General features: G+C 73.5%; 86 protein-coding genes, 2 tRNA genes and 2 pseudogenes (2 of these 90 cut by a window edge). 37 read left to right on the top strand and 53 right to left on the bottom strand.

Annotation, left to right across the window (positions count from 1 at the left end):
- From ACVWNX_RS13500 to ACVWNX_RS13475, 6 genes are all read right to left on the bottom strand, one after another.
- On the bottom strand, positions 1-197 hold the beginning of the coding sequence (locus tag ACVWNX_RS13500) for a hypothetical protein (protein ID WP_454414158.1). Its footprint begins 397 nt before the window's first position; 197 of the gene's 594 nt are visible here — the first part of the coding sequence; it begins with the start codon at positions 195-197; the stop codon falls past the left edge of the window.
- Positions 198-350: 153 nt separating this feature from the next.
- A complete protein-coding gene (locus tag ACVWNX_RS13495) occupies positions 351-590 on the bottom strand; it encodes a hypothetical protein (RefSeq protein WP_454414157.1) in 240 nt (79 codons plus the stop codon).
- A gap of 164 nt (positions 591-754) precedes the next feature.
- Positions 755-928 carry a hypothetical protein gene (locus ACVWNX_RS13490; RefSeq protein ID WP_454414156.1) on the bottom strand — a complete coding sequence of 58 codons (174 nt, stop codon included), beginning with the start codon at positions 926-928 and terminating at the stop codon, positions 755-757.
- A 292-nt stretch (positions 929-1,220) separates the two neighbouring features.
- On the bottom strand, positions 1,221-4,130 hold the full coding sequence (locus ACVWNX_RS13485; protein ID WP_454414757.1) for an AfsR/SARP family transcriptional regulator: 2,910 nt from the start codon (positions 4,128-4,130) through the stop codon (positions 1,221-1,223).
- Positions 4,131-5,243: 1,113 nt separating this feature from the next.
- The gene (locus ACVWNX_RS13480; RefSeq protein ID WP_454414756.1) at positions 5,244-7,823 is read right to left on the bottom strand and encodes a dienelactone hydrolase family protein; all 2,580 of its coding nucleotides are present in this window, start codon (positions 7,821-7,823) and stop codon (positions 5,244-5,246) included.
- A gap of 924 nt (positions 7,824-8,747) precedes the next feature.
- Positions 8,748-8,936 carry a hypothetical protein gene (locus tag ACVWNX_RS13475; RefSeq protein ID WP_454414155.1) on the bottom strand — a complete coding sequence of 63 codons (189 nt, stop codon included), beginning with the start codon at positions 8,934-8,936 and terminating at the stop codon, positions 8,748-8,750.
- A 282-nt stretch (positions 8,937-9,218) separates the two neighbouring features.
- Here ACVWNX_RS13475 and ACVWNX_RS13470 point away from each other — a divergent pair, with 282 nt between their 5' ends.
- Positions 9,219-10,790 carry an APC family permease gene (locus ACVWNX_RS13470; protein ID WP_454414154.1) on the top strand — a complete coding sequence of 524 codons (1,572 nt, stop codon included), beginning with the start codon at positions 9,219-9,221 and terminating at the stop codon, positions 10,788-10,790.
- Between the two features lie 279 nt (positions 10,791-11,069).
- Here the strand turns inward: ACVWNX_RS13470 and ACVWNX_RS13465 are convergent, their stop codons facing one another.
- From ACVWNX_RS13465 to ACVWNX_RS13450, 4 genes are all read right to left on the bottom strand, one after another.
- Complete coding sequence (locus tag ACVWNX_RS13465) at positions 11,070-11,438, bottom strand: SH3 domain-containing protein (protein WP_454414153.1); 369 nt, start codon at positions 11,436-11,438, stop codon at positions 11,070-11,072.
- 295 nt (positions 11,439-11,733) lie between these two features.
- Positions 11,734-12,024, bottom strand: a complete 291-nt coding sequence (locus ACVWNX_RS13460; RefSeq protein WP_454414152.1) for a hypothetical protein — start codon at positions 12,022-12,024, stop codon at positions 11,734-11,736.
- Positions 12,025-12,382: 358 nt separating this feature from the next.
- Positions 12,383-13,081 (bottom strand): hypothetical protein, encoded by a 699-nt coding sequence (locus tag ACVWNX_RS13455; RefSeq protein WP_454414151.1) that lies wholly within the window; start codon positions 13,079-13,081, stop codon positions 12,383-12,385.
- A gap of 422 nt (positions 13,082-13,503) precedes the next feature.
- On the bottom strand, positions 13,504-16,164 hold the full coding sequence (locus ACVWNX_RS13450) for a bifunctional FO biosynthesis protein CofGH (protein WP_454414150.1): 2,661 nt from the start codon (positions 16,162-16,164) through the stop codon (positions 13,504-13,506).
- Positions 16,165-16,671: 507 nt separating this feature from the next.
- On the opposite strand from ACVWNX_RS13450, the gene ACVWNX_RS13445 reads away from it, so the two are divergent.
- From ACVWNX_RS13445 to ACVWNX_RS13425, 5 genes and pseudogenes are all read left to right on the top strand, one after another.
- Complete coding sequence (locus tag ACVWNX_RS13445; protein WP_454414149.1) at positions 16,672-17,670, top strand: hypothetical protein; 999 nt, start codon at positions 16,672-16,674, stop codon at positions 17,668-17,670.
- A pseudogene (locus ACVWNX_RS13440) lies at positions 17,667-18,389 on the top strand (serine/threonine-protein kinase); the annotation flags it as partial. The gene ACVWNX_RS13445 and the pseudogene ACVWNX_RS13440, both read left to right, overlap by 4 nt.
- 888 nt (positions 18,390-19,277) lie before the next feature.
- On the top strand, positions 19,278-20,588 hold the full coding sequence (locus ACVWNX_RS13435) for an ABC transporter substrate-binding protein (RefSeq protein WP_454414755.1): 1,311 nt from the start codon (positions 19,278-19,280) through the stop codon (positions 20,586-20,588).
- 119 nt (positions 20,589-20,707) lie between these two features.
- Positions 20,708-22,909 (top strand): ABC transporter substrate-binding protein, encoded by a 2,202-nt coding sequence (locus ACVWNX_RS13430; RefSeq protein ID WP_454414148.1) that lies wholly within the window; start codon positions 20,708-20,710, stop codon positions 22,907-22,909.
- A gap of 160 nt (positions 22,910-23,069) precedes the next feature.
- The gene (locus ACVWNX_RS13425) at positions 23,070-24,188 is read left to right on the top strand and encodes an ADP-ribosylglycohydrolase family protein (RefSeq protein ID WP_454414147.1); all 1,119 of its coding nucleotides are present in this window, start codon (positions 23,070-23,072) and stop codon (positions 24,186-24,188) included.
- 521 nt (positions 24,189-24,709) lie between these two features.
- Here the strand turns inward: ACVWNX_RS13425 and ACVWNX_RS13420 are convergent.
- The 3 genes from ACVWNX_RS13420 to ACVWNX_RS13410 all read right to left on the bottom strand — a co-directional run bounded on the left by ACVWNX_RS13420 (position 24,710) and on the right by ACVWNX_RS13410 (position 27,359).
- The gene (locus ACVWNX_RS13420) at positions 24,710-24,919 is read right to left on the bottom strand and encodes a DUF397 domain-containing protein (RefSeq protein WP_454414145.1); all 210 of its coding nucleotides are present in this window, start codon (positions 24,917-24,919) and stop codon (positions 24,710-24,712) included.
- Positions 24,920-25,360: 441 nt separating this feature from the next.
- Entirely contained in the window at positions 25,361-26,218 is an 858-nt protein-coding gene (locus tag ACVWNX_RS13415; protein ID WP_454414144.1) for a helix-turn-helix domain-containing protein, read from the bottom strand.
- A gap of 394 nt (positions 26,219-26,612) precedes the next feature.
- Positions 26,613-27,359 (bottom strand): GOLPH3/VPS74 family protein, encoded by a 747-nt coding sequence (locus ACVWNX_RS13410; protein ID WP_454414143.1) that lies wholly within the window; start codon positions 27,357-27,359, stop codon positions 26,613-26,615.
- Between the two features lie 438 nt (positions 27,360-27,797).
- Here ACVWNX_RS13410 and ACVWNX_RS13405 point away from each other — a divergent pair, with 438 nt between their 5' ends.
- Positions 27,798-30,470 carry a D-alanyl-D-alanine carboxypeptidase gene (locus ACVWNX_RS13405; RefSeq protein ID WP_454414142.1) on the top strand — a complete coding sequence of 891 codons (2,673 nt, stop codon included), beginning with the start codon at positions 27,798-27,800 and terminating at the stop codon, positions 30,468-30,470.
- Positions 30,471-30,706: 236 nt separating this feature from the next.
- Here the strand turns inward: ACVWNX_RS13405 and ACVWNX_RS13400 are convergent, their stop codons facing one another.
- The gene (locus ACVWNX_RS13400; RefSeq protein WP_454414141.1) at positions 30,707-31,366 is read right to left on the bottom strand and encodes a TetR/AcrR family transcriptional regulator; all 660 of its coding nucleotides are present in this window, start codon (positions 31,364-31,366) and stop codon (positions 30,707-30,709) included.
- A 582-nt stretch (positions 31,367-31,948) separates the two neighbouring features.
- Between ACVWNX_RS13400 and ACVWNX_RS13395 the strand changes: the two genes are divergently transcribed.
- Positions 31,949-33,508, top strand: a complete 1,560-nt coding sequence (locus ACVWNX_RS13395) for an MFS transporter (protein WP_454414140.1) — start codon at positions 31,949-31,951, stop codon at positions 33,506-33,508.
- A gap of 182 nt (positions 33,509-33,690) precedes the next feature.
- Positions 33,691-36,213: a S9 family peptidase gene (locus ACVWNX_RS13390; protein WP_454414139.1), complete on the top strand. Its 2,523-nt coding sequence runs from the start codon at positions 33,691-33,693 to the stop codon at positions 36,211-36,213.
- Between the two features lie 124 nt (positions 36,214-36,337).
- On the opposite strand, the gene rpmF is transcribed toward ACVWNX_RS13390, so the two are convergent.
- From rpmF to ACVWNX_RS13365, 5 genes are all read right to left on the bottom strand, one after another.
- Positions 36,338-36,508 (bottom strand): 50S ribosomal protein L32, encoded by a 171-nt coding sequence (gene rpmF, locus ACVWNX_RS13385; protein ID WP_454414138.1) that lies wholly within the window; start codon positions 36,506-36,508, stop codon positions 36,338-36,340.
- A 707-nt stretch (positions 36,509-37,215) separates the two neighbouring features.
- Positions 37,216-37,291, bottom strand: a tRNA-Arg gene (locus ACVWNX_RS13380).
- 368 nt (positions 37,292-37,659) lie between these two features.
- The gene (locus ACVWNX_RS13375) at positions 37,660-38,202 is read right to left on the bottom strand and encodes a GNAT family N-acetyltransferase (RefSeq protein ID WP_454414137.1); all 543 of its coding nucleotides are present in this window, start codon (positions 38,200-38,202) and stop codon (positions 37,660-37,662) included.
- A 32-nt stretch (positions 38,203-38,234) separates the two neighbouring features.
- Positions 38,235-39,098, bottom strand: a complete 864-nt coding sequence (locus ACVWNX_RS13370; protein ID WP_454414136.1) for a hypothetical protein — start codon at positions 39,096-39,098, stop codon at positions 38,235-38,237.
- Positions 39,099-39,665: 567 nt separating this feature from the next.
- Entirely contained in the window at positions 39,666-40,949 is a 1,284-nt protein-coding gene (locus ACVWNX_RS13365; protein ID WP_454414135.1) for a M6 family metalloprotease domain-containing protein, read from the bottom strand.
- A 619-nt stretch (positions 40,950-41,568) separates the two neighbouring features.
- On the opposite strand from ACVWNX_RS13365, the gene ACVWNX_RS13360 reads away from it, so the two are divergent.
- Positions 41,569-42,270: a TetR/AcrR family transcriptional regulator gene (locus ACVWNX_RS13360; protein WP_454414134.1), complete on the top strand. Its 702-nt coding sequence runs from the start codon at positions 41,569-41,571 to the stop codon at positions 42,268-42,270.
- Between the two features lie 317 nt (positions 42,271-42,587).
- Complete coding sequence (locus ACVWNX_RS13355; RefSeq protein WP_454414133.1) at positions 42,588-44,141, top strand: MFS transporter; 1,554 nt, start codon at positions 42,588-42,590, stop codon at positions 44,139-44,141.
- Positions 44,142-44,425: 284 nt separating this feature from the next.
- Here ACVWNX_RS13355 and ACVWNX_RS13350 read toward each other — a convergent pair whose 3' ends face one another.
- The gene (locus ACVWNX_RS13350) at positions 44,426-44,896 is read right to left on the bottom strand and encodes a MarR family winged helix-turn-helix transcriptional regulator (protein WP_454414754.1); all 471 of its coding nucleotides are present in this window, start codon (positions 44,894-44,896) and stop codon (positions 44,426-44,428) included.
- A gap of 427 nt (positions 44,897-45,323) precedes the next feature.
- On the opposite strand from ACVWNX_RS13350, the gene ACVWNX_RS13345 reads away from it, so the two are divergent.
- Positions 45,324-46,148, top strand: a complete 825-nt coding sequence (locus ACVWNX_RS13345; protein ID WP_454414132.1) for a dioxygenase family protein — start codon at positions 45,324-45,326, stop codon at positions 46,146-46,148.
- An 862-nt stretch (positions 46,149-47,010) separates the two neighbouring features.
- Positions 47,011-48,021, top strand: a complete 1,011-nt coding sequence (locus ACVWNX_RS13340; protein WP_454414131.1) for a sigma-70 family RNA polymerase sigma factor — start codon at positions 47,011-47,013, stop codon at positions 48,019-48,021.
- Positions 48,022-48,492: 471 nt separating this feature from the next.
- Here the strand turns inward: ACVWNX_RS13340 and ACVWNX_RS13335 are convergent, their stop codons facing one another.
- Complete coding sequence (locus tag ACVWNX_RS13335) at positions 48,493-49,479, bottom strand: helix-turn-helix transcriptional regulator (RefSeq protein ID WP_454414130.1); 987 nt, start codon at positions 49,477-49,479, stop codon at positions 48,493-48,495.
- 285 nt (positions 49,480-49,764) lie between these two features.
- On the opposite strand from ACVWNX_RS13335, the gene ACVWNX_RS13330 reads away from it, so the two are divergent.
- Both ACVWNX_RS13330 and ACVWNX_RS13325 read left to right on the top strand, forming a co-directional pair.
- Positions 49,765-51,267 carry an MFS transporter gene (locus ACVWNX_RS13330; protein ID WP_454414753.1) on the top strand — a complete coding sequence of 501 codons (1,503 nt, stop codon included), beginning with the start codon at positions 49,765-49,767 and terminating at the stop codon, positions 51,265-51,267.
- Between the two features lie 592 nt (positions 51,268-51,859).
- A complete protein-coding gene (locus ACVWNX_RS13325; RefSeq protein WP_454414129.1) occupies positions 51,860-52,297 on the top strand; it encodes a hypothetical protein in 438 nt (145 codons plus the stop codon).
- Between the two features lie 133 nt (positions 52,298-52,430).
- Here the strand turns inward: ACVWNX_RS13325 and ACVWNX_RS13320 are convergent, their stop codons facing one another.
- The 3 genes and pseudogenes from ACVWNX_RS13320 to ACVWNX_RS13310 all read right to left on the bottom strand — a co-directional run bounded on the left by ACVWNX_RS13320 (position 52,431) and on the right by ACVWNX_RS13310 (position 56,396).
- Positions 52,431-53,180, bottom strand: a complete 750-nt coding sequence (locus tag ACVWNX_RS13320; RefSeq protein ID WP_454414128.1) for a DUF6227 family protein — start codon at positions 53,178-53,180, stop codon at positions 52,431-52,433.
- Positions 53,181-53,721: 541 nt separating this feature from the next.
- A pseudogene (locus tag ACVWNX_RS13315) lies at positions 53,722-54,832 on the bottom strand (P1 family peptidase).
- A gap of 361 nt (positions 54,833-55,193) precedes the next feature.
- The gene (locus tag ACVWNX_RS13310; RefSeq protein ID WP_454414127.1) at positions 55,194-56,396 is read right to left on the bottom strand and encodes a low temperature requirement protein A; all 1,203 of its coding nucleotides are present in this window, start codon (positions 56,394-56,396) and stop codon (positions 55,194-55,196) included.
- 257 nt (positions 56,397-56,653) lie between these two features.
- Here ACVWNX_RS13310 and ACVWNX_RS13305 point away from each other — a divergent pair, with 257 nt between their 5' ends.
- On the top strand, positions 56,654-56,836 hold the full coding sequence (locus ACVWNX_RS13305) for a hypothetical protein (RefSeq protein ID WP_454414126.1): 183 nt from the start codon (positions 56,654-56,656) through the stop codon (positions 56,834-56,836).
- A 166-nt stretch (positions 56,837-57,002) separates the two neighbouring features.
- On the opposite strand, the gene ACVWNX_RS13300 is transcribed toward ACVWNX_RS13305, so the two are convergent.
- The 6 genes from ACVWNX_RS13300 to ACVWNX_RS13275 form a co-directional block, all read right to left on the bottom strand.
- Entirely contained in the window at positions 57,003-57,512 is a 510-nt protein-coding gene (locus ACVWNX_RS13300; protein ID WP_454414125.1) for a large conductance mechanosensitive channel protein MscL, read from the bottom strand.
- A gap of 162 nt (positions 57,513-57,674) precedes the next feature.
- The gene (locus tag ACVWNX_RS13295) at positions 57,675-58,115 is read right to left on the bottom strand and encodes a hypothetical protein (protein WP_454414124.1); all 441 of its coding nucleotides are present in this window, start codon (positions 58,113-58,115) and stop codon (positions 57,675-57,677) included.
- 624 nt (positions 58,116-58,739) lie between these two features.
- The gene (locus ACVWNX_RS13290) at positions 58,740-59,639 is read right to left on the bottom strand and encodes an S-methyl-5'-thioadenosine phosphorylase (RefSeq protein ID WP_454414752.1); all 900 of its coding nucleotides are present in this window, start codon (positions 59,637-59,639) and stop codon (positions 58,740-58,742) included.
- A gap of 100 nt (positions 59,640-59,739) precedes the next feature.
- Positions 59,740-60,051, bottom strand: a complete 312-nt coding sequence (locus ACVWNX_RS13285; RefSeq protein WP_454414123.1) for an FmdB family zinc ribbon protein — start codon at positions 60,049-60,051, stop codon at positions 59,740-59,742.
- A 67-nt stretch (positions 60,052-60,118) separates the two neighbouring features.
- Entirely contained in the window at positions 60,119-61,420 is a 1,302-nt protein-coding gene (locus ACVWNX_RS13280; protein WP_454414122.1) for an MFS transporter, read from the bottom strand.
- Between the two features lie 379 nt (positions 61,421-61,799).
- Entirely contained in the window at positions 61,800-63,296 is a 1,497-nt protein-coding gene (locus ACVWNX_RS13275) for a potassium/proton antiporter (RefSeq protein ID WP_454414751.1), read from the bottom strand.
- Between the two features lie 226 nt (positions 63,297-63,522).
- Between ACVWNX_RS13275 and ACVWNX_RS13270 the strand changes: the two genes are divergently transcribed.
- Positions 63,523-66,291 (top strand): penicillin acylase family protein, encoded by a 2,769-nt coding sequence (locus ACVWNX_RS13270; protein WP_454414121.1) that lies wholly within the window; start codon positions 63,523-63,525, stop codon positions 66,289-66,291.
- A gap of 170 nt (positions 66,292-66,461) precedes the next feature.
- On the opposite strand, the gene ACVWNX_RS13265 is transcribed toward ACVWNX_RS13270, so the two are convergent.
- Both ACVWNX_RS13265 and ACVWNX_RS13260 read right to left on the bottom strand, forming a co-directional pair.
- Positions 66,462-66,698, bottom strand: coding sequence for a hypothetical protein (locus ACVWNX_RS13265; protein WP_454414120.1), 237 nt, complete (start codon positions 66,696-66,698; stop codon positions 66,462-66,464).
- 40 nt (positions 66,699-66,738) lie between these two features.
- Positions 66,739-67,431: a 5-formyltetrahydrofolate cyclo-ligase gene (locus ACVWNX_RS13260; RefSeq protein ID WP_454414119.1), complete on the bottom strand. Its 693-nt coding sequence runs from the start codon at positions 67,429-67,431 to the stop codon at positions 66,739-66,741.
- A gap of 93 nt (positions 67,432-67,524) precedes the next feature.
- Between ACVWNX_RS13260 and galU the strand changes: the two genes are divergently transcribed.
- From galU to ACVWNX_RS13225, 7 genes are all read left to right on the top strand, one after another.
- Positions 67,525-68,427, top strand: coding sequence for a UTP--glucose-1-phosphate uridylyltransferase GalU (gene galU / locus ACVWNX_RS13255; RefSeq protein ID WP_454414118.1), 903 nt, complete (start codon positions 67,525-67,527; stop codon positions 68,425-68,427).
- Between the two features lie 4 nt (positions 68,428-68,431).
- A complete protein-coding gene (glp, locus tag ACVWNX_RS13250; protein WP_454414117.1) occupies positions 68,432-69,760 on the top strand; it encodes a molybdotransferase-like divisome protein Glp in 1,329 nt (442 codons plus the stop codon).
- A 287-nt stretch (positions 69,761-70,047) separates the two neighbouring features.
- Positions 70,048-70,560, top strand: coding sequence for a cyclic pyranopterin monophosphate synthase MoaC (moaC, locus tag ACVWNX_RS13245; protein WP_454414116.1), 513 nt, complete (start codon positions 70,048-70,050; stop codon positions 70,558-70,560).
- A 110-nt stretch (positions 70,561-70,670) separates the two neighbouring features.
- Positions 70,671-71,177 carry a MogA/MoaB family molybdenum cofactor biosynthesis protein gene (locus ACVWNX_RS13240; protein ID WP_454414750.1) on the top strand — a complete coding sequence of 169 codons (507 nt, stop codon included), beginning with the start codon at positions 70,671-70,673 and terminating at the stop codon, positions 71,175-71,177.
- Positions 71,174-71,869: a GNAT family N-acetyltransferase gene (locus ACVWNX_RS13235; RefSeq protein WP_454414749.1), complete on the top strand. Its 696-nt coding sequence runs from the start codon at positions 71,174-71,176 to the stop codon at positions 71,867-71,869. Before ACVWNX_RS13240 ends, ACVWNX_RS13235 begins: the two co-directional genes overlap by 4 nt.
- A 177-nt stretch (positions 71,870-72,046) precedes the next feature.
- Positions 72,047-73,375, top strand: coding sequence for a divisome protein SepX/GlpR (sepX, locus tag ACVWNX_RS13230; protein ID WP_454414115.1), 1,329 nt, complete (start codon positions 72,047-72,049; stop codon positions 73,373-73,375).
- Between the two features lie 61 nt (positions 73,376-73,436).
- A tRNA-Ala gene (locus ACVWNX_RS13225) sits at positions 73,437-73,510 on the top strand.
- Between the two features lie 294 nt (positions 73,511-73,804).
- Here the strand turns inward: ACVWNX_RS13225 and ACVWNX_RS13220 are convergent.
- Positions 73,805-74,287, bottom strand: a complete 483-nt coding sequence (locus tag ACVWNX_RS13220) for a GNAT family N-acetyltransferase (protein WP_454414114.1) — start codon at positions 74,285-74,287, stop codon at positions 73,805-73,807.
- A gap of 94 nt (positions 74,288-74,381) precedes the next feature.
- On the opposite strand from ACVWNX_RS13220, the gene ACVWNX_RS13215 reads away from it, so the two are divergent.
- A complete protein-coding gene (locus ACVWNX_RS13215; protein WP_454414113.1) occupies positions 74,382-75,185 on the top strand; it encodes an exodeoxyribonuclease III in 804 nt (267 codons plus the stop codon).
- A gap of 52 nt (positions 75,186-75,237) precedes the next feature.
- Here the strand turns inward: ACVWNX_RS13215 and ACVWNX_RS13210 are convergent, their stop codons facing one another.
- The 3 genes from ACVWNX_RS13210 to ACVWNX_RS13200 form a co-directional block, all read right to left on the bottom strand.
- Complete coding sequence (locus ACVWNX_RS13210) at positions 75,238-76,158, bottom strand: alpha/beta fold hydrolase (protein ID WP_454414112.1); 921 nt, start codon at positions 76,156-76,158, stop codon at positions 75,238-75,240.
- On the bottom strand, positions 76,155-77,822 hold the full coding sequence (locus ACVWNX_RS13205; protein ID WP_454414111.1) for a flavin-containing monooxygenase: 1,668 nt from the start codon (positions 77,820-77,822) through the stop codon (positions 76,155-76,157). The genes ACVWNX_RS13210 and ACVWNX_RS13205 overlap by 4 nt, the downstream gene beginning before the upstream one ends.
- Before the next feature lie 366 nt (positions 77,823-78,188).
- Positions 78,189-81,725, bottom strand: coding sequence for a S41 family peptidase (locus tag ACVWNX_RS13200; RefSeq protein WP_454414748.1), 3,537 nt, complete (start codon positions 81,723-81,725; stop codon positions 78,189-78,191).
- 797 nt (positions 81,726-82,522) lie between these two features.
- On the opposite strand from ACVWNX_RS13200, the gene ACVWNX_RS13195 reads away from it, so the two are divergent.
- The 3 genes from ACVWNX_RS13195 (at position 82,523) to ACVWNX_RS13185 (ending at position 86,799) form a co-directional block, all read left to right on the top strand.
- On the top strand, positions 82,523-83,125 hold the full coding sequence (locus ACVWNX_RS13195; protein WP_454414747.1) for a TetR/AcrR family transcriptional regulator: 603 nt from the start codon (positions 82,523-82,525) through the stop codon (positions 83,123-83,125).
- Between the two features lie 219 nt (positions 83,126-83,344).
- Positions 83,345-85,606 (top strand): MMPL family transporter, encoded by a 2,262-nt coding sequence (locus ACVWNX_RS13190; protein ID WP_454414110.1) that lies wholly within the window; start codon positions 83,345-83,347, stop codon positions 85,604-85,606.
- Between the two features lie 629 nt (positions 85,607-86,235).
- Positions 86,236-86,799 (top strand): hypothetical protein, encoded by a 564-nt coding sequence (locus ACVWNX_RS13185; protein ID WP_454414109.1) that lies wholly within the window; start codon positions 86,236-86,238, stop codon positions 86,797-86,799.
- A gap of 3 nt (positions 86,800-86,802) precedes the next feature.
- Here the strand turns inward: ACVWNX_RS13185 and ACVWNX_RS13180 are convergent, their stop codons facing one another.
- A complete protein-coding gene (locus ACVWNX_RS13180; RefSeq protein ID WP_454414108.1) occupies positions 86,803-87,180 on the bottom strand; it encodes an SsgA family sporulation/cell division regulator in 378 nt (125 codons plus the stop codon).
- Positions 87,181-87,268: 88 nt separating this feature from the next.
- Positions 87,269-88,086 (bottom strand): IS5 family transposase gene (locus ACVWNX_RS13175; protein WP_454411772.1). Its coding sequence is split into 2 segments (ribosomal slippage): positions 87,269-87,729 and positions 87,729-88,086, totalling 819 coding nucleotides; the frame shifts between segments, so codons are not numbered across the junction.
- Between the two features lie 302 nt (positions 88,087-88,388).
- Here ACVWNX_RS13175 and ACVWNX_RS13170 point away from each other — a divergent pair.
- The 5 genes from ACVWNX_RS13170 to ACVWNX_RS13150 all read left to right on the top strand — a co-directional run bounded on the left by ACVWNX_RS13170 (position 88,389) and on the right by ACVWNX_RS13150 (position 94,218).
- Positions 88,389-89,612, top strand: a complete 1,224-nt coding sequence (locus tag ACVWNX_RS13170; protein WP_454414107.1) for an energy-coupling factor ABC transporter permease — start codon at positions 88,389-88,391, stop codon at positions 89,610-89,612.
- A 404-nt stretch (positions 89,613-90,016) separates the two neighbouring features.
- Positions 90,017-90,769 carry a cobalt ECF transporter T component CbiQ gene (cbiQ, locus tag ACVWNX_RS13165; RefSeq protein ID WP_454414746.1) on the top strand — a complete coding sequence of 251 codons (753 nt, stop codon included), beginning with the start codon at positions 90,017-90,019 and terminating at the stop codon, positions 90,767-90,769.
- Between the two features lie 83 nt (positions 90,770-90,852).
- Positions 90,853-91,605 (top strand): energy-coupling factor ABC transporter ATP-binding protein, encoded by a 753-nt coding sequence (locus ACVWNX_RS13160; RefSeq protein ID WP_454414744.1) that lies wholly within the window; start codon positions 90,853-90,855, stop codon positions 91,603-91,605.
- A 65-nt stretch (positions 91,606-91,670) separates the two neighbouring features.
- Positions 91,671-93,122, top strand: a complete 1,452-nt coding sequence (locus tag ACVWNX_RS13155) for a serine hydrolase domain-containing protein (protein WP_454414106.1) — start codon at positions 91,671-91,673, stop codon at positions 93,120-93,122.
- A gap of 313 nt (positions 93,123-93,435) precedes the next feature.
- Positions 93,436-94,218 (top strand): SDR family NAD(P)-dependent oxidoreductase, encoded by a 783-nt coding sequence (locus ACVWNX_RS13150; RefSeq protein ID WP_454414105.1) that lies wholly within the window; start codon positions 93,436-93,438, stop codon positions 94,216-94,218.
- 225 nt (positions 94,219-94,443) lie between these two features.
- Here ACVWNX_RS13150 and ACVWNX_RS13145 read toward each other — a convergent pair whose 3' ends face one another.
- From ACVWNX_RS13145 to rsmI, 13 genes are all read right to left on the bottom strand, one after another.
- A complete protein-coding gene (locus tag ACVWNX_RS13145) occupies positions 94,444-95,709 on the bottom strand; it encodes an RNA polymerase sigma factor (RefSeq protein ID WP_454414104.1) in 1,266 nt (421 codons plus the stop codon).
- A 3-nt stretch (positions 95,710-95,712) separates the two neighbouring features.
- Positions 95,713-96,063 carry a YciI family protein gene (locus ACVWNX_RS13140; protein ID WP_454414103.1) on the bottom strand — a complete coding sequence of 117 codons (351 nt, stop codon included), beginning with the start codon at positions 96,061-96,063 and terminating at the stop codon, positions 95,713-95,715.
- A 170-nt stretch (positions 96,064-96,233) separates the two neighbouring features.
- Entirely contained in the window at positions 96,234-96,674 is a 441-nt protein-coding gene (locus ACVWNX_RS13135) for an SRPBCC family protein (RefSeq protein WP_454414102.1), read from the bottom strand.
- Between the two features lie 413 nt (positions 96,675-97,087).
- Positions 97,088-97,927, bottom strand: a complete 840-nt coding sequence (locus tag ACVWNX_RS13130) for an EamA family transporter (protein ID WP_454414101.1) — start codon at positions 97,925-97,927, stop codon at positions 97,088-97,090.
- Positions 97,928-98,153: 226 nt separating this feature from the next.
- Positions 98,154-99,860, bottom strand: coding sequence for a penicillin-binding transpeptidase domain-containing protein (locus ACVWNX_RS13125; RefSeq protein WP_454414100.1), 1,707 nt, complete (start codon positions 99,858-99,860; stop codon positions 98,154-98,156).
- Positions 99,861-100,291: 431 nt separating this feature from the next.
- Entirely contained in the window at positions 100,292-101,911 is a 1,620-nt protein-coding gene (locus tag ACVWNX_RS13120; protein WP_454414099.1) for a penicillin-binding transpeptidase domain-containing protein, read from the bottom strand.
- A 207-nt stretch (positions 101,912-102,118) separates the two neighbouring features.
- Positions 102,119-103,477, bottom strand: a complete 1,359-nt coding sequence (locus ACVWNX_RS13115) for an acyltransferase family protein (protein ID WP_454414098.1) — start codon at positions 103,475-103,477, stop codon at positions 102,119-102,121.
- A 53-nt stretch (positions 103,478-103,530) separates the two neighbouring features.
- Entirely contained in the window at positions 103,531-104,088 is a 558-nt protein-coding gene (locus ACVWNX_RS13110; protein ID WP_454414097.1) for a GNAT family N-acetyltransferase, read from the bottom strand.
- Between the two features lie 297 nt (positions 104,089-104,385).
- Positions 104,386-105,372 (bottom strand): 4-(cytidine 5'-diphospho)-2-C-methyl-D-erythritol kinase, encoded by a 987-nt coding sequence (locus tag ACVWNX_RS13105; protein WP_454414096.1) that lies wholly within the window; start codon positions 105,370-105,372, stop codon positions 104,386-104,388.
- The gene (gene rsmA / locus ACVWNX_RS13100; RefSeq protein ID WP_454414743.1) at positions 105,369-106,358 is read right to left on the bottom strand and encodes a 16S rRNA (adenine(1518)-N(6)/adenine(1519)-N(6))-dimethyltransferase RsmA; all 990 of its coding nucleotides are present in this window, start codon (positions 106,356-106,358) and stop codon (positions 105,369-105,371) included. The genes ACVWNX_RS13105 and rsmA overlap by 4 nt, the downstream gene beginning before the upstream one ends.
- Before the next feature lie 181 nt (positions 106,359-106,539).
- On the bottom strand, positions 106,540-107,565 hold the full coding sequence (locus tag ACVWNX_RS13095; protein WP_454414095.1) for a TatD family hydrolase: 1,026 nt from the start codon (positions 107,563-107,565) through the stop codon (positions 106,540-106,542).
- Positions 107,566-107,694: 129 nt separating this feature from the next.
- Complete coding sequence (locus ACVWNX_RS13090; RefSeq protein ID WP_454414094.1) at positions 107,695-108,234, bottom strand: relaxase family protein; 540 nt, start codon at positions 108,232-108,234, stop codon at positions 107,695-107,697.
- 226 nt (positions 108,235-108,460) lie between these two features.
- Positions 108,461-109,309, bottom strand: a complete 849-nt coding sequence (gene rsmI / locus ACVWNX_RS13085) for a 16S rRNA (cytidine(1402)-2'-O)-methyltransferase (RefSeq protein WP_454414742.1) — start codon at positions 109,307-109,309, stop codon at positions 108,461-108,463.
- Between the two features lie 480 nt (positions 109,310-109,789).
- On the opposite strand from rsmI, the gene ACVWNX_RS13080 reads away from it, so the two are divergent.
- On the top strand, positions 109,790-111,532 hold the full coding sequence (locus ACVWNX_RS13080; RefSeq protein ID WP_454414093.1) for a dolichyl-phosphate-mannose--protein mannosyltransferase: 1,743 nt from the start codon (positions 109,790-109,792) through the stop codon (positions 111,530-111,532).
- A gap of 1,213 nt (positions 111,533-112,745) precedes the next feature.
- Here ACVWNX_RS13080 and ACVWNX_RS13075 read toward each other — a convergent pair.
- On the bottom strand, positions 112,746-113,330 hold the full coding sequence (locus ACVWNX_RS13075; RefSeq protein ID WP_454414092.1) for a GNAT family N-acetyltransferase: 585 nt from the start codon (positions 113,328-113,330) through the stop codon (positions 112,746-112,748).
- Positions 113,331-113,355: 25 nt separating this feature from the next.
- Positions 113,356-114,132 carry a GntR family transcriptional regulator gene (locus ACVWNX_RS13070; RefSeq protein ID WP_454414091.1) on the bottom strand — a complete coding sequence of 259 codons (777 nt, stop codon included), beginning with the start codon at positions 114,130-114,132 and terminating at the stop codon, positions 113,356-113,358.
- 270 nt (positions 114,133-114,402) lie between these two features.
- Between ACVWNX_RS13070 and ACVWNX_RS13065 the strand changes: the two genes are divergently transcribed.
- The 3 genes in view from ACVWNX_RS13065 to ACVWNX_RS13055 are tightly spaced (at most 2 nt apart) and all read left to right on the top strand, a layout consistent with a single transcriptional unit that may run on beyond the window.
- Positions 114,403-114,660, top strand: a complete 258-nt coding sequence (locus tag ACVWNX_RS13065; RefSeq protein WP_454414090.1) for a hypothetical protein — start codon at positions 114,403-114,405, stop codon at positions 114,658-114,660.
- Positions 114,657-115,160 (top strand): hypothetical protein, encoded by a 504-nt coding sequence (locus ACVWNX_RS13060; protein WP_454414089.1) that lies wholly within the window; start codon positions 114,657-114,659, stop codon positions 115,158-115,160. Before ACVWNX_RS13065 ends, ACVWNX_RS13060 begins: the two co-directional genes overlap by 4 nt.
- A gap of 2 nt (positions 115,161-115,162) precedes the next feature.
- Positions 115,163-115,343: the 5' portion of an HNH endonuclease gene (locus ACVWNX_RS13055; protein WP_454414088.1), read on the top strand. It continues 719 nt past the right edge of the window; only the first 181 of its 900 coding nucleotides appear in the window; the start codon lies at positions 115,163-115,165; its stop codon lies off the right edge, out of view.

Genomic DNA, 115,343 nt, shown 5'->3' with positions numbered 1-115,343 from the left:
AGCGCCGCCGCCAGGAACGGCAGGAACAACGAGAGGAACAGCTCCGCGCGGGCGTCACCCACCCCACGGCCCGTGAACAGCTCACCGACGGCGTAGTACCGCCCGGGACGGCCGTCGTACCAGGCACGGAAGGGGCTCCAGACGGCGGCCGCCGCTCCGATGAGCGCGAGGACCGACCCGAGGACGTTGCGCACCATCGCGTCGCCTCCTTCGCGCCCCGTCACCGACGCTACGCCCGGTGCCCCGGGCCCGCCAGACGAGTGGCCGCCGCGCCGTCACCGGTCGTGACGGCGCGGCGACCCGTCCGCTCCGGAGGCTCGTGACCCGGGACGGGACGGGGAGCGCGTCGATCAGCCGCGCGTGCCCGTGGCGTGCCCGTCGGCGGCCTTCAGCAGACCGCCGGTCGCGTGGGCGTCGAGCGGGGAGGTCGCGTGGGCGTCGGCGGGCTTGAGGACGCCCGTGGCATGGCCGTCGGCGGGCGTTAGCGGACCCCCGGTCGCGTGGCCGTCCCTGGCTATCGCGTTCCCCGCGAGGGCGAGTGCGGCTCCCGTGGCGAGGGCGACGACGAGGAGCTTCCGTGCGCGGTTCATGATCCGTGTTCTCCCATGGGTGTCGGTGTCGTGGCCGGACGTCCGTCGCCCGGCCGTCGTGGTGGAACGGGCGAGGGGACGGGAAAACGACACGACGAACCGCGGCGGCTCCCCCTCATGCCGCCGCGGTTCGTCGTTCCCCCGCCCCCCTGTGTGCCGTGGACTTACGGCTTGCCACCCGTGGCGTGGCTGTCCGCGGGCTTCGCGGTGCCACCCGTGGCGTGGCTGTCCGCCGGCTTCGTCTTGCCGCCGGTGGCGTGGCTGTCCTTGGCCGCGACGACCGGCTCGTCGCCGATGTCGATGAGCTGCGGCTTGCCGGTCTTGTCGGCGTTGCTCATGGTGCTGAACTCCTGTTTCTGGGAGCCGTTGAGACTGGCTCGTCCGGCAGCTCCCCCGTGGGCTGCCGGACGAGCACTTCAGGCCGATCACCATAGTCAGTGAGGGCCCATCAGCTCGTCTGCCCCCCGCTGGGACGAGCCGATGGGAAAAGAGTGGCCGAGCGGGATAAACGAATGATGAACGGGCCGGTGGCGGGGGGATCGCCCGTCCCGGACCCGCCGTCCGGCTGGACGGATCACAGCCGGACGGCGGGCGCCGTGGTGGTCGGGCGACGACCGGGAAGTATCGGATTCAGGCCACCGCTGACGGCGTCAGCAGGGCCCGCACCTCGTCGGCCTCCGGGGAGCCCAGCTCCTCGTAGAGGACGAGCGCCTCCGTCCAGCAGGCCCGGGCCCGGTCGGACTGGCCGAGCCCGGCCAGCGCCCGGCCCAGCAGGGTCAGCACGTTGCCCCGGCGCCACTCGCCGCCGATCTCCCGCAGCGCGACCAGCGCCTGCTCCGCGAGAGCGGCGGCGCGAGCCGGACGCCGGGCCGCGAGGTGTGCCTCCGCCAGCCGGAACAGGGCCATGCCCTCCCACAGCCGCTGCCGTGACTCCCGGAAGACGGTCAGCGCCTCCGTGAGCTGGTCCAGCGCCTCGGACAGCCGGTCCGCCTGGGTCAGTGCCATGCCCAGCGCGTAACGGCCGTTGGCCAGCCGCAGGGTGAGACCGATGCGGTCGTAGATCGCCACGCCCTCCTCCGCGAGCCGGACCGCCTTCTCGGTGCGCCCGGTGGCCAGGTGGATGCGGGAGAGGTTGCACAGGGCGCTGGCCTCCCCGGGTCGGTTGCCGTCCGCGCGGAACGCCTCGATCGACTCCTGGAGGAAGCGTTCGCCGTCGTCGTGGCGTCCCTCGTAGAGAGCGATGATTCCCCGCTCGTTGGGGGCGTTGCAGCTCACCCACGGGTCGTCGGCGGCTTCGACGGCGAGGAGGGCCCGCCGGGCCTCGTCGTCGGCCGCGGCGAACCGTCCGGCGGTGCTGTGGATCTGGACCAGGGTCAGCCGGGCACGGGCCTCCACCCGTGCGTCCCCGGCGGCCATCGCCGCGTCCCGCAGCGTGGTCGCCGCGATCTCGTAGCGCCGGGTGCTCACCCCCACCTCCGCGAGGGCCTTCGCCGCCATCAGCAGGTCCACCGCGGCGCGCGGCGCCCCGATCCGTCCGCCCTGCAGCACGGCGGCCAGCAGGCAGTCCGCCTCGGAGTGCAGCCAGTCCAGCGCGGCTCTGGCGTCGGTGAACACCAGCCCCGGCCGGGCGGTCGGTTCGAGGTGGTCGACGGTGCGGTCGCCGGGGCGTTCCAGGGCGTACACGCCCGCCGCCGTGGCCAGGTAGAAGTCGAGCAGACGGCGCAGCGCGGCGTCCCGTCCGGCGGGTTCGTCGCGCTCGGCGCAGACCCGCGCGTACAGCCGCAGCAGATCGTGGAAGCGGTAGCGGCCGGGTGCCGCCGACTCCAGCAACGAGGTGTCGACGAGCCCTTCGAGGAGTTCCTCGGTGTCGTCCTCCGACAGGTCGAGGGCGGCCGCCGCCGCGGTCAGCGAGATGTCCGGGCCGTCGGCGGTGCCGAGCAGCCGGAACGCCCGGGCCTGGGCGGGCTCCAGCTGTCCGTAGCCGAGTTCGAAGGTGGCCTTCACCGCCAGGTCACCGGCCTGGAGCTCGTCCAGGCGGCGGCGTTCGTCGGCCAGCTTCGCGGCGAGGACGGACACCGTCCAGGTGCGCCGGGCGGCCAGCCGGGACGCGGCGATCCGGATGGCCAGCGGCAGGAACCCGCAGGCCGCGACGGTGTCCAGGGCCGCCTCCCGCTCGGAGCCCACCCGCTCCTCGCCGACGATCCGGGTGAACAGTTGCAGGGCCTCCTCGGGGGACATCACGTCGAGGTCCACCAGATGGGCGCCCGCCAGGTCCACCATCCGGGTCCGGGAGGTGACGAGCGTCGCGCAGCCCTCGGTGCCGGGCAGCAGCGGACGCACCTGCGCCGCGTCCCGGGCGTTGTCGAGCAGGACCAGCACCCGTCGGCCGTCGAGCAGCGTGCGGTACAGCGCGGCGCGCTCCTCCAGCGTCTCGGGGATCGCCGGGTCGGGGGTGCCGAGGGCGCGCAGGAACGCTCCCAGCACCGCCTCGGGTTCGGCGGCGCGCGGCCCGGCGCCCTGGAGGTCGATGTACAGCTGGCCGTCCGGGAACCGGGCCCGGGAGGCGTGCGCGACGTGCACCGCGAGGGTCGTCTTGCCGACCCCGCCGATGCCCGCGACCGCCGACACCGCCATCACCCGGCCCTCGGCGGTGGCGAGGACGTCGCTCAGCTCGGAGACGAACGCCGTCCGGCCGGTGAAGTCCGGCACCGTCGCCGGGAGTTGCGCGGGACGCACCGGGGCGGCCACCGGTTCGGGCGCCGCCGCCTCCGGCTCCGCCAGCCCGGGGTCGGCGCGCAGGATGCGCTGGTGCAGTTCGCTGAGGCCGGGGCTCGGGTCCACGCCCAGCTCGTCCGCGAGCAGCCGCCGGGTGTCGGCGTAGACGGCGAGCGCCTCGGCCTGCCGTCCGCTGCGGTACAGCGCCAGCATCAGCAGCTCGGGCAGCCGTTCGCGCAGCGGGTGGGCGGCGGTCAGCGCGGTCAGCTCGGAGACGGCCTCGGCGTGGTGGCCCTGGTCCAGGTCCAGGTCCAGCCGGGTCTCCTGGAGCTGGAGCCGCCATTCCTCCAGCCGGGTGCGCTGGTTGGCGGCGAACGGGCCGGGCACGTTCGCGAGGGGCTCGCCGTCCCACTGGGCGAGGGCCTGGTTCAGCAGGGTGCGCGCCCGGGGCGGATCGCCCTCGGCGCGCGCCTTCTCGGCCCCGGCGGCCAGCGTCTCGGCACGGCTCAGGTCCAGCGCGTCCGCCGCCGTCCGGATCGCGTACCCGCCCGCCTCGCTGTCCAGCACGCCCTGGCCGAGTGCCTTGCGCAGCCGGGAGGCGTAGGTGCGGACGGCGGCCAGCGCCTGCGGCGGGGGCTCCTCGCCCCACAGCGCGTCGATCAGCTGACCGGCCGTCGCCATCCGGCCGTCGCGCAGCAACAGCGCGGCGAGCAGCGCGCGTTGCTGGGGGGAGCCGGTCGGCAGGGGAGTGGTCCCGCGCCAGGCCCGTACCGGGCCGAGGACCCCGAACCGCAGGTCGTGGGCGTCGTCGCCGGTGCCGCCCACGTCCCTCGTTCCGCCGCTGGTCGCGGCCCCGGGCGCGGTCCGGTCGGTGGGGGTGAGGACCGTCGTCGGGGTGGTCTCCCGCGCGGCCGACCGCTCGTCCGTCCGGTGCGGCGCGCCCGCCCGGCCGCTGGGGCCGCCGGGCACCGGGACCCGACCGCCCGGCGCGGGCGGCGTGCTGGCGTCGGCCCCGGGGGTGTCGCTGGTCGCCTGGTGGGCGCTGGCGGCGGCGGCCGGGGTGGGATGGGGCCCCGAGGCGATCCGTCCGGGGACTCCGGGGCTTCCGGGGCCTCCCCGGGCTCCGGGGGCTCCTGGGGTTCCCGGGAGCTCCGGAGTCCCCGGGGCTCCGGAGGATCGGGCGCCGTCCGTGACGTCCGTGTGCGTCCGGTCGGCGTTCCCCGGTGCGGTGGCCGGATCGTGCGCGGAGCCGGTCACCGCGCCGCCGCCGTCCGGTCCGGACGCTCCGGGTCCGTCGGTGTGCGGGACGGCCGACCGGCCGGAAGCCGGTGTGACCGGACGGCGCTGATCCGGGACTCGCGGTGCTCCGTCCATGCGTCTCCCTGCCCTGACTGACGAGATTCCTGGCCTCCGTCAGTGTGCCTGCTCGGTACCGGAAGCGTCAGTATTGATATGGACCTGTCACTGTTGTCGTTCCCGGTCCGGACCCCTCGGTGCGCGGGGCCGTACGGGTGGCCGTGCCTGGGGAAGACACCCGTACGCCCGTCGGAGGTTCCCGGTGGACGCCCTTGGAGTGAGGGGGCGTTCGGGCTTCCGGGCGGTCCGTCCGGCGCGCGGTGCGACGGGGTGCCGTCGGGTGGGGGCGTGAACGCGGCGCGCGGGCCGTACTGACGATCCGTCATGACCGGTCCGTGGCGTGTGCGCAAGGTGGGGCCTCCCGTGCGTCGATGCCGTACGTCGTCCCGTACGCCGTCGGGCGGGCCGTCAGGCGTACGGTTCCGGGTGTTGCCGTCGGTGCCGTGCTGTTCCGTGCTTCTGCGCGGGTGGTGCGTGTGGTGTGCGTGGTGCGGGTGGTTCGGGAAGGCGGGGGCGGGGTGGGGCGCGGTCCGTCCGGGCGGTGGGGCGGGGACGGAGGTCGGGGACGGACCGCGCCGCGGGTCAGGGGGTGTCGGTGACCGTACCGGTCACCCAGGGGCCCTCGACCGGGTTCCACTGGTCGTCGTAGGTGATCGTCCGCATCCGCAGGGTCTCCGTTCCCTCGGTGACCGTGTCGCGGACCGTGGGGACCGCGACGTCGACGCTCGTCTCTCCCGCCGGGACCACCACCGAGACATACGGGTCGTCCAGTCGGGACAGGGGCCGCTCCGGATCGGGCGACACCCCGAAGTTCCGGTCCAGCCAACCACGTTCGACGTCCTTGGTGGACAGTTCCGCCCCACCGGACACCGGACCGACACGGAAGGCGACGCCGAGCGTGTCCACGTCGGCGGGGTCCGACAGGCTCACCCGCCACACCAGCGGCGCCCCCTCGGCCACCCGGGTCGCGACGCGGCGCACGGTGACCCCGGGCCGGGGGTCGTCGTCCTTGACGGTCACCCCGCCCCGGTCCGAGCCGATGACGGCGCCCCGCACCGCCTTGGCGAACACCCCGTGGACCAGCTCGTACCCGTGACGGGTGTTGCCCACCACCTCGACGGGGACGTCCAGCAGCCGGGTGCCCGGCCGGACGGTCACCGTGCGGTGGGACTCCGGCAGCGGATAGGGCGGGCTGTCGAACAGCCGTATCGTGCCAGTGCCCTGGCCGGAGACCGTCACCGGCACCTTGAACGTCCGGGTGCCCGCGTCGCCCTCCTTCACGGTCAGCCGTCCGATGTCCACCCGGGGGAGGGGGGTGGGGCGGACGGTGGGGGTGCCGGGGCGCCAGCCCCAGGCGTCCATCAGCCAGAGGCGTCCTTTGGTGGTGCGGGGGATGAGTTCGAGGTTCTTGAGGCGGGTGAGGTCGAGTCCGGCGCGCAGTGCGGGCTTCAGGGTGACCCGGGTCTCGCGGGCCCAGGCGGAGGTGGTGCGGGGGGTGCCGGGGACTCCGTCGAGGGTGGTGCGGCCGAGGTGGGCGCGGCGTCCGTCGGCGTCGGTGACGCGGACGTCCAGCGCGGTGCCGGTGGAGTTGGGCGGGACGATGACGCGGAGGGTGAGGGCGTCGGAGCCCTTGACGGAGAAGGGGCGGTCGGGGGTGACCTTGACGGGGGTTCCGGCACGGCTCCAGCGGGCGGCGACCGCGTACCGGCCCGGCTCCCAGGACGTCTGCCAGAAGGCGAAGTGCGGTGAGCGGACGTGCCCGTCCAACGGCAGACAGCCCTCGTCGTGGTTGACCTGACGGCACAGTCCGCCGCCGGTGACGCGGGTGGTGTCGGTGGGGAGGATCGCGGGCCGGCGGTGGGCGCCGGTGGCGTGGGTGAGGGCGTGGGCGGGTCCGGCGGAGGGGGCGCGGCGGTGGGTGCCGTCAAGGAGGGGGCGGACCTTGTCGTCGCCGGCGACGAAGAGGCGTGCGGCGGTGGCGATGTAGGTGGAGCCCGCCTTCTGCTGCTGCCGCGCCGTCAACCGGGCCGCCCTGCCCCGGTCGCACAGCGGATCGGGCGAGGTGCCCGGCCAGAAGTCGTCGTCGGCCGGTGCCTGGGCCTGGCCGGGCGTCCACTCGGTGTTGAAGTAGTTGTGGTTGGCGCCGATCAGATAGACCACGCTGTGCAGCGCCCGCCCCCGGGTGACGCCCCGGGTCGCGTCGGCGTACATCTGGCCCTGGAGGTCGGAGACGTCTCCGTCGCAGCCGGGCAGGATCGTCATCGAGGGCACGTCGGGGACCGGGTTCTGGGCGAAGATCGTGGGAGCGACGAGGACGGTGCCCTTGATCTTCCAGCGGACGGGTCCCCGGTAGCCGTCGACGGCGGCGGGCGCGGGGTGGAGGGTGTCCATGGCGGCGCGGTTGACGCCCTCGCCGCCCCGGGAGTGCCCCACCAGCAGCACCTTGTCCAGGTTCCGCTTCGGCAGCCCCTTCACGGCGGCGGGGGCCGTGGACGGACGCGCCGCCCAGCCCGCCCACCGCGCCAGGTGCTGCCGCACCAACGACGACCGCGCCTGGGCGCCCCCGTCGTCCTCGGCCCCGTCCTGGCCGTTGACGCCGTTGGCGGAGACGGAGACGGTGACGTACCCCTGGGAGGCCAGCAGCCTCTGGTCGTGCAGATACCCCCGGTGGCTCGGGACCTGCCGGTAGCCGGGTTCACAGGGCCAGGAGCCCGACTCCTCGCCCCGGGCGTCGTAGCAGGTGCTGTGGCGGCCGTGGAGGAAGAGGACGAGGGGGCGCGCGCCGGTGGCTCCGACGGGGCCGACCACGGTCGCCTTCATCTCGACCTTCTCGGGCAGCCCCGGCAGCTTCACCGACGGCAGGGAGTACTCCCCGCTGGTGGTGCGGTACCGGCCCTTCACCCCCGGGTCGACGGGGTTCGCGGGCGGCCGGGCGGGCAGCACGGGGGTCACCGGGGCTGGCTCCCCCGTGAACGGCTGACGGCGGGCCCCGTCCGCCCCCGCCCGGTCGAGGCGGCGTCCGGCGGCCACCGCCCGGAGCCCGCCGCCGGGGAGGGGCCGTTCGCCGCCCAGCGCCAGCCGGAAGGTCCGTCCGTCCCGGTCCGGCACCGGAACGCCCAGCGGGCGGTCCCCGAGGTGGAACTCCACCCGGGCGCCCCCCATCGGCAGCCGGTCGGGCGCGGTCCACACCAGCTGTCGTCCCGGCCCCGCCCCGGATATGCGCCAGCCAGGGGGGAGCCGCTCGTCCCCGCTCGGCGCGGCGGCCCCGGTGGCCCCGGCGGCGGCCCAAGTCGCCGGGGCGGGTGAGGTCGGTGGGGCGGGTGAGGTCGGTGGGGCTGACGGGTGGCCCGGGGGCGTGGGGCTTCTGGCGGCTCCGGTGGCCCTGGTGGCCTCGGCGGTTCCGGCGGACCGGGTGGCTCCGGTGGCTTCGGCGGCTCGGGTGGCTCCGGTGGCTTCGGCCGTTCCGGCGGCCCGGGACGGCGGTGCCGATCCCGGTGCCGCCAGGGCCAGTTCGGGTACGCCCGCCGCCAGCGTGAGTGCCGCCACGGTGACGGCCCCCGCGCGCGTGACACGGTTCAAGGTGGTCATCCTCCCTGCGCTCGGTCGCACGGGGGAGCCGCCGGGGGTTCCGGTGGCTCCTCCCTTTCGGATCGGAGGATGCCGGGGGCCGGTCCGTCGGTTGCGGTCCGGCCGTCGCGCTGTCCGGTCGTCGCGGGTGCGGGGCGGCGCGGAGGCGGCGCCCGCTCGGGAATTGACGGTGCGTCATACGAGGTCGTGCGGCAGGCCGGGCCAGGCGGACCCGGACCCGTCACGACAGGGGGTGATCCCGTGCGGGCGGCGCATTCCGTGTTCCTGGTGGCGGTGTCCGTGGCCCCGGTCGTCCCCTGGGCCCTGTTCCCCTTCGGCCGTCGTCGGGGGAGTGCCGCCGCCGTCCTGTGTCCCGGGGCGCGGTGGTGTGGTTCCCGGGCCGGGCTCCCCTCGCCGCGTTCCCGGCCCTCACCGCCTTCTCCGCGTTCGTGCGGCTGGTCGTGGAAGCGTCCGGAACGTTCGCGGAGGGCCGGGCGGCGGGGCGCCGGGCCGGGAACGTCAGCGCGACGGGTCCCTGCGTTCGTAGTCGGTGGCCGCGCCGCCGTGCTGGTCCACCCACCAGGCGATGCGGCAGTCGAGGCAGGTGTAGCGCCACCGGGGGAGCCGGGTCTCGGGGTCGGCGGCCTGGGCCAGGATCACGCACGTCCGGCCGCACTGGACGCACCGGACCGGCTTCTGAGCGTTCACACCGGTCAGTCTGGCAGGGGGTCCCCGGGAGCGGTCCGGGTCGACGGGGACGTACCGGAAAAAATGAGACTGTGACAAATCGGACAGGCGACGATTCCCGCACGGAAGGCCCCGCAGGAGTCGACCTTGGGAATCCTGGCCGCCCGTCGGGCGGTCCATGGAAACCTCGATCCATCGCGCTAAGCGCTCGCTCAACCCAAGGAATTTCCGCCCGCCGGGGAGTGACGAAAAACGGAACTCTCCCTTCCGGTAACGGAAACCGCAGCACTTAACCTCCTGTTCATGACTCAGGTGGAAGCGCGGCCTCCGGCCGGAGACCAGGTACGGGGAGCCCAGGGCCCCGGCGGGGGTGCGGACGTACGGGGCAAGGGGCTGAACGGGAACTCCGTGGGCCTGGTGGGCAGTGCCGTCATCGGCATCTCCACCGTCGCCCCGGTCTACTGTCTGACCTCCACCCTGGGGTCCACCGCCGGGGAGGTCGGCCTCCAGATGCCCGCCGTCTTCCTCGCGGGCTTCCTGCCGATGCTGCTGGTGGCCTTCGCCTACCGGGAACTGAACCGGGCCGTCCCCGACTGCGGCACCTCCTTCACCTGGACGGTGAAGGCGTTCGGCCCGCGCGTCGGCTGGATGTGCGGCTGGGGCCTCGTCATCGCGACGATCATCGTCCTGTCCAACCTCGCCGGAGTGGCGACCTCCTACTTCTGGCTCCTCGCCGGGGAGCTGACCGGCAGCGACCGGATCGCCGCCCTCGACGACAACAAGGCCGTGCACATCGTCACGGTCCTGGCGCTGGTCGCCGTCGCCACCGCGATCAGCTACCGGGGCATGACCGCCACCAAGGGCGTCCAGTACGCGCTCGTCGCCCTCCAGCTCGTCGTCCTCGTGGTGTTCGTCGCGTTCGCCCTCCAGAAGGCGCGTTCCGGCGACTTCGCGACGGGGATCGACTTCTCCTGGTCCTGGCTGAACCCGTTCTCGGTGCAGTCCTTCGCCGCGTTCACCGCCGGACTCTCGCTGTCGATCTTCATGTACTGGGGCTGGGACGCCTGTCTCACCGCGAACGAGGAGACCGTCGGCAGCGACCGCACCCCCGGCCGGGCCGCCCTCGTCGCCATGGTCGTCCTCGTCGGCTCCTACCTCGCCACCGGCATCGCCGCGCAGATGGCCGTCGGCTCCGGCACCACCGGCCTCGGCCTCGCCAACCCCGACACCTCGGACAACGTCTTCGCCGCGCTCGCGGGACCCGTCATGGGCGGCGCGCTCGGCGTGCTGCTCTTCGTCGCGGTGCTGGCCTCCGCCGCCGCGAGCCTCCAGACGACGTTCATCCCGGTCGCCCGCACGGTGCTCGCGATGTCCACCTACGAGGCGCTGCCCGCGTCCTACGCGCGCGTGCACCCCCGGTTCCGCACCCCCGGCCGGGCCACCGTCACCGCCGGGATCGCCACCGGCGTCTTCTACACCGTGATGACCCTGGTCAGCGAGAACGTCCTGGTGGACACCATCTACGCGCTCGGGCTGATGATCTGCTTCTACTACGCGCTGACCGCGTTCGCCTGTGCCTGGTTCTTCCGGGCCGAGCTGCGCCGCTCGCCGCGCGACCTGATGTTCAAGGGCGTCTTCCCGGTGCTCGGCGGGGCGCTGCTCGCGGCCGTCTTCGCCAAGACCCTCTTCGACATGTGGGACCCCGCCTACGGCTCCGGGTCCGCCGTCCTCGGGGTCGGCTCGGTCTTCGTCATCGGCGTCGGTCTGCTGCTGCTGGGCTTCGGGATCATGCTCGTCATGCGCCGTCGCAGCCCCGCGTTCTTCCGGGGCGAGGTCCTCACCCGGGAGACCCCGGCGCTGGTCGTCACCGACTGATCCGGCGCGGTCGGCCGGAGCGGTGGCGGCGCGGGTCCGGTCGGCCGTCCGGTCGGCCGGGGTGGTCCGGACCGCCACGGGCCGCGTCTCCGTGGCCCGCGTCGCCCCGTTCCGGGCTCCCGTGGCCCCGCGTCGCCCCGTTCCGGTCCGCCGTGGTCCGGGCCTCAGCGGCCCGGGTCGGCCTCGGCGGCTCCGACGGCCCGGGGCCGGACCGCACGCGCGGCCCGGCCCCGTTCCGTTCCCCCGTCCCCCGTTCGCGTCATCGAGGACGCGGTACGGCTACGCGGGGATGCAGGTGGCGGGCACCCAGCCCTTGATGCTGCCGACGCGGCCGTAGTACCACTGGTTGCTGCTCTTGCCGCAGAGCCGGTACGACTCGCCCGCCTGCGACCTGCCGTCGTTGCAGACGTCCCCGCCCCGGCCCTTCCCCCAGATGCCCAGCGCGGTGGCGTTCAGCCGCTTCGCGGTGCGGATCTTCACCGTCTCCTTGGCCTTCACCGGCGACAAGTAACTGCTGCAGTCGACCGCGGCCGCCGCGACCGGCGTGGAACGGACGGTCTCCGCGCTCCCGGCGAAGGCGGTGCCACCCGTGAGGGTGGCGGCCACCAGGGCCGTGGTCACGAGCGCGGTTCCGAACGACTTCCTCATGCGTGCTTTCTCCCTGTGATGGAACGGGTCCCCCCGGAGCGCGGACGCCGTCCCGGTGCCCCGTGTCCCCCGTGGACCGGACGGCCGCCCCGATGGCTTGATCTGATCACGGCCCCGGCCGTGCCGGACAGCGATTTCCGTGCCGGGTGACACGGCTGTGACGGGTCCGGGACGTGTGCGTGGATCCGGTGACACGTCCTGGTCGTCCGCCCGTTCCGGCCCGGCCCCGGCCCCGGCCCCGGGTGCGGGGCGCGCGGGCCCCGTGCCCCACGCGCCCCCACCGTCCGGCCCGGGATCAGCCGGACGCCTCCGTCCCCGTCCCCGCCTCCTCCTGCGGCCGGGCCGCCTCGCCCCGGCCGACCGTCATCGACCAGCGGACCCCGGCGGGAGCCTCGACGGACGCCGTTCCGGAGCGGTGCGCGCCCGACACCCCCACCTGGTTGTACGTGGTGCTCGCGGCCCCGGCCTCGCACTCCAGCGGGAAACCGACCCGGGTCGGGCGGAGGTTCACCTCGATCCGGCCCTTCCCCTGGCACCGCACGGCGACGACCAGCGCGTCCCCCTTCCGGCCCGCGCCGAATTCCATCCGGCCGTCGCCCTTCCGGTCCGCGACCCGTCCGGCCAGGGACTCGTCGGAATCCAGTGCGGGCGCGTCCTCGACGGATTCCGCCGTCGAATCCGACGCCGGTTCCGCCCCCGGTCCGCTTTCCGGCCCGCCCGTCGGCTCGCCGGTGGATTCCGTACGGGATTCCCCACCGGATTCCCTTCCGGGCCCCGTACCGTCTTCCGTAGCGGATTCCTTTCCGGATTCCTTTCCGGATTCCGTGCGGGATTCCGCGCCGGACGACTTCGTGGCGGTCGGACCGTCGGCGGAACAGGCCGCCGTCCCGGGAACCAGGACCAGCGCCACGAGCAGGGCGCACCGCGCCACCGTGCGGTTCACGTCACTTCTCCCAGATGGCCCAGCCGACCCGGCGGGGGGTGTAGGTGGTCGAGGGGTACTTCACGCCCTTGGTGCAGTTGGCGTACGTGTACTGGCTGTAGCCCGCACTCTTCATGCGGTACACCCCGTACCGGGCGAACGTCGTCTTGCGCGGCGGGGTCTTGACCCGGATGGTGTTGCCGATCTTCGTGCTGAGCTTCGTCGACAGCTCGACGCCGAAGGCGCCCTCCACCTCCAGCACCAGGACGGAGCCGCTGACCTTCAGCTCGCCCTTCACCGCGATCCCGACCTCCCCGGCGGTCTCCGAGGTGAACGCCGAGTTCGCCGTGTGCGAGGTGCCGTTGTAGTTGGCCTGCTCGGCCCCGACGCCCCTGTGGTAGTCCTTGCCCTTGCTCGTGGCCGTGTACGAGTAGCCCGGCTCGCACGGACGGCCGTGCGGCTCGTCCGGCGCCGGCTGGCCCGGCTTCGGGACGCCCGTGACCGGCGGCGTGTACTCGCCGCCCGGCTCGGCCGGGGCGTTGACGTCCGGGGCGCCCTCGGTCAGGTCCGGCTCCTCGGGCACGGCGGGCGCCTCGGTGGCGACGGGCTCCGGCTGGGTCGCGCCGGGGTCGGTGTTCGCCATGGCCGGGCTGCCCACGCCGAGGACGGCGAGCGCCAGGCACGGAGCGACGAGAGTGGACGCGATCTTTGCAGCACGCATGAATTGATCCCCGTGATCGTGTTCTCTGGAAAATGAGGACGGTATTCGATGCGGCCTCACGGATTCCGGTCCCCCGACTCCGTGAATTCCGACTCCCCCCGAATCCCGACGTGGGAGATCATGGCAGCGGGCCGAGATCTCCGGCAAGGTCGGTCCGGCTTCTCTGAGGGAAACTTGATGTAGCCCAATTCCTTGAGCGGTTATGGGTGATTCGCCTCCCTCCGGACGGTGGGGGAACGCTCAAGTCTCCTTATCCCGGGGGAGGCACGCGAAGACCCGGAGGGCCGCCCCGTCCGGTCGGTCGGCGGGAGGGGCGGCGGTCGCTCCGGGTCTTCGTGGTCTGCGCGTGGCGCTCAGGGCGTGCGTGGTGCGCGTGGCGCTCAGGGCGTGCGTGACGTACAGGGCGTGCGTGGCGTGCGGGACTACCCCTCCGCCGGGAGCACCGGCAGCACCAGCAGCAACTTCGGCAGATGCCCGTCCGACGCCGCCGCGGCCCGCCGCCGCTCCTCGGGGACCTCCCCGTACAGCGTGGTCCGGGGCCGGGCGGGCCGTCCCGCCGCCTCCGCGATGGCGACCAGGTCCTTGACCGACCGGTACGAGCCGTAACCCGATCCGGCCATCCGGGAGATCGTCTCCTCCATCAGGGTGCCGCCCAGGTCGTTCGCCCCCGAGCGCAGCATCTCCGCCGCGCCCTCCGCGCCCAGCTTCACCCAGCTGGTCTGGATGTTGCGGACGTGCGGGTGCAGCAGCAGCCGGGCCATCGCGGTGACCGCGCGGTTGTCCCGGGCGGTCGGACCGGGACGGGCGATCCCCGCCAGGTACACCGGGGCGTTGGTGTGGACGAACGGCAGCGTCACGAACTCCGTGAACCCCTCGACGCCCTTCTCCAGCGCCCGTTCCTGCACCTCCACCAGGGTCCGCAGATGCCCCAGCCAGTGCCGGGGCTGGTCCACGTGGCCGTACATCATCGTGGACGAGGAACGGATGCCCAGTTCGTGCGCGGTCTCGATGACCTCGCGCCAGGTCGCCGTGGGCAGCTTGCCCTTGGTGAGCACCCAGCGGACCTCGTCGTCCAGGATCTCGGCGGCCGTCCCGGGCATCGAGTCCAGCCCGGCCTCCTTCGCGGCGGTCAGCCACTCGCGGATCGACAGCCCCGTCCGGGACGCCCCGTTGACGACCTCCATCGGGGAGAACGCGTGCACGTGCATGCCGGGCACCCGCTCCTTCACCGCGCGCGCGATGTCGAAGTACGCCGTCCCCGGCAGATCGGGGTGGATGCCGCCCTGCATGCACACCTCGACCGCGCCCACCTCCCACGCCTGCGCCGCCCGGTCCGCGACCTGGTCCAGGGAGAGCGTGTACGCGTCGGCGTCGGTGCGCCGCTGGGCGAACGCGCAGAAACGGCAGCCGGTGTAGCAGACGTTGGTGAAGTTGACGTTCCGGGTGACGATGTACGTGACGTCGTCGCCGACCACGGAGGCGCGCAGCTCGTCGGCGATCCGGCAGAGCGCGTCCAGGGCGGGCCCGTCGGCGTGCAGCAGCGCCAGCGCCTCCGCGTCGGTGAGCCGCGTCGGGTCGTCCGCCGCGGTGCGCAGCGCCCCGCGCGCGTCCCCGTCGATCCGGGACGGCACCATGCCCGGCGCCGCCGCCTCCCGCAGCGCCTCCCAGTCGCCGTACACGGCGTCGAAGTCGTCGCGCCGGTCCGTGGTGCGGCCCTCGGTGTCGATGGTGCGGTGCAGGTCGGTGCGGCCCGACGGGACCACGAACGCCTCGTCGGGCTCCTGCCACGGCAGCCCGGCGGGGCGGGCGTCCGGATCGGCCAGCCCCGTCGCCGGGTCGGCCAGCGCGCGCACGTGCGGCAGCACCCGGGGGTCGAGCCACGGTTCGCCGCGCCGGACGAACTCCGGGTACACGCACAGCCGTTCCCGCAAGGTGAAACCGGCTGCCTCGGAGTGCCGCGCCAACTCCTCGATCCGGGGCCAGGGGCGCTCGGGGTTGACGTGGTCGATGGTCAGCGGCGACACCCCGCCCCAGTCGTCGACGCCCGCGCCGATCAGCCGCGCGTACTCGGCGTCCACCAGGTTCGGCGGCGCCTGGAGGCAGCCCGAGGGGCCCATGACCAGCCGGGCCACCGCGACCGTGGCCACCAGGTCGTCCAGTTCCGCGTCGGGCATCCCGCGCATCGCGGTGTCCGGCTTGGCCCGGAAGTTCTGGATGATCAGCTCCTGGACGCCCTGGTACGCGCGCGCCACCCGCCGCAGCGCGAACAGCGACTCCGCGCGCTCCTCGTACGTCTCCCCGATGCCGATCAGCAGCCCGCTGGTGAACGGGACCGAGCTGCGTCCCGCGTCCTCCAGGACCCGCAGCCGGACGGCGGGCTCCTTGTCGGGGGAGCCGTAGTGGGGGCCGCCCGGTTCGCTCCAGAGCCGGGTCGCCGTCGTCTCCAGCATCATGCCCATGGAGGGCGCGACGGGCTTGAGGCGCTGGAAGTCCGTCCAGCTCAGCACGCCCGGGTTGAGGTGCGGCAGCAGACCCGTCTCCTCCAGGATCCGGATCGACATCGCGCGCACGTACGCGATGGTGTCGTCGTACCCCTCGGCGGCCAGCCACTCCCGGGCCTCCGGCCACCGGTCCTCGGGCTTGTCCCCGAGCGTGATCAGCGCTTCCTTGCAGCCCAGTTCGGCGCCGCGCCGCGCGACGTCCAGCACCTCGTCCGGCGACATGAACATCCCGTGCCCGGCCCGGCGCAGCTTGCCGGGAACGGTCGCGAAGGTGCAGTAGTGGCACTTGTCCCGGCAGAGCCGGGTCAACGGGATGAACACGCTCTTGGAGTACGTGATGACACCGGGCCGCCCGGCCGCCGCCAGACCGGCGTCCCGCACCCGGGCCGCCGACGCCGACAGGTCCTCCAGATCGGCGCCGCGCGCCCGCAGCAGGACGGCCGCCTCGCCGGTGTCCAGGGTGACGCCGTCCCGGGCCCGCCGCAGCGCCCGCCGCATGGCGCTGGCGGTGGGCGGAGCCTCGTCCCGTCGGCCGGGACCTGCGGGAACGGCGGGACCCGACGGGGTCTGCGGATCTGTCATACCGCGAGCATACGAGTGGCGGGGGACGCCGTCAGCGGTGCCTCGGGAGGCTTCCCCGTACGGCGAAGTCGCCCGTCAACTCCGGTGACCGTCCGCAGAACCACGAGTTACCACGAGCCCCGGCGGCCCCTGCCGCGCCCTCGGCCCCGATGACGTCCGTCGGTGGCGGAAGTGACGGACGTGGCGTCAGTGACGGACGTGGCGTCAGTGACGGCGGCGGCGCCGTGGGCGGGGGCGACCGGCCGGGCCCGGCGCCGGGGTTGTCCACAGGCCCCTGTCCGGAGTTGTCCACAGGCCCGCACGCGATCGGCGTCCGGTCCGTACCGTGGAGCGCGGAGCGGTCCGGGCCGGGTCGGCATCGGTCCGGTACGCGGCGACACGCCGTGGGACGGAACCAAGGAGCCGGTCGGCTCGTCGCATGTGGCGTCGGCGACCGGGCGTCGCCGGGCCGCGGGGACGGTCCGGGCGCCCACCCGAGCGAAGTCGGTGGGGGACGGTGGGGGACGGATGAGTGCCATGAGACGGACGGGTACGGATACCGGGACGACGGAGGCCGGTTCCGGTGCGCGGGCGCCGGGGGCGGCGACCGGTACGGACGCGGCGGCCGGTGCGGGGACGCCGGCCCGCCCCCGCCGGGCCGCGCTCGTCGCCGCGCTCGCGGCCGTGGTCGCCGTCGCGGTCGCGGTCGGGCTGTGCTGGACGTTCCTCGTGGGCCGCGGCGCCGGAGGGGAACCCGACCGGGGCGAGGACCCCGTCCCCGGTACGAGCACCGGGTCCACCCCCGGCGCCAAGGCCGGGGGAGACGACGGGGAACCGGCCGTCCGGGGCGGTACCGATCCCACCCCGACGGCCTCCGGCTTCGACTTCGACCCCGATCCCGACCGGGTGCCGCGCGACCGGGCCGGGGCCCTCGCCCTGGCCCGCGAGGTCGCCGCCCGCCCCGAGGAGCACGGCCGCGACTACCGGAAGGCCACCCCCTACGAGAGCGGCCCCCGCGACTGGAACGTTCTCGACGACTCCTGCGCGTGGCGGCGCGGGGAGGCGCCCGAGAGCGTCCTCGCCAGCTTCACCCGGCGCGCCGTGCTGCCCGCCGCCGACGGCAGGGGGGCGGTGCGGGTGTCCGCGACGGTGACCGTGCACCGCGCCGAGTCCCCCGCCGAGTGGGAGATGGCGGAGACCCTGGAGGAGGCCCTGCGCTGCCCCGACCAGCGGCTCGGCGCCACCGAACGGATCACCGGACTGATGTCCCTCGGCTCCGGCTACGGCGAGGGCGCCAACCTCACCGCCGACGACACCCTCATGGAGGCCGGGAAGTTCCTCGACGAACGGACCGGCGGCGACCCCGCCTACTACGCCTGGCACCAGGACCGCCTCGGCCCCGTCACCGTCGCGCTCGTCGTCAAGGGGGCGAAGGGCCACTCCGACAAGGAACTGCGCCGCACCGCCGCCGAGACCATGACCTTCATGAAGACCCGGCTCCGCAAGGCCCTGGAGGGCGACGCATGACCGAGCCCCTGCTCCCCCGGGACCCGTCCACCGTCGGGGGGTACCGGCTGCTCGCCCGGCTCGGCGCGGGCGGCATGGGCGTCGTCTACCTCGCCCGCGCCGCGTCCGGGGCGCTCGCCGCGGTCAAGGTCATCCAGGCCGAGCACGCCGACAGCGAGGACTTCCGCGTCCGGTTCCGCCGGGAGGCCGACGCGGCCCGGCGCGTCCACAGCCCCTGGGCGGTCCCCGTCACCGGCGCCGACCTCGACGCCGAACGGCCCTGGCTGGCCACCGCGTTCGTGCCGGGGCCCGCCCTCCACGAGGCGGTCGCGGCCACCGGACCGCTGCCCGTCCGCAGCGTGCGCGTCCTCGCCAAGATGCTCGCGGGCGCCCTCGGCGCCGTGCACACCGCCGGACTCGTCCACCGCGACGTCAAACCCGGCAACGTCCTGCTCGCCGTGGACGGTCCCCGGCTGATCGACTTCGGCATCGCCCGCTCCCTGGACGCCACCGAGCTCACCGCCGCCGACCTCGTCATCGGGACGCCCGGCTTCCTCGCCCCCGAACAGGCCCTCGCCGACGGCGGCGAACTCGGCCCCGCCTCCGACGTGTTCTCCCTCGGCTGTCTGCTCGCCTACGCGGCCACGGGACGCCCGCCCTTCGGGACCGGGGCCGTCGACGCCCTCCTGTACCGCACGGTCCACGGGGAACCGGACCTGGCGGGGATCGCGGACGACCCGCTCCCGTCCCCGGAGCCGTCCCCGTCCCCGAGCCCGCCCCCGTCCTTGGCGCCGACCCCGAACCCGGGCCCGCCCCCGTCCTTGGGCGCGGACCTGTCCCCGAACCCGAACCCGACCCCGGACCTGTCTCCGAACCCGAACCCGACTTCGTACCCGACCCCGGAGCTGTCCCCGGACCCGTCCTCGTTCTCGGAGCCGTCCCCGGACCCGACCCCGGGACCGTCCCGGACCCCGGACGGGGACCCGAACCCGGACGGGGACCCGGTCCGACCGTCCACGGGACCCGGCGCGCCCGCCCGGTCCGGGGCGCCGAGCCCTTCCGACGGGTCCGGCGCGCCCGCCCCGTCCGGGAGGCCCCCCGGCAGCCCCGCCCCGTCCGGGGCCGCACCCGGTACGCCCGCCACTCCGGTCCCGCCCCACCGCCCCGACCCCCGGCTCGCCTTCAGCGTCGGCGGCGACGGACCACAGGACGGACCACGAGGCGGCCGACCGGACGGACGACCGGACGACGCGCCCCGGGACCACCCCGTGGACGCCTCCCCGCCCCGCCCCCGGGACCACCGCCCGGCGCCCGGACAGCCGCTCACGCCCCCCACCGCGCCCGCGCCCCCCGCGTCTTCTGCGGCCGACGGGGTCGACGGGGCTGACGGGGTCGACGCGGCCGACGCGGCCGACGGAGCGAGCCCCGACGCGACCGCCGCCGCCCCCGGGCCCGCGCGGGACGCGATCCGCCCCGCCCCCGACCCGGCCGCCGAACTCCTCGCCCTGCTGCGCCGCTGTCTCGCCAAGGACCCGGCGGCCCGGCCCACCGCCGCCGAGGTCGAGGCCGCGTTCCCCGAGGACGTCCCGTCGGGCACCGCCGACTGGCTGCCGCCCGGAGTCGTCCGCATGATCGCCGACCGTTCGGCGGCGATGCTGGCGCTCCCCGACGTCGAGGCCACCCTCGTGGACCCCCCGCCGCCCCCGCCCGCGCCCGCACCGCACGGCCACCGCCGCAGGCTGGTGCTCCTCGCCTCCGGCGGGGCCGTCCTCGCGGCGGGCGGCGCGGCGGGCCTGTGGGCCGCGTTCGGCGGACCGGGCGGCGGCGGGGGGAAGAAGAAGGCGGCCCGCCGCTGGACCATCGCCCTCCAGGGCGACTTCTCGGGACCGGCCGCCGCCGTGGGACGCGCCCAGGAACGGGCCGCCCGGCTGGCCGTGGAGGAGTACAACGCCCGGCACCTGCGCTCGTTCGACCTGACGCTCGTCACCCGCGACGACGCCGGTGACCCCGCCCGGGCGGTGACGGCGGCCCGTCGCGTCGCGGACGACCGGGACGTCCTCGCCGTCGTCGCGTCCAGCACCGACCGCACCTCGAACGCCGCGCTGCCGGTGTACGAGGGCGCCCTGATCCCGATGCTGACGGTCGTCAACGGCCAGACGGCGCCCGCCCAGAAGGACTCCCGGGTGTTCCTGCGGACCCGGCCCCCGCACGCCTACGCGGCGATCGCGACGGTGTACGCGCTGCTGGGCTCCGCCGGGTCGCCGCGCCGCCCCGGACTCATCGAGGACCGGGGGGAGGACGCCGTCGCGTGGATGTACTCCACGATGGCCGCGCACGTCTTCCGGCAGACGGGCCGCCCCGCCTACCCCCGGGTCGTCCCGGCGTCCATCGGGGACGGCTTCGGCCCCGTCGTGGACGACATGCTGGACGAGGGCGTCGACGCGTTCCTCTACAGCGGCCCGGCCGTGGGGGCGGCCCGGCTGGCGCGCACGCTCGCCGCCCGCCGCTTCGACGGCCCCCGGTACGCGGCGGAACCCGCCCTGGACCCGGAGTTCCCGCGCCGGGCGGGGAAGGCCGCCGAGGGCTGGCGGATCGCCACCGGGGCCGTCGACCCGGCGGACGCCCGGGTCCGCCGGTTCGCCGCCGCGCACCGCGCACGGTTCGACGCGGCCCCCGGCCGGTGGGGCGCCGAGACGTACGACGCGGTCAACCTGGTGATCCGCGAACTGGACCGGGTCGCCGAGGGCGGCACCCGGCCCGAACCGCGCGCCCTGAGCGGGGTGTTGCGGTCGGCGACGTACGAAGGGGTCTCCAAGCCGCTGGTGTTCGTCCCGGAGACCGGCGAGTTCAAGTCGCTCCACGGGGTGCACCTCCACGAGGTGCGGGACGGCGGCTTCCGCTACGTCGGCCAGGCCCCGGTCCAGGCGCCGAAGCGCTGACCCGGGACGGCCGTGAGCCACGCACTACAGAGGACGAAGACCCGGGAGACCCGGGATACGGGCACGCGAACGGGGGGAACCGTGGGAACACCGGTGCCGGAGAAGGCGGGGCGGCGGCCGTGCGGGCGCTGAAGGAGTCCGATCCCGCGTCGATCGGGGGGTACCGGCTGCTGGCCCGGCTCGGCGCGGGCGGCATGGGCGTGGTGTACCTGGGCCGTTCGGAGGGCGGCGGGCTGGCGGCCGTCAAGGTGATCCGCGCCGAGTACGCGGCCGACCCCGCGTTCCGGACCAGGTTCCGCCGCGAGGCGGACAGCGCCCGGCTGCTGCGCAACCGCTTCGTCGTCCCGGTCACCGCGGCCGACCCGGACGCCCGCGAACCGTGGCTCGCCACCGCCTTCGTCCCCGGCCCGTCCCTCGCCGAGGTCCTCGCCGACCGGGGGCCGTTCCCGCTGCCCGGGGCGCGGGGCCTCGGGGCGCGGCTCGCGCTGGCGCTCGCCGAGGTCCACGCGGCGGGACTGGTCCACCGGGACGTCAAACCGGGCAACGTGCTGCTGGCCCTGGACGGTCCCCGGCTGATCGACTTCGGCATCGCCCGTTCCCTCGGCGCCACCGCGATCACCGCGACCGACGCGATCATCGGCACGCCCGGCTATCTGGCGCCCGAGCAGGCCCGGCCGGGGGAGGGCGGGGTCGGCCCGCCCGGCGACGTGTTCGCCCTGGGCTGCGTCCTCGCGTACGCGACCACGGGCCGCCGCGCGTTCGGCACCGGCACCCCCCTCTCCGTCATGGTCCGCACCGTGCGGGAGGCCCCCGACCTCGACGGGGTCGACGGCCCCTGGCGGGAGGTGCTGGAGGGCTGCCTCGCCAAGGACCCGGACCACCGCCCCACCGCCGCCGGCCTCGCCGCCGCGCTGGGCCCGGTGCCCGACCGCGCGGGCGCGCCCGGCGACGACGACTGGCTCCCCCCGGACCTGCCCGCGCTGATCGCGGAACGCTCCGCCCGAATCCTCGACCTGCCGGAGCCGCCCCGGACGCCCGCCCCACCCCCGCCCGAAGCCCCGCCGCCCCCGGAACCGGGGCCGGGACGACGGCGGTTCCTGGCGCTCGGCGCGGCGGCCGGAGTGCTCGCGGCGGGCGGCGGCACCACCGTCTACCTCGCCCGGCGCGCCCCGGACACCGACGGGGCCGACGGGCGGCGGGAGGCCCTCCCCGTGGTGACGATCGGGCTGCACGGCGACACCTCCGGCCCGGACCGGGCCCTCGGCCGGGCGCAGGAACGCGGCGCCCGGCTGGCCGCCGCCGCGCACAACGCCCGCCCGGACCGGGCGTTCACCCTGCGGCTCAGCGTCCGGGACGACGGCGGGAACGCCGACCGGGCCCGAGAGACGGCCCGGCGGTTCGCGGCCGACCCGGCGGTGCGCGCGGTGCTGGGGCCGACGGGCGACACGGGCGTCCGGGCGGCGGCCGGACGGTACCTGGAGGCGGGGCTGCCGATGCTCACGGTGTGGGCGGGGTACGCCGACCCGACCACCGAGGACGCCCCGGTCCTGCTGCTCCGCCCGCAGACCATGGCGATGGCCGCGGGCGCCACGCACTGGCTCACCCATGTGCGGCCCGCGCGCCGCACCGCCCTGATCGACGACCGCGAGGACGGCGACCACAGCTACGCCATGGTCAAGTCGCTGCGGCAGGTCCCCCCGGCCAAGGGCACGGTGTCGGTGCACACCGTGGCGGCGGACAGCGACGACTTCGGCCCGGCCGCCGCCGAGGCGCTGGCCGCCGGAGCCCGGGGCGTCGTCTACTGCGGCACCTCGCCGCGCCGCGCGGCCCGCTGCGCCAGGGCGCTGCGGGCCGCCGGGTTCGACGGCGGACGGGTCCTCTTCCAGCCCGCGGCGGGGGCGGAGTTCCGCGCCGGGGCCGGGGCGGCGGCGGAGGGCTGGGGCGTCGCCTCGGCGTTCGTGGACCCGGCCCTGACGCCCCGGGCGGCCGGGTTCGTCCGCGCCCACCGCGCGCGGTACGGACCGGGCCCCGTCCCGCTGGGCACCGCCGAGGCGTACGACGCGCTGGGCCTCGTCGCCCGCGCCCTGACCCGCCCGGACGGGCCGGACGGGCCGGACGGTCAGGGCGCCGTCGACCGCGCCGCCCTGCCCCGACGGCTGCGGGAGGCCCCCTACCGGGGGATCACCCGTACGTACCGCTTCACCGAGGAGACCGGCGGAGTGGTCCAGGACGACGGCCTGTTCCTCTGGGTCGAGGGCCGCGACGCCGCCCGCTACCTGGGCCCGTTCCGCTCGGTGGACGCGGGGACGGTCGACGGCTGACCGGACGTCCGCTGGGCGACCCGACGCCGGGCGCCCGACGCCGCCCCCCCCGGCTGACCAGCGGCCGGACCCGACTCCGCCACCCCCACTTACCGTGTCCATTACAGTGCAGCGAGCGAGCGAGTGACCCGTCCGGCGAGGGCAGTGAGGGGGAGGGCCGGTGAGCGCTGTGGCCACCGTGGTGTGGGGGAGGGCCGAACAGCAGGACTTCCGCGGCCGGGTCCGTGGCACCCTGCTCGGCCTCGCCATCGGGGACGCGCTGGGCGCGCCCGTCGCGGCCCTCGCGCTGGACGCCATCCGGGAGGCGTACGGCGAGGCGGGACTCACCGGCCTCGCCGCCACCGCCCGGGGACGGCGCGGCGCGGTCACCGCCGCGACCCAGCTGACCCTCTTCACCGTGGACGGGCTGATCCGCGCGCAGGTCCGACGGGACGTCGGCGTCTGGCACCCGCCCACCGACCTCCACCGGGCCTACCGCCGCTGGGCGGCGACCCAGTGGAACTGGGGACCCGACGAACGCCGCGCGGACAACGGGTGGCTGGCCCGCGAGGAGTGGCTGTACGCCCGGCGGGACCCGGCGCGGTCCCTGATCGTGGGCTTCGGGGACGAGACGATGGGCACCCTCGACGCACCGAAGAACCCGGAGGAGAAGGGGTGCGAGGCCGCCGTGCGCTCCGCCCCGTTCGGGCTGCTGGTGGGCTGGGAGCCGCGACTCGTCGTCCAACTGGCGGTGGAGTGCGGCGCGCAGACCCACGGCCACCCCGAGGGGCATCTGGCGGCGGGCGCGTTCGCGGTGATCGTCCACGCGCTGGCGCGCGGCGCGGTCCCGGACGAGGCGGTGCGCGACGCGGTGGAGCTGATCGGCTCCTGGGCGGGGCACGAGCGGATCGGCGCGGCCCTGGAGGGCGCGTTGGACGCGGTGCGGCGCGGCACGCCGGACGCGGAACGGGTCGAGGAACTGCTGGGCACGGGCGAGGCGGCCGGGGTGCTGGCCGTCGCCGTGTACTGCGCGCTGGTCGGGGAGGACGTCCGGCACGGGCTGACCCTCGCGGTCAACCACGGCGGCGACTCGGCGGGGGCGGGCGCGCTGACCGGCGCGCTGCTCGGCGCCCTGCACGGGGAGACGGCGCTGCCCCCGGCGTGGCTCACGGAGCTGGAGGGCCGTCCGACGCTGCTGGCGCTCGCCGACGACTTCGCGCTGGAGATGACCCAGGGGCCCGCGCTGCACGGCCCGTCGGCCTCGGCCCCGGCGTGGCTGGCGCGTTACCCCCGGGAGTGACGGGCCGCGCCCTCCCCGCCGGGACCGTGCGCCGGGCCCGTGACCGGACGGCCGTCCACGTGGGACGGCCGCCCGCCACCAAGCCGGGTCTCCGGGACGGGCCGGTCCCGGAGGGGGTCCGGAGCGGGCCCGGTCAGGGAGGGCCCGCTCGTGCGCCCGGGAACCCGTGAAGCGCGGGAACCCGGGAACTCGTGGAGGTCGGAACGGCGGGGCCGTTCCTCCCGGCCCGGGATCCTCCCGGCCCGGGATCCTCCCGGCCCGGGCTCCGGCTCCCGCCCCCGCTCCGGTCCGGAAGCCCGGCGGGAGTGACCGGGAACCAGGGGAGCGGCCGGAAGTCCGGCGGGGAGTCGGCCGGACGGGGCGCCGGACCCCCTCGGCCGGGACGGCGGGCCGGTCGAGAGGGCTCTTCGGCCGGTGGACCGTCGTACGGCACGTCGTACGGAACACGGGGTGCCACGGTCCACGCGCGGGGACGCGCCGAGCCGTGCGGACGGCCCGCGCGGCACTCCGCCCCGGCCGGATCAGCCGAGGTCGAACGTGCCCCCGTGCACCCCGGTCACGAAGGAGGTCCAGGACTCGCAGGTCAGCGCGAGCGCGGGTCCCTCGATGACCTTGGAGTCACGGACGTTGATGGTGTGCGAGATCGGGGACTTGACCTCGACGCACGCGCCGTTGCCCGTCGAGTGGGAGGACTTGACCCACGTACGCGTAGAGCCCTGCTGGATTGCCATGTTCGCTCCGGTTGTGCCAGTTGCCAGTGGTCGTGTGACGCCGCGCCGGTGCCCGTGGGCCCCGACGGCCGCCGCCCACGCGGAACCACCCCGCTTTGGCGGGGACGGATTCCGTCGAGGGCGCGAGCGACGCTACTCGTCCCCTACGCGGTACGACCGACCGCTTCACTCGACAGGATGGGATATGGCATTCAGGTCTTCCGGGTCTTGCCCACCGAGGTGTATTATTCGGCAATTTTTGCGAGACCGGACAATTCCCCGGGAGCGGACGGGATCCGTCCCCTACGGATTCCCCGTCCGGGCCGTAGTCCCCGGTGCTCCACGACGTACTCCAACGACGTGCTCCACGATCAAGGAACCGGTGACTCAGCGTACCCCCGGGCGATCATCTCCGCCATGTCCGGCGGCGGTTGGCGCGCACGGGCGACCGGAACGGTTCGCTCAGCGCGCGTATTCCTGCGCGATCCGGGAGATGAACTGCCGTGATTGTTCGACGTTCAGCGCCTGCGCCCGCAAATGCTCGTACATCACGCTGTAGCGCTGCACGTCGTTCGCCTTCTCCAGATACAGATCGCTGGTGACGCCCTCGATGTAGACCACGCTGGAATCCGACGCGTCGGGAAACTCCAGAATGGCGTACTGCCCGTTCAGCCCCGGGTGCGCGCCCATCTCGAACGGGATCACCTGCACGGTGACGTGCGGCAGCCGCGACTGCTCCACCAGGTACTCCAACTGCTCCCGCATCAGGTCCCGCCCGCCGACCACCCGGCGCAGCGTGGCCTCGTCCAGCACGGTCCACAGCCGCAGCGGGTTCTGCGCCGCGGAGATCCGTTCCTGCCGCCGCAGCCGCACCTGCACCCGTTTGTCGATGTCGCCCGCCGCGGTCTCCGGCAGCGCGCCCGTGATCAGCGCCTCCGCGTACGGACGGGTCTGGAGCAGCCCCGGCACCACCTGCGGGTCGTACACCCGCAACGAGGCGGCGTCCGTCTCCAGACCGATGTACACGCTGTAGGGGATGTCGCCGAACGAGTGCCACCAGCCCTGCTGGCGGGAGTCCTTCGCCATCTGCATCAGCGACTCGACGACCCGGACGTCCTCGACCTCGTACACCCCGCACAGATCGCGGACGTCGCGCTGGCTGATGCTGCGGCGGCCGTTCTCCAGACGGCTGATCTTCGACTGGGAGACCAGCAGGCGCTCGGCCACCTCCTCGGCGGTCATGCCCTTCAGCTCCCGGAGCCGGCGCAGCTCCTGGCCCAGACGTCGTCGCCTGACGGTGGGGTTGACATGGGACGCCATGGGACGTGCACCTCCGGCTCCGGGCCCGCGACCGCTGGCCGCGCCGCGCGACTATCCGTATCTGCTGTTCAGCAGACTGCCACCCGGTGGGGCGCTGGCGCTGGCAAACACCGCTGTTCCCGGGCACCTGTTGACCGGGCCCGGGTGGATGTGCTCCATCGACCGCCGACGTCCGATGTCCGACGTCGACGTCCGACCGCTGACGCCCGGCTCCGATGCCCGGCTCCGACGGCCCGCACCCGACGGCCAGCACCCGACACCTGACGCCCGGGATCCGAACGCCCGGCGTCGGCCGGTGGTGCGTCCCGGGGTGGGGTGCGGGCACGCCTGACGGGCCGACGGCGCGTCCACGCCGTCGGCCCACCGGAAGCGTCACCGGCCCGGAGCCGGTTCCTCAGTGCGCGGCGGCCCGGGCCATCGGCCCGCGCCGCGCCGCCGGAACGGTCACGCCGGGCTCGGCCCGCGCGCTCTGCCGGGGTCCGGCCCCGGCGGGCGCGGCACCGCGTCGCGGACCCGCCCCCGCTCCGTTCTGGACGTCCATGACGGCGTGCGCCACGAGCCCGCCCATCGGATCGTGCCTGATCAGGTCACGCAACCGCGACCGAGAGGAACGCCCCTCGTTCCCGGGGTACAAGTGCTTGCCGAGTCCCACCGCGTGGGCGAGCGCGGCCAGCGCCGCGGTCCGGGGGTCCGGCGGCACGCCGGTCCGGATCGCGCTGTCCAGCCGGGTCCTGATTTCCCGGCTGATCGCCGTGTCCGTCGCCTGGTAGCGAGTCGTCGGCAGCACCCCGCACATCTGACCGGCCACGGCATGCACCATGCCGCACCGCTCCAGATGCGAGAGATAGGTCTGGCGCAGCCCCAGTCGGGGCCCGCCTATCCAATGGACGGCCCGCACCGGTGCCCCGCGCCTGCGGAGCAGTTCGAGTGCGGAGTCCAAGGTCGGATCTCCGGTCGGCCGTGGCACGACCACGGCGATACGATCCCCGTCTGGGGCTATTCGTCCGGCCAACGCCAGCTCGACTAGCTGCGCTCCGGCCAGACCGAGGTCAAGCGACTGCGGCTGCGCTGTGGTACCCGTGGTCGGGTCCAGAGCGAGCAGCAGAAGCTCCTCCGGAAGTGTTCTGCGGCTCCTGCCCATCCATGCCTCCCCGCGTGGATGAATGACAGGGTGACCCCTCTCACATTGGTCTGTCGAGAGCGCGTGGTCGGTTTGTAGTGGAACCGATAGGTATGTCGTTCTCGTCTACCGGGAGGGGCGGGTCCGGAACCAGCAGACTGGGACCGGCCGGAGCGTCCCGGGTTCGGGATCGAGGCGTGCCGCGCGCTCCAAGGGCGGCGGGCGTGGCCGGTTCACTGGCGAGTGGTTGCAGAGCACGGCGTAGGAGGCACGGTGGCGGGCGAGTCCCCCGGCAGGTCGGAGCGGCGGAACGGGTCGGGAGACCCGGAGTCCCCCACAACCACGACGACGGCTTCGGAGCCCGGGAGGGTTCCCGCCGCGCGCGGTCCGCGGTCCGGCGCGTCCCGGCCGGGCGCCGGGGAGGGCACCGTCACGGACGGGACGGACACGGCCACGGCGGTGTTCCGGACCCCGGTCGCCTTCGCGGACGCCGACGACCGGGACGGGGACGGTGACGACGGGGACGCGGACGGCCGGGACGCGGACCGGGCCGACGGCGCCGACGGCGACGGTGACCGGCGCGATGACCGGGCCGACGGCGACCGGGCCGACGACGTCACGGGCCCCGCCGACGCGGACGGCGCTGACGCGGACCCCGTCGACGGGAACTCCGCCGACGCGGACGGTGGCGCGACGGACGCCGACGGCGCGGGGGGCGGCGCGGCGTCCGACGCCGGGGCCGGGTCCGGCGGCGACGATGATGATGACCGCGACGGGGAAGCCGGGAAGGCGGCCGGGGCCCAGCGCACCGGCGCCACCACGGGCGCCCCGGACGCGGACGACGGCCCCGCCGAGGCCCTGGAGGGCGACAGGGGGCCCGTGGACGATTCCGCTTCGGCCGGGGACCCCGACCGCCCCGCCGACGCCCCTGAGGGCCGTACAGGGGCTCTGGAGGGCGCGCCGGAAGGGGACGCCGACGGCGGGACGGACGCCGACGAGGCCCCGGAGCCGCGTCGCGCACCGGATTCCGCTTCCGCGCCGGAGACACCGGAAGCCACGGACGGCCCCGCCGCCCCCACCGCCACGGACGGCGACGCCGAGGACGGCGACGACCCCGACGAGGCCGCCGGGACCGCCGCGGACGGCGCGACCGACGGCCAGCCCGGCCAAGCCGACGAGTCCGACGCGGCCGACGAGTCCGGGAAACCTGAGGACGAGCCCGACGACGAGCCCAAGGGCGCCGACGCGGACCGAGCCGACGCCGCCTCCGGCCCCGCCGTGGACCAGGCGACCGCCGTCTTCCGGACGGCGAAGGCCCCGCCCCGTGTCGACCAGCCCACCACGACCCTCCAGTTCGGCAAGCGCGCCGAAGCCGCCCCCGGAACCGACGGCGACAGCGCCGGGACCGACACCGGGGACGGGCGCGAGGACGACCGCGCCACCACGGCGACCGACGGCGGCGCCCCGCCCGGGCCCGAAGCTCCCGAGGACGGAACCCCCGCCGGAAAGGGGATCGACCCGAAGGGCCCCGACGGGAAGGTTCCCGCCGGGAAGGACGCCGACCGGAAGCACCCCGAGCGGGACCAGGAGCGGACCAGCAAGTTCGTCGCCCTGAAGCCGCTGGACGGGCAGCCCGCCACCGACCGCCGCCCCGCCGCCCCGCCGTCCTGGGCGGCCAAGGCGACGGGCACGGGCGCGACGGCCACGGGGACCGCCGCCGGGAGCGCGGGCGCCTCCGCCGCGACGACCGGCACCCCGCCCCGGGGCGCCCGCGTCGCCCCGGACGGCACCGCCGCCGACACCTCGGCCCTGCCCGCCGGGCCGCCGGAGCCCACCACCCAGCAGCCGCTGCCCCCGAGGCCCCCGCTGGACCTCCTGGCCGAGCTGACCAACACCCCGCCGCCGCCCCAGACCCCGCTGCGGACGGCCGCCCGGCGGGTCAAGATCTGGACCCCGCTGGTCCTCCTCCTGGTGATCGTCTTCGCGGTCGCACAGATGCTGCGTCCGCTCCCGGAGCCGACGCTGACGCTCACCACCGACCGGACGCACACTTTCAAGGGTGACAAGGTGTCGCTGCCGTGGCCCGAGGAGGGGCACGGCTGGATGGACGTCAACGGCGTCGGCACGATGGACCGGTTCGGGGAGCAGAAGCCCGTGCCGATCGGCTCGGTCGCCAAGGCCATGACGGCGTACGTGATCCTCAAGGAGCACCCGCTCAAGCCCGGCGCCGACGGGGCGAAGATCCCCGTCGACCGCAAGGCGGAGGAGCAGGGCGGGCTCGACTCCGTGGGCGAGTCGACGCTCAACACCCTCAAGGAGGGCGACGAGATCACGCAGAAGGACGCCATCGCGGCCATCATGATCCCGTCCGCGAACAACATCGCCCGGCTGCTGGCCCGTTGGGACTCCTCCGAGAAGGAGTTCGTCGCGAAGATGAACCAGGCCGCCGAGGACCTGGGGATGGAGAACACCACCTACACCGATCCGTCGGGGCTGAACGAGACCACCGTCAGCACCGCCGAGGACCAGGTGAAGCTGGGGCACGAACTGGTCCGGATGAAGGCCCTCACCGACATCACCAAGCTGCCGGTGTGGACCGACCAGACGGGCAAGGAGTGGCAGAACTACAACCGGCTGGTCCCCTACGACGGTGCCATCGGCATCAAGACCGGCACCACCACCAAGGCGGGCGGCAATCTGCTCTTCGCCGGGACCAAGAAGGTCGGCGGGGAGACGGCGATCGTCGTCGGGGCGATCCTCGGGCAGCACAAGCCGCCGATCATCGACACGGTCAACGCGGTCAGCAAGACCGCCATGATCGCCGCCCAGGGCGCGGTCAAGGCCGACGTCATCCTGAAGAAGGGCGCGGTCGTCGGCCACGTCGACGACGGGCTCGGCACCCGCACCCCGGTCGTGGTGACCGAGGACGTGTCGGCGGTCGGGTTCGCCGGGCACACGGTGAAGGTGGAGCTGAGCGCGGCGAAGGACCTCGCGCACTCGGCCGCCGCCGGGGAGCGGGTCGGCACGCTGAAGGTCGGTGACGGTTCGGGCGGCGCGGTGGAGGTTCCGGTGGCCCTCCAGAGCGCCAAGAGCGAACCGGGCTTCGGACCGAAGCTGACCCGCCTGGGCTGACCGCCGCCGTCCCGACCCCGTCCCGGCCCCCGTTCCCTCCGGCCCGGACCACGCCCGGCCCGAACGGACCGTCCGGCCCGGACGACGTCCCACCCCGCGACACGACCGCCGCCGCCCGCCCCCCAACGGGGTGGGCGGCGGCGGTCGTCCGCGTTCCGGGCGCGCGGTCCGGCGGCCGGGCCCGGCCGGGTCGGACGCGGCCGACCGGGACGGAGGGGAGGCGCGGGCGCGGACCGTCAGGGGGCGAGCCGTAGCGCCAGCCCGTCCAGGACGCGGTCCAGTCCGTACCGGAAGTCCTGGTCCCGCGTCTCGGCGAGGCTCAGCTCCGCGTCCGGCCGGGTCTCCCGCAGCCGGGGGAACTCCTCGGTGGCCTCGTCGACGGCGGGCTGGAGCCGGGCGGCCCACTCCTCCTCGTCCCCGCCCTCCCGGGCGACCATCGTGAGCCAGGCGGCCTCGCTGGTGCCCATCCCGATCACATAGGCGAAGACGGTGCCGATCGCCTGGCTCGCCTCCCGCCGGTCGAACCCGGCGGACTCGAAGAGCGCCAGCATCCCGTCGTTGATGCGCATGACGTTCGGGCCCATGTAGGCGAGTCCGACCTGGCTGAAGAAGGACGCGATCCACGGGTGCCGCAGGATCATCGCGCGCACGCTGTCGGCGCAGACGGAGGTGGTCTCGCGCCAGCGTTCGGGACCTTCGGCGCCGGGGGCGTGGATCTCGCCGTAGACCTCGTCCACGACCAGCTCGATCAGTTCGTCCCGGTTGGCCACGTGCCGGTACAGCGAGGTGGCGCCCGCGCCGATCCGGGTGCCGAGCCGTCGCATGCTGAGGGCCTCCACGCCTTCGGCGTCGAGCAGGGCGACGGCCTCGTCGACGATGTGCTCCCGGCTGAGCACGGGCTGCTCACGGCGCGGCCGCCGTCGCGTCCAGGCGGACGAGACGGGTGCCGTCGACGGGACGGGCGCCGAGGACGCGCCCGGTGCCGTCGCCGCGCCCGGTGCCGCTGAACCGGCCGCCGTCGTCGCCGCCGCGTCCGGTGCCGCCGGTCGGAGCTCTCCCCCGTCCGCCCCGCCCGCTTCCGCGCCTGATCCCGTTCCCGCTCCCGTTCCCACTCCCACGGTGATCCGCTCCTGTTCCGTGTCCGTCCCGGGTGTTCCGGTTCCGTCCCGGGCCGCCGAGGGGGAGGGGTCCCCCAGGGTTTCCGGGCCTTCCCCGTCACCGTAGCGCACACCGTACGCGCAAGCGCACGTCGTACCGTCCGGCGCGATCCCGCCACGCTGCGAACGCTGTGCGCACTTGCGTACAGCGATCCTCCGGCATACGTTGTTCGCATCGAAGGAACGGTGTTCGCACAACAGGAACACTGTTCGCGCAACAGGAACACTGTTCGCAAAGATCCGTAGAAGGGCCCGGTCGACCTCCTGCCGAGCTCCCCGCCCCCCGGCCCGGCCGGGCCGCGTCCCATCGAGAGGTGCCGCATGGAAACGTCCCCGCGAACGTCGTCCCCGGCCAGCGCCGCCACCCGCGACCCCCGCCGCTGGCTGATCCTGGTGGTGCTGTGCCTGAGCACCCTCGTCCTGGTCATCGACAACATGGTGCTGACCGTGGCGGTCCCCTCCCTCTCGGAGGACCTCGGGGCCACCAGCCAGGACATCCAGTGGATCCTCGACTCCTACATCCTGGTCTTCGCCGGACTGCTGCTGACCTCGGGCGGCCTCGCGGACCGCTTCGGCCGCCGCCGGGTGATGGTCATCGGGCTGGCGCTCTTCGGGCTCTCGTCCCTCGCGGCGACCTTCGCCACCGACCCGGGGCAACTCATCGCGGCCCGCGCGGTGATGGGCGTCGGCGGCGCGCTGGTGCTGCCCAGCACCCTGTCGATCCTCATCACCGTCTTCGACGAGGACGAGCGCCGCACCGCGATGGCCGCGTGGAGTTCCGTCGCGATGGTCGGCCTGATCGGCGGTCCCGTCCTCGGCGGCGCGCTGATCGCCTGGTTCTGGTGGGGCGCCGTCTTCCTGATCAACGTGCCGATCGCCGTGGTCGCCGTCGTCGCCGCGTACGTCCTCATGCCCGAGTCCCGGGGGCCCCGGCAGAAGGCGGACCCGCTCGGCGCGGTCCTCTCCTCCGTCGGCATGGTCGCGATCGTCTGGACCGTCATCGAACTGCCCAAGGCCGGACTCGACCACCCCGCCACCCTCGCCTCCCTGGTCACGGCCGTCGTGGCGAGCGCCGGGTTCGTCTACTGGGAGACGCGCACCGACTCCCCGATGGTCCCCCTCGGCCTCTTCCGCGACCGGAACTTCAGCGGCGGCAGCCTCTCCCTGACCCTGGTCCAGGTCGGCAACGGCGGGCTGCTGCTCGTCCTCAGCCAGTACCTCCAGTCGGTCCTCGGCTACACGCCCACCGAGGCGGGCCTGGCGTTCGTCCCGGTCGCCGTCACCTCCCTCGTCTTCAACGCCCTCGGCGCGGCCCTCGGCTCGAAGACCGGCAACCGCCTCCTCGTCACCGTCGGTCTGCTCCTCACCGCGGCGGGCTTCCTCGCCCTGGCGGCGGTCGCCGACGACGGCGGGACGTGGGCGGTCGCCGCCGCCCTGGCCCTGCTGGGCTCCGGCTCCGGACTGGCCATGCCCGCCGCCATCGCCGCGCTGATGGGAGCCGTCCCCGAGGAGCGGGCGGGCGTCGGCTCCGCCCTCAACGACACCATCCAGCAGATGGGCGCCGCGCTCGGCGTCGCGGTCCTCGGCAGCGTGGTCGCCGACGGGTTCGCGGACCGGCTGCCCGCCACCGCCCCCGAGGGCGCGGACCGTTCGGTCGCCGACGCCCTCGCCGTCGCGGCACGCACCGGGGACGACTCCCTGGCCGAGGCCGCCCGGGACGCCTTCACCGGGGCGATGTCCACCGGGTTCGTCCTCGCCGCGGCGGGCGTCCTCGCCGCCGCCGTCCTGGCCTTCCTGGTCATGCGGGACCATCCGGTCCCCGGGGCCCGGACGGAGGGGACCCCGGAGACCCCCGCGATCCCCGCGACCACGACCCCCTGACCGTCACCGGCCGCCTGCCTCCCGACCACGACCAGCCGCCCGCCCGCCCGCGGACCGTCCCCGCACGAAACACCCGACGCACGAGCACGCCGCGCGACGTCTGACGCGCGAGGTCTGATCCGGAACACCCAGCACAGAGCACCCAACACCCAGCACCCCGACACGCACCCAAGGAGCCCGCCATGACCACCCAGCCCCAGAACCCCGCCCCGTCCCAGAGCCCCCTCCCGTCCGAGAACCCCGCCCCGGCCGGGAAGCCCGCCCAGGTTGGCGAGCCCGCCCAGGTCCGCGAGCCCGTCCGGGTCCCGGCCGAGCGGTACGCCGTCGCGGAGTCCCTCCTCCGTCACAACCGCTCCAAGCTGGTGTTCGGCGGCAAGGTCCGCCCCCAGTGGACGGGTGACGGCTCCCGCTTCTGGTACGCGGTGGCCGTCGACGCGGGCGACCCCGACGACCCGACCCCGGGCCGGGCCTTCGTCACCGTGGACACCCGCGAGGGCACCCGGACCCCGGCGTTCGACCACGTCCGGCTGGCGGCGGCCCTCGCCGAGGCCACCGGGACCCGGGTCGACCCGTCCCGCCTCCCCTTCGAAGCGATAGAGGTGACCGAGGCGACCGAGGCCACCAACACGAACGAGACGAACGAGACGGGTGAGACGAGCAAGGCAGACAAGGCAGACAAGGCAGATGAGGCGACCGTGGCGGCCGGAGAAGGCCCGTACACGGCGGTCGAGTTCGACACGGCGGACGGTCGCTGGCGCTGTGACCTGCGCACCTACACCCTGGAGCGGGTGACGGACCACGTCCCGACCGGCCCCCTGGAGCAGGTGTCGCCCGACCGCGCGCGGGCGGTCCACCTCAGGGAGCACGACCTGTGGGTCCGCGACCGGAGGACCGGCGAGGAGCGCCGTCTCACCACGGACGGCGCCGAGGACCACGAGTACGGGCTGAGCCCCTTCACCCCGCAGGTCCTCCTCGACCGGATCGGCCTGCCGCACCTGCCCCCCGCGCTCGCCTGGTCCCCCGACTCCACCCGCGTCCTCACCCACCTCACCGACCAGCGGGAGGTCCGCCGCACCCACTACGTCGCGACCGCTCCCGACGGCGGTGGAGCCCCCGAACTGGTCACCCAGCGGTACGCGTTCCCGGGCGACGAGAAGCTGCCGACCGGTGAGCTGGTGATCCTCGACGTGACGACCGGCGACGCCGTGCGGGCCCGCACCGCGCCGCTGGACATGCCGCTGATGTCCCCGGTCACCACCCGCTGGGCGTGGTGGGCCGAGGACGGTTCGGCGGTGTACTTCCTGCGCCAGACCCGGGACGCGCGCACCCTCGTCCTGGCCCGGATGGACGCGGTCACCGGCGAGGTCCGCACCCTGGTCAGCGAGTCGGGCCCGACCCGGGTCGAACCGGCCCAGACCCGCGAACAGGCCCCCATGGTGCGGGTGCTGGCGAACGGCGAGCGGGTGCTCTGGTACTCGCAGTCCGACGGCTGGGGCCACCTCTACCTGTACGACACGGCCACCGGCGAGCGGCTCTCCCAGGTCACCCGGGGCGCGTGGGCGGTCCAGGAGATCCTGCGGGTCGACGAGGAGGCGGGCGTCGTCCACTTCCTCGCCTCGGGGCTGGTGGCCGCCGACCCGTACCGCCGCGGCGTGTGCCGCGTCGGCCTCGACGGCACGGGGTTCGCCCGGCTCACCGACGACGACCTGGACCACCGGGTGACGGTCACCCCGGCGGGCGACCGCTTCCTGGACTCGGCCTCCGCCGTGGACACCCCGCCGGTCATGACCGTCCGCGACTGGACGGGACGGGAGGTGGTGACCGTGGAGCGGGCCGACGTCACCCGGCTGCGGGCCACCGGCTGGACCCCGCCCGAGCCGTTCACGGCCAAGGCGGCCGACGGCGTCACCGACATCCACGGGATCGTCTACAAGCCGCACGACTTCGATCCGGAGCGGAGCTACCCGGTCATCGACCACCCCTATCCGGGCCCGCACGCCCGCCGAGTCAACACCGCCTTCGACCCGGGCCTGTTCGGCTGTGACGCCGAGGCGGTCGCGGCCCTCGGGTTCGTGGTGATCGCGGTGGACGGGCGCGGCACGCCCGGCCGGGACAAGGCGTTCCACGACGCCTCGTACGCCCGGCTGGAGACCGGCGGCCACCTGGACGACCACGTGACGGCGATCCGTCAACTGGCCGTGTCCCGGCCGTGGATGGACCTCGACCGGGTCGGCGCGTTCGGGCTGTCGGGCGGCGGCTTCGCCACGGTGCGGGCCCTCGCGGACCACCCCGACTTCTACCGGGTGGGCGTCGCGGAGGCGGGCAACCACGAGAACCGGCACTACCACCTGTGGTGGTCGGAGACGTACGACGGTCCGGCCGCCAAGCAGGACTACGCCCGCAGCTCCAACGTCGAGGCCGCGCACCGGATCGAGGGCAAGCTGCTGCTGGTCCACGGAGGGATGGACGACAACGTCCACCCCCACCAGACGCTCCGCCTGGCCGACGCCCTCATCGAGGCGGACAAGGACTTCGACCTGCTGATCGTCCCCCGCGCGGAGCACGCCTTCTTCGGCTACGAGCACTACGTGAGCCGTCGCCGCTGGGACTACTTCCTGCGGCACCTGCTGGGCGCGGAACCCCCGAAGTACCGGCTGACGCGGCCCGCGATCGACGCGGAACTCCTGATGGACGTCTTCAGCTGACCACCACCGCCCCCTGGCCCACGGCCCGTCCGCGTTCCGGTGGTCACAGCTCCCGAGCGGTGACCACCGGAACGCGCGTCCGCTCCCGGCCGTCGTCCGGACGGCCGACCGCCCGGGCGGCGGGTCAGCCCCCGGGCCGCAGCAGCCCGCGCTCGTACGCCTTCACCAGGCGCTGGGGCACCAGGTGGGGGACGCCGTCGACGGTGACCGTGACGAGCCGGAGCGTGGCGGCCTTCCACTGGGCGCGACGGTGACGGGTGTTGCTGCGGGACATCTTCCGCTTGGGGACGGCCACGGGCTTCTCCAGGGGTGCGAGGGGCTACCCGACGAAGCTACATGAAAACAGTTTCCATTTCCAAAAATACCCCGCCGCCCGCCCCGCGAGGGGCCGTGACCACCGCCCACCACCAACGGCCGCACCGCTCGCCGAGCGAACGCGACGATCCGACGGCCACCCAGGCGGGGGCGGGAACTCACCTCCTCCTCTGCCGCCGCCGTCCCGCCCTCTTCCCGGCCTCACTCCGACCGCGCTGCGTCCACTCACCCTGATGGAGATGGCAACGGGACGTCCCCTTCACGGTCTTGTTCCGGCAACGGCCCCCGGCCGCCGTGGGCCACCCGCACTTCCCCTGCCGCCACTCACCCACGATCCCGTCTCCTCCCGCTGGTCGGTCGCCTCCCGAACGCGCGCGTCCAGGGTGCGCCACCGGCCGGAACACGGGACAGGGCGCGTCAACGGCGACCTCCACGGGACGGGGGCGCACGCGGGGCGGCGGATCAGCGCGCCCCGGAAGCCCGACCGCACCCACCTGGCCGACCGCTACCGGCTCACCGGGGGAACCCTCCACTGGAACCCCACCCGAACCCCGGCCGAGAACGCGACCACGCACCCCGCCCCGCCCCACTGAGCTGCGACCACCGGCCAGGGGCACGAACGGGCGCCCGACTCCCGGGCGCGCGGACACGCCGAGGGCCCCACCGATCCCGGTGGGGCCCTCGCCATGGTGCCCCCGGCAGGATTCGAACCTGCGACACCCGCTTTAGGAGAGCGGTGCTCTATCCCCTGAGCTACGGAGGCCGGTGCTTGGAGAACGCCGGAAGGACTCCGGCGAGGGATCTTCGACAAGGAAGCCAAGCCCGTCGGTCGTACGTGGTGTGGGTCCCGCCGGGTGGCACCGCCACCGACAGGAGCCGCCCCGACGGCCGACCAGGGAACAGGGTAGCGGATGCCCATCCGCCCAGGAGGCCACGTTTCCGGGGCGGACGCACCAAGCCGCGCTGACCAGCGAGTCCACAGTGGGGACGCGGATGCGGATGCGGACGCGGACGGTGTGGACGGGACGGGACGGGACAGGGGCGGGGGCCGTCCGGGTCGTGGGGGGAGTGGCGCGTGGCGAGGAGGCGCGCCCGCGTCCCCCGGTCCCGGGTCCGCCGAGTGCCGCCGTCTCACGGGCGGTCCAGCCCCCACGTCTGCAAGGCGTAGGCCCGCCCCTTCTCCTCGCCCGTGATCAGGGGGACGTCGAGCAGCGCGAAACCGGTCTTCTCGGCGACCGCGACGCTGGCGGCGTTCTCGGCCTCCAGTTCCAGGATCACCCGCTCCACGCCCAGTTCCTCGAAGGCGTACGCCGCCATCACCCGCACCGCCCGTGCGGCGAGTCCCTGACCTCGGTGCGCCGGGCCGACCGCGTAGCCGAGCTCGGTGCCCTCGGGGGCCCGTCGCACCATCACCTCGCCGAGCGGCGCGCCGCCGTCGACCGTGATGGCCAGCAGCACGGCCGTGCCCTCCGCCCGCAGCTTCCGGCTCCGCTCCAGCCGGGCGCGGGCGGCCGCCTCGTCGAAGGGGGAGACGATCGGCGTCCAGTACGCGATGTCGGGGTGGTCGAACAGTTCCGGCATCGCGGCCAGGTCCGACTCCGTCCAGTCACGCAGGACGAGTCCCTCCCCCGAGATCTCGATCCGCTCGGGAAAGGGCGACGTGGTGCTGCTCATGGCGGGACCTCCCTGGCCGGTTCAGGACAAGATCAAGATAGTCCCGCCGGGGACGGGCCGTCGGCGGCGGACCTGAGCCGGTACCGGTGGAACTCCCAGGCCGTGTACCCCACGGCCGGCACGGTGGCGGAGGGGACGGTCCACCACGGGAGACCCACCCCGAAGGCCAGGAACCCGGTGGCCGCGCAGAGGATCAGCGTCAAGAAGAACAGCGGTCGCCCGTAACCGCGCCAGACGAATGGTTCGGGACGGGCCGGACGGGCCAGCCGCACCGTGCCGAAACCGAGGCCCAGCGCGGCCAAGAGGCCCGCGAGGGTGCCGAGGGCCGCGATCACCTGCGGGTCGTCGCGGGGTTCCGCGGAGGTGGCCTGACGCACGCCGTCACGGCTGAGGGCGGTGACCTCGCCGCGCCAGACGGTGCCGCTGACGCGGTCCCCGGGCCGGAGCCGTTGCAGCAGGGGGGCCGGGTCGCCGAACGTCACGACCGTGTCCCCCGCGTCGCCGGAGGCCGTTCCCGCCCGGCGCAGGGTCGCCTCGTAGCTGTCGCTCCTGTTCTGCACGCTGGCGTCGACGCCCCGCACCGTGAAGGTGAGGGTGCGCAGGCAGTCCGCGTCCTCCGGGGCGCCCGCCGTGGTGTCGGCGGGGCACGCCCCGGCCGAGGAGTGGGCCCGGTACCGCTCCACGTCGGACGGCAGCCAGTGGGCGAACACGAAGTAGCACGCCAGTGCCGGAAGCAGAGCCGTCAGGACCAGCAGCGCGCCGATGAGCCGGATGCGGCGCGGTGACCACCGGGCGGCGGCCCGGGCGGCCGCCCGGGTGGTGCCCCGGTCGGCGCGTGACGGGTGCGGCGGGGGTTCCGGGTCCGTTCCGTGGGTCCGGTCCGTCCTCGTCGTCATCGTCACCCCTCGTGCGCCGTCGGGTCGGGACCCGCGCCCTTCCGGAGTCGTCGCCCCGGCCGTCACGCCAGCCTCTCCCGGATCGGGGGCACCGGGGGAGGGCGCGAACGGGCAAGGTCACGGCCTTCCCGTCTTCCGTCTTCTGCCTTCCGCCTCCACGGTCGTCAGGACCACCGTGGAGGCGGAGGATGTGCGGCTGCGGCTGCGGCTGCGGCTGCGGCGACGAGTGGCGAGTGGCGACGAAAGAACCCCGCCCCTCGGAATCGAGGAGCGGGGTTCTCGTATGGAGCGCTGGGCAGGCCTTGCACCTGCATCTCCCCACAGGAAGTGGGGCGCCTTTCCTTGGACCACCAACGCACGACCAGTTCCCAGGAGTTCTGGCGACCGGCTCAAGATCAACCATACCCCATGTCGGCCGTTCGGGTGACCACCGCGCCGGTGCCGTTCCCGCCGTCGGTGCCGTCAGGGCCGTCGGTGCGGGAGCGGCCGGGCCGGAGGGCCCGGGGCGCGCGGCGGACGAGGACGGCAGAACGACAGACGGCAGGACGACAGACAGCGGACGGCGCGTCAGGAGCGGGTCACCCGCACCGTGTACTCGCCGGACGCGTTCACCCCGCCGACCGACACCCGCACGCCGGACTCCGGGTCCCTGAACGTCTCCCCGGGGGCGAAGGGCGCGTCCGAGAGCTCGGCGTGCACATTGGGCCGCCGGGTGCATCCGCCGCTGTCGCGCGCCGAGTCGTACACGGTCACCGGACCCCGGCCGGTGTCGACCTCCGCGTCCACCCGGTACACCAGTACGCCCGCCTTGCACACCGCCTCGTCGTTGCCCTCGCCGGTGCGGACCTCCACCGCGACGCCCGAGGCCCCGTCCAGCGGTACGAACACCAGCTTGGGTCCGCCCGCGCGGGCCAGTGGCGACAGGGTGTACTCCAGGGTGCCCCGGCCCGCGACACAGCTGACCTGGTCGTCGTCCAGCCAGCCCAGCTTCCACTTGTGCCAGCCGAGGAAGTCGTTGTTGGCCCCCCAGTCCTCGCTCATGATGTCCCAGTGGCCGACCGCGCCGCCGCCCTCCTGGGTGTACAGGTCGGGCAGCCCGAAGACGTGCCCGTTCTCATGGGGCAGCACCCGGTACCCGGTGTCCTCGTAGGAACCCGATCCGTCGTCCTGGCGGCTGTACACGAACGACGCGTTGGCGACCGGAACCCCGTCCGCCACGGGCGCCTCGTGGTTGCCCGCGAAGGTCACCGACAGGACCGTCTCCAGCGCGGGCGGCCCCGCGTTCGGCGTCGCCAGCACGTTCAGCAGGTCGTACGACCCGAAGTCCACCTCAGGGTCGGCCGCCGTCACGATGTCGTCCACGAGCTGCCGGTACCCGGGCTCGAAGGGCGCGCCGCGCTCTATCCCGTACTCGGCGAACGGGCGCGGCATCCGCAGCCAGTCCTTGACCGGTGCCTCCGGGCGGTACTCCAGACGTCCGTACGAGCTGGTGGCGAACCACTCCCGGGTCTTCGGGAAGAACTCCGCGAGCCGCTCGGCGGCCGTGCCTTCGCCCGGCGCGTCCGGGAAGTCGACCATCAGGTTCAGGGCCCGGACCGTTCCCGTGGAGCGCGCGTACCCGGGCGGTGTCGGCACGCCCTCCGACAGCTGGACCTCCAGCTGCCCGCTGATCATGCAGGGGCCGATCGTCGCGCCGCGCGCCGACTGCGAGGTCGGTCCGGCGGTGTTCGTCGACCCCTGGGACAGCCTGCCCGTGCTCGCGGAGGTGGTGACCGCGAGGGTGAGCGCGGTCAGGGAGGCGAGGAACGCCGCGCGGCGCGGGCCGCGTATCCGACGGCAGGACGGCTGCATACGTGGGCCTTCCCCTCGCGGCAGCCGTCCGGTGTGGCTGCGCCCTCCGCCCACCCTGTGCCGGGTCGCCCGCCCGCGCGCGCTGAGCGGGCCCGATCGTGGGTTTCCCGGCGGGGAGGGTGTGACGGAGGACGGACGGGGGCACCGCGCGCGGGCGGTGCCCCCGTACCGCGCGGGCGCCCGGAGCGAGGCGCGCGGTACCGGGCGCGCCCGACGTGCGGGGGACGCCGCGCGGACGGTCGGAGCGGCGGGCGGAGGCGCCGGTCGGATCGGTCCGCCGGTCGCGGTGGCGTCAACACCGGACGGGCGTCCGACGGAACGGATGCCGCTGTGACGGGGGTCACGCACCCCCGGGAAATAAGTGGGGATCGAATCCCCGTTTGAGCTAGTGTTCCAACGAACCGGGGACTGAGTCCCCGGTTCACCGGACGGTCAGACGTCAAGGGTGGGCGAGCGAAGGGGCCGATGGTCCCGTGTGGCGGCCGACCCGGTCGACGAGGGCCGGCCGTCGAACGCCGCACGCTGAACGCCCAATGCCGAAAATCAAACGCTGAACATCGAATGTCGAACGCCGGATGCCGAACGCGTCGACCCGACGAGAGTGTGAGGAGTCACCGCCGTGGCCACCGCGACCAGCCCGTCCCACCCCGCGAACGGCGCCCCGCGCCCCGCTCCGCGTCCGCGCGCCGACGCCCTGCGCAACCGCGAGCGGATCGTCGTCGCCGCCCGGGAGGTGTTCGTCGAGAAGGGCCCCGAGGTCAGCATCGACGAGATCGCCCGTCGCGCCGGAGTCGGCAACGCCACGGTGTACCGGCACTTCCCCGACCGCAAGAGCCTGGTCCACGGGGTCATCTGCCACGTCTTCACCAGCATCTCCCGACTGGCGGAAGCCGCGCTCGCCGACGACCGCGACCCGTTCGCCGCGCTGCGCACCTTCGTGCACGCGGCGGCGGACGTCCGCACCAGCGCCCTGTGCCCGATGCTCTCCGACGGCTTCGACGGCGAGCACCCGACCCTGGTCGAGGCCCGCGAGCGGATCCAGGACCTCGTGGAGGCGCTCCTGGACCGGGCCAGGGCCAGCGGCCAGCTCCGCCCCGACATCACGGTCAGCGACGTCCTGCTGACCGTCTCCCAGCTCACCCGGCCGTTGCACGGCGCGGACGCCGCGAGCAGTCACCGGTTCGCCCGGCGCCAGCTCCAGGTGTTCCTCGACGGGCTGATGGCCCCCGCCCGTTCCGAACTCCCCGACGCACCGATCACCCTGGAGGAACTCCGCACCCAGCACTGCGCGCACCGCGCGACCCGGTCCGCCGGCCGCTGACACGACACCCGGCCGCGCACCGGGTGTGACGCCCTGACCAAGCGTTTCCGCGTTCCGCCGAACCGTGCGGCACTGAGCGGTCCCGAGGGGTCCCGTGTGATCCCGTGCGATCCCGTGCGGGCGAGGGCCGCCGAGGGCTGCCGTCCCGTTCGCCATCGGGTACCGGGGCCGCCGGGCTCCACGGGCCCGACGTCCGGCTCCGCCACCCGAAGCCCTCTCCGCTCCTCTCCAGTCCCCCCAGTCCTCCGCACGGCTCTCCGAGTCCGAGCCCGAGCTTCCTGAGCTGTTCCGTCCGAAGTCCCTAGGTGGGTTCCTCCATGTCCAAAACCGTTCCGTCGCGCTCCGAGACCGAGAATCCGGGCCGCCCGACCCCTGACCCAGCGCGCTGGAAGGCGCTGGTGTTCATCGCCCTGGCGCAGCTCATGGTGGTGCTCGACGCGACCATCGTGAACATCGCTCTGCCCTCCGCCCAGGAGGACCTCGGCATATCCGACGGCAACCGCCAATGGGTCATCACCGCGTACGCCCTCGCCTTCGGCGGACTCCTGCTGTTCGGCGGCCGCATCGCCGACCTGTGGGGCCGCAAGAACACGTTCCTCACCGGCCTCGCCGGTTTCGCCGTCGCGTCCGCCCTCGGCGGAGCGGCCCAGAACGAGGCGCTGCTGCTCGCGTCCCGCGCGCTCCAGGGCGTCTTTGGCGCGCTGCTCGCGCCCGCCGCGTTGTCGCTGCTCGCGGTGATGTTCACCGACGCCAAGGAGCGCGCCAAGGCGTTCGGTATCTACGGCGCCATCGCCGGTGGCGGCGGTGCCGTCGGACTGATCCTCGGCGGCGTCCTCACCGAGTACCTCGACTGGCGCTGGACCTTCTACGTCAACATCCCGTTCGCGGTGGCCGCCGCGGTGGGCGCCTACCTGGTGATCCGCGAGCCCGCGGACGCCCGCAACCGCTCCCCGCTCGACATCCCCGGCGTGGTGCTGTCGACGCTGGGTCTGGTCGCGCTGGTGTACGGCTTCACCCGCGCCGAGTCCGAGGGCTGGTCGGACACCCTGACCGTGGCCATGTTCGTCGCCTCCGGGCTGCTGCTGCTCACCTTCGTCCTCGTCGAGGCCAAGGTGAAGGCACCACTGCTGCCGCTGCGCGTCCTGACCGACCGTAACCGGGGCGGCGTCTATCTGGCGCTCGGTCTCGCGGTCATCGCGATGTTCGGCCTGTTCCTGTTCCTGACCTATTACCTCCAGATCGTGAAGGGCTACTCCCCGGTCCGTACGGGCTTCGCCTTCCTGCCGATGATCGTCGGCATGATCGTCGGTTCCACGCAGATCGGCGCGCGGCTGATGACCCAGGTTCCGGCCCGGATGCTGATGGGTCCCGGATTCCTGGTCGCGGCCCTCGGCATGCTGCTGCTCACCCGACTGGAGATCGACTCCTCGTACACCGCCCTGCTGCTGCCGTCGATGCTGCTGCTCGGTCTGGGCATGGGCACCTCGTTCATGCCCGCCATGTCGCTGTCGACGCACGGCGTCGAGCCCCGGGACGCCGGGGTCGCCTCCGCGATGGTCAACACCTCGCAGCAGGTCGGCGGCGCGATCGGCACGGCGCTGCTGAACACGATCGCCGCGTCCGCCACGACCGCCTACGTCAAGGACCACATGCCTTCCGCGACCACGCCCACCGAGGCGAAGCGGGTCGGCCTGGAGTCCATGGTCGAGGGGTACACCAGCGCGATCTGGTTCGCGGTGGGCATCCTCGTCGCCTCGGCGGTCATCGCCCTGACGATGGTGAACGCGGGGCGGCCCGACACGGGCGGCTCCGACGGCTCCGCGACGGGTGACGCCGACGAGGAGCTGAGGGTTCCGGTGGTCGCCCACTGAGTTTGGGCGCGGTCCCGGGGCACGGGGGGAGAGCCCGGGTACGGAAGGAATTCCGTACCCGGGCTCTCGCGCGTCACCGGGGCTCGCGCGCGCCCCGCACCGCCCCGGACGTCCTCCCGCCCCGCGCCGACGTTCCCGCCCCGGGTGCGCCCGCCACTCGCGCCCCGGCCGACGAGCCGGCCCAGCGTGCCCTGTCGGCGGGTACGGCCAGCGGGTGCGCCCGGTCGGACGCCGGGTCCGTCCGGTCAGCGGATGGGGCCGGTGCGCCCGGTCGGTGAGTGCGGCTAGCGCAGCCAGGGAAGGTCGGCGCCCACGTCCTCCGGCTGGAGCCCCGCCGCGACGATCTCCATGATCTCGCCGAGCGACTTCCGCTGGCTGGGCGTGAGCCGGTCGAAGAGTGCCTGCCGCACCGCCTCCACATGCCCGGGCGCGGTACGGCGCAGCACCTCGTACCCCTGGTCGGTCAGCACCGCGAACTGGCCCCTGCGGTCCGACGGGCAGTCCTCACGGGTGACCCAACCGCTCTTCTCCAGCCGGGCCACCGCGTGCGAGAGCCGGGACCGGGTGATCTTCGCGGCCCGTGCCATCTCCGTCATGCGCAGCCGTCGCCGGGGCGCCTCGGACAACTGGACGAGGAAGCCGTAGTAGAGGTGCGGCATGCCCGCGTCCCGTTGGAGCTGGCGGTCTAGGTGATCGTCCAGCAGGGCCGTGGCGCTGAGGTACGCCTGCCACACTCGCTGCTCCTGGTCGCTCAGCCAACGGGGCTCCTGCCCGCTGCCGGTGTCGGCGCTGACGTCGGTGACGGTGCCGGTGACTTCAGCGGTAAGGGGCGCGGTGACCGTGCCGGTCGGGGAGACGGTGCCGTCCCGCCCGGGCGGGACGGGCGTCGCGGGCGATGAGGACGGCCCGGGTTCCCCGGGCCGCGGCGGACGCGGAGTGGGTGACGGTGAGGGTGCCGTGGTCATGGATCCCACTGTACGAGCTCCTTCTTGAATGTTAAACAAAACCGTCGTAGCCTCGAAGGCAAAGCTTGAGAGTTCAAGCACTCTGGAGTGGGGACCGACTGCGAAAACGACGGACGGTCGGTTGCCGGTGTCGCGGCCCCGCGAGGTACCGCCAGCGCATCCCCTCCCGGCTGCCCCGCTCTCCCCAGCCCCGCCCCACGCCTCTGGAGCCGTCACCATGACCACCGCCGCCACAGCCCCCACCGCCCCCGACCAGTCGCCCCACGGCGCGGACCGCATGCCCGCGCTCTACCTCAGCCACGGAGCGCCCCCGCTCGCCGACGACCCGGTCTGGCCCGGACAGCTGGCGGCCTGGTCCGCGAACCTGCCGCGCCCCAAGGCGATCCTGATGGTGTCCGCGCACTGGGAAGAGGCCCCGCTGGCGCTCGGCACCGTCGAGCGCGCTCCGCTCGTCTACGACTTCTGGGGCTTCCCCGAGCGCTACTACGCGGTGCGCTACGACGCTCCGGGCGCCCCGAGGCTCGCGGAGTCCGTACGCCGACTGCTGCGCGCCCCCGGAACCCCGGTCCAGGACATCCCGGACCGGGGGCTCGACCACGGAGCGTACGTACCGCTGGTCGAGATGTACCCGGACGCCGATGTCCCCGTCCTCCAGATCTCCCTGCCAACCCTCGATCCACGTCGGCTGATGGACATCGGGCGCAGGCTCGCCCCGCTGCGGGACGAGGGAGTGCTGATCGTCGGGAGCGGGTTCTTCACCCACAACCTCGCGGCACTGCGGCACGCGGGCGGGGTGCCGGGCTGGTCGGCCGAGTTCGACGACTGGGGGCACCGCGCCCTGGCCGCCGGTGATGTGGACGGGCTCCTCGACTTCACGGTCAAGTCCCCCGCGGGCGCCCTGGCCCACCCCCGCACGGAGCACTTCGCCCCGCTCTTCGTCACGATGGGCGCGGCCGACGCGGCCGGAGACCTGGACGCGCAGCGCAGTGTGATCGACGGCTTCTGGATGGGTCTCGCGAAACGGTCGGTGCAGTTCGGCTGAAGCGCCCGCCCGCGCCCGCACGCCCCTCACCGGACCCTCCCGCGAGCCGACAGGGCACCGGGACGGCCTCAGCGGCGGCCGCACGCCTTCGGCCCCGTGCTCTCGCGCCCCGCGAAGGCCGCAGGGGCCGCCCCTCCGGCCCGATGGACGCGGCGCGGCTACCGAACCTGTGCGGGGGAGTGATGTCACCCACGGCACCGTAAGGCAGTCGACCTCGGACCCGTAACGGCCCATGGGCGTAGGTCCCCGGCCCGATAGCCGCCCCCTGGGGGTGAGGTCCCCGTCACCGCGCGCTGCGGACGGATCCCGTTGCGAGCGCCCTCGCGGATGGCCCCGCCACCGCAGAAGGGCAGCCATGGCGAAGAGCGTCTCAGGCGTGAACGAGCACGCAAGGCGTACGAGCCCGCCCGCGCGCCCCTCCGCGCACCCATTCGATCGACGGGCACCCGATGTACGGCTGAACAGGCAACTCGTGCGCGGCCCCGTTCGTCTTGACCTGTGAGGGGCCGAGCCGATCGGAGTCGGAAGGGTCGAAGCGGGGAAGGGGCCGCTGAGGAAGGGGCTGGAGAGGGGGCGGCGTCGCTTCGGTGTGATGTGAGGCGGGTCTCACCAGGCGTTCCAGCGAAGCACTGGAGACGCGGTGGGCCCTCTGTCACCACCTCTGACCTGCGTATCCGTAGAAGCGGGACTCCGCCCTGCCCGTGTGGCGGCGCAGGATACTGCATGATCAGAGAAATTGACGAGCCGCATGGGAATTCTGTCCGGATTCCAGTCGTTGTTTCCTTCGGAAGCTGGGCACCCGCAAGGGTGAGCAGATGGCCACGTAAGGACCGCTGAACCACTCGCTAGCAAGGGAGCACGCATGGCAACCCGTGCCGTCGCCCGTCGTCAGTCCGCCACCGGCCGGACCGACACGGCAAGCAGTGTTCGCGTCGCAGGCGGCGAGATCGCCGATCGCGACCTGGTCGGCATGTACCTCGACGAGATCGCCCGCACGCCCCTGCTGGACGCCGCCAAGGAAGTCGAGCTGTCGCAGACGATCGAAGCCGGTGTCTACGCCCAGCAGATCCTCGACGGAGAGGTCGAGAGCGACACGGCGAAGAAGAAGGACGGCCCTTCCACGGAGGAGCTGGAATCCCTGGTCGCCGCCGGTGAACGGGCCAAGGACGTCTTCATCCGCTCGAACCTCCGGCTCGTCGTCGCCGTCGCCCGCCGGTACCCCCGCAGCGGCCTCCCCCTGCTCGACCTGATCCAGGAGGGCAACGCGGGCTTGGTCCGCGCGGTGGAGAAGTTCGACTACCGCAAGGGCTTCAAGTTCTCCACGTACGCCACCTGGTGGATCCGTCAGGCCATCACCCGCTCGATAGCCGATCAGTCGCGCACCATCCGCCTCCCCGTCCACCTCGTGGAGGAGCTGGGCCGCATCCGCCGTGTCCAGCGCGAGTTCAACCGCGAGAAGGGTCGCGAGCCGGAGCCCCAGGAGATCGCCGAGGAACTGGGTTCCACGCCCGAGCGGGTCACGGACGTCCTCGACTGGGCCCGCGACCCGGTGTCCCTGAACATGTCCGTCGACGACGAGGGCGAGACCCAGTTCGGCGACCTCTTGGAGGACACCTCCGCCGTCTCCCCCGAGCAGTCCGTCCTCACCCTGCTGCGCAGTGAGGAACTCGACGACCTCATCGGCCGCCTCGACCAGCGCACCGCCTCCATCATCAAGATGCGGTACGGCATCGAGGACGGCCGTGAACGCACCCTCACCGAAGTCGGCAAGGAACACGGGCTGACCCGCGAGCGCATCCGTCAGATCGAGAAGCACGCCCTGCTCGAACTGAAGAAGCTCGCCCGGGACACGGGCTTCGACGCCGCCGCCTGACCGCCAGCCGCACGGTGACGGGCCGACCCCGGTACCCAGCCCGTCACCCGGGCCGTCACGCTCGGCGCACCGTGCCGCGAGCGCTGTCCGGCAGGGCGGCACATCACGGACCGGGCGGGCGACGGCCGTGCCCGGAGCGGCGAGGGAACGGAGCCGGGAACCGTTCGAGTGACCTCGTGCCATCGATCCACCGCCTTTCGGAGTACGGAAGCGGGACATCCGGCGATATCCGGACGCGTCGCCCGCCCGATACCCGGGAAGGCCGGGGTCGTGAGGTACGTTCATGATCACGAGCGGCGGACGATCGCCCTCCAGCGGACGGACCCGTATCCGGCGTTCCCCGCCCCCGAACGAGCCCCGGCGTCCACCCCCCCGACGCCGGGGCTCCCCCCTTTCCCGGCCCCCGCCCCACCCCTTCTCACCCCACCTTCCCGGCGTCGCCGCCCTCCACGGGGGACCGGTCGGCTGCGCTCACCCCGCCGTTCCCGAGGGCGTACCCCCGGCCCGGGTGAACCTCTCGCCCAACTCCCGTACCGTCGCCACCAACTCGGGCGGACCCTCGACCTCGAACGGGCACCCTGCCCCCGCCAGCCGGAACGCCAGCCACTCCAACGGGTCCCCGGTGCTGCCCCGCAGGACGCACCGGTTCTCGCCCAGGGGCTCCGGCGTACCGAACACGCCCGGCACCCTGGACGCCACCGCCTCAGCGGACGCTTCGAACGTCACCGAGAACCCGTACGCCGTCCGCTTCGGCCGTATCCGGTCCCGCAGGAACTCGGCAGCGCTCCCCTGGGGCAGTTCCCTCGGTGTGAAGCGCGCCCCCGTCGCGAACGGCTCGCCGATGACCCGGTCCACCCGGAAGGTCCGCCAGTCGGTCCGTTCCACGTCGTACGCCACCAGGTACCAGCGACGCGCCGTGGAGACGAGCCGGTACGGCTCGGTCAGCCGCCGGGACTCGGTTCCGTCCCCGGACCGGTAAGCGAACCGGAGCCGTTCGTTGCCCGCGACAGCCGTCGCCATCACCGTCAGCGTCTCGGTCGGGATGGTGGGGCCGTCCCCGCTCGTCAGAGGTACGGTCGCCGACTGGAGCACGTTCACCCGATGCCGCAGACGCCCGGGCAGCACCTGCTCCAGCTTCGCCAGCGCCCGTACCGATGCCTCCTCGACGCCCTCCACCGCGTGCCCCGCCCCCGCCCGCAGGCCCACGGCGATGGCGACCGCCTCCTCGTCGTCCAGCACCAGCGGCGGCAACGCCTTCCCCGCCACCAACCGGTAGCCGCCGTCCGCGCCGCGCGCCGCCTGCACGGGATAGCCCAGGTCACGCAGTCGGTCGATGTCCCGCCGCACGGTCCTGCGGGACACCCCCAACCGTTCCGCCAACTCCCCGCCGGGCCATTCGCGGGGGGTCTGCAGCAGGGACAGGAGCTGGAGCAGCCGAGCCGGGGTGTCAGTCGTCATGCTCCCCAGGATGACGGAGATAGAGGCCATGTCCTGACCTAATTGCTTCCTAGTGTGGTCGTCATGAGCACACCGACTCCGCCTTCCGCCATGGTGCCCGCGCCGACTCCCCGCCCCGAGACCGGCACCCATCCGCACAGGGGAGGAACCCGATCCGCGGACGACGGACCTCCTTCGGGACCCACCCGACCGACCTCGGGGAACGCCGGGAAAGCGGACGGCGCCACAGCCACGACAGGCGACACGGTGCCGGACCGGCGACGCTGGCTCGCCCTCGCGATCGTGATGACCGCCGCGTTCATGGACCTGGTCGACGTGACGATCGTCAACATCGCGATCCCCGCGATCCAGCGGGACGAGGGGGCCACCCTCAGCCATATCCAGTGGATCACCGCAGGCTACGCACTCGCCTTCGCGGCGGGCCTCATCACCGGTGGTCGCCTGGGCGACATCCACGGCCGCAAGCGGGTCTTCCTGATAGGCATGGCGGGCTTCACCGCCGCCTCCGCGCTCTGCGGGCTCGCCGCCAACCCCGACATGCTCGTCGCCGCCCGCATCCTGCAAGGCGCGACGGCCGCCCTGATGGTGCCGCAGGTGCTGTCCATCGTTCACGCGACCTTCCCCACCCACGAACGAGGCAAGGTCTTCGGTTTGTTCGGTGCCATCGTCGGCCTGGGCGCCGTCTCCGGTCCCCTGCTGGGTGCGCTGCTCACCCAGTGGAACCTCTTCGGACTGGAGTGGCGGCCCATCTTCTTGATCAACCTGCCCGTCGGGATCGCCGGACTCGTCCTCGGCCGCAAGTTCATCACCGAGTCGAAGGCCCCCCAGGCCCTCAAGCTCGACCTCGTCGGTGTCGCCCTCGTCACCGGTGGACTGCTGATGCTGCTCTACCCGTTGACCCACGGGCGGGAGCTCGGCTGGCCGGTGTGGGGTTACCTCTCGATGGTCGGCGCGGTCGGGGTCTTCGTGGCGCTGGTGGCGTACGAGCGCCACAAGGCGCGCAAGGACGGGTCCCCGCTCATCGAGCTCTCCCTGTTCCGGGTGAAGAGCTTCGCCGCCGGTACCGCCGTACAGACCGTGTTCGGCCTTGGGCTCGGCATCTTCTTCCTGGTCTGGACCCTCTACATGCAGGTGGGGCTCGGCTGGAGCCCTTTGCGGGCCGGACTGACGGGGGTTCCGTTCTCCCTCGCGGTCTCGGTGGCCGCCGGTGTCTCGGTCCAGAAGCTCGTCCCGCGCTTCGGCCGCAAGGTGCTCCAGAGCGGTGCCCTGATCATGGCGGCGGGCGTCCTCCTCTACATCTGGGAGGCGGACCGCTACGGAACGGGCATCACCTCCTGGCAGATGGTTCCGCCGCTCGTCCTCATGGGCGTGGGGATGGGGCTGATCGTCGCCCCGCTGACGGACGCTGTCCTGTCCGGGGTGCCGCGGAGGCACGCGGGTTCGGCCTCCGGGCTGATCAACACCGTCCAGCAGATGGGCAACGCGCTGGGGCTCGGCCTGGTCTCCGTGGTGTTCTTCGGCGCGATGGAGGAGCGGGTGGCGCCCGGTGCGCTGGGTGAGGAGTTCACGAAGGGTTTCCAGAACGCGCTCGGCTACGTTGCCGTGATCATGCTGGTCATCTTCGGGCTGATGTTCCTGCTGCCGCGTCGCCCTGGCGCCGGAACCGAGGCGGGATCCGCCGCGCACGAGGACGTCGCCGACCCGGCTACCCCTGCCCCGGCAGCCCTTGACGGGCAAACCCCTGGCGCCCAGCAGGGTCCGGAGAGCCGCGAGGTCCTTGTCCACTGAACGTGCCGTCGGACCCTGTCGGCGAGCCCAGCGGATCCGGCCGCCTGGTGGACACGAGTACCGCGTCCGCCAGGCGGCTGCTCCATGTGCGGGGGAAACGGCCTGGCGCCCCCGCGCTCTCCTCCTGGAACGACCGTGCTGCGGCCGCAGCACGAGCAGCCTGGCCAAGAGCCTTCCGAACATTCGGTTGGCATGCGCGAGGAACTTGCTCCTCATGACCTGTCTCCCCCGTAAAGGCCCTGGATGCTGGCCCGTTGTCATGACCTCGGCCTTCATGGAGCCGATCTCCGTGACTAACGGTAGTCGAGCTGTCGCAATCTCGCTGAGCCTGTGGATAACCCCGACGGAGGGTGACGTGGCCTTGCTCGCGGCCCCGGCTCGCTGCCGATGGGCGGGCCCATCGCCCCGGCGATCGTGGCCGTTGCGGGGGCGGGGGCAGTGAGGCGATCGACGAACAGTCGTCCGCGGCTTTCGTGCTCACCGCGTACCCCACCTCATAAAGGAGTATATGAGTTGAACATGGTGCTTCATTGATCACTTAATCCTCTTCACCCCCTGTTGAGAACCCGTGTCCCTGAGGTCTACTGTCGGCATGCCTGAGCACCTGTCATCACTTCAGCAAGTGGGGGTGGCCGCCCTCGTGCTGGCGGCCGCTCTGTGGGTGGTGATCCTGGTGCGTCTTCTGCGGCGGTGGGCGCGGCGTCCAGGCGTGACGGTCGAGCCTTCCCTCAATGCCCTCACGGCTCCGCCGCGAACAGAAGCGGACGGCTCCCACCCGCTGTCGGATCCGACAGCCCCAGCGGATCGCCTTGCCCAGACGCGTGGACCGGCCGCGTTCGCGCACCGCACGTGTCGCTCTCGGGGCTCGCGTTATCTCCATGCGGGTGGAACGGCACAGGTGTCGCTTCATGCCATGCCCCGCCAGAACACGCCGACGAGCGACACGGTGCCACTCACTCCAGAAGAGCGTGCCGTGTTCGACGAGCTGGTGCGCAGGATGGGGGAGGGCGGCCGCTCGCATCAACCGTGACCATGGGGCTCTGCTCCGAGCCTGGTCCGGCGGCTGCGACTGGGCGGCTACGGCGACTGGAAGCGCTCCCACCACCATGTCGCGCCATGCTGCTCAGGTTGTGAGTGTGTGAAGACGGGGTGGGTAACTCCTGCTACGCGGAGGCGCGTCGTTCCACTGCCTCGCGGGCCGCTTCCTCGCTCAGGTACACCTCGCACATATGGCGGCCGTCGGGGGTGGCCGTGTGCTCGACCTCCCACAGGCTGATCTCGCGGCCGTCGCTCAGCAGGAACGCGTGCTCGTACAGGGAGAACGCGAACGCCATGACACCGTCGGAGCCGGACAGGGGGCGGCCGAACGCCTGTGTGATCTGATGAGCGCACGCGCTCTGGAGCACCAGTGCAGTGTCGGCGCCGGGACGATCCGTGTTCTCCGCGCGACGCAGTAAACGACGAGCATGGTCCGCCGAGTCGTCCGACACGTACTCGTGCCGGGGGCGGGGCGCGGCGGTCAGATGGATCACCACCGGCAGCTCGAAGTCCGGTGTCTCTGCGGGAAGAGGCAGCCGGGTCGTCGCGGTCCGCACATCTTCCTCGTCGGTGTACAGCTCGTGCAGCAACTGTCCTCGCCCGCCGGGGCCCGTGTTGTGGACCAGTTCCCACAAGGTGAGCGCACTGCCGTCGGCGAGGAGCCAGGTGTGGCGGTAGGTCTCCCGGTGGAGGCCCCTGCTGTGGTGCGCGGAGTGCAGCGAACCGTCATGGGCGAGTGCGCAGTCGAGGCGGCTTATCGTCTCGTCCGGCAGCTCGAAGGAGTTGAGGGCGCGCCCGAGGAGTCGCGCGAGGTGCTCCTCAGGAGACTCGGACGACTCGGGTGGCTCGTGCGCCGACTCATGCGGACCGCTCAAGGCACCTCCCCGTGTTAGCTGCTAGTCACTTCGTGGGTGCATACCGTAGCCCCTCTGTGGGACGTCATGTCCAGGAACCGGGAAAACGTCCGAGCCGTGCGGGAAGTTCCCCACCCGTTCACCGTCCCTGGCCTGTGGCGACCATCTCGCATCCACATCCAAGGAGCACTCATTCCCCTGGGCCACGATCGTCAATACCGGGCTGACGCAACACGGCTGACCTGACAGCAGGTATGAGACAGGTCGGCCCTTCGGTGAACGGCCGACCGGGGAGGGGATTCGTTGGGGGTGACCAGGTACCGCGAGGCCAGAGGAAGGCCAGCGGCGACCAGGGATGGCTGGAAGCCACCCTCCGGCGGACGGTTGACCGTTCACCCAGCCAGGGGATCGGCTGGCGGTCGGCTCTTCGCTGCCTACGGACAGAGCACGGTGGTGCTGGGCGTGGTGCTTCGTTCCTCTCGGTCGATCCATGTGCTTCTGGCCGGGTGGTTCGACGTAGTCCGCCATGGGCAGAGGGCATGCCTGCCGCAGCCCTGAGTCATCAGCTTCCGTACAAGTCCATGTAGGACAGATAGACGCCACCCGGTCCGGTGATCGATTCTGCCGCTCTGACGGCTCGTACGATCGCTTGAGTCACCACATCCGCTCCGGCGGCAAGGATCTCGTTCAGAACCGTCCGGTCGTGTGCGGGGAGGGGGCGCTCACCCGACGCGAGGGCGAAAACGGTGTCGCCGTCGTTCAGTAGGTGGACAGGGCGCACCGCTCGGGCGATCCCGTCGTGCGCCGTACCGGCGAGCTTGTGAGCCTGTGCCCGGGACAGGCCGGCATCCGTCGCCACCACCGCGAGAGTGGTGTTCAACGGTGGGGTGGTGAGACGGGCCGACGAAGTGCCACCCGAGGCCGCGAGGTTGTTGCGGGCGGCTTCGGCGAGCGATCGCAGAGCCTGCTCGTGCACCGCCTGGTCGGGGTAGGTGATCCTGCCGTCGAAGTATTCCCCGAACAGGGCACCCGTCCGCGTGTCGACGACCGCCCCAGCTGAGTTGACCACCACGAGCGCCGAGACCACGACCCCCGACGGCAACCGAATGCTGGCCGTTCCCACGCCGCCCTTGAGTCCCCCCCGCAACGCAGCCGGTGCCCGCACCCACCGTGCCGATGGTCACCGGCGCGCACGACTCGGCCGCCGCTGCGGCCTCGACCGCGGCGCGGCCGGTCGACGCGTTCGGCCGGGCCCGGAAGTCACCGCCGCGCCCGAGGTCGAAGACGCACGCCGCAGGGACTACCGGCACCACGTGAGAGGGGTCCTGGCCGACCCGCACACCTCGTCCCCGCTCCTCCAACCACTCCATGACCCCGCTCGCCGAGTCCAGGCCGTACGCACTGCCACCGGTGAGTACGACCGCGTCGATGCGTTCGACGGCGTTACGGGGATCCAGCGCGTCCGTCTCTTTCGTGCCGGGGCCTCCGCCCCGTACGTCGACTGCGGCGGTCACCCCGCCTTCCGACACGAGGACGACCGTTGTCCCCGTCAGGAAGCCGTCGCCCACCAGGGTCGCGTGACCGACCCGCAGGCCCCTCACATCGGTGAGTGCGTTGACCAGCGGGGGAAGTCCGGCCTGTTCCGAGGTGCTCCCCGTCGTGTGCTCCGTCATCCTCCCTGGGTACCACGTGGCGGGACCGCGTCGGCCGAGGCGTCGGACGCGCCGCCCTTGGTGTGTACGCGCACCCGGCGGACCAGATGCCGAACCGCCTCGACAAGGGCTACGACCCGCTTGCGTACGGACTTCCCGAGCGAGGACACCCAGTTACCCCGTGTCGGAGAAGGGGCAGGGGCGGGAATCGGGTTCTTCGTGACCGCGCGAGGTGATGGCCCCGCCTTGCGGTTCACCCCGTCGACGGGATGGACCGGAGCGGAGGTCCGCGGCGACGAGTTTTCCCGCGTGCTCCGAGGGCTGCCAGGCCGATCGCGCGGAACCGCTGTCCTCCGCGCCGCGACGGTCCGTTCCGGGGCCGTCAGATGGTCGCCGGGGCGGAGGACGGACGTGTGGTCCGGGCTGACAGCGTCACCCCCACGGCGATCGTCAGCGTCAGGACGAGTCCGGCTGCCAGGACTGACCAACGGCCGGTGAACGTGCAGGCCAGTACCAGTAGCGCGGACACGGGAAGCACCAACTGCTGGGCGGTTCCGGTCTTGTGGTGGCGGGCCAGCAGCGCCCACACGGTCAGCAGGTAGACGGCCGTGGGAAGCGTCACCGACCCGCTGGCCGTGAACTGGGAGACGTGGGCCTGGCCCACGGTGTGTTCCACGAAGACCTCGGTGCCCGCTCCGATCGCCGCCGCTGCCCCGAGGACCACGTAGTGGCCGTACCCCCACAGGAACGCCTGCCGATTGCCCTTCAGCCGCCCCTGGGTCGGGACCACAAAGTAGATCCACCACGCGGCGAACACGATCAGCAGACTGCCGATCGAGGCGGGGATCAATCGGCCCAATGCGTCGTGCTCGTCGACGGCCGACTTCACGGCGACGGTGGCCCCCGCGATCGACTCGCCCAGCACGATGATGGTGAACAGTCCGTACCGTTCCGAGATGTGGTGGGGATGCCACGCCGTCGGGTACTTCCGCTCGGCGAACACCGGTACGGACAGCTCGGCCACCACCATGACCGCGAACGCCCATGGACGGCCGCCCTGGGGGAGCAGCAGCAGTGACAGCCACCCCACCTGGCACAGAGCGATCCCCGTCGCGTACCGCAGCGCCATCGCGCGCTCGTCCCCGGTGCACCCGCGCGCGGCCCTCAACCACTGGCTCACCATCGCGAGACGCATGATCAGATAGCCGAGCCACAGGACGAAGAAGTGGTGCTCGAACGCTTGTGAGACCCCGGCCGCGAGGACGAGCACTCCGGCCATCTGGATCAGTGTGACGACCCTGAACAACGCGTCGTCGTTGTCGTAGGCGGAGGCGAACCAGGAGAAGTTGACCCAGGCCCAGTAGACGGCGAAGAAGACCATCGCGTAGTAGAGCAGTCCCTCCGCGACGTGGCCCTCCGCGATGGAGTGCACCAGTGCCGTGCCCGCCTGAGCGACGGCCACCACGAAGCACAGATCGAAGAAGAGCTCCAGTGGGGACGCCACGCGGTGTGCCTCGTCCCGCCCGCGGGCGATCATGGGGCGCAGCGGGGTTCCGGCCGCTGCCGGAGGGGTGGAGGAGGTCATGCCAGCAGCACAGCAGACCCAGGCGGCCTTCCGGCCGTGTGCGGCTTCCGTGTCGCCTCGGATACGGCCTTACGTGGGCCGACGCTGGTTCCGTGGTCCTGCCGTCGCGGCGCGGTCGAGCGCTCGGGCGACCTAGGGTGTCCGGGTCGTCACGGTGGAAGCCTTCTCCCTGCGGCGTGGGCCGGTCGTCGTGCGGACGGGGAGGAGCGTCTTCGCAGGACGGACGGTGGTCGGCGTCCCCCGCGTACGCTGGACGCATGAGTACCAGTCCGGCGCCCGAGCCCCGTGACCCCAAGCACGCGCTGATCTTCGACGACCCGTTGTCGCAGCAGTCGTCCGATGACACGGACCGTGGCTGGGGCGAGCGGTCGGCGAGCCAGGGTGACGCCGTCGCGGACCTCGCGCGGTTCCTCGACGAGAAGCCTCCCCACCACCTCTGAGCCGAGTCCCGCGCTTTCCGGAGCGCCTGCCGCGCCGTGTCGGGCATGGTCACCGGGCATCGTCCGACACCGAGGGGCGGCAGGTGGGCGAGCAGGCGGGAGCCCCGCGCGCACGGATCGACGAGAAGGCCGATCAGGTCGCGCGGGGCTCGTCGCTGCCGGTCGGCTACTCGCGGTCGGGCTGCGGCGCGGCGCCCGCTCCCGTGCCCGGTCCGGAGCCGCGCTGTGCCACCAGGGCGTCGCGGATCTCCTTGAGGACCTCCAGCTCGGACACCTCGATGACTTCCTGTGCCCCTTCCTTGGCGGCCTTGCGGTCGGCCTGACGGGCCAGGTACTTCGACATCGGCAGGACCATCAGGAAGTACACGACCGCCGCGGTGATCACGAACGTGAGCGTCGCGCTCAGAACCGATCCCCACATGATGGGAATGCCGCTGGTCGCTGTCCCCGTCTTGGCGTCGTAGCTGCAGGGGCCCTTCAAACAGGAGCTGTAGGCGTCCAGGTTCTTGGTGCCGAACGCGCCGACGAGCGGATTGATCACGCCCTTCACCACGGAGTTCACGATGTTCGTGAACGCGGCGCCGATGACCACGGCGACCGCCAGGTCGATCACGTTCCCCCGCAGGAGGAACGCCTTGAAGCCTTCCAAGACGTTCGGCTTCTTCTTCTCGCTCACCAGGGGGCCCTTCTTCGCACGTACAGCTCGCGGAACAATCAACTCCGCAACCTACGACAAGGCTCCGCCATGCTGTCCAATCCGTTGACGCGAAGGGGTGAAGTGATCGCAAAGCCGTGGTGAGGCGCGGTCCGAAGGGGCAGTGGCGTGACCGGTTGCTGATCATCGGCGCAGGACCACTGCCAGCCGGGACGAGACGCTCGCTCCCGCGAGCCGGGCTGCCGTGCCACGGGGGGCCGAGAGGAGCACCAAGGCCCCACCTTCCGCCGTACCGTCCGTGGTCTCGGGCAGATCCGCTACACGGACGCCGTTCGCGACGACCCTGCCCCGGACACCGGCTTCCGCGCTGTCCGCGGTGACGACGTCGACGCGGTCACCGGGCTCCAGCAGCCGCGCTGCCTCCGGGTCCGCGATGCGCACCGGTGCCCGGACCCAGTCCGTCTCCGTCCTGCCCTCGTTCGTGGACGAGTGGCGGGTCCGTTCACCGGTGGAGGCGGCGGTACCGTCCGTGGCGCTCGGCGAACGGGGCGGTCCGACGGTCAGCAGCGCGGTGGCCGTCGCCGCCAGTGCCACGATCGTCGCCCGTCGGCCGTAGCGTGCCATCCCGCTCAGGGACGGAACTCCGCGACGCGCCTTCACCGGGGGGAAGAACGGGATCCTGGCCGTCGGGGGTACTTCGCTCCGCACGGATGGGGTGGGCGCGGGGTCCGTGGTGGAGAGGGCAAGGCCAGGCGGGGCCGTGCGCGGAGGCGGGACGGTCCACTCCGAGGGCGGGAGGGCACGCGGCTCCGGGGCGTTCGTGTACCGATGGCCAGGAGGCGGGGCGAGGGGCGGACGGGGCGAGGAAGGGAGCGGCATGGTCACCACCAGCGGCAGAGGAGGAGCACGTCGCCTGCCAGCCTGGGGGACTCCGCGGATGCTCGCTGAAGCCTGTGGACGGATCCATGGCTGTGGATAACTCTCTCACCTGAACGAGTCGTTCCTCGTTCGCTGGTGCCCGTTCGCCGGTCTGCCCCGGCTTTGCCGTCCGCCTTGCCCGCCGGCCTCGGCCTTCCCGGTTCTCGGCCCCGAGGGGATGCGGCGCTGCTGCCCGGTCGGCCGCGTCTTCCCACCCGTCGATGGAGACCGACAGGGAGCCCGGCCCGATGCCGGGCTGAGGCCGCGGGGTGAGGCACCGGGCCGGTCCGGCGCGTGTGACGGGCCCACGCGCCGGACGGGCGGCCTCGGCTACGGCAGCTCGATGCCCGGGTCCGTTCCCGTCAGGGCGGTCGTGCAGAGGCAGTCGCGGTCGCCGGTCTCCGGGAGTCCGGCGACCGCGTCGAAGAGGACCTCCCGCAGTCGGTCGACGTTCGAGGCGAAGACCGTGAGGACCTCCTCGTGCGAAACTCCGTCGCCGGTTTCCGCTCCGGCGTCCAGGTCGGTCACCAGGGCCATCGACGTGTAGCAGAGGGCCAGCTCGCGTGCGAGCACGGCTTCCGGGTGGCCGGTCATCCCGACGACGGACCAGCCCTGCGCGGCGTGCCACCGGGACTCCGCCCGGGTGGAGAACCGAGGGCCTTCGATCACCACCAGTGTTCCGCCGTCCACCGGCTCCCAGTCGCGGCCCCGGGCCGCCTTCACGGCCGTCTTGCGGCCGGAGGGACAGTACGGGTCGGCGAACGAGAGGTGGACGACGTTCGGGACGGTTCCGTCAGGGCGGGGGGCGCCGTCGAAGAAGGTCTGCGCGCGGGACTTGGTCCGGTCCACCAGCTGGTCGGGGACCAGGAGCGTGCCGGGGCCGTACGCGGCGTGCAGCCCTCCGACCGCGCAGGGCGCGAGCACCTGCCGTACCCCGACCGAGCGGAGCGCCCAGAGGTTGGCCCGGTAGTTGATGCGGTGCGGCGGCAGGTGGTGACCTCGACCGTGTCGGGGGAGGAAGGCGACCCGCCTTCCGGCGACCTCGCCGATGAACAACGCGTCGCTCGGGGCGCCGTAGGGAGTGTCGACGTGCACTTCGGTCACGTTGTCGAGGAAGGAGTAGAAACCTGATCCGCCTATGACGCCGATCTCGGCCCGCGCCTGCGGGTCGGTGTCCGGTCGCGCGCTCTCCGTGAGCGCCTCCGGGGACGGTGCCGCCGTGTTCGCCATGTCAGCCATGATCCGCACAGTAGCCGGGTCGGGCACGCCAGAGGACCCCGCGTCCTTGACGCGGGGTCCTCTGTGAGGTGCTTGTCGCGGCCCGACGGGGTCAGGCGGCGGAGGACTTGCTGGTGCTCGTGGAGGTCGACGTGGAAGCCGCCGACGAGCTGCCGGAGTCCGAGGAACCGGACCCGGTCGAGGCGGACGACTTCGTCGTGGCGGCGGGCGAGCTGCTCGACGAGGAGCCGCGGCTGTCGTTGCGGTAGAAGCCGGACCCCTTGAAGACGATGCCGACGGCGGAGAACACCTTCTTGAGGCGGCCACCGCAGCCGGGGCACTCGGTCAGGGCGTCGTCGGTGAACTTCTGCACCGCTTCAAGACCCTCGCCGCACTCGGTGCACTGGTACTGGTACGTCGGCACTTGCTTCCTCCTGGCACTCTCACTCGATGAGTGCTAACGACGGTCCATAGTGACGTATTCCGTGGAATCAGTCCACCGACACTGGAGTGCGGTGACCCACGCCACGCGCCACGGTCCGCCCGGCGGAGGGTGGCGCGAGCCGGGAACGCAGCGCCACCACGACCAGCAGGGCCAGGGTGGTGCCCGCCAACGGCACCAGGAATCCGGCGCCGTCCCAGGCCCGGTCCTCCAGCTGCCCGGCGAGGGTGACGGCCGCCGCCTGCCCCAGCGCGACCGCCGCGGTCAGCAGCGTGAACGCCTCGGTCCGCGCGGTGGCCGGGACGAGCTGTTCGACGAGGGTGTAGCCGGTCACCAGCCCCGGCGCGATGCTCATACCGATGAGGAGGCCCAGTCCGGCGAGCAGGACGGGGGACTGGGCGGCCCACAGGCCCGAGGTGGTGACGGCCAGCGCGACGTAACCGAGGACGAGACGGTGGTGGGGCGCGGACTTCCACGCGACGGCGCCGCAGACGATGCCCGCGAGCATGTTGCCCCCGGCGAAGACGCCGTACAGGACACCGGTCAGCCCGGGCTCGCCGATGGACTCGGTGTAGGCGGCCAGAGAGACCTGGAGGCCGCCGAAGACCGTTCCGATGCCGACGAAGGCGATCGCCAGGACGCGCACGCCCGGCACACGGAGAGCGGAAACGTGCTCCACGCGCGCGGGACCGTCGTTCGTGGTGATGTCCGTCGCACCCGCGTGGCGGGACGGCACGGGCTGGGTGGCCTTCTGCGCGGCGAACAGCAGACCACCGACCAGGGTGAGCCCCGCCTCGGTGAACAGTCCGGCCGCCGGGTGCACCGAGGTGCACAAGGTGGTGGCGAACAGCGGGCCCAGGACGAAGGTCAGCTCGTCGGTGACGGACTCGAAAGCCGCCGCCGTGGTCATGAGGGGCGACCCGTGGAGCTTGACGCCCCACCGGGCGCGCACCATGGGACCGACCTGCGGTACCGAGGCGCCGGTCGGTACGGCGGCGGCGAACAGGGTCCACACGGGGGCGTCGGTCAGCGCGAGTGTCGTCAGCGTGACGGCGGACGCCGTGTGCAGCAGGACGACGGGAACGAGCACGGCGCGCTGGCCGAAACGGTCGGCGTACTTGCCGCTCACGGGCGCGAACAGTGCCATGGAGACACCGGTGACCGCCGAGACCGCGCCGGCGATCCCGTAGGAGTCCGTGGTGTCCTGGACCAGCAGGACGATCGAGATGATCAGCATCGCGAACGGCAGACGCGCCGCGAAGCCGGGAAGCAGGAACGTCCACGCTCCGGGGGTGCGCAGAAGTTGTCCGTAGCCCGGGCGGACGGGCTTCGACGTGACCGTGGGTGCCACGGCCCTTGCCTTTCTGCTACCTGGTGACACCCCCGTCACGCGGGGTTGCCGAGAGCTGTCCTCTTGCGCAGAACTGCGGTAGATACCAGGTCGTCCGCCATCGGGGCGTCGTGACGGCCGGCCGCCATACGGTCGCGTCAGCTCTGCATCAGGCAGAGTCGGTTCGATCAGAAGTGTTCAAGCATCGTACAGGCGGAATCGCTGATGGGCAGTGGGTGCGGATGAGGCACCAGTCACCGTGCTCGCCGCTTCCGCGCGCCCGCTCGTGCTTGCTACCCCACGCGCTCGTGTACGCGCCCCGCCCGCGCCGTTCCGTCGGCCGGGGCACGTGCTCCGCCTCCATCCGGTGCGGGGCGTCGGGCGCCCCGCACCGGATGCGTCAGCGTCCCGTTCCCGTTCCCAGCCAGCTCGCCAGCTTGCCCCCTTGGCCGACCGCGCGCAGTCGCGCCTCCGCCGCGTCCCGCACCGGGTCGGTCGCGACGACGAGGAGGTCGTCCCCGTGGCGCAGCACGGTCGTCGGCAGGGGGACGAAGGACTTTCCGTCGCGCACGACGAGGGTGACCGCGGAACCGGCCGGGAGGCGCAGTTCGTCGACCTCGACGCCGTGCATCCGGGACCCCTTGGCGATCTTCAGGGACAGCAGATGGCCGCGCAGCTGCTCCAGAGGCGCCGATTCGACCCCTAGGTCGGCCGCCTCGGCGTCGTCGCCCAGCCGGAGCTTGCGGGCCAGCCAGGGCAGGGTGGGCCCCTGGACGAGCGTGTAGACGACCACCAGGACGAAGACGATGTTGAAGATCCTGCGGCTGTCCTCGACGCCGTTCACCATGGGGATGGTCGCCAGGATGATCGGGACCGCGCCCCGGAGCCCCGCCCAGGACATCAGAGCCTTCTCCTGCCAGGGCATCCGGAAGGGCAGCAGGCTGACGATGACCTCCAGCGGCCGTGCGACGGCCGTCAGGACGAGCCCGATGACGATCGCGGGCAGGATGTCGTCGGCGAGGTCGTGGGGGGTGACCAGCAGGCCGAGGAGGACGAACATCCCGATCTGCGCGATCCAGCCGAGCCCCTCGGCGAAGCCCCGGGTGGCGGGCCAGTGCGGCAGCCGGGCGTTGCCGAGCACCATGGCGGCGAGGTACACGGCGAGGAAGCCGCTTCCGTGGGCGAGCGCGCCCGCCGCGTAGGCGGTGACCGCGATGGCCATGACGGCGATCGGGTAGAGGCCGGACGCGGGCAGGGCCACGTGACGCAGGGCGTAGGCCCCCACGAAGCCGACCGCGATGCCGATGGCCGCGCCGATGGCCAGTTCCAGGGTGATCTTGCCGAGGAGGACGTACCAGTCCTCGATGGGACCGGCGGTCGAGAACGCGACGACCAGGATGACCACGGGGGCGTCGTTGAAGCCGGATTCGGCCTCCAGGACGCCGTTCACGCGGGAGGGGAGCGGCACCTTGCGGAGCACGGAGAAGACGGCCGCGGCGTCCGTTGAGGACACCACCGCACCGATGATCAGTGCCTGCCGCCATTCCAGCCCGACCAGGTAGTGCGCCGCCGCGGCCGTGATGCCGACGCTCACGGCCACGCCGACCGTCGAGAGGACGGCGGCGGCCGGAAGGGCGGGTTTGATCTCCTTCCACTTCGTTCCCAGGCCGCCTTCCGCGAGGATCACGACGAGGGCCGCGTACCCGATGACCTGGGTCAACTCTGCGTTGTTGAAGCTGACGTTGCCGATGCCGTCCTGGCCCATGGCGACGCCGATGCCGAGGTAGACGAGCAGGCTCGGCAGCCCGCTGCGGGAAGAGATCCGTACGGCCGCCACCGCGATCAGCAGGACCAGTGAGCAGACGAGCAGGAGCTGGTTGAGGTGGTGGACGGTCAGTGGCCGAATCCTTTCTGCACGTACGTCTAGGTACTTCGTTACCTTACCTAATCGTTAACGCTTCCTTGACGCGCTCGTATGGTCGTCGCACCGTGCTTCCTGACTCCGCGTCCGGCTCGCCCGTGCCCTGCGCCTATGGTTGGCTCAGCGTTCCCTTGAACGCCCTCCTGTGATCGCACCGCATGATTGACCGCCCTGACGCTCGCGAAGGACAGCAAGGACAGCGATGCCCGCCAACACCACCGCCTCCTCCGGCCAGCAGGCCGACAGGTCCGTCAGGAAGAAGAGCCGGAAAGGCCGTTTGTTCGTCATCGTGCTGGTGCTGGCCGTCGTGGCCGGTGTGGGCTTCGGCGGGTACTGGGGCGTGAGCACGGTCCGTGCCTCCTTCCCGCAGACCAAGGGCTCCATCAAGCTCGCCGGTCTCGCCGGCCCCGTCGACGTCAAGCGCGACGGCAACGGGATCCCGCGGATCTACGCCTCGTCGGACGAGGACCTGTTCATGGCCCAGGGTTATGTGCAGGCGCAGGACCGCTTCTGGGAGATGGACGTCCGGCGGCACACCACCTCCGGGCGGCTCTCCGAGATGTTCGGCGAGAGCCAGGTCGAGACGGACGAGTTCCTGCGCACGCTCGGCTGGCACCGGGTCGCACAGGAGGAGTACGACTCCAAGCTCGCCCCGGACACCAAGAAGTACCTCCAGGCGTACGCCAAGGGCGTCAACGCCTATCTGAAGGGCAAGGAGGGCAAGGAGATCTCCCTGGAGTACGCCGCCCTCGACTTCACCAACGACTACAGGCCCGAGCCCTGGACCCCGGTCGACTCGGTGGCCTGGCTCAAGGCGATGGCCTGGGACCTGCGCGGCAACATGCAGGACGAGATCGACCGCTCCCTGATGACCAGCCGTCTCGGTCCCTCGCAGATCAAGGACCTCTACCCCGGCTACCCCTACGACCGGAACAAGCCGATCGTCCAGGAGGGCGCCTACGACGCCACGAGCGGCACGTACCAGCCCAAGGGCACCAGTCAGCCCCAGACCGGCCAGCAGGGCGGCGCGGCGGCGGGAACGGGCCTCGCGGGAGGCTCCCAGGCGCCCGAGGGCCTCCAGAGCCAGCTCGCGGGCCTCTCCGAGGTGCTCGACGGCATCCCGGCCGTGTTCGGCCCCAACGGCAACGGCATCGGGTCCAACTCGTGGGTGGTCTCCGGGCGCCACACGATCACCGGCAAGCCGCTGCTCGCCAACGACCCGCACCTGTCCCCCCAGCTGCCGTCCGTCTGGTACCAGATGGGCCTGCACTGCCGGGACGTCTCCAAGAGCTGCCAGTTCGACACCTCCGGGTTCACCTTCGCCGGGCTCCCCGGCGTGGTCATCGGCCACAACCAGGACATCTCCTGGGGCCTGACCAACCTCGGCGCCGACGTCACCGACCTCTACCTGGAGAAGTTCACCGGGGACGGCTACCAGTACGACGGCAAGGTGGTGCCCTTCAAGACGCGCAAGGAGACCATCCGCGTCGCCGGGGGCGAGTCGAAGCCGATCACCATCAGGGAGACCAGGAACGGTCCCCTCCTGTCCGACCGCAGCGACGAACTCGGCACCGTCGGCAAGAAGGCCACCGTCAGCAGCTCCGCGCCCGACCGCGGCGACGGCTACGGGGTGTCGCTGCGCTGGACCGCGCTGACGCCCGGCAAGTCCATGGACGCCGTCTTCGCGATCAACCGCGCGAAGGACTGGAAGGAGTTCCGGGCCGCGGCGGAGCACTTCGAGGTGCCCTCCCAGAACCTCGTGTACGCCGACACCGAGAACAACATCGGCTACCAGGCCCCCGGCCGGATCCCCACCCGCGCGGAGGGCCACGACGGCTCGCTGCCCGCGCCCGGATGGGACCCCGACTACCGCTGGACCGGCTACCTCAAGCAGGACCAGCTGCCCTACGAGTACAACCCGGAGCGCGGCTACATCGTCACCGCGAACCAGGCGGTCGTCGACCCCGAGAAGTACCCGCACGCGCTGACCACCGACTGGGGCTACGGCGCGCGCAGCCAGCGCATCAACGACCTCATCGAGTCGAAGACCAAGGGTGGCGGCAAGATCTCCACCGAGGACATGCGGCAGATACAGAACGACGACAGCAGCGAGATCGCCAAGCTGCTGACGCCGCTGCTGCTCAAGATCGACGTGTCCGACAAGCACGTCCGCGAGGCACAGCGGCTGCTGGAAGGCTGGAACTACACCCAGACCCCCGACTCCGCCGCGGCCGCCTACTTCAACGCCGTGTGGCGCAACATCCTCAAGCTCTCGTTCGGGGACAAGCTGCCCAGGGAACTGCGCGCCAAGGGCGACTGCCTGGAGGTGGAGCCCGCCGAGAACACCGGTCCGGCCGACGAGGACGTCCGGGTGCGCGAGTGCGGCGAGCGGGACGGGGACTCCGCGCAGCCCGACGGCGGCGACCGCTGGTTCGAGGTGGTCCGCGCGATCGTCAAGGACGAGGACAACGACTGGTGGAAGGCTCCGAAGTCCGGCAACGACAAGGAGACCACCGCCCGTGACCAGCTGTTCGCGCGGGCCCTGGAGGACGCGCGCTGGGAGCTGACCGCCGAGCTCGGCAAGGACATCGACACCTGGAGCTGGGGCCGTCTGCACCAGCTGACGCTGGAGAACCAGACGCTGGGCACCGAAGGCCCCGGTTTCCTGAAGTTCGCCCTCAACCGCGGGCCCTGGAACCTCGGCGGCGGCGAGGCGGCGGTCAACGCGACCGGCTGGAACGCGGCGGGCGGCTACGACGTCATCTGGGTGCCGTCGATGCGCATGGTCGTCAACCTCGACGACCTGGACAAGTCCAAGTGGATCAACCTGACCGGTGCTTCGGGCCACGCCTACAACGCGCACTACACCGACCAGACCGACAAGTGGGCCCGGGGTGAACTGCTCGACTGGGCGTTCTCCGAGAAGGCCGTCGACGAGGTCACCCGGGACACGCTGTCCCTGCGTCCCTGAGACGCTCCGGGCGCCGGTGAGCCCCACCGGCGCCCGACCACGGCGGACACCGCCGTACCGGCGTCCGCGCGCGGCGAGGGCGACCGGACCGGCACAGGGGAGTGGCCCCGCACCTTCGGGTGCGGGGCCACTTCGCGTCCGCCGGGGAAGGGGGACCGGCGGTACGCGCATCAGCGGGCGAGCGAGCCGTCGGTGCAGTTCTGGACGAGGGAGGCCGGTTCCGCGACGGTCGGCAGCCCGCAGGTCCTGAGCACCTCCAGACCGGCCTGGGCGGCGGTGGCGACCCCGTCCGAGGTGACCGGGCCCGCGCCGAGCGCGCTGTCAGCCGTGGCGGTGTGCGCGCCGGGCACCAGCGCCCCGACGGCGAGCACGGCGGCGGTGGAGAGCATGCGGAGCTTGTTCGTCATACCGGGTCAACAGCCGACGGCCGTCCGGGGGCACGCGATCTCATCCGTCCGGGCGGCCCGGGTCAACCGTCGTGTCCTCGGGGTGACCTGGCGCGGGCGGCGAACCGTGTGCGTCCGGCTCGCGGAACCTGGTCACCCCGGACGGGGTCACCACGGCGTGCACCGGCCGGTCGTGCGGCTCACCCGGCACCCGGGGGACGACCTCGGCGTCGTACAGCAGCACCACCAGGGCCGGGTCGGCCCCCGAGCGCTCCAGACGGGTCAGGACGCGGTCGTACGAGCCGCCGCCCCGGCCCAGACGCGTGCCCCGGCCGTCCACCGCGAGGCCCGGCAGCAGCACCACGTCGGCGGCCAGGACGGCGTCGGGACCGAGCCGGGGGCCGTGCGGCTCCCACAGGGTCATCCGGCCCGCGCGGCGGACACCGGTGAGGGACTCCGGCCCTTCGTAGCGCCCCCAGTCGAGGTCGTTGTCCTCCAGGAGGACGGGCAGCAGGACGCGCACCCCGCGCGCGTGGAGCTCGTCGAGGAGGGGGAGGGTGCCCGGTTCGCTGCCGACGGACACGTAGGCGGCCACGGTGCGCGCCCGGGCGAGTTCGGTGAGTTCACGCGCGCGGGAGGCGAGAACCAGGGACGTCTTCTCGACGTCACCCTCTGGCAACGCGCTCCTCATGCCGAGGACCCTGCGTCGCAAACCGCGCTTGTCAGGCTCGGCGCCGCTGTTGGTCACGCTCATGGTGAGTGTGCATACCTTTCATGTCTTCTCATATGCGGATCGCTTATGCGGAGCTACGGAATCCCTACAATGCCACCGGTTAGGGTGACGCCCATGACTCAGTCGCACTCCAGGATCACCAAGGCAGTGATCCCCGCCGCGGGCCTCGGTACCCGCTTCCTGCCCGCCACCAAGGCCACTCCCAAGGAGATGCTGCCGGTGGTGGACAAGCCGGCCATCCAGTACGTGGTCGAGGAAGCGGCGGCCGCAGGACTGGACGACGTCCTGATGGTCACCGGGCGCAACAAGCGCCCCCTGGAGGACCACTTCGACCGCAACTACGAGCTGGAGGAAGCCCTCACCAAGAAGGGCGACCAGGCCCGGCTCGCGAAGGTCCAGGAGTCCAGCGACCTGGCCACCATGCACTACGTGCGGCAGGGCGACCCCAAGGGCCTCGGTCACGCCGTCCTGTGCGCCGCCCCCCACGTGGGCGACGAGCCCTTCGCGGTCCTGCTCGGCGACGACCTCATCGACCCCCGGGACCCGCTGCTCGCCCGCATGGTCGAGATCCAGGAGCAGCACGGCGGCAGTGTCGTCGCCCTGATGGAGGTCGCTCCCGAGCAGGTCCACCTCTACGGCTGCGCCGCCGTGGAGGTCACCGGCGAGGAGGACGTCGTCAAGGTCACGGGTCTGGTCGAGAAGCCCGACCCGGCGGACGCCCCCAGCAACTTCGCGGTCATCGGGCGGTACGTGCTCGACCCCCACGTCTTCGCGATACTCCGCAGAACCGAGCCCGGTCGAGGCGGTGAGATCCAGCTCACCGACGCCCTCCAGCAGCTCGCTCAGGACGAGAAGGCCGGCGGTCCGGTGCACGGCGTCGTCTTCAAGGGCCGCCGCTATGACACCGGCGACCGTGGCGACTACCTGCGTGCCATTGTCAGACTCGCGTGCGAACGTGAAGACCTGGGGCCGGAGTTCCGGACCTGGCTTCGCAGTTACGTCACCGAGGAGATGTAGCGATTTGAGCGGCACGACCACCGACCCCACCGGCCCGGACCGCGTCTGGACGGTGACCGAGCACCTGGAGGACGTCCTCCGGGCCGTCCGTCCCCTGGAACCCATCGAACTGCCCCTCCTCGACGCGCAGGGCTGTGTCCTCGTCGAGGACGTCGTGGTGCCGATGTCGCTCCCGCCGTTCGACAACAGCTCCATGGACGGGTACGCGGTCCGGGTGGCCGACGTCGCGGGCGCGGGCGAGGAGTTCCCGGCGGTGCTCACCGTGGTCGGCGACGTCGCCGCGGGACAGGGGGGCCGTCTCACGGTGGCCCCCGGTGAGGCGGCGCGCATCATGACCGGCGCGCCCCTGCCGCCCGGCGCCGAGGCCGTCGTCCCCGTCGAGTGGACCGACGGGGGCCTCGGCGGCGGACCGGTCACCGGGATGCGGGCCCGTAGCGAGGCCCCCGAGGGCGCCTTCGGCCAGGTGCGGGTGTACCGGGCGGCGGGCCCCGGGGCGCACGTCCGCGCACAGGGCGACGACGTCCGCGCCGGTGACCTCGCCCTGGCGGCCGGGACGGTGCTCGGCCCCCCGCAGATCGCCCTGCTCGCCGCGATCGGACGGGGCGCGGTGCGCGTCCGGCCCCGTCCGCGCGTGGTGGTGCTCTCCACCGGCAGCGAACTCGTCCAGCCGGGCGAGCGGCTGCGCGACGGTCAGATCTACGACTCCAACAGCTACGCCCTGACGGCCGCCGCGCGCGAGGCGGGGGCGATCGCCTACCGGGTGGGCGCCGTCACCGACGACGCCGACACGCTCCGGTCCACCATCGAGGACCAACTCGTCCGCGCCGACCTGGTGGTCACCTCGGGCGGTGTCAGCGTGGGTGCCTACGACGTCGTCAAGGAGGCCCTCTCCGCCCTCGGCGACGAGGACGGGCCCGGCGGCGGCGTCGACTTCCGGGTGCTCGCCATGCAGCCCGGCAAACCGCAGGGCTTCGGTTCCGTCGGCCCCGAGCACACCCCCCTGCTGGCGCTGCCCGGCAACCCCGTGTCGTCGTACGTGTCCTTCGCGCTGTTCGTCCGGCCCGCGATCCGTGCCCTGATGGGGCTGGAGGACCTGCACTGGCCCACCACGCGCGCGGTACTGCGCGCCGACCGGACGTTGTCGTCGCCCGCCGGGCGCGCCCAGTACCTCCGGGGGCGCCACGACGCGGACAGCGGTGAGGTGGTTCCGGTGGGCGGGGCGGGTTCGCACCTGGTGGCCGCCCTGGCGCACGCGGACGCGTTGATCGTCGTCCCGAGCGAGGTGACCTCGGTGGAACCCGGTACCGAGGTGGACGTCGTCGTGCTCTCGTGAACGGCGAAGAGGAACAGGGCGAGCCGGGCCAGCGGTGAACCGGAGCGGACGGGAACGGAGCCGCACGCGCGTGGGGTCGGGGACGGCACTCGCTCCACCCTCGGCGTCACGGAGACCGGAGCGGCACGCGCGCGGGAGGGCGCGTAACGGGAACGGCGCGCTCTGAGGGGCGCCGTTCGGGCAGACGCGGGTCCTGGAGGGAGGTCTCCGCCGGGAGCGCGGTACGGTAGCGCGCACACCTGCCCCGCGCCGTGCCGCGGGGGCCCGGACCGGGAGCGTCGCAGCGCATGACCGCCAATCCCCGGGGGGACACCCCCGGCCCCTCCGAAGAGGGCCGTCTCACCCACATCGACGCGGCGGGCGCGGCCCGTATGGTCGACGTCTCCGCGAAGGCGGTCACCACCCGCACCGCGCGGGCCAGCGGACGGGTCCTCGTGAACCCCCGGGTGGTCGCGCTGTTGCGCGGGGAGGGCGTGCCCAAGGGCGACGCGCTCGCCACCGCCCGGATCGCGGGCATCATGGGCGCCAAGCGCACCCCGGACCTCGTCCCGTTGTGCCACCCCCTCGCGCTGTCCGGGGTGGCGGTGGACCTGACGGTGGCGGACGACGCCGTGGAGATCGCGGCCACGGTGCGCACCACCGACCGGACGGGGGTCGAGATGGAGGCGCTGACCGCCGTGACGGTCGCCGCGCTCACCGTCGTCGACATGGTGAAGGCGGTCGACAAGGGCGCCGTCATCACGGAGGTGCGCGTCGAGGAGAAGACCGGCGGCGCTTCGGGCGACTGGGGCCGGTCGTGACGGCCGCCCCCGACGGGCCGACACGGCCCGCGACGGACCTCGCGCCCACCCCCGACGGTGTCCCCGGCGACGCCCCTGGTGACGCCGGAGACGGAGCCGGGTACCGGGCACTGGTGGTGACCGCCTCCGGGCGGGCTTCCGCGGGGGTCTACCCGGACCGGGGCGGCCCGGTCATCGTGGAGGCGCTCAAGGCCCTCGGGTTCGCCGTGGAGGGCCCCCGGGTGGTCCCGGACGGCGACCCAGTCGAAGAGGCGCTCAGAGCGGGCGTGGCGGCCCGTCACGACGTGATCCTCACCACGGGCGGCACGGGCGTCTCGCCCACCGACCGCACCCCCGAGGCGACCGCCCGGGTCATCGACCGCACGGTGCCGGGCATCGCGGAGGCGATCCGCGCGCACGGCCACCGGAAGGTCCCCACCGCCGCGCTGTCCCGGGGCATCGCCGGGGTCGCGGACCGCACCCTCATCGTCAACCTGCCGGGGTCCACCGGCGGCGTGCGGGACGGGCTGGCGGTGCTGGAGCCGCTCCTCACGCACGCCGTGGACCAGTTGCGCGGCGGCGACCACCCGGCGTCCGCCTCCGCGCCGGACGCCGGACCGACCGGGAGCCCACGCTGAACAGCCCCGCCTGGCCCGTCGAACTGGTCGACGGCGACGTCACCCTCCGTCCGATAAAGCTGCGCGACCAGCGGGCGTGGCGCGAGGTCAACCGGCGCAACCGGGACTGGCTGCGTCCGTGGGAGGCGACCATCCCGCCGCCCACCCCCAGCGGTCCGGTCGTGCACCGGCCCACCTACCGGCAGATGGTCCGTCATCTGCGGGCCGAGGCCAACGCGGGCCGGATGCTGCCGTTCGTCATCGAGTACCAGGGGCGGCTGGTCGGGCAGTTGACCGTCGCGGGCATCACCTGGGGGTCGATGTGCTCGGGGCACGTCGGCTACTGGGTCGACGAGGGCGTCGCGGGCCGAGGGGTGATGCCGACGGCGTTGGCGCTCACCGTGGACCACTGTTTCCGCAAGGTGGGGCTGCACCGGGTGGAGGTCTGCATCCGGCCGGAGAACGTGCCCAGCCGCCGGGTCGTCGAGAAGCTCGGGTTCCGTGAGGAGGGGCTGCGTCCCCGGTTCCTGCACATCGACGGCGCCTGGCGGGACCACTTGGTGTTCGCGTTGACGGCGGAGGAGGTGCCGGAGGGGCTGGTGCCCCGCTGGCACCGCGCGCGGGCCCGCGCCGCCCGGGGGGCCTCTCCGGAGAACGCCTTCGGGTCGCCGTGGGAACCGCCGGACGCTTCGGGCACCTCAAGAATTGAATAAACGTTCGAATTTGATTCGATCGTGCTTACCGAAGGGTGCCAAGTGGGGTAATTCCTCTCGCCCATCAGGCCGCTCATCGCATCAGTCGCAAAAAAAGTTCGGAATATGAGCCAGATCGTGCGACACACCGCCCCAATTGGCGGATGCCCCCACGCAAACACCTCTACGGTGTGAGACGTGAGCAGCAGCGGCCTCATCTACGCAGTCATCGTCGGGGCCTGGGCCGCCTACTTGGTGCCGATGTGGCTCCGTAGGCAGGACGAGCTGAACGAAGCCCGTCCTACGGAGCGGTTCAGCACGGCCATCCGGTTCCTGTCCGGACGGGCGGGCATGGAGCGTCGTTACGCCAAGGACCTGAAGGCGCGCTCGGCCGGGGACGGCGAACCGTCCGCCGGACCCGACGTCGACCCGGACGCCGTCACCGACTCGGTGGACGTCCGGGCCTTCGCCGTGCCTCCGGGGCCCTCCCGCCAAGAGGTGGCCGCCCGTCAGGAGGCGGCCCGCCAAGAGGTCGTGCGTCAGGAAGCGGCCCGCCAGGAGGCGGCTCGTCAGGAAGCCGCGCGCCAAGAGGCCGTGCGCCAGGAGGCCGCCGCCCGGGTGGAGGCGGAGCGCGAGCAGGCCGCCCGGGCCGAGGACGCGCGACGCGCGGAGAACGCCCGTCAGGACCAGGGGAACGTGCCGTCCGAGCGCCCCGCGCGCGAGAGGTCGTCCGTACCCCGCCGTTCCCCCACCGCGGACACCGCGCGCGCCCGGCGCTCCAAGGTGCTCGCGCGCCGTCGCCGTACCACCGTGGTGCTCTTCCTCGCCTTCACCGTGGGCGCGGTGGTCGCCGCCGTCGGCGGACTCACCTTCCTGTGGGCGTCGGCCCTGCCCGCCCTGCTGCTCAGCGCCTACATCGTGTACCTGCGCCGTCAGGAACGCCGCCGGTTCGCGTACGTCATGGACCGCCGTCACGCCGAGCAGGCCGCCCAGCGACTGCGCGAACGCCAGGCCCGCCGTTCGCGTCCGGAGCCCGCCGCCGAGGTTCCGGCCCGCGTCGAGCGGGAGCCCGAGGAGGCCTCGGCCGATCCCGGGCAGCCCTCCTCGCTGGCCGCCGACCGCCGGGCGCTCGTCGAGCAGACCGATCACGCCGAGTGGGTCGACCAGCAGCGCGAACGCCAGCGGGGCCCCGGGCAGGGGGACAGCTGGGACCCGGTGCCGGTGCCGCTGCCCACCTACGTGACCGCGCCGGTCGCGCCGCGTGTCACCGGCGGGGTGGACCTCGGCGCCCCGGACGCATGGAGCTCCGCGCGGTCCAGCGTCGCCGACCCCGCTGCCCGGCCCGCCGGGACGGTGGAAGCGTCCGTGGGCGACGCCGCCGCCCTCGCGGACGAGGGCTTCGAAGGCGACGGCGAACGCTCCGACGCGCGCCGCGCGGCCTCCGCCCGGCGGTCGCGGGAACGCGGGCGCACCCCCCTCTTCGACCAGTACGAGGAGCCGGAGCGGCCCCGCGCCGCCAACGAGTGACAGGGCACGGAGTGGATTTCCGAGCACTGTCACGCGGGTGCTAGAGTTTCACTCGTTGCAAGGGCCTGTGGCGCAGTCCGGTAGCGCACCTCGTTCGCATCGAGGGGGTCAGGGGTTCGAATCCCCTCAGGTCCACGCACGATTGTTCTTGAGTTAGCTCAGGAGCGGTCGACGAGATCCCGACGATCTTCACGATCGGTCGGGATCTTTGTCGTTTCCGGGGGCGGCTCGATCGTGTTCGGGACGGGCGAGCGCGGTGGTCCGCGCTTTCGGTGGTGGCGACGCGGCGGTCGGTCCCGGATGTTCCGGGTGTCGGGGGTGGCGCGGCAGGGCGCCAAGGGCGGTTGGGCAGCGTCCCTTCGTCGGTCGGTGTCCCGTCGACGCCCACGTCCTGGTCCGTCGTGAAGGGAGGCGCGGGGTGAAAGGGGCTCAGGCCGTCAGGGGTTTGGCGTAGCAGCGGCTGAGGGGGCTGTCGCGGTAGAGGCCGAACTTGTCGCAGGGCTCGTAGCCGCTGGACTCGTACAGGGCGATGGCCTCCGGCTGGATGATCCCCGTCTCCAGGACCATGCGGGTGCGGCCCGCCGCGCGGGCGTCGTCCTCCAGGGCGGCGAGGATGCGGCGGGCCAGGCCGCGGCCCCGGGCCTCCGGGGTGACGTACATCCGCTTGATCTCGGCGTCGCCGTCCTCGTAGCCCTCGGGGTTCCCGTCCTGGCGGCGCCAGCCGCCGGTGGCGAGGGGGACGCCCTCTCCGTCGTAGGCGATGAGGTAGAGGCCGTGCGGCGGGTCGAACATCGCGGGGTCCAGGGGGGTGGCGTCGCCCTCGCCGCCGTACATCTCGGCGTACTCGGCCTGGACGCGGTCGTTCAGGAGCACGGCGTCGGTGTGGCCGTAGGAGACGTTCTGTATGTTCATGCTGATTATCGTACTTCTATGCAGTGGTTGTCTCGGGGGTGCGCCACCGCTCGGGTGCGCGGGGGTCCTGCCAGTGTGCCGGTAATCTGCCCTGATGCTCACTGTGACCTCTGTGAACGTGAACGGTCTGCGGGCCGCCGCGAAGAAGGGCTTCGTGGAATGGCTCGCGGGCACCGCCGCCGATGTGGTGTGCCTCCAGGAGGTGCGCGCCGAGCCCGGGCAGCTGCCCGACGGGGTCCGGGAGCCCGCAGGGTGGCACGCCGCGCACGCGCCCGCCGCCGCGAAGGGGCGCGCCGGGGTGTCGTTGCTCACCCGGCGCGAGCCGGACGCGGTCCGCGTCGGCTTCGGGGTGCCCGAGTTCGACGACAGCGGGCGGTACCTGGAGGCGGACCTCCCGGGCGTCACCGTCGCCAGCCTCTATCTGCCGTCCGGCGAGGTCGGCACCGGGCGGCAGGACGAGAAGGTCCGGTTCATGGACGCGTTCCTCCCGTATCTGCGGGAGCTGCGGGCCAGGGCGGCGGCCGACGGCCGTGAGGTGGTGGTGTGCGGTGACTGGAACATCGCCCACCGCGAGGCCGATCTGCGCAACTGGCGGAGCAACCGGAAGAACTCCGGCTTCCTCCCCGAGGAGCGGGCCTGGGTGGACCGGGTGCTCGACCCGGCGGACGGCGGCTACGCCGATGTCGTCCGGGCCCTGCATCCGGAGGGGGAGGGCCCGTACACCTGGTGGTCCTACCGGGGTAAGGCGTTCGACAACGACAGCGGCTGGCGCATCGACTACCAGATGGCCACTCCCGCCCTCGCGGACCGCGCGCTCAAGGCGACCGTGGAGCGCGCCGCCAGCTATGACCTGCGCTGGTCGGACCACGCCCCGGTCACCGTCGTGTACGGAAGCTGAAGCGGACGCTGAAGGGGAACCGGGCGGGGCGGCGTCGATGGTTTGGGGCGCCTCATGAGGGTGGGCGCAGATGGGCCCGGGCCAGTCGGCGGATCGCCGCAGTGACCGCCTCGGGTGCTTCCAGCGGGGTCATGTGGCCGACCCCCGCCAGTTCGGTCAGTCCCGTGCAGTGCGGGAGGGCGGCGGCCAGCCGTCGGGCGTGCGCCGGGGGCGTGAGCCGGTCGTCCGTGCCGACCAGGACGGCGGTCGGCGCGGTGAGCAGCGGGACGACCGCGTCGAGGTCGAGCCGGTCGAGCGTGTCCGACCAGCCCTGCCGGGCCTCGGGCCGGCAGGCGTGCACGATCCGGGCGCACGCCGTCACGCGCTCCGGCGCGGTGCCCGGGCTCATCGCCAGATAGCGCAGCATCCGGTTGCCCAGCGGGTTGACCGGGCCCAGGGAGGCCCCGGAGCGCAGCAGCGCCGAGGTCAGCCGGGTGCGCTGACGGCCGGCGGGCAGCGGCACCACCCTGGCGTCGCGGACCAGCCCGCCGGTGCTGGTGCTGCACAGCAGGACGGCGGCGGTGCGGTCGCGGACGGCCGGGCGGTCGGCGGCGGCCATGATCGTCATGCCGCCCATCGAGTGCCCGGCGAGCAGGGCCCGCTCCCCGGGGGCGAGGGTGGCGTCCAGGACGGCGGTGAGGTCGTCGGCCAGGGCGCGGGTGCCGTAGCCGTCGGGGCCGTGGGGCAGCGGGGTGCGGCCGTGACCGCGCTGGTCGTAGGCGATGACCCGGAGGTCGCGGCCCAGATCGCGGAGCTGGTGCGCCCAGAAGGCGGTGTTGCAGGTCCAGCCGTGCGCCAAGACCACCGGGGGCGCGTCGGGCACGCCGTGCACCTCCACGTGCACCCGGGCGCCGTCCGCGGAGACCGCCGTCAGCTCGCGGGCGGGGGTGGGCGGGGTGCGGGGGCCGGGGGCGGCCCGGGTCAGACGGCTCACGCGGTGGCCTTCCCGGCGGGCACGGGGACGGTGGCCCGGGACGCCGGGCGGAGCACCTCGTACTCGGTGGGGTCGACGCGGCGGGTCGCGGCGCGGAACGCGGTGGTGGTGCCCGGCCAGACGGTGGTGTTGCGGCCCGCCGCGTCGAGGTACCAGCTGCGGCAGCCGGTGTTCCAGACGGTCCGCTCCAGCCGTCGCTGGAGCGCGGTGTTCCAGGCGTCCACGGCGGCGGGCCGGGGGGTCAGGGCAGCGCGTCCCCCGAGGGCGTCCAGCCGTCGCAGGTAGTCGGTCAGGTAGTTCAGCTGGGCCTCGATGATGAGGATCATCGAGGTGTTGCCGAGGCCGGTGTTGGGGCCGATGAACGTGAGCCAGTTGGGGAAGCCGGGGGCGGTGGTGCCGCGCAGCGCCCGCATGCCGTCCTGCCAGGACTCGGCCAGGGTGCGTCCGTCGGTGCCGGTCACCCGGTGGGCGACGGGCGGGTCCGTCACCCGGAAGCCGGTGGCGAACACGAGGACGTCCGCCTCGGCCTCGGTGCCGTCGGCGGCGACGAGGGTGGAGCCGCGGACCTCGGCCAGCCCGGAGGGGACGACGTCCACGTTGGGGCGGGTCAGCGCCGGATAGTAGGTGCTGGACAGCACGACGCGCTTGCAGCCCAGGCGGTAGTCGGGGGTCAGCGCGGCGCGCAGCGCGGGGTCCGGGACGGCGCGGGCCAGTCCGCGCAGCGCCACCCGTTCGGTCACCTTCAACGCGCGGGGAAGGGTGGTGAAGGCGTGCGTCTGGAGTTCGCGGATGCCCCAGAGCGCCCCCCGGCGCAGCCGTGCGGTGAACGGGAGGTGCCGGTGCAGTCGGCGTTCCAGCGCCCCGATCGGGCGGTCGACACGGGGCAGCACCCAGGGCGGGGTGCGCTGGAAGAGGGTCAGCCGGGCCGTCTCCGGCTGGATCGCGGGCACGATCTGGGCGGCGGAGGCGCCCGTGCCGACCACGGCGACCCGGGCGCCGCGCAGCTCCCGTCCATGGTCCCAGCGGGCGGAGTGGAACACGGCGCCGGGGAAGGTGTCGAGGCCGGGTACGTCCGGGACGACGGGGTCGGAGAGCGGTCCGGCCGCCGAGACGACGACGTCGGCGGTGAGCGGTCCCCCGGCGGTCTCCAGCTCCCACCGCAGTTCCTCGGGGTCCCAGCGGGCGCGGAGCACCTCGTGGCGCAGCCGCAGATGGGGGCGGATCCCGTGGTCGTCCACGAGGCGTTCCAGATAGCCGCGGATGTGTTCCTGGCCGGAAAAGGCGCGCGGCCAGTCCGGGTTGGGGGCGAAGGAGAACGCGTACAGGTGGGACGGGACGTCGCAGGCGCAGCCCGGGTAGGTGTTGTCGCGCCAGGTGCCCCCGACGGAGTCCGCCCGCTCCAGGACGACGAAGTCGGTGACGCCCTCGCGGCGGAGCCGGATCGCCGCGCCGACGCCGCCGAAGCCGCTGCCGATCACCGCTACCCGGACGTGCGGGCGGGCGGCCGGTGCCGGGGCGTGCGGGGCGGCCGCTTCGGCGGCGTCCGTGACGGCGGCTTCGGTGGTGCCCTCGGCGGTGGCTTCCGTGGCGGCTTCGGTTCCGGCTCCGGGGGCGGCGTGATCGGGGTGGGCTGGGGCGGGTGGTTCCTGGGCTCGTTCGGTCATGGTCGTCCCTCCGTGCACCTGGTCGCGGGGTGGCTGACCGGTGGGTTCTGACGGGCTCCCGCGCCGTGTATTCCCTGGAGGGTAGGACAGAAGCCCCGCGGCTCGTCTACGGTCGCCCGTCGGATATAGGACAGTCGCGCGCCGGCGCGCGGACTTCCGGTGGGCTTGGGCCGTCGTGCGCCAGCGCGCCCGGCCGGTACGGCCGGTCCAGGCGTGCGACGGGGCGGGAACCCGGTGCGTCTGGTGGGTGGGTGCGTGCGTGCGTGGCGGGTCGGGCGGGCCGGATGTGTCCGGTGTGGGCCTGGACGCCGTGGTGCGCCTTGCGTGTCCGGCGCACCGGACCCGGGTGCGTGCCCCGGGCGGGTGTCAGTCCGCACTGGTCCCGGGCGGTCGAGGGGGCAGCGGGGGCCGGACGCGGTCCGGGACGGCGGAGTAGTCGGGGGGCGCGGCGGCGGGCTGCCGGGCGAGCAGGTCCAGGGCGAGCGTCACCGCGTCGTCGAGGACCGCGTGCCGTCCCTCGGCCCAGTCCAGCGGGGTGCGCAGGGCCGGGAGGTCCGGGGTGACCCCGTGGTTCTCCACGGACCACCCGTACGCGTCGAACCACGCCGCGTTCATCGGGACGGTGATCACCGTTCCGTCCCCCAGCTGGTGGCGGCCGGTCATCCCGACGACCCCGCCCCAGGTCCGCTGGCCCACCACCGGACCCAGGCGCAGCAGTTTGAACGCGGCCGTGATCATGTCCCCGTCCGAGGAGGTGGCCTCGTCGGCCAGGGCGACGACGGGGCCGCGCGGCGCGTTGGAGGCGTAGGAGACGGGCTGCGCGTCACGGGTGAGGTCCCAGCCGAGGATGGTGCGGGTCAGCTTCTCGACGACGAGTTCGCTGATGTGGCCGCCCGCGTTGCCCCGGACGTCCACGATGAGCGCCGGGCGGGACACCTCCATCCGCAGATCCCGGTTGAACTGCGCCCACCCCGAGCCGCCCAGGTCGGGGATGTGCAGATAGCCGCACTTGCCGCCGCTGAGCCCGCGGACGACCTCGCGGCGCCGGGCCACCCAGTGCTGGTAGCGCAGCGGCCGGTCGTCGACCAGCGGCACCACGGCCACCCGCCGGTCGGGCCCCGCGCCGTCGGCCGGACGGAACGTCAGCTCGACGGTGGTCCCGCCGGCCGCCGCCAGCAGCGGGAACGGGCCGGTCACCGGGTCCACGGGGCGGCCGTCGACATGGGTGAGGGCCGCCCCCTCGCGGATGCCCGTTCCGGCGAGCGGGGAGCGCGCCTTGGAGTCGGAGGAGTCGCCGGGCAGGATCCGGGCGACGGTCCAGAGCCCGTCCCGGGGGACGAGGTCCGCGCCGAGCTGGCCCTGGGGGCGGGCGTAGTGCGGGGGGCCCTCGTCGCGCCGGGCGGGCGTCACGTACGCGTGGGAGGTGCCGAGTTCGCCGAGCACCTCGCGCAGCAGGTCCGCGAACTCGTCGGGCGAGGCGACCGCCCCGACCAGGGGACGGTACTGGTCGAGGACGGCGGACCAGTCGATCCCGCACATGTCCGGTTCCCAGAAGTAGGCCCGGATGATCCGCCCGGCCTCCTCGTACGCGCCCCGCCACTCGGCGGCCGGGTCGACGTCGTGGAGCACGCGGCGCAGATCGATCCAGACGGTGGAGTCGCCGTCGCCGGACTCGGTGGCGGGCTGGGCGCGCAGTTCGTCCTCGTCCATCACCACCAGTCGGGTGCCGTCGCCGCTGACGGCGAACCAGTCGAGGTGGTCGACGAGTTCCACCCGCTTGGCCTTGGTGATGTCGAAGTGTTCGAGGGTGGCCCGGCCGTCGGTGTCGGCGGGGTTGGCGAAGGTCTCGCCGAGCGCGCCGGAGATCGGCCAGCGCAGCCACACCAGTCCGCCCCCGGCGACCGGGCTGAGCGCGGAGTACTTGGACGCGGCCACCGGGAAGGGGGTCACCCGCATCTCCAGCCCCTCCACCTCCACGGTCACCGCGCCGCTCCCGTCGGCCTCGGTCTCCTCCGCCGGGTCCAGCCCGCCCGCCGCCGGACGTCCGTCGGGCAGCAGCGCGAACGGGGACGGCGTCGCGGACGACAGCGGGACCAGGTAGGGGCGGCAGCCCAGTGGGAACGACAGGTCGCCGGTGTGGACGTCGTAGACGGGGTCGAAGCCGCGCCAGGACAGGAACGCCAGATAGCGGCCGTCGCTGGTGAAGACGGGGTTCTCGTCCTCGAACCGGCCCTGGGTGACGTCGATGACGGAGCCCGCGCCGGGGCCGGTGACCCGGGCCAGCTTGATCGAGCGCAGACTGCGGCCGATCCCCGGGTGCGACCAGGCCAGCCACGCCCCGTCGGGGGAGAACGCCAGATCGGTGACCGGGCCGTTCAGCGACCGGATCAGTTCGGTGACGCCAGGTTGGCCGTTCGCCCCGCCGGTCGTTTCCCTGGTCGGTTGCCCGGTTGTCCGCCCGGTTGTCCGCCCGGTCGTCTCCCCGGCCGGCTCGCTGTCCGCTTGCCTGGCTGGTTGGTCGTGCGTTTGTCCGTTCGTCTGCCTGGCCGCATTGTTGGCCGCTTCGCTGGCCGCTTCGGTGTCCCCTTCACGGTCCGCTTCGGTGTCCGCGTCCGCGTGGTTGTCCGCTTTGCCGTCCGGTTCGCCGTCGGTTCCTCCGGCTTCTCCGGTCGTGCCGTCCGTCCCGGTCGTCCCGGTGGTGTCCAGCAGCAGCAGACGGCCGTCGTTGGCGGCGACGGCGAGCCGGTCGCCCTCCGGGTCGGAGACGAGTTCCAGTACGTGGCCGAGGGCGCCCGGGGCTCCGGTGGCCAGCCGTCGCGGCGGGCGGTCGCCGGAGGCGCGCGGCAGATGGGCGATCTCCACGGCGTCGGCCCCGCCCTCGTCGGTGACGTACGCGACCCGACCGCCGCCCGAGCCGAGCAGGACGGGCAGCCGGGTGCGGACGCCGGGGGTGTCGGCGAGGGTGCGGGCGGGGCCGTCGCGGTGGGTGAGCCAGTACAGCCCGCCGCGCACCACGACCGCGCTGGCCCGTCCGGTCTCGTCCACCGACAGCCCGTCCACGTGCCGGACGGCCGGGACCTGGTAGGGGCGGCGCCCGGCGCGCGGCCCGCCGAGCCGCACGTCCAGCCGCCTGGGCACGGCACCCGGGGAGAGGTCCTCGACCAGCCACAGTCCGCCCGCGCACTGGTAGACGATCCGTTCGCCGTCGCTCGCGGCGTTGCGGGCGTAGAAGGCGTCGTGGTCGGTGTGGCGGCGCAGGTCCGTGCCGTCGGGACGGCACGAGTAGACGTTGCCGACGCCCTCGTGGTCCGAGAGGAACGCGATCCGCCCGGCGACGAACATCGGGGACTCCACCTGGCCGTCGAGCCGTTCGAGGAGCCGTTCCCCGTGCAGCCACAGCCGTCCGGTGGCCCCGCCCCGGTACCGCTTCCAGGACGCCGCCTCGTGCGGGGGGCGCCCGGTCAGCAGCAGGGTGCGGGACTCGCCGTCGAGGTCGGCGACGGCGAGGTCGCTGACCGGTCCCCAGGGCAGCCGTCCGCCCGGCGAACCGTCGGTGGGCAGCCGGTACGCCCAGCCGAAGTAGCCGAAGGGCTGGCGCTGGGAGGAGACCACGAGGACGTCGTGACGGCCGTCCTCGCCGGGCGGTGCCCAACCGCACACCCGGGTGTCCGGGGCGCCCCAGTAGGTGAGCCGACGGGCCGGGCCGCCCCCGACGGGCACCAGATGGACCTCCGGGTCGAGGCTGCGCCAGCTCGTGTACGCGAGGTGGGTGCCGTCGGGGGAGAAGCGGGGCGGGCCGGTCCGGGTCCGGTCGACGGTCAGCCGCCAGGCGCGGGCGGCCGGTGCGCCGGGGGCGGGCAGCGGGGCGATCCACAGGTCGTCCTCGGCGACGAAGGCGAGCAGGTCGCGGTGGAGGTGGGGGAAGCGGAGGTAGACGGGGGCGTCGTCCTGGCCGGTGACCTCGCCGGGCGGGACGACGCGGTTGACCTCGTTGACCTCTATGGCCCTGTTGGCCTCGTTGACCCTGTTGGCTTCGTTGGCCGCTTTGGCCTTGTTGGCTTTGCTGGGCGCGTTGGCCTCGTTGACCTCTTTGGTCCTATTAGGTGCGCTGGCCGCTTTGGCCTCGTCGGCCTCTTTGACCCTGCTGGGTGCGGCGGCCGCTTTGGTCCTGCCGGATGCGTCAGCGGCGGTGCTGGGTGCGGTGGCCGCACTGTGGGCGCCGGGCGTGACGGGTGTGCCGGACGTGCGGGTACGGGGTGGCTGGCCTGCGGGGTCGGTCACCCCTCCATGGTTTTCCCGGGGCACGGGACCGGCAACTCCGGCGGTTCCGCGCGTGGGGTGCGGTCCGTGGCGGGCACCCTCTCGGGCCGTGGCGGCGGAAGGCGGCACCGTGCCTGGGCGGCCTGGGCGGCCTGGGCGGCCTGGGCGGTCCGGTGCGTGGCGGGCCGGGCGGTGCCGCGTGCCGGGTGCCGCGTGTGGGACGTGGCCGTGTGGTGGCGAGGGGCGGGGGCGGGGCGGCACGTTGTGGCGCAGGACACGTACGAAACCGTTTCGTTTCGCTTGGGCGGTCCGGTAATCTGATCCGCGTACGAAACGGTTTCGTACCGATCAGAGATCGCCGTCCGACCGGTGCCCGCAAGGGGGTTCCGGAACGGAAGGCGGTCGCTAAACTGCCGCGCGGACGGAAGGGGGCGATGACCATGGCCGAGGTGACGATGACGCGCCGCAGCCGGATCACCCCCGAGCGCGAGGCGGAGCTGTACGCCGCCGTACTCGACCTCCTGCGGGAGGTCGGCTACGAGGGGCTGACGATGGACGCCGTCGCGGCGCGCACCCGGTCCAGCAAGGCCACCCTCTACCGCCAGTGGGGAAGCAAGCCGAGGCTGATCATCGAGGCGCTGCGCGGCAAGCAGCACGTGGGCGTCAGCGACGTCGACACGGGCACCCTGCGCGGGGACTTCCAGGCCATGGTGATGCGGGCCGACGACTGCGAGATGGAGCAGGACTCGGCGCTGATCCGTGGCCTCGTGGTGGCCATCCACGCGGAACCGGATCTCCTTGAGGTCTTCCGGGAACGGATCATCGAACCGGAACTGGCCGAGCTGGAGTTCCTGTTGCGCCGGGCCGTCGAGCGCGGTGAGGTCAGTGCGGACAACCCCGCCCTGGGGTACGTGATGCACATGATGCTGGGCGCCTTCGTCACCCGCACCCTGATCGACGAGCGGCCTCCCACCCAGGCCTTCCTCCTTGAGTACATCGACGCCGTGATCGTCCCCGCTCTCGGCCTCGACCCGCGCGGCTGACGCGCCCCGGGCGCCCCGCCCGGTCACCGTCCGCCCGCTGAGCACCACCCCGCACCGAACCGCACCACCCTCCCCACGCGTTACCGCGCGTTCCCCCACCACCGGGCCCGCCCCGCCTCGGCGGACGCTGCCCCGTTCCACCTGACGCGACCGCTCACGTCGTCGGGCTGGTGACCCCTGCCCCGTGACCAACACGACCTGACCGGGAGTACCACTGCCGTGGCCACGTTCCTGTACAAAGTCGGCCGGTTCGCCTTCCGGCGCCGCCACTTCGTCGCCCTCATATGGGTGGCGCTGCTGACCCTCGCGGGGGTCGGCGCCGCCAGCGCACCGGCCCCCGGGGCCGGTTCCTTCTCCATACCCGGGACGGAGGCGCAGCGCGCCTTCGACCTCCTTGAGGAGCGGTTCCCCGGCTCCGCCGCCGACGGCGCGACCGCCCGGGTCGTCTTCAAGGCCCCCAAGGGCGAGACGATGACCGACGCGGGGCACAAGTCCGTCGTCGAGGACACCGTCAAGGAACTCGGTTCCGGGGCCCAGGTGGCCGCCGCCACCGATCCCTACAAGACCAAGTCCCTGAGCGAGAACGGCTCCATCGCGTACGCGCAGGTCACGTATGACGTGAACAGCATGGAGCTGAAGGACGAGTCCCGGGACGCCCTGGAGAAGGCCGTCGAGGACGCCCGCCAGGGCGGGCTGACCGTCGAGGTCGGCGGCGACGCGCTCCAGGCGATGCCCCACACCGGCACCGCCGAGATCATCGGCATCGGCATCGCCGCGGTGGTCCTGGTGATCACCCTCGGCTCGCTCGTCGCGGCCGGACTCCCGCTGATCACCGCCCTCATCGGCGTCGGCATCGGCATCTCGTCCATCACCGCCCTGGCGAAGGTCCTGGACCTCGGCACCACCACCGGCACCCTCGCCACGATGATCGGCCTCGCCGTCGGCATCGACTACGCCCTGTTCATCGTCTCCCGCTACCGCGCGGAGCTGGACGAGGGCCGGGACCGCGAGGACGCGGCCGGACGGGCCGTCGGCACCGCCGGTTCCGCCGTGGTGTTCGCGGGCCTCACCGTGGTGATCGCGCTGGTCGGCCTCGCCGTCGTCAACATCCCGATGCTCACCAAGATGGGCGCCGCGGCCGCCGCGACCGTCGCCATCGCCGTGCTCATCGCCCTCACCCTGATCCCGGCGCTGCTCGGCTACGCGGGCCGCAAGATCCGTCCCGCCAGCGCCAAGGGCAAGCTGCGTGGCGGCAAGAAGGCCGCCGCCGACGCCACGGCCACCGCCGCGGCCACGGCCGGGGAGCCCGTCGAGGCCAAGGTCAACATGGGCACCAAGTGGGCCCGGTTCGTCCTCCGGCGCCCGGTCACGGTGCTGCTGGTCGGTGTGCTCGGCCTCGGTGCCGCCGCGCTGCCCGCCGGTTCGCTGGCGCTCGGCCTGCCGGACGACGGCGTCCAGCCGACCGACACCACCCAGCGCAAGGCGTACGACCTGCTCTCCGAGGGCTTCGGTCCCGGCTTCAACGGTCCGCTGCTGATCGTCACCGACGTCAAGGGCACCGACGACCCGAAGGCCGTGGTCGAGGACGTCACCAAGACCATCAAGGGCGTCGACGGGGTCGTGTACGTCTCCCCGGCCACCTTCAACAAGGCCGGTGACACGGCGATGACCAGCGTCATCGCCGAGTCCAAGCCGAGCAGCACCGAGACCGAGGACATCGTCCACGCCATCCGGGACGCGGGCGCCGACCTCAAGAAGGAGCACGGCGCGCAGGTCACCGTCACCGGTGCCACCGCGATGAACATCGACGTCTCGGAGAAGCTCAACGACGCGCTGCTGCCGTACCTGGCGCTGGTCGTCGGACTCGCCTTCCTGCTGCTGATCGTCGTCTTCCGGTCGGTGCTGGTGCCGCTGAAGGCCGCCCTCGGCTTCCTGCTGTCGGTGCTCGCCGCGCTCGGCGCCGTCGTCGCGGTCTTCCAGTGGGGCTGGCTCGGCGGGGTGTTCGGGGTCGAGGAGACCGGTCCCGTGATGTCGATGATGCCGATCTTCATGGTGGGCGTGGTCTTCGGTCTCGCCATGGACTACGAGGTGTTCCTCGTGACCCGGATGCGCGAGGCGTACGTCCACGGGGAGCGGCCCGGCCAGGCGATCGTGACCGGCTTCCGGCACGGGGCGCGGGTCGTGACCGCCGCCGCGGTGATCATGATCGCGGTGTTCGCCGGGTTCATCGGCTCCAGCGACCAGATGATCAAGATGATCGGGTTCGGGCTCGCCGTCGCCGTCCTCTTCGACGCGTTCGTCGTCCGGATGGTGATCGTCCCGGCGGTGCTGGCGCTGCTCGGCGACAAGGCGTGGTGGCTGCCGAAGTGGCTCGACCGGGCGCTGCCCAACGTGGACGTCGAGGGCGAGGGTCTGCGCGACCTTGACACCGGCCGGTCGGGCGACCGGTCGGACGGGGACCGGGAGCTGGCCGGGGTCTGACCCCGGGAGTGCTTCCTGACCCAGTGAGTCCGGGGCCCCGGGCGGCGCGAGCGGTGCGCTGTCCGGGGCCCCGGGCGTTTCCGGGGCCGGACCTGGCCTGGGCGGGTGGCGGGGTCCGGGGGGTTCCCGCAGGTCCGGTTCGGCTGATCGCGCGGTTCCCCGCGCCGCTGAGGGGGCGCGTCCGGGCGGGCGTTGTCCCTGAGGGGGCGTTGGGTGGGGCCTCCCGGAGGCTCGGTGGTCGGCTTTCCGCCGTGGGCGGTCGCTCGCGCAGTTCCCCGCGCCCCTTACGGGGACGCCCCTGGGCGGTACCCCGCCGGGCGCGCCGGAGGGGCGCGGGGAACTGCGCGACCGGCCCACCACCGGCTCGCGGCCGAAGGAGGAGAGGCGGGAGCGGGCGGGAACGGGGGCCGCGAAGGGCGGGCGGCGCGGCGCGGGTGGGGCGGTTGGGGTTGGGCGGGACCTTCGGACTAGTGCTTTTCGGGGAGGGGGGTTCCGCCCGGGGACGGTGTGGCGCGCTGGACGCGAGCGCCTAGCGTGCTGGATGCCACCCGCTCCCCGGTCGGTGCCCGCCCCTTGGGGAGCTGGTGGCGCGGTACTCCTGGGTCGGGGACGGGCACGAGAGGTCGTCCATGAACGTCGCCGAGCCCGTCTCCGCCCTCTTCCCGGGCGCCTCCGGGCGGATCGTCACCGCGCTGGCCCGGCACCGCCGCGCGGGCGGGGAACGGCTCGCCCTCGCGGAGCTGACCCGCTCCTCGTCGGTCGTGGCCACCCAACTGGAAGCGGTGCTGTTCCGGCTGGGACTGCTGGGGCTGCTGGCACCCAGGACGCGGGGCGAGGACGTCCGCCTGGTCCCCGGCCATCTGGTGTGGGACGCGCTCGACGGGCTCCTGGACCTCGCCCCCGCGCTCCGCGACCGGGTGCGCGACCGCGCGCTGCGCGCACTCGATCCGCCGCCCCCGTACCTGGCGGTCGGCGGTCCGGTCGCCGACGGTACGGCCACCGGGCCCTCGGACGTCCTGCACCTGACGGTGGCGGTCCCCGTCCCCGCGCCGGACGGCTGGACGGGCGCGCTGGAGGAGCTGGCCGGACGGCTCGCCGCGGACCTCGGCAACATCGTGACGTACGAGGTGGTGCCCGTGCCGCCCGCCGGACCGGTGCCGGGGGCGGTCACCCTGCTCGGCGCGGGGGCGTGACCGTCAGCGCAGTCGGTTGACGCGGGCCGTGGCCACCGCCGCGTAGGTCCGGCCCAGGAAGCGGACCAGGGCCCGGGAGTCGAACTGCACCAGGGACACCCCGGTGGCCGAGTGCAGCTCCACCACGGCCTGGGCCCGCCCGCACGGCCAGATGCTCACCGGACCGTTCGCCACCGGGGCGGTCAGCCCGCGTTCCAGCAGGTCACGGGTGAAGACCCAGTCGCCGGGGGCGGTCGGGCCGACCACGCTCGCGGGCAGGGACATATGGACGGCGCCCGGATCGCTCTCGGGGTCGTAGGACAGGGAGACGGGGACGGCGGAGCGTTCCCCCGCGGCGTCCGTGACGACATGGGCTCGCGCGCGCTCCAGGACGGCGGTCATCGGACGGCTCCTCACGCTCGTTCATCTATGGCATTCAATGTCGCATATGTTCCGATAGTCGGGCCAGGGGTTCGGTGCCTAAGAGGTCCTAACAAAGGCGTTGGACGTGTCGGTGGGTGATGAGGCAGGTGGCGAGGCCGAGGAAGGCTTCGTGGATGTCGTCACGTCGTTCCCAGCGGACGCGTAAGCGTCGGAAGCCGTGCAGCCAGGCGATGGTGCGTTCAACGACCCAGCGGTAAACGCCGAGGCCGGAGCCGTGTGGGACGCCGCGACGGGCGATGACCGGTTTGATGCCCTGGGACCGGACAAGACGGCGGTATTTGTCGTGGTCGTAGCCGCGGTCGGCCAGCAGCGTGTCCGGCCGTCGCCTGGGCCGGCCGACCAGGCCCGCGACGGACGGGATCTTCGCCAGCAAGGGCATCAGCTGGGTGACGTCGTTACGGTTCCCGCCGGTCAGCGACACGGCGAGCGGGATGCCCTGCCCGTCGACGAGGACGTGGTGCTTGCTGCCCGGCCGTGCGCGGTCGACCGGGCTGGGCCCGCTTTTGGGCCGCGTCGAGCGGCCCGGACATGGCTGGAGTCGATCACCGCCCGCGACCAGTCGAGCTGCCTGGCCGAGCGCAGCTTCTTGAGCAGGACCAGGTGCAGCCGGTCCCAGACACCGGCCTCGTTCCAGGCGGCAAGCCGCCGCCAGCACGTCATGCCGGAGCCGAAGCCGAGCTCCTGGGGCAGGTACTCCCACTGGATCCCGGTATGGAGCACGAACAGGATCCCGCACAGAGCCTGCCGGTCAGGCACCCGAGGCCGCCCTACCACCAGCTTCGGCGCCGGGACTGGCAACAACGGCACGATCAGCAACCACAGTTCGTCCGACACGATCCACGGCCGGGAGTTCCTCTTCGCCACGAACGGACCAACGAGCAGCCAAGCCGACAGTCACATGATCAACAGCTTCTGTTAGGACCTCTAAGCCTGGTCCCGACGCCTGTGCCGACGCATGGAGTGATGCCTGGTGCTGGTTGCGGGTCCGGGTCCGGGTACGGGACCGGGGCGCGGGTCCGGCGCGGGGACCGGGACGCCGCGGCCCGGGGCCGGTTCCGCGCATCCCGCGCTCTTGCGAGCACTGCGCGACAGCGCCATCATCGGACGGTCCGCCGGGCCCCCATCCCGGAGTCGTGTGCCGCACTCCCCGATGCCGGAGGCCGCTGATGCACGTGCCCGATGGATTCCTCGACGCACCCGTCTCCGTCGCCGCGGGGGTGGTCGCGGCGGGCGCGGTGGCCCTCGCCCTGCGCGGCGCCCGCCGGGAACTGGACGGCCCGGCCGGCCCGGGCCCCGCCGGACCGGGTGCCGTCGACGGCGAGCGGCTGGCCCCGCTCGCCGGACTCGTCGCCGCCTTCGTGTTCGCCGCGCAGATGCTGAACTTCCCGGTCGGAGCCGGGACCAGCGGCCATCTGATGGGCGGCGCGCTCGCCGCGATCCTGGTCGGCCCGTGGACCGGGGTGCTGTGTCTGTCGGTGGTGCTGTTGCTCCAGGCGCTGCTGTTCGCCGACGGCGGGCTCACCGCGCTCGGGGTCAACGTCCTGATCATGGGTGTGGTCACCGTCGTCACCGGACACGTCGTCTTCCGCGTCCTGGTGACCGTCCTGCCCCGGGGCCGCCGCACAGTCACCGGTTCCGCGTTCGCCGCCGCGCTGGTCTCCGTCCCGGTCGCCGCCCTCGCCTTCGTCCTGCTGTACGCGGTCGGCGGCACCACCGAGGTGCCGCTGGGCGAGGTCACGGCGGCGATGGTCGGCGTCCACGTCCTGATCGGGATCGGGGAGGCGGCGATCACCGCGCTCACGGTCGGGGCGGTGCTCGCCGTCCGGCCCGACCTGGTGCGCGGGGCGCGCGACGCCGTCCGGCGACCGCTCCGGCTCCGGGTCCAGGGCCGTCTGGTCGACGCTCCCGCCCCCGTTCCCACGCCTTCCGCCACCGGGCCGAAGGCCGTCCGGTGGCGGCTGTGGGCGGGCGGGCTCGCCGTGAGCCTGGTGCTCGCCGGGTTCGTCAGCTCCTACGCGTCCGGTGAGCCCGACGGGCTGGAGCGGGTCGCCGCCGACCGGGGCATGGACGCGGAGGAGGCCGAGCACGCCGCCGCCGGGTCCCCGCTCGCCGACTACGAGTTCGGCGACCTCACCGGTACCCGGCTGTCCGGGGGGCTCGCCGGGGTCATCGGGGTCGGGATCACCGTCGCCGTGGGAACAGGAGTGGTCTGGGCGTCGCGGCGCCGGTCCGGCCGGTCCGGTGACCTGCCGGATGTCCGGTCCGGTGACCGGTCCGGCGGGGACGGGGCGACGGCCGACGGGGCTGGTGGGGTTGGTGAAGCCGGTAGGGCTGATGGTGGCGGTGGGGTCGGCGGACCCGGCCCGGCGACGGGACCCGGGGCGTCATGACGGGACGGCACGGGGCCGGGTTCGGGACCGGGTCCAGAGACGGGGACGGTGTGGCGGCCGTGGGGCCAACAGGGTCAGTGGAACCCGTGGGGCCGAAGGGGCTGACGCAACCGGTAAAGCCAGCAGGGCCAGCTGGGCCAATTAGGTCAACGCGGTCAACAGGACCAGTGGGGCCAATAGGACCGATTAGGCCAACGCGGCCAACAGGACCGGTGGGGCCGACAGGGCCAGCGGAACCCGTACGGCCAAAGGGACTGACGCGATCGGCGGGGCCAGCAGGGCCAATAGGACCAATTGGGTCAACGGGGTCAACGGGGTCAACAGGACCGGTGGGACCGACAGGACCGCCAGGGCCGACGGAACCGGCAAGACGGCCCCCAAGCGCGGGGCGGCCCGCCCGGGGCCTGTACCTGCCGGGGGACTCCCCGGTCCACGCCCTCCCCCCGCACGCCAAGATCGCGGCGGTGTTCTGCTTCGTCGTGGTGGTCGTCGCCACGCCCCGGACCGCGCTCGGGGCGTTCGCGGGGTACGCGGTCCTGCTGCTCGTGGTCGCCCGGCTGGCCCGGGTGCCGCTGGGCACACTGGCGCGGCGGCTGCTGATCGAGGTGCCGTTCGTCGCGTTCGCCGTGCTGCTGCCGTTCGTCGCGGAAGGGGAGCGGACCGTCGTCCTCGGGCTGCCGCTGAGCGTCGAGGGGCTGTGGGGCGCGGTGAACGTCCTGGTCAAGGGCACCCTGGGGGTCGCCGCCTCGGTACTGCTCGCCGCGACCACCCCGCTGCGGGACCTGGTGCGGGGACTGGAGCGGCTGCGGCTGCCGGGCCCGCTGGTCCAGATCGCGATGTTCATGGTCCGGTACGCGGACGTCGTCACCGACGAACTGCGCAGGATGCGGATCGCCCAGCTGTCCCGGGGCGCGGGGGACAGCCGCCCCCGCCACTGGGCGGTCCTGGCGCGGACCGCCGGGGCGCTGTTCGTCCGCTGCTACGAACGGGGGGAACGGGTGCACCTGGCGATGCTCAGCAGGGGGTACACCGGAACACTGCCCACCACCGAGCGCACCACCACGGCGCGCGGCGACTGGGCACGCGCCCTCGCGTTGCCCCTCGCCGCGGGGCTGGTGTGCGCGGGGACCCTGGGCGCCGGGGCGTGGCCGTGGTGACCCGGCGGCCACCCGGCTCCGACACGCCGCCACCCGACCCCGTCTCGCCGCCACCCGGCCCCGACGCGTCGCCGCCCCCCTCGCTGGACGTCCGGGGCCTGGCCTACGCCTACCCGGACGGACACCAGGCCCTGTACGGGGTGGACCTGCGGATCGAGCGGGGCGAACGGGTCGCGCTGCTGGGCCCCAACGGCGCCGGGAAGACCACCCTGGCCCTGCATCTGAACGGGGTGCTCACGGCGGGCGCGGGCACCGTGGAGGTGGCCGGGCTGACGGTCGGCCCCCGTACGGTCCGGGAGGTCCGCCGCCGGGTGGGCATCGTCTTCCAGGACCCGGACGACCAGCTGTTCATGCCCACCGTGCGGGAGGACGTGGCGTTCGGCCCCGCCAACGCCGGGCTGCGCGGCGCGGAACTGGCCGACCGGGTCGCCGAGGCCCTCGACCTCGTCGGCATGACCGCGCACGCGGACCGGGCCCCGCACCACCTCTCGTTCGGGCAGCGCCGCCGGGTCTGCGTGGCGACGGTGCTGGCGACCCGTCCCGAGGTCCTCGTCCTGGACGAGCCCTCCTCCAACCTGGACCCCGCCTCCCGCCGCGAACTCGCGGACGTGCTGCGCGCCCTGGACCTCACCGTGCTGATGGTCACCCACGACCTCCCGTACGCCCTGGAGCTGTGTCCGCGCGCGGTGATCCTCAGCGAGGGGGTCGTCGCCGCCGACGGTCCGACCGGTGCGCTGCTGCGCGATCCGGAGCTGCTGGGACGCCACCGGCTGGAGCTGCCGTTCGGCTTCGACCCCCGGACCGTGCCGCCGTCGGGGGCGGACGCCGGACGGTGACGGGAATCGCCGTACCTTGGGTGGGCGTTACACACGATGCCACCGAGGACGGGGGAACGGGACCCATGACCACCGAAGCGAGCGCGCCCACGACCGGAACGGATGCTTCCGCGCCTTTGCCGCGCACCCCGGACCGGCCCCCCGCCCTCCCGGCGCCGACGTCCGCACCGGTACCGGTACACGGAGTGGTCGCCCCGGGCTTCGAGGGCGTCCGGGAGGCGTTCACGCGGAACTTCACCGACCGGGCGGAGGTCGGAGCCGCGCTGGTGGTGCACCGGGACGGGCGCAAGGTCGTCGAGCTGTGGGCGGGCGCCCGCGACATCGACGGCGACCCGTCCGGCCACCCCGGCCGCCCCGACGGCGGCCCGTCCGGTCACGTCTACGGCGACCCCGATCCGTCCGGCCACCCCGACCCGTCCGGCGGCCCGGATCAGGACGGCGGCCCGGTGAAGCGTGGCCCGGACGGCGGTCCGACCACGGACGACGGCACGGGGCGACGAGGCCCGGGCGGCGCGCCCTGGGCCCGGGACACCGCGCAGCTCGTGCGCTCCGTGACCAAGGGCGTCGCCGCGGCGGCCCTGCTCCTGCTGCACCAGCGCGGCGCGCTCGACCTCGACGACCCGGTCGCCGCGTACTGGCCCGAGTACCGGGCCGAGGGCAAGGGCGCCACCACCGTCCGGCACGTGCTCGCGCACCGGGCCGGGGTACCCGCCCTGGACCGTCCGCTGACCCCGGCCGAGGCCGCCGACCCGGAGCTGACCGCCGCCGCCCTCGCCGCGCAGCGCCCGTTCTGGACGCCGGGCACCGACCACGGCTACCACGCCCACACCTTCGGCTGGCTGACGGCGGAACTCGTCCGGCGGGTGACCGGGGTGCCGTTCGGGGAGTGGGTCGACACCCATCTCGCCCGGCCCCTCGGCCTCGACCTGTGGGTGGGGCTGCCGCCCGGCGAGGCCCACCGGGTGGGCCGGGTCGGGTCCGCCGAGGCCCCCGCCGCCGCGTCCGACGGGCCCCGGCTGCGGCCCCGGCGCAACGTCTCCGAGGCGTACGCGGACCCGGACTCGCTCACCCGCCGGACGTTCGCCGCGATCACCCCGGCGCCCGACGAGAACGCCCCCGCGTACCGGGCGGCCGTGCTGCCCGCGTCGAACGGGATCATGACGGCCGGGGCGCTGTCCCGTTTCTACGCGGCGCTGACCGGTCCGGTGGACGGCGGTCCGGGCCTGTTCGAGCCGGGGACGCTGGCCCTGGCGCGGGCCGAGGCGTCGACGGGCCCGGACCGGGTCCTCGTCATCAACACCCGGTTCGGCGCCGGGTTCATGCTGCACGGCCCCGCCTCCCCGCTGCTCGGCCCGGGGTCGTTCGGGCACCCCGGGCGCGGTGGCCCGCTGGGCTTCGCCGACCCGGAGAGCGGGATCGCCTTCGGGTACGTCACCAACGGGCTGCGCAAGTCCGTCACCTCCGACCCCCGGGCCCAGGCGCTGGTGCGGGCGGTCCGGGCGGCGGTGAGCGGCTGAACCCCGCCGGGCCGGGCGGGTCCGCGGGTCCCGTTCGCCCCGGTCGGGTCCGCCGGGTCCGGGTCGCGCCGGGCGGGTCCGGGCGGTCCCGCACGGGCGGTCCGACTCCGTACGGCGCTTCCGCCCAAAGCCTCCGCCCAAAGCCGCTGCCCAAAGCCGCTGCCCAAAGCCGTTGCCCAAAGCCGTTGCCCAAAGCCGTTGCCCAGTGAGAGCCGCCCAGCGAGCCGCCCCAGCGCGCCGTCCCGAGAGCCCCCGTCCGGGGATTCCGTCCCGGCTCTCGATCCGGAGTGATCTTGCCGGGTAGGTTCCGGTCATGACACGCAGGTTCGAGGGACACGGGGTAATGGTCACCGGCGCGGGCCGGGGCATCGGCGCGGCGACGGCCCGGCGGTTCGCCGCCGAGGGGGCGGGCGTCCTGGTCACGGACGTGGACGCGGAGGCGGCCGACCGGCTCGCCGCCGCGCTGCGGGACGAGGGCGGCACCGCCGAGGCGCTCCGCTGCGACGTGGGCCGCGGCGAGGACGCCCGAGCGGCGGTCGCCCGGGCCGTCGAGGCGTTCGGCACGCTGGACGTCCTGGTCAACAACGCCTTCGCGGCCACCGACGAGCCGCCCCGGCTGGAGGACCTGACCGACGAGGACTGGACGCGCGACCTCGACGTCACGCTGACCGGCGCGCTCCGCTGCGCGCGGGCCGCGATGGGGGCGCTGGAGTCGTCCGGGCGCGGGGCGATCGTCAACATCGGCTCGGTCAACGGCCTCCAGGACTTCGGCGGCCACGCGTACAGCGCCGCCAAGGCGGGCCTGATCTCCCTGACCCGGACCCTCGCGGGCCAGGTCGCGGACCGGGGCGTACGGGTCAACCTGGTCGCCCCCGGCACGGTGCGGACGCCCGCCTGGTCCGAACGGGGCGAGGACGTGGACCGGGTGCGCGCGCTGTACCCGCTGGGACGGGTCGGGGAACCGGAGGACATCGCGGCGGCGGCGGCCTTCCTGGCCTCCGCCGACGCGGCGTGGATCACCGGGGTCACCCTGCCGGTGGACGGCGGCATCCTGGCCGTCAACACCGCGTTCCGGACGACGGCCTGGCGCGACTGACGCCGTTCCCTCCGGGCCGGACGCGACCGTCCACAACGGGACCACCCAGGTGCGGGTGGCGGCCGACCGGCCCGGGGGTCGGCAGGTTCCGGGCCGCCCGTGATCACCCGGGTGATCACGGGCGGCCCGCCCCGCACCAGCCCCGCGCCCCGTCCGCTGCCCCGAGGACGAACGGGTCGGCCTCGCCGTGCCCAGCCCGACTCCAGGTCCCCCACGGCGTCGGGCTCAGATGCCGGAATCGGCCCAGGTGTCGAGCCGTCGTCGCAGATGGCGGCGTTCGACGTCGTTCCGGGCGGCACCGAGCGCCTGGTGCATCAGCTGCCGTGCTTCGGCGTGCCGACCGAGCCCGGCGGACAGTTCGGCACGGAGCAAGAGCAGCCGGTGGTCCCCGGGAGCGGCCTGGACGTCCCCGAGGGCGGCCATGCCCGCGGCGGGCCCGCGGGCCAGGGCGATCGCGGCGGCCCGGTTCGCCAGGACCGCCGGGGACGGAGTCCGCTCGGCGAGCCGGTCGTAGAGGGTGACGATGGCCTCCCTGTCCGGCACGGGCTGGACCTGGAGGGCGGCGATGCCCGCCTCCAGCACCCAGCGGCCGGGGCGGTCACCGCTTCGGCGAAGGGCCCGGGTGGCGAGGTGGAGTCCATGGTCGATGTCGTCCCACCGCCAGCGGCCGCGATCCTGATCGGCGAGCAGGACCAGGACGTCGCCGTCGGTGCGGGCGTCCCGCCGGGCGTCGGTGAGCAGGAGCAGCGCCGACAGCCCGAGGACCTCGGGTTCGTCGGGCAGCAGTCTGCGCAGCAGGGCCGCCAGACGGAGTGCCTCGTCGCACAGGGTGGCGCGGAACAGCGCCGGGCCCTCGACGGCCGTGTGTCCTTCGGTGAACACCAGGCCGATGACGGTCAGTACGGCGTTCAGACGGTCGGGCCAGGCCGAGCGCGGCGGGATGTCCAGCGTGATCCCGGCGTCGCGGATCTTGCGTTTGGCCCGGACCACGCGCTGGGCGACGGTCGGTTCGGTGGTGAGCAGCAGACGGGCGGTCTCGGCAGCGGTCAGCCCGCACAGCAGGCGCAGCGCGAGCGGTACCTGGGCGGAAGGCGCGAGGGCGGGGTGGCAGCAGGTGAAGATCAGCCGGAGGAGGTCCTCGGCGGCGGTGTCGGACCAGTGGACGGCGGCGAACGGGTCGTCGGGGTCGCTGACGCTGTCGGCCGCCGGAGCGTCGCGCAGTTCATGGGCGAGGGTCGAGAGTTTGCCGACGGCGACGCGGTCGCGGCGCAGCCGGTCGAGGACCTTGCGGCGGGCGGTGGTGTGCAGCCAGGCGCCGGGACGGGCGGGAATCCCGTCCCGGGGCCAGGTCTCGAAGGCCGCGGCCACCGCCTCGGCGGCGGCTTCCTCGGCCCGGTCGAGGTCGCCGGTCCACCGGGCCAGGGTGGCGACCAGCGTGGGCCACTGGGCCCGGTAGACGTGTTCGACGGCGGTCTCGACCGGGTCCGGCATCCGTCAGCCCAGCTCGGCCAGGGAGCGCACCTCGACCGAGCCGAAGTCCGCCGCGGGGCAGTCGGCCGCGTACTTCAGCGCGGTGTCCAGGTCGGCCGCCTCCACGATCCAGAAGCCGCCGAAGGACTCCGCCAGTTCGGCGTAGGGCCCGTCGGTGAGCAGGACGTCGCCCTGCCGGTTGCGCACCGTGGTCGCCGTGTCGGCGGGCTGGAGCTGCTCCGCGCCGCGCAGCACCCCGGATTCGGCCAGCGCCGTGGTGAAGCCGACGAAGCGTTCCATCGCGGCCTGGAACTCCTCCGGAGCCAGCTCGGTCAGGGCGGAGTCGTCGACGTGTGACATCAGGATGTAGCGCATGGTGTTCCCTCTCCTCGCGGCGGCGGTACCGCCTCTCGTCTGTTCGACGCGCGAACGGACGGGGTTTCGACAGCGTAGGACACGTGTCTTTCAGCTGTTCTCGGGTTGTTCCTCGGTGGGCCGGGAGACGTGGCGCCCGTGCGGCGGGTCCATCGGGACGGCCCGGCTGCTCAGGCGAACCGCGCCCGCAGCGCGGTGAGGGTCTTGTCCATCGCGGTACCGGCCCGCCGGGGGATCCCGACGAGCCGTACCAGCCACCGGACCCGCTTGGCGGTGTAGTCGAACGTCTCCGTGACCTCGCTACCGCCGGGCACCGCCCGCACCTGCCATCGCCACACGTGCCGACCCCGGTGCCGCCACGCGATCAGGGCGTCCCGCTCGAACTCCACGACGGTGTTGGTGGTGGTGTAGCCCTTCATCCGCATCCGGAACACCGAGCCGAGCTCCAGTCGCTCCGGCGCCTCGACGACGCCCCGCACCTCGCCGGTGCCGTCCAGACCGACGTGCTCGTCCGGCGCGGTCAGCAGGGCGAAGACCACCGACGGCGCGGCGCCGACCTCCGCCCGGCGGCTCACCAGCGCCGTGGCGGTCTTCCCGGGGCGAGTGCTCATACGGTCCTCCTGTGACGTCGTGCGCGGCAGCCGTTCGCCACCCGCTCACTTCCCTGACGCCCGAGCGGCCCCCGTTTCGACACCGCCTCGTGAATCTCCGTCGAGGAGTTTCCGTGCGGGTGGTGAACGCGCCGGACCAGGGCGAACTCACCCATCGGCACGCGGACGTGCGGCACCCGTTCCGGCGTTACGCTGGGAAACCGTCGGGCAGCCCCTTCGGAAGGCTGTCCGCGGGCCCCGGGTGGACCGGTTCCGAGCCGTCCACCCGGGGTTTCCGTTTCGCGGTGGGTCCGTGCGCGGTGGCCGGTGCCCGACCGGGACGAGGACTTCGCCCGCCCGTCCCCCTTCGGCGGCGGTCGGACGGAAACGGCGGAGGACGCCGCCCCGCGCGCGGCGGGCCCGGGCCACCCCCCTCAGACCAGCATCAGCCCGATGCCCAGGGCCAGTACCGCCGAGGCCGCCACCCGGGCCGCCCCGAACCGTTCGCGGAACAGCAGCGCGCCGATCGCCGCGCCGACGATGATGCTGGACTCCCGCAGCGCGGCGACGGGCGCCAGGGCGGCGCGGGTCTGGGCCCACAGGACCAGCCCGTACGCGAGGACGGAGAGCCCCGCGCCCAGCAGTCCCACGGCGGCGTGCGGGCGCAGCCGCCCGGGGAGGCCGCCGCGCCAGCGCCACAGCGCGTAGAGGGGGACGGCGAACCCCTCCAGGATCAACAGCCAGGCCAGATAGCCGAGGGTGGTGCCGGAGGCGCGGACCCCGACGCCGTCCACGACGGTGTACACCGCGATGGACACCCCGGTGGCCAGCGCCGCGACGATCGCGGGCCAGTCGGGGCGGCGCCCGCGCAGCCCCCACAGCGCCACGCCCGTGAGCCCCGCGCAGGCGACCAGGATCCCGGCGCCCTGCCAGGTGCCCGGGTACTCGTCGGCGAACACGGCGGCCAGGGCGGTGACCATCAGCGGCGCGCTGCCCCGGGCGATCGGGTACGCCTGCCCGAAGTCCCCCAGGGCGAAGGACCGCATCAGCAGCGCCTTGTAGGCGATGTGCAGGACCACCGACGCCACCAGGTACGGCCAGGCCCCGGCGGCGGGCAGCGGGACGAAGGGCGCGACGGCGAGGCCGGTCAGGGCCCCGCCGCCGGATATCAGGGTGAGGCCGACGAGCTTGTCGGTGATCCGGTGCGCGATGGCGTTCCAGGACGCGTGGGTGACGGCGGCGAGCAGCACGGCGGCGGCGACCAGCGGGGTCACCGGGCCGCCACCCCGCCCGGGCGGCCGTGGGCGCGCGCCGCCCCGCCCGGTCGGCGGCGTTCCGCCAGGTCGCGGGGGTTCACCGCCCCGTTCGGACGGCACCGCCCCGTATGGCCATAGGGGCTCACCGCCCCGCCCGCGCATCGGCGTTCCGCCCGGTCGCGGGTGGCTGCCGTCCCGCCCGGACGGCACCGTTCCGCGTGGCTGCCGGGGTCCACCACCCCGTTCAGCCCGTGGCCTTCAGCAGCTTCGCGACCAGCGGGCCCGCCGACTTGCCGCCCCGGCCGCCCTTCTGGACCACGGCGGCCCCGGCCACGTCGCCGCGCCAGGCGGTGAACCAGCCGTTGGGCTTCTTCTGGCCGTCCACCTCGGCGGAGCCGGTCTTCGCCCCGACGTCGGCGCCGAGCCCGGCCATCGCCTCGGCCGCCGAGCCGGACGTGGCGGTGTAGCGCAGGAGTTCGCGCAGCTGGCGGTGGGCGTCGGCGTCGAGCTTGCGGGGGGCGGTGGCCAGGGCGCGGTCGTCCACCTCGGGCGCGACCAGATAGGGCTGGGCGAAGGTGCCGGTCTTGGCGGTCGCCACGACGCTCGCCATGTTCAGCGGGTTGGCCCGCACCCCGCCCTGACCGATCAGCGAGGCGGCCTTGGGCGCGTCCCGCTGGACGGGCACCGCCCCGTCGAAGGTCGGCACCCCGATGGCCCAGTCGTCGCGTCCCAGGGCGAACACGTCGCGGGCGTGCCGGGTGAGGTCGTCGTCGCGCAGCTTCTTGGCCCGGGAGATGAAGGCGGTGTTGCAGGAGGACGCGAAGCTGGCCCGGAAGGTGCCGTTCTTGATCTTGAACTTCTCCAGGTTCTGGAACTTCCAGCCGCCGTAGGAGGCGTACTTGGGGCACGGGTGCTTCTTGTCGATGCCCGCGAGGTCCTTCTCCAGCAGCAGCGCCGCCGAGACGATCTTCATGGTGGAGCCGGGGGCCAGCGAGCCCTGGAAGGCCACGTTGAAGCCCTCGGGACGGGAGTTGGCGGCCGCGAGTATCTCACCGGTGCTGGGCTTGAGGAGCACCACCGACGCCCCCGGCCGCTTGGCGGTCTCCCGCTCGGCGGCGGCCTGGGCCTCCGGGCTGATGGTGGTCTTCAGGGAGCCCGGGGTGCCCTCGGCGAGGGTCAGCAGGGTCTTGTCGGGCAGCTCTTCGGTCTTCTCCGCGTCCGCGCCCGCCGCCTTGGTGCCGGTGGTGTCCTTCTCCGGCCCGTCGCCCTTCGCGCGGACGATCCGCAGCTCGACGCCTGCCGAGCCGCCCGCCTTGTCGCCGTAGCGGTCGCGCAGCGCGTCCAGGACGCCGCCCAGCGAGGGGTACTTCTCCGGGGTCAGCTCGGCGCCGGAACGGTCCAGGGCCTTGATCGGCGGGGTGCCCGACTCGCCGGTCACCAGCCGGTCCCCGGCCTTCAGTTCGGGGTGCGCCACCGAGGGGCGCCAGCCGACGAACACCTTGCCGTCGACGGGGCGCCGCACCACGGTGAGCGCGGAGGAGTAGTCGAGGGGCTTGCTGTGTCCCGCGTGGGTGACGGTCGCCTTGACGTCGAACGGGAGACGGGCGCCCTTGCGGGGTCCGGGGGTGAGCGTCACCGCGCTGAAGCGGGCGTCCCGGGTGAGGCCGGTGAGCGCGGCGCGGGCGGCGGGCGCGTCGTCGGTGAGGGCGGCGGCGCGGGCGGTGTCCCCCTTGCCCCACGCGGTCAGGAACGCCTTCCCGGTCTCGGTGACCTCGGCGGCGGTGGGCGGCCCCTTGGGTATCCGGGGTTCCGAACCGGACCCGTCGCCCAGCAGCGTCCAGGCGGCGAAGCCGGCCCCGCCGACGACCACCACCCCCGCGATCACTCCGCCCAGCAGGGCGGGCCGTCGCGTTCCGGTTCCGGGGCGCTCGTCGCGCCTTCTCTTGCCCACACGTCCTCCGTCGTTCCGCTGGTCCGCTGACCAGCTCTTCCGCACCGCCGTACCGCCGCCGTGCCGCTGCTCCGCGCGGTGGTCGTCCCGCGTGGCGGTCGCTTCCCGGCGGTGTCCGTGGTCCCGCCCCGGATGCCGTGGCCCCCCACCCGTTCACCCTAGGGCCTGTCGGCACACCGCCCCGGCCGCCGGAACGGGGCCGGGCCGGATGGTGGCCGGACGATGGCCGGACGGCGACCCGTCGACGAACCCCCGTACGGCGACGCCGGTTTCCCCCACGAGTGAGGAGACCGCCCGCGTCCGTACGGTTCCACTTCGGACGAAACCGGCGAGCCGCACGCAAAACGCTTGGACGTTCCCGGGCGGAGGCGACAGGAGAGACAGGTAGAGACAGGAGAGACAGGTGGGCGGGGAGGCGAAGGGGGACGAGGTCAGCCCCCGGCGCGCAGCACGTCCGCCACGATCGGTCCGGCCGATTCGCCGCCGCGTCCGCCCGCCTCGGTGACCGCCGCCACCGCCAGGTCGCCCCGGTAGCCGACGAACCAGCCGTTCGCCTTCGCCTGCCCGGCGACCTCGGCGGAGCCGGTCTTCGCCCCGATGTCCCCGCTGAGCCCGGCCATCGCCTTGGCGCCGGTCCCGTTGGTGGCGGTGGCCGACATCATCCGCCGCAACTGCGCGACGGTGCCGGGGGCGAGGCCCTCGGCGGTGGCGAACGGCCGGTCGTCCAGGGTCCTCGGCACCACGTACGGCTGACGGAAGGCGCCGGTCATCGCGGTCGCCGTCACCGACGCCATCGCCAGCGGGCTCATCTGCACCCGCCCCTGTCCCAGGGCGTTGGCCGCCCGGTCGGGGCCGGAGTCCCCGGGGACCCGGCCGTCGAAGGAGGCGATGCCGGTGCGCCAGTCGTCGCGGCCCAGCCCGAAGCCGTCCCGGGCGGTCTCGGTGAGGGAGGCGTCGGTCAGCGGCTCCTCGCCCATGAGGTCGATGAACGCGGTGTTGCAGGAGCGCCGGAAGCTGTCCTGGAGGTCGGCCGAGGGGTTCGCGGCCAGACCGGTGACGTTCTTGAACGTCTGCCCCTGCCACACCGTCGTGTCGGGGCAGGGCGCCGGACCGTCGGCGGTGGCCACCCCGTTCTCGATCAGGGTGGCCGCGGTGACGATCTTCATGGTGGAGCCGGGCGCCAACTGCCCCTGGAACGCGGCGTTGAAACCGTCGTCCCGGTGGTTGGCGACCGCCAGCACCTCGCCGGTGCTGGGCCGCACCGCCACCACCGACGAATCGGGGTGGCGCCGCACGGCCCGCTCGGCGGCCCGCTGGACCGGTGCGCTCAGCGTGGTGCCCAGTTCGCCGGGCCTGCCCTCGGCGAGGGTGACCAGCGGGGTGTCCGGCACCTCACCGGTGTGCCGGACCGCCAGCTCCACCCCCGGGGTGCCGCCCACCCGTTCCCCGTACGTCTCGCGCAACTGGTTGAGGACGGGGGCGAGGGACGGGTACTTCTTCCGGGTGAGCACCCGACCGTCCCGGTCGACGGCGTTCACCCCGGGGGCGGACGCCGTACCGGTGACCAGGGCGTCGTCCTTCTTCCGCAGCGCGGGGTGCACCACGCTCGGCTTCCAGTCGACCAGGGGCAGACCCGTCGTCACCCCGCGCACCACGGTCAGCCGGGTCGTGTACGACACCGGCTCGCTCAGCCGCTCGTGGGTGACGGTGGCGCGCACCGTGTAGGGGACGGTGGTGCCCCGGACCTTCCCGGGGGTGATGCGGACGTTGGTGAGGCCCGCCGCGTCCTTGAAGCCGATGAACACCGGGCGGGCCGACGCCGCGTTGTTGGTGGCCGCGGCGGCGGCGCCGGTGTCGCCCTTCTGCCAGGCGGCGAAGAACCGCTTGGTCACCGAGTCGACCTCGGCCGCCGTCGGCGGCCCCTTCGGCAGCCGTTCCTCGTCCGCGCCCAGGCCCAGCCCGCCGATCAGCGTGTAGCCGCCGTAGGCCGCGCCGCCGAGCATGGCGGCGAACACCCCGCCGACGATCGCCGTCTTCGCTCCGTTGCGCATGCCGTCCTCTCCTGGTCCGCCCGTACCCGGGGCAGTGCGCGAGCCGTGTCGGAAGCCAGCGTAGAGGGCGTGTGTGTGCGCTGGGTGACGGGAGCGGTGCCGAGAGGGACGGAGAGGGGGACGGGAGGGGGGCGGGGCGGCGACGGCGGGGACGGCGGGTCCTTCCGGACGGGGCCTCAGGTCGCCCGGGGCCCCGGGGCGTTCCGGTCAGGCCGTGGGGGCGCGCCGTCGCGCCGGGGCGCCCGCGCGTTCCACCAGCAGCCAGCCCGCCACCGCCATCGCGACCGCGACCGGGGCCGTCACCCGCACCGCGACCAACAGGGCGCTGTGCCCGTCCAGCAGACCCGCGAAGCCGACCAGGGAGAGCCCGAGCACCCCGAGCAGCGCCAGGGTCACCCCCACCGCCGCCACCGGGCCCGCGCCCCGGCGCGCCACCGTGCCGGACGCGCCCCCGCCGGGCCGCTCGAACCGTCCGAACACCGCGACCAGCAGGGCCGTCAGCGCCACGGCGGCGGCCAGCCGCAGCGGCACCTGCGCCCACCACACCCCGGAACCCGGCTCGGGCAGCGGCACCTCCAGCGCGATCAGCGCCCCGTACACCCCGAGCATCGCCGTCAGGTGCCACAGGAACGCGGTCATCGACAGCCCGCCCGCGACCACCACGCCCCGCCAGACCCGCCGCCGGGCCAGCAGCCGTCCGGCGGGCCCGCGCAGCAGTTCCACCGCGCCGACCAGCCAGAGTCCGTGGCAGAGCAGGGCCAGGGTGGGCGGGGCCATGTTGGAGAGCCGCTCGCCCGGCATGCCCACCATGGAGAGCGGATACGGGCCGAGGGCCACCAGCAGCGCCGCCCCGGCGAGCCCCGCCCCGGCGAGGACGACGGGCGCGCGCAGCCGTCCGTCGGCGCGCAGGAAGCCCAGTTGGTGGACGGCGAGCCAGACGAACGCGAAGTTCAGGAACTCCACGTAGGGCACGTCCAGCGCCAGCCGCAGCACGTCGACCGAGGCGGCGGCGCCCGCCAGCGCGGCGAACGCGCCCCAGCCCCACCGGGCGTGGGCGCGCAGCAGCGGCGGGGTGAGCGCGGCCATCGCCAGATAGATCCCGACGAACCACAGCGGCTGGGTCACCAGCCGCAGCGCCGGGTCCAGCAGCGCGCCGTCCACGTCGGAGAGTTGCAGGGCGAGCGCCGCCGCGCCCCACACCAGGACGAACGCCATGGTGGGGCGCAGCAGCCGGCGCAGCCGGGCCCGCAGGAACGCCGCGTACGGGGGCGGTCCCGGGGTCCGGGCGGCCAGCGAACGGTACGACAGGGCGTGGACGAAGCCGCCCACGAAGAAGAACACCGGCATCACCTGGAACAGCCAGGTGAGCGCCTGGGCCCCGGGGAGGGCGGTGAGGAGGTTGCCCACCTCGGCCGCCCCGTCGTCCCCGAGGGTCACGGCGGCCATCAGCCAGTGCCCGAGGACCACCACCCCCAGCGAGGCGACCCGCAGCAGGTCCGTGCACCGGTCCCGGTGCGCGGGGGTCGCGTCGGCCAGCCGGTCCGCTTCCCGAAGACGTGTTCCCATACGGGTACGGTCGCCCGGCCCGCCCGGGCGCGGACAGGGCGCGGGTACTCAGTTCACGTCTGAGTATCCGCCAGGACCCGGGCGTAGCGCAGCTTGTCGAGGACGGCCCCGCCGTCGTGGTCCTGGGTGACGGTGCCGTCGAAGCTCCAGCCCGCCGTCTCGTAGAACCGTCGCGCCCGGGTGTTGTCGGCGAGGACCCACAGCGTGGCCTCCCGGTACCCGGCCGTCGTCATCGCGGTCTCCACCGCGGCCATCAGTTCCCGTCCGACGCCGGTGCCCCAGTGGTCGGGGTGGGCGTAGAGGGCGGACAGTTCTCCCTGACGGGGGTCCTGTCCGGTCGGGCGGTAGCAGGCGAACGCGGTGATCCCGGGACGGTCCCCGGCGCCGTGGCCGGTCCCGTCCGTGACGTCGTCCTCGGCGACGAGGACGCCCGCCCCGGGGTCGGCGGTGGCCACCGCGATGTGCCCCTCCCAGGTCCGGGCCTTCTCGACCGGGTCCAGGGCGTCCAAGTGGTGCGCGGGGACGATCCCCGCGAACGCCTTCTGCCACGCCCGTACGTGCACCCGCGCGACTCCCGCCGCGTCCGCGGCCAGCGCCGCCCGAATCCTCATGCGGACCATGGTGGGTTCCGGGGCGGGGTCGGTGCCACCGGTTATCGGCGGGGCCGTCCCGCCCGTCGGACGGCCGGGACGCCCCGCACCCGGGCCCGGTCGCGCGGTCGTGGCCCACCGGCCCGCGCTGGACGACGCTCCCGGGCGCCGACGCACGCCGGGGGCGTGCGCGGAGGGTTCCCGCGCCCGGCGCGTGGACGGCGCTGGTCCCGTATCGACGTCGTCGTGCCGTTGCCGTGCCGTGCCGTGCCGGGCGCCCGTCCGGGTGGCGTTCCGGTCCGGGGTCGGGGTCAGCGGTCAGCGGGGCAGGACGGTCGCTCCGGGGGCGGGGGAGGTGGTCACCCGGGCGGTGCGGCAGAGGCCGCCGGAGCGCAGGGCCTCGGCGACGGTCTCCCCGGCGGCCGGGTCCTTGACCAGGAACGCCGTGGTGGGGCCGGAGCCGGAGACGATCCCCGCGAGGGCACCGGCCTCCCGGCCCGCCTCCAGGGTGCGCGCCAGCGACGGGAACAGCGACAGCGCGGCGGGCTGGAGGTCGTTGACCAGCGCCCCGGCCAGCGCGACCGGGTCGCCCCCGCGCAGCGCGTCCAGCAGACCGGGCGCGGCGGTGGGTTCGGGCACGGCGGTGTCCGCCGTCAGCCGGTCGAACTCCCGGTACACCGCGGGTGTCGACAGTCCGCCCTCGGCCGCCGCGAACACCCAGTGGAAGGTGCCGCCGACCTCCAGGGTCCGCAGCCGCTCCCCGCGTCCGGTGCCGAGCGCGGCCCCGCCGACCAGGCTGAACGGGACGTCGCTGCCCAGTTCCGCGCAGAGTTCCAGCAGTTCCCCGCGACTCGCCCCGGTGCCCCACAGGGCGTCGCAGGCGAGCAGGGCCCCGGCCGCGTCGGCGCTGCCCCCGGCCATGCCCCCGGCGACCGGGATGTCCTTCGCGATGTGGATCCGCACCCGGGGCTCGCGCCCGTACCGCGCGGCGAGCAGTTCGGCGGCGCGCCAGGCGAGGTTGCTCCGGTCCAGCGGCACCTGGGCGGCGTCCGGCCCGGAGCAGGTGATCCCCGGGGCGTCCGCCGGGGTGACGGTGACCTCGTCGTACAGCCCGACGGCGAGGAACGTGTTGGCCAGGTCGTGGAAGCCGTCGGGGCGGGCGGCGCCCACCGCGAGCCCCGCGTTCACCTTGGCGGGGACCCTTACGGTGACCCCCTCCGCCGGGGTGCGCGGGGCGTCCGGGGCGGGGCGGGACCGGTCGGCGGCGCGGGACTGGTCGGCGGCGCGGGACTGGTCGGTGGTCATCCGGCCGCGCCCTCCGTCCCGGTTCCGTCGGGTCCGGCGCCACCGTCGGTCCCGTCGGCCTCATCGGCCTTGTCGGTCCCGCTGGCCCCGCTGGCCCCGTCCGACCCGGCGTCCGTGGTGCCGTAGTCCCTCGTGGACGCGTCCCGCTTCCCGGCGGGTCCGTGCTCGGCGATCCGGGCGAACTCCTCGACGGTCAGCGACTCGCCCCGGGCCTGCGGGGAGACCCCGGCGGCCACCAGCGCGGCCTCGGCCGCCGCCGCCGAACCGGCCCATCCGGAGAGCGCCGCCCGCAGCGTCTTGCGGCGCTGCGCGAACGCCGCGTCCACCACCCGGAAGACCTCCGCCCGGCTGGCGGTGGTGGTCAGCGGTTCGGCGCGGCGGACCAGCGAGACCAGTCCGCTGTCGACGTTGGGCGCGGGCCAGAACACGTTGCGGCCGATCGACCCGGCCCGCTTGACCTCCGCGTACCAGGCGGCCTTCACCGACGGCACTCCGTACACCTTGGACCCGGGCGCGGCGGCCAGCCGGTCGGCGACCTCGGCCTGCACCATCACCAGGGTCCGCTCGATGGTGGGGAACCGCTCCAGCATGTGCAGCAGCACCGGCACGGCGACGTTGTAGGGGAGGTTCGCGACCAGCGCGGTCGGCGCGGGGCCGGGCAGCTCGGTGACCCGCAGGGCGTCGCTGTGGACGAGCGAGAAGCGGTCCGCCCGCCCGGGCAGCCGGGCCCCGACGGTCGCGGGCAGCGCCGCCGCCAGCGTGTCGTCGATCTCGACGGCCGTGACGTGCTCGGCGGCCTCCAGCAGCGCGAGGGTCAGCGAGCCGAGCCCCGGCCCCACCTCGACCACCCGGTCCTCGGGCCGGACACCGGCCGTGCGGACGATGCGGCGCACGGTGTTGGCGTCGATGACGAAGTTCTGGCCGCGCTGCTTGGTCGGCTTCACGCCGAGCGCCGCCGCCAGCTCGCGGATGTCGGCGGGACCCAGGAGCGGATCGGGTTCGGTGCGTGGGCCGGTGCCGGGGCCGGTGCCTGGATCGGTGCTGGGGTCGGTGCTGCTCACCGGTCAAGGGTACGGTCCCCGGGCCGTCGGCCCGACCCGACCACGGCTGACCCGCCCCGCCCGCCGCCGGGCGGGCGCGGCTCCGTCGCCCGGCGGCGGGCGGGCCTCAGTACCCGAAGGCGCGGGCCGTGTTCGCGGCGATCGCCGTCGCCAGCGTGTCCTCGTCCACGCCCCGCACCGCCGCCATCGCCCGCAGGGTGACGGGGATCAGGTACGGCGCGTTGGGCCGTCCCCGGTAGGGCGCCGGAGTGAGGAACGGCGCGTCGGTCTCCACCAGGACCAGTTCCGCGGGCGCCACCGCGAGGGCGTCCCGCAGCGGCTGGGCGTTCTTGAAGGTGACGTTCCCCGCGAACGACATGTAGTAGCCCCGCCGGGCGCACTCCTCCGCCATCTCCGCGTCCCCCGAGTAGCAGTGGAAGACGGTCCGCTCGGGCGCGCCCTCCTCCGCCAGCACCCGCAGCACGTCCTCGTGGGCGTCCCGGTCGTGGATGACCAGCGCCTTGCCGTGCCGCTTCGCGATCTCGATGTGCGCGCGGAACGAGCGCTCCTGCGCGGCCCGCCCCTCCGGACCGGTGCGGAAGAAGTCCAGACCGGTCTCCCCGACCCCCTTGACCTGGGGGAGCGCCGCCAGCTCGTCGATCACGGCGAGCGCCGCGTCCAGGGCCGCCTCCCCGCCGGGCGGCCGGGCGCCCTGCCGGGACCAGCCGTCCGGGTCGCCCGCCACGATCCGGGGCGCCTCGTTGGGGTGCAGGGCCACCGTGGCGTGGACGGACGGGTGCAGCGCCGCCGTCTCGGCCGCCCACCGGGACCCGGCCAGGTCGCAGCCGACCTGCACGACCGTGGTGACGCCGACGGCCGCCGCCTTCGCCAGGGCCTCCTCCACCGTGCCCGACTGCATGTCGAGGTGGGTGTGCGAGTCGGCGACCGGCACCGCCAGGGGGGCGGGCGGCGGCGGGGGAGCGTCCTTGTCCGTCCTGTCCGTCCTGCTCGCCCTGTCGGGAGCCCCCGTCTTGCCCGCCTTGCCCGCGCCGGGCTGCGGTGCCGACGGGGTGCGTGCTGCCGACGGGGTCTGCGAGGACTGCGGGGTGTCCGGGGCGTCCGGGGACTGCGGGGTCTGCGGTGTGGCGGGCATGTCCCGATCCTACGAATCCCGTGGACCGCTCCCGGACCCCGTCGACCGCGACCGGCCCGGCGGGGGTCACCCGGGCCGGGCCGGTCGCGGTCGACGGTCCGGGGGCCGGGGGGCCGGGACCCGGCCGTGTCAGTCCGCCGGGCCGTCCTGGCGGCTGTCTTGGCCGCCGTTCCGGTCGCCGTGGTCCCCGTGGTGGCGGAACGGATGCAGCAGGTGGGAGAAGCTCCAGTGGTGGTGGGGCCGGTGCGCGGGGTCCGCCGTGGCCCGTGCCGGGCCGGGGTCGTCGTCCCCGTCCGCCTCCGCCTCCATCTGGCCGATCGGACCGGCCGCCCCGATCACCGGTCCCGGCAGGGACCCGGGCTTGCGGCGGCGCGGGTGCGCGCCCTCCGGGCCGCGCAGCAGGTTCAGCACCGAGGACACCTGTCCGGCCCGCATGATGCGGACCACCTGCCCACCGCAGTTCAGGCAGCTGGGACGGCTCAGCGGAGACGGCACCCGCTGCCCGTCCGCCAGATAGGTCACGTACGCGTGGCCCTCGGCGTCGACGTGGTGCTCTATCTCGTACGACTGCTCCCAGCCGTGCCCGCACCGCATGCAGGCGAACGCGTACGACTCGTGGACGACGGCGGTCGCCGTGCCGGGGTGACCGGTCCCTGCGATCTCACTCATGCCAGCTCCTCTTGTCCTGCGGACAAGCGCCGCCGGGCGCCGGGTGCGGCCGCGGCGGCGTCGTGGGGGACGGGTACGTCCTCCTCACCCCAGTGGACGCTTCTCCCGAGCCGGGCGCATCAGGCCTGTCGAGTGTTGGAGCCGATTTGGTCCGTTCGTTTCCCAGGGGGCCGGTGCGCGGGCCTCGCTTTGCCATCCACGGTAGTCCTTTGCCCGTGTTTGGCGCTCACCGAGACGTGTTCTTTGCCGCCACGACGGCGTCGAAGACCTCCCGCTTGGGCACCCCGGCCGCCGCCGCCACCGCCGCGATGGCCTCCTTGCGCCGCTCGCCCGCCTCCTCGCGCTCCCGCACCCGGCGCACCAGCTCCTCCGGCCCCAGGTCGGCGGGGCCCGGCTCGGGGGCGCCCTCCACGACGACGGTGATCTCCCCGCGCACGCCCTCGGCCGCCCACTCGGCCAGCTCCGCCAGCGGTCCCCGCCGGACCTCCTCGTACGTCTTGGTCAGCTCCCGGCAGACCGCCGCCCGGCGCCCGGGGCCGAACGCCTCCGCCATCGCGGCGAGGGTGTCGGCGAGCCGGTGCGGCGACTCGAAGTAGACGAGGGTGCGCCGCTCCGCCGCGACCTCCCGCAGCCGGGACAGCCGCTCGCCCTGCTTGCGCGGCGGGAACCCCTCGAAGCAGAACCGGTCGACGGGCAGCCCGGACAGCGCCAGCGCCGTCAGCACCGCCGACGGGCCCGGCACCGCGGTGACCCGGATCCCGTGCTCCACGGCCGCCGCGACCAGCCGGTAGCCCGGGTCGGACACCGACGGCATGCCCGCGTCGGTCACCAGCAGCACCCGGGAACCCGCCGCGAGGGCCTCCACCAGCTCCTTCGTCCGGGCGCTCTCGTTGCCCTCGAAGTACGACACCACCCGGGCCGTCACCGGGACGCCGAGGCCCTGGGCGAGCCGCCGCAGCCTGCGGGTGTCCTCGGCGGCGATCAGGTCCGCCGCGCCCAGCTCCGTCGCCAGTCGCGGCGGGGCGTCCGCGAGGTCCCCGATCGGAGTTCCGGCCAGTACGAGAGTCCCACCCACAGCGTCAGTCACCCTCCCAGTCTCCCAGCTCGCCCCGCCCTCCCCGGCCGCCCCGCGCGCGTCCCCCGGCGACCGGCCGCCCCCGCCGCGTCCCTTCCGGCGTCCCCCGCCACTCAGGCCGTCGCCTCCGCCGCCCCCTACCGTTCAGGCCGCGTCGCCCTCGCCGTGTCGCCCCGGCTCCCGCCTCGCCCCTGCCGCGCCCCGGCTCCCGCCTCGCTCCGGCCGTCGGCCCTGCCGCGCCCCCGCTCCGGCCGCCGCCTGGAAGGGCCCACGGGGAGGTCACCCGGGGGCATCGCCAGGGGCACCCCCTAGGGCCACCGCCGGGAACGGCCACCGGGGAAGCCCCCGGCACGCCGTCCGGGCGCCGTACCGGGGCGTCGCCGGGCGCCGCCCGGGGGCGTGAGCGCCGCCCGGCGACGCGCCCCCCGGAGGACGGGGACGGGGGCGGCGCCGCACAGCCCCGTTCCCTACGATGGCGCGGTGACGAGTACCGCGTCCCCGACGGACACCCGGCAGGACCAGCCCGCCGCACCGCACCCCCCGGCCTGGCGGCACCGCATGCGCCGGTTCGGTCACACCCCGCGCCCCCGCGCCGACCTCCGCGACCACCTGGTGCCCCCGTACGCCGAGCCCGGCCCCCGGCTGTGGACCGTCCTCGGGGTGCCCGCCCGCGCGGTGGGTCCGCTGCTGCGCTGGTCGGCCTGGCTGGGGCCGCTGCTGGTGGCCGTCTTCGCGGGGCTGCTGCGGTTCTGGCAGCTCGGCAATCCGAAGGCGGTGATATTCGACGAGACGTACTACGCCAAGGACGCGTGGGCGATCATCCACCGCGGGTTCGAGCTGGACTGGAAGTCGAAGACCGCCAACGAGGACATCCTCGACCACGGCGCCGCCGTCGCCCTGCCGGAGAACGCCGCCTACGTGGTGCACCCGCCGGTCGGGAAGTACCTCATCGGCGTCGGCGAGTGGCTGTTCGGGCTGGACCCGTTCGGCTGGCGGTTCATGACCGCCGTGCTCGGCACCCTCTCCGTGCTGATGGTGTGCCGCATCGGACGGCGGCTGCTGCGCTCCACGTTCCTCGGCTGCCTCGCGGGCTTCCTGCTGGCGATCGACGGACTGCACTTCGTGATGAGCCGCACCGCGCTGCTCGACCTCATCGTGATGTTCTTCGTCGTCGCGGCCTTCGGCTGTCTGCTGGTCGACCGGGACCGGACGAGGGCCCGGCTGGCCGCCGCGCTACCGGTGGGCGAGGACGGCACGCCCCGCCCCGACGCCCGGATCGCCGACGCCCTGCGGCTCGGCTGGCGGCCGTGGCGGATCGCGGCCGGGGTCTGCCTCGGCCTCGCCTCCGCGACCAAGTGGAACGGCCTCTACTTCCTGGCCGCGTTCGCGCTGATGTCGGTGCTGTGGGACGTCGGCTCCCGCCGGGTCGCGGGCGCCGAGCGGGCCTGGCTGTCGGTGCTGAAGCGGGACGTCTGCCCGGCCTTCCTCGCCACCGTCCCCGTCGCGATCGTCACCTACCTCGCCACCTGGGCGGGGTGGATCCTCTCCCCGGACGACGGCCGGGGCGGCTACTACCGCGACTGGGCCGCCGTCCAGGGCGGGGGCGGTGCCTGGGGCTGGCTGCCCGAGTGGCTGCGCAGCCTGTGGCACTACGAGTCCCAGGTCCTCACCTTCCACAAGGGCCTCAGCGACCCCCACCGCTACGAGTCCAACCCGTGGAGCTGGATCGTCGCCGGACGGCCCGTCTCGTACTACTACGAGCCGCTCACCCCCGGCACCGACGGCTGCCCGGAGGGCACCACCGACAAGTGCGCCAGCGAGGTCCTCGCCCTCGGCACCCCCCTGCTGTGGTGGGCGGCCTGCTTCGCGCTGCTCTACCTGCTGTGGCGGTGGGCGCTGCGCCGCGACTGGCGGGCCGGGGCGATCCTGTGCGGGGTCGCCGCCGGGTACCTGCCCTGGTTCCTGTACCAGGAGCGGACGATCTTCTACTTCTACGCGGTCGTCTTCGTGCCGTTCCTGTGCCTGGCGGTGGCGATGATGGTCGGCGCGCTGCTCGGCCCCAAGGGCTCCACCGAACTGCGCCGCACGGCGGGCGCGGCGGGAGCCGGGGTCCTGGTCCTGCTCATCATCTGGAACTTCGTCTACTTCTGGCCCATCTACACGGCCCAGCCCATCCCCATCGACTCCTGGCGGGCCCGGATGTGGCTCGACACCTGGATCTAGCTGCGAAAAGGACCAGCCGCTGACCAACGACGACCGTCCCACGACGGTCGTCGTTGGTCGTTGTCGGTGGTCGTCGGTCCCTGTCGGACGGCCCAGGGACGGCCCCGGCCGGGAGGGCGGAGGAGGGCTGGCGGTCGAACCGTTCTCGGGTGCGGGCTCTGGCTTGTCGCTTGTCGGGTGGTGGTGTTCTGGGAGTGTCTCCGGCGTGGAATCCGGGTTCTGACCTGCTGGACGACAGGCGACAAGACAAGCGACAAGCGACAAGGGGGCGACAAGCGGCAGGGGCGGCGGCGCTGTGTGGGTGTCGGTCTGTCCGGTCGCCTGTCACCTGTTCTCTCAGGGGGGTGGGTGGCCTCTTCGGGGGTGGAACACCCTGTTGACCTGGGGGTGACAGGTGACAGACAGGTGTCAGGTGACAGGCGGGGAACAGGTCGGGTGACAGGTTCCCGGGCTGGCGGGTCCAGGGCGGGGAGAGGGCCGCAGCTCTCCGCTGGCCGGGGGATGGGGCTGTCCTCGGGGTTGCCGGGTGTGACGTCACATGTGATGGCCGCGTCACACCCGAACCCTTAGGCGGGAGCGGGTGTGACGCGTCGGCACACCGGCCGTCACACCGGTCCGCACACCATCCGCACACCCCTGCGGCGGGGCCCGCACGCCTTCCGCACGGTGGGCCGCACACCAGCCGCACACCGTCCGCACGGCTGCTGGCGCTGTGCGGACGGTGTGCGGCGCGGAGGTGTCGGAGCGGTCCGGGAGCTCTGCGGCTGGGGGTGGTTCACCACGGCTTTTCAGAGGGGGAGGGGCGGCGTGTGGGCCTGCCCCGGCCTCCCCCTGAAAAGCGTCTCTTTCTCTCTTCTAGAGAGTTGAGAGGTAACAGCGTCCGCAGCGTCCGCCGGGCCTGGCGTACCCCGTCTGGCCTGCGCTTTCCCTGCGGACGCTAAGGGAAATGGCCAGCGTCCGACAGTGTCCGCAGCGTCCGCACCCCTCTCCCGCCTCTAAGAGGTGTTTCCGCAGGTCACAGCCTCTCTTAGGAGGAGAGAGGGTGCGGACGCTGTAGGACGCTGGCCCCCAGTGGTGAAGACGAAGAGGCCACCCCGCGGCGCCGGGGGTGGCCTCTTCCTGGACGACAAGCAAGAGGAGCACCAGGGCGCCCGGGTGCTCCTCTTGCTTGTCGTGTGCCGCCGACGACGGCGAAACAGCGGTGGGGGGGGGGTCAGCGCTCGCGGAGCGAGCTGCCAAAGGGTTGGCGGCCGTGCCGCTCCGTATGGTCTTCAGCACCTGGGGAGACGTAGGCCACGGCTTCCGTCTGCTGGCCTTCCCCAAAGCGGTGAGCGATTGGCCCAAGCTCAAGCCAGCCAAGACGTCGATAGAGACGGATCGCTGAGAGGTCTTTGCGCATCACATCAAGCACCAGACGCAGGCCGTGTGCTTGGGCGTAGCTCTCGGCGGCCCGCACAAGGCGCTCACCCGTAGCTTGCTTCCGCGCGTCGGGGGCAACGAAAAGGCGAGCGAGCACGCCCACCGCATTCTCAACTTCTCCGCTCTGACTGACCCAGAGGGCTACCGCGCTTTCTCCCGTAGGTCGTGTGACAGCGACATGCCCGACCACTCGTCCCTCGCGCACGGCCACCCATGCTTTCAGCAGACCGTTCGGTGAGAGCCAGACTTCCGGGTGATCTACGCCTTCCACTGGATAGCCGTCGACGTCGTGAACGGAAACCAGCGCGGCAGCGGCTTGCGGAATATCCGAGCTGTTTCGTAGGCGAATGGCCGTCAGTTGCTTCTCATCGCGATTCAACCCGGTTTCCTTTTCGTTCGGGCCGTTATTGAACGGGGAGTTCGTACATGAGGCCGGTGAGGTCAGCACGGTGCACGTATCGAGAGACCTCGAACGGCTCTCCATCCTGGTCGAGGCTGGTGTGCATCACTTCGAGCACGGGCACGCCCGGCGGGAGCTGGAGAACGCCAGCTTCATGCGGGGTCGGCATGCGGGCGATGATCTCGTCTCGAATGGATGTCATGACGTGGCCAAGCTCCTCAAGGCGCCCGTAGATGCCGTTTGGGCCGCTCTTCGCCTCCATGAGGAGAGTCCCTTGAGCTTCCGCCCATCGAACGTAAGTGGACACAATCTGAACGGGTTCATCGTCCGCGAAGTAGTGGTTCTCCCTGTGGACGACGCTCTCCTCATCTGGGGCCACGTTAAGGCGTTCCGCGACGTCCGCAGGGGGAATTTCGCGAAGAATCGACGGGACGTCAATTCGCGGCTCTTTTCCTTGCCGCTTCGCCTCCAGGCGGAAGGGGGTCAGTCCCGTGGCCCGATTTTTGGGCGAGTAGCGGTCGCTGCCGAACCGGAAGAGACGGCGGGGTTCTCGGACGAATACGCCTTTGCCGTGCCGAGCGATCACCAGTCCCTGTTCGGAGAGGAGTCGGACGGCTTCCCGGGCGGTGTTGCGGGCGGCGCGGTACCGCTCGGCTAGCGCTCGCTCCGACGGGAGCTTGTCCCCGGCGCGGAGTTCGCCGGACTCGATGGCCGAGCGCAACGCGTCCGCGATGCGCCTACTCGCAGGCTGGCTGCTGCTGAGGTTCTCGGGGCTCGTCATGACACCAGCATACGACTGGCTCAAGCCAGTGGGTTGACTCGCTCGCTCGGCGCATGCTCAACTGGCTCAAGCCAGTAACTGGCTCAAGCCAGTGGGAGCGGCGTCCCACCTCCAAGTAAGCCGCCGCTCCCCTACCCGTGAAGGGGTTCTTCCATGATGCCTGGAGTTGTTGGGGTGGAGCATGTGGGGTTGCCGTTGGTGGCTCCGGTGGCGGGGTTGGATGTGTTCGGTTCGCCGGGGGCGGGTGAGCCGGTTCGGGTGGCTGTGCGGGTGAGTGCGCGTTTGTCGTTCGCGGAGTTGCTGGGGCTGTTGGTGAACCACGGTTCGCTGTCGGTGGGGGAGCTGGGTGATGACGCGGCGGTGCTGGAGTGCCTCCAGTACGCGGTGCTGGACACGGACCTGCGGACGATGGAGCGGCAGGCCGGGGAGGCCATGGCGGCGTTGGGCGGGGCCCGTGGTGTCGGGGTCGCCGGGTATGTGGGTGCGGTGGCCGTCGCGGTGACGCGGGTGTTCGGGGTGTCGGCGTGAACGCGGGGACGACGGCTGTGGCCGTGGCGGTGGACGTGTCGGAGCTGACGTCGGCCGAGCGGACGGTGGCCCTGTACGTGTCGGACATGCCGACCCGGCGCCGGTACGGCTCGAAGGAGCAGGTGCGGGCCTGGATCGTTCAGGGCGCCGGGCGGCTGGGCCGCAGGGAGCTGAAGCGGCGCGCGCTGTTCTTCAACGGGCACTTCCTGCTGGCGCTGGGCGGGCTGGTCCCGGTTCCGGCTCCGGTGCGGGTTCGGCACGACGAGCGGTTCCCGGACGGGTTCCGGCTGGACGTGGCCGGACAGGCGACGGCGACGAGCGTGTGCTTCGACGGCATGAGCGGGGCCGCGCGGAAGCGGAACGCCATGGCGGAGGTCGACGGACGGTGCCCGTGCCGGGGCACCGGGATGGTGGGCGTCGACATCGACGGCGACCCCGACCTGTCGTACGAGCTGCCCTGCCCGGTCCACCCGGGCCCGGTGTCGCGGGCGGGGTGGTGAGGGTGTCGAACAGGCCCACCACCGCAGTGCGTCAGCGCCGGAAGCGGCAGGCGGCGTACGCGTACCGGCACCGTTGCGCGTACTGCCGACTGCGGTTCCGGTCGCTGGAGGACGCGACGCTGGACCACATCGTTCCGCGGTCGGTCTGGCCCACCTGGTCGGCTACCGCGCTGGCCCTGGCGT

The organism is Streptomyces sp. JNUCC 64, from assembly GCF_054484115.1.
This window is presented reverse-complemented; position numbering and strand designations above follow the sequence as displayed.

Excerpts from the sequence above, each read along its gene's own strand:
- ACVWNX_RS13495 (WP_454414157.1), bottom strand. The coding sequence starts at position 590 with ATGAACCGCGCACGGAAGCTCCTCGTCGTCGCCCTCGCCACGGGAGCC.
- ACVWNX_RS13490 (WP_454414156.1), bottom strand. The coding sequence starts at position 928 with ATGAGCAACGCCGACAAGACCGGCAAGCCGCAGCTCATCGACATCGGC.
- ACVWNX_RS13480 (WP_454414756.1), bottom strand. The coding sequence starts at position 7,823 with ATGGGGGGCGCCCGGGTGGAGTTCCACCTCGGGGACCGCCCGCTGGGC.
- ACVWNX_RS13470 (WP_454414154.1), top strand. The coding sequence starts at position 9,219 with ATGACTCAGGTGGAAGCGCGGCCTCCGGCCGGAGACCAGGTACGGGGA.
- ACVWNX_RS13465 (WP_454414153.1), bottom strand. The coding sequence starts at position 11,438 with ATGAGGAAGTCGTTCGGAACCGCGCTCGTGACCACGGCCCTGGTGGCC.
- ACVWNX_RS13460 (WP_454414152.1), bottom strand. The coding sequence starts at position 12,024 with ATGGAATTCGGCGCGGGCCGGAAGGGGGACGCGCTGGTCGTCGCCGTG.
- ACVWNX_RS13455 (WP_454414151.1), bottom strand. The coding sequence starts at position 13,081 with ATGCGTGCTGCAAAGATCGCGTCCACTCTCGTCGCTCCGTGCCTGGCG.
- ACVWNX_RS13450 (WP_454414150.1), bottom strand. The coding sequence starts at position 16,164 with ATGACAGATCCGCAGACCCCGTCGGGTCCCGCCGTTCCCGCAGGTCCC.
- ACVWNX_RS13445 (WP_454414149.1), top strand. The coding sequence starts at position 16,672 with ATGAGTGCCATGAGACGGACGGGTACGGATACCGGGACGACGGAGGCC.
- ACVWNX_RS13435 (WP_454414755.1), top strand. The coding sequence starts at position 19,278 with ATGATCGCCGACCGTTCGGCGGCGATGCTGGCGCTCCCCGACGTCGAG.
- ACVWNX_RS13420 (WP_454414145.1), bottom strand. The coding sequence starts at position 24,919 with ATGGCAATCCAGCAGGGCTCTACGCGTACGTGGGTCAAGTCCTCCCAC.
- ACVWNX_RS13415 (WP_454414144.1), bottom strand. The coding sequence starts at position 26,218 with ATGGCGTCCCATGTCAACCCCACCGTCAGGCGACGACGTCTGGGCCAG.
- ACVWNX_RS13410 (WP_454414143.1), bottom strand. The coding sequence starts at position 27,359 with ATGGGCAGGAGCCGCAGAACACTTCCGGAGGAGCTTCTGCTGCTCGCT.
- ACVWNX_RS13395 (WP_454414140.1), top strand. The coding sequence starts at position 31,949 with ATGGAAACGTCCCCGCGAACGTCGTCCCCGGCCAGCGCCGCCACCCGC.
- ACVWNX_RS13390 (WP_454414139.1), top strand. The coding sequence starts at position 33,691 with ATGACCACCCAGCCCCAGAACCCCGCCCCGTCCCAGAGCCCCCTCCCG.
- ACVWNX_RS13375 (WP_454414137.1), bottom strand. The coding sequence starts at position 38,202 with ATGAGCAGCACCACGTCGCCCTTTCCCGAGCGGATCGAGATCTCGGGG.
- ACVWNX_RS13370 (WP_454414136.1), bottom strand. The coding sequence starts at position 39,098 with ATGACGACGAGGACGGACCGGACCCACGGAACGGACCCGGAACCCCCG.
- ACVWNX_RS13365 (WP_454414135.1), bottom strand. The coding sequence starts at position 40,949 with ATGCAGCCGTCCTGCCGTCGGATACGCGGCCCGCGCCGCGCGGCGTTC.
- ACVWNX_RS13355 (WP_454414133.1), top strand. The coding sequence starts at position 42,588 with ATGTCCAAAACCGTTCCGTCGCGCTCCGAGACCGAGAATCCGGGCCGC.
- ACVWNX_RS13345 (WP_454414132.1), top strand. The coding sequence starts at position 45,324 with ATGACCACCGCCGCCACAGCCCCCACCGCCCCCGACCAGTCGCCCCAC.
- ACVWNX_RS13340 (WP_454414131.1), top strand. The coding sequence starts at position 47,011 with ATGGCAACCCGTGCCGTCGCCCGTCGTCAGTCCGCCACCGGCCGGACC.
- ACVWNX_RS13335 (WP_454414130.1), bottom strand. The coding sequence starts at position 49,479 with ATGACGACTGACACCCCGGCTCGGCTGCTCCAGCTCCTGTCCCTGCTG.
- ACVWNX_RS13330 (WP_454414753.1), top strand. The coding sequence starts at position 49,765 with ATGACCGCCGCGTTCATGGACCTGGTCGACGTGACGATCGTCAACATC.
- ACVWNX_RS13325 (WP_454414129.1), top strand. The coding sequence starts at position 51,860 with ATGCCTGAGCACCTGTCATCACTTCAGCAAGTGGGGGTGGCCGCCCTC.
- ACVWNX_RS13310 (WP_454414127.1), bottom strand. The coding sequence starts at position 56,396 with ATGACCTCCTCCACCCCTCCGGCAGCGGCCGGAACCCCGCTGCGCCCC.
- ACVWNX_RS13305 (WP_454414126.1), top strand. The coding sequence starts at position 56,654 with ATGAGTACCAGTCCGGCGCCCGAGCCCCGTGACCCCAAGCACGCGCTG.
- ACVWNX_RS13295 (WP_454414124.1), bottom strand. The coding sequence starts at position 58,115 with ATGGCACGCTACGGCCGACGGGCGACGATCGTGGCACTGGCGGCGACG.
- ACVWNX_RS13290 (WP_454414752.1), bottom strand. The coding sequence starts at position 59,639 with ATGGCGAACACGGCGGCACCGTCCCCGGAGGCGCTCACGGAGAGCGCG.
- ACVWNX_RS13270 (WP_454414121.1), top strand. The coding sequence starts at position 63,523 with ATGCCCGCCAACACCACCGCCTCCTCCGGCCAGCAGGCCGACAGGTCC.
- ACVWNX_RS13265 (WP_454414120.1), bottom strand. The coding sequence starts at position 66,698 with ATGACGAACAAGCTCCGCATGCTCTCCACCGCCGCCGTGCTCGCCGTC.
- ACVWNX_RS13260 (WP_454414119.1), bottom strand. The coding sequence starts at position 67,431 with ATGAGCGTGACCAACAGCGGCGCCGAGCCTGACAAGCGCGGTTTGCGA.
- galU (WP_454414118.1), top strand. The coding sequence starts at position 67,525 with ATGACTCAGTCGCACTCCAGGATCACCAAGGCAGTGATCCCCGCCGCG.
- moaC (WP_454414116.1), top strand. The coding sequence starts at position 70,048 with ATGACCGCCAATCCCCGGGGGGACACCCCCGGCCCCTCCGAAGAGGGC.
- ACVWNX_RS13220 (WP_454414114.1), bottom strand. The coding sequence starts at position 74,287 with ATGAACATACAGAACGTCTCCTACGGCCACACCGACGCCGTGCTCCTG.
- ACVWNX_RS13215 (WP_454414113.1), top strand. The coding sequence starts at position 74,382 with ATGCTCACTGTGACCTCTGTGAACGTGAACGGTCTGCGGGCCGCCGCG.
- ACVWNX_RS13205 (WP_454414111.1), bottom strand. The coding sequence starts at position 77,822 with ATGACCGAACGAGCCCAGGAACCACCCGCCCCAGCCCACCCCGATCAC.
- ACVWNX_RS13195 (WP_454414747.1), top strand. The coding sequence starts at position 82,523 with ATGGCCGAGGTGACGATGACGCGCCGCAGCCGGATCACCCCCGAGCGC.
- ACVWNX_RS13185 (WP_454414109.1), top strand. The coding sequence starts at position 86,236 with ATGAACGTCGCCGAGCCCGTCTCCGCCCTCTTCCCGGGCGCCTCCGGG.
- ACVWNX_RS13180 (WP_454414108.1), bottom strand. The coding sequence starts at position 87,180 with ATGACCGCCGTCCTGGAGCGCGCGCGAGCCCATGTCGTCACGGACGCC.
- ACVWNX_RS13170 (WP_454414107.1), top strand. The coding sequence starts at position 88,389 with ATGCACGTGCCCGATGGATTCCTCGACGCACCCGTCTCCGTCGCCGCG.
- ACVWNX_RS13155 (WP_454414106.1), top strand. The coding sequence starts at position 91,671 with ATGACCACCGAAGCGAGCGCGCCCACGACCGGAACGGATGCTTCCGCG.
- ACVWNX_RS13150 (WP_454414105.1), top strand. The coding sequence starts at position 93,436 with ATGACACGCAGGTTCGAGGGACACGGGGTAATGGTCACCGGCGCGGGC.
- ACVWNX_RS13145 (WP_454414104.1), bottom strand. The coding sequence starts at position 95,709 with ATGCCGGACCCGGTCGAGACCGCCGTCGAACACGTCTACCGGGCCCAG.
- ACVWNX_RS13140 (WP_454414103.1), bottom strand. The coding sequence starts at position 96,063 with ATGCGCTACATCCTGATGTCACACGTCGACGACTCCGCCCTGACCGAG.
- ACVWNX_RS13135 (WP_454414102.1), bottom strand. The coding sequence starts at position 96,674 with ATGAGCACTCGCCCCGGGAAGACCGCCACGGCGCTGGTGAGCCGCCGG.
- ACVWNX_RS13120 (WP_454414099.1), bottom strand. The coding sequence starts at position 101,911 with ATGCGCAACGGAGCGAAGACGGCGATCGTCGGCGGGGTGTTCGCCGCC.
- ACVWNX_RS13115 (WP_454414098.1), bottom strand. The coding sequence starts at position 103,477 with ATGGGAACACGTCTTCGGGAAGCGGACCGGCTGGCCGACGCGACCCCC.
- ACVWNX_RS13110 (WP_454414097.1), bottom strand. The coding sequence starts at position 104,088 with ATGAGGATTCGGGCGGCGCTGGCCGCGGACGCGGCGGGAGTCGCGCGG.
- ACVWNX_RS13105 (WP_454414096.1), bottom strand. The coding sequence starts at position 105,372 with ATGACCACCGACCAGTCCCGCGCCGCCGACCAGTCCCGCGCCGCCGAC.
- ACVWNX_RS13095 (WP_454414095.1), bottom strand. The coding sequence starts at position 107,565 with ATGCCCGCCACACCGCAGACCCCGCAGTCCCCGGACGCCCCGGACACC.
- ACVWNX_RS13090 (WP_454414094.1), bottom strand. The coding sequence starts at position 108,234 with ATGAGTGAGATCGCAGGGACCGGTCACCCCGGCACGGCGACCGCCGTC.
- ACVWNX_RS13070 (WP_454414091.1), bottom strand. The coding sequence starts at position 114,132 with ATGACGAGCCCCGAGAACCTCAGCAGCAGCCAGCCTGCGAGTAGGCGC.